Below are 112,874 nucleotides of genomic sequence, written 5' to 3'. Positions count from 1 at the left end.
GGACTCCCTGGAGCGGTTGACGCGGTCGAAGTCACCGAAGCCGGCGGGGACGCCGGCCCCCGCCGCCTCGGCCAGCTCACGTACGGCTGTGACGGCGGAACGCGGGAGCACCCCGCAGTTGGCGGTGTTGAGGTAGGCGGTGGAGTGGGCGAACTCGGCACGGGTCGCTTCCGCGAGCGAAAGATCCATGCCTCCAACTCTGCGCCAGGAACGACCCAAAGTCCATTGCCGAGATACCTGCGCCCACCCCAAGCCATCCTTATGCCTGCGGGACGGCGCAGGCCCCGTCGGGCTCGCACGCCTCGGCCCCGGCGGCCGGCTCCTCGATCTCCCGGCCGGCCCACGCCTGCTCCAGGGCCCGGGTGAACACCTCGGCCGGCTGGCCGCCGGAGATCCCGTAGCGGCGGTCGAGGACGAAGAACGGCACGGCGTTCGCGCCCAGCTCGGCGGCCTCGCGCTCGTCGGCCCGGACCTCGGCGGCGTAGGAGGAGTCGTCGGCGAGCACGGCGCGGGCCTCGGCCTCCTCCAGGCCGGCCTCGACGGCGAGCACGACCAGCGTCTCGGGGTCGAAGACGGAGCGCTCCTCGGCGAAGTTGGCCCGGTAGGCGAGGTCGAGCAGCTCTTCCTGCCGGCCCCGGGCGGCGGCCAGGTGCAGCAGGCGGTGCACGTCGAAGGTGTTGCCGTGGTCGCGGCCCTCGGTCCGGTAGTCGAGCCCCTCGGCGCGGGCGGCGGCGGCGACGTGCTCCTCCATGCCGCGCGCCTCGTCGAGGGTGCGGCCGTACTTCTTGGCGAGCATCTCCACGACGGGAGCGGTGACCCCCTTGGCGCCGCCCGGGTCGAGCTCGAAGGACCGGAACACGACCTCCACCTCGTCGCGGTGCGCGAACCCGGCCAGCCCCTTCGTGAAACGGGCCTTGCCGATGTAGCACCACGGGCAGGCGATGTCGCTCCAGATCTCGACGCGCATGATCCTTCTTCTCTCCGGGTTCGGGGGACAAAACGGTTTCCCCTTCAACCACCCCGGGCTCCGTCTCATTCCCCGGACAGGGCCGCGCGCGCGGGCAGCATGCGGGGACTGCACCGCCGGGTGGGCGGGCGCAGTCCCCGTGGGCATGCGGGTCCGTAGGCCGGTCGTCAGCGCTGGGGCGGCCGGGGGTCCCCGGGGGCAGGGGGTTCGTTGCCGCCGATCTGCTCGTTGAGCTTCTGCTGCGCCGTGTCAACCTGGCTCTGGTACTTCTTCCCGGTCCTCGCGTCGAAGGCGTCACCGGCCTTCTCGACGCCTTGGCGAGCCTGGTCAGGATGTCCCTTGATCAGGTCTTTGAGCTTGTCGAGCATGGACATGGAGCCGTCCTCTCTACGGAATGCCGGTCGCTTCAAGCTTCTCCGCGAAGGGCGCTGTCCGCACCCGGAGCGTCCGCGGACCCCCCGACGAGGTCCGCGGCGGCCGGGGGTCCTATCCGGAGCCAGAGGGTGCGGTGGGTGCCCGCGCGGGAGGTGGCGGGGTCCGGGCGCCAACCGTGGGTGGCGTAGAAGGCCTGGGCGCGGAGGTTGTGCGCGTACACCTCCAGGCGGACCTGGCTGACTCCCGCGCGGCGCCAGACGTCGAGGCAGGCGGCGTGCAGGGCGGCGCCGGTGCCGCGGCGCCAGTGCACCGGGTCGACGTGGAGCTGTGTGAGGGTGGTCTCGCCGTGCTCCGTGCGGAAGGCGGCGACCCCGGTGAGCTCGCCGTCCTGTTCGGCGCAGAGCACCGCGCCCTCGGCCGGGTCACGGGCGACGGCCCGGGACCAGCCCTCGCGCGTCCGGTGGAGCTCGACGTCACCCGCGTAGGCCTGCTCGGGGATGTGGCCCTGGTAGTACGTGGCCCGGGCCCGGGTGTGCAGGGCGGCGATGGCGTCGAGGTCTGCGGGCTCCGCGGCTCTGATCACGGGAAGGCAAACGCGCCGGAAACCCCTCGGGTTCCCGGCGCGTCGGCCGGCACCGCGGCGCGGCTACTTCTTCAGCCACGCCTCCATCATCTTCTGGGCGATGGGCGCGGCCAGCTTGCCGCCGCCGATCTCGGAGCGGTCGGTGTCCGAGTTCTCGATCACCACGGCGACCGCGATCTGCTTGCCGCCCAGCTTGCCGTACGAGGTGAACCAGGCCAGCGGGGCGAGGCTGTTGTTGACACCGCGCTGGGCGGTACCGGTCTTGCCGCCCACCTCGGCGCCCGTCACCTGGGCGGGCTTGCCGCCGCCCTCGGTGGCGACGGTGCGCATGGCGTCCCGGATCATCGAGGCGGTCTTCTCCTTCATCACCTGCTGGGACTTCGGGTCCTTGAAGCTCTCCAGCACGTCGCCGTTGCCGTCGGTGACCTCGGAGACCAGGTGCGGGGCGACGAGCTTGCCGCCGTTCTCGATCGCGGCCGTCACCATCGCCATCTGGAGCGGCGTGGCCTGTACGTCGAACTGGCCGATACCCGTCTGCGCGACCTGGTCGATCGACATCTTCTTCGACGGGTACTTGCTCGGCGGGTTGGTGCGGACCGGGGTGTCGATCTGCACGTTGAAACCGAGCTTCTCGGCCGTCGCGCGCATCTTGTCCTGGCCGAGCTTGGACGCGAGCTCGGCGAAGACGTTGTTGCAGGACAGGCGCAGCGCGGTGCGCACCGAAACGTTGTTGCAGGCCGCGGAGCCCGCCTCGCTCGGCAGCAGGGTGCGGGTGCCGGGGATCGTGTACGGGTCGGCGATGCCGGTCTGCTGGTCGAGGTCGGTGACGAGGCCGTTCTCGATGGCCGCCGCGAGGGTGACCAGCTTGAAGGTGGAGCCGGGCGCCTGCGGCTTGCGCAGCGCCACGTTCTCCAGGGCCTTGCCCTTGTCCGCGGAGAGCGCGGCCCAGGCCTCCTTGTCGGTGGCACCGGCGATGCTGCCCGGGTCGAAGGAGGGGTTGTTCACCACGGCGAGGATCTCGCCGGTCCCCGGGTCCATGGCGACGGCCGCGCCCTGCTTGCCCTGGAGCGCGTCGTAGGCGGCCTTCTGCACGTCCTTGTCGAGGGTGGTCAGGACGTTGCCGGGGGTGGCCCGCTTGTTGGTGAGCATGTCCATCACGGTCTTCAGCCGGTTGTCCGAACCGTTGAGGACGTTCTTGTAGATGCCCTCCAGCAGGGTCGTGCCGTAGGCCTGGGAGCTGTACCCGGTGACCGGCGCGTAGAGGGGGCCGTCGACGTACGTCCGCTTGTAGCCGAAGTCCTTGCCGCCCGTCTTCACCGAGCCGGTGATCGCCTCCCCGCCCACGATGATGTTCCCCAGCGGGTTCTCGTACTGCCCGATGAGGTTCCGGCGGTTGTGCTTGTCGTCTGCGAGGGCCTGGCCTTGGTATGCCTGCACCCAGGTGACGCGGACCAGCAGGGCCAGCACCAGAAGCAGACAGAAGACCGACGCACGCCTGATCGTCTTGTTCATCCCCCAGAAGGACGTCCCAGTGACCCCGGCCGTTCCGCTCTGCCCCGATTGTGGCGGGGTTCTCAGCTTTTCCTCATGATGAAGCCCCCCTCGTAGGCCGCGATCACCGCCTGGGTGCGGTCGCGGGAGCCGGTCTTGGTGAGGACCGACGCGACGTGCGTCTTGACCGTCTGCGGTCCGACACCGAGGCGCTCGCTCATCTCGTGGTTGGACAACCCGGTGGCCATCAGGCGCAGTACGTCGGCCTCGCGGTCGGTGAGCCGGGCCACCCAGGGCGCGGCCGCCGGCGGGGCGCCGCCGGCCGTGTGGGCGGCCGCGAGGGAGCGCACCGCGGCGGGGAAGAGCAGCGAGTCGCCGCGGGCGACGAGCCGGACCGCGCCGATCAGCTCGTCGGCGTCGGCCCGCTTCAGGAGGAAGCCCGCGGCTCCCGCGCGCAGCGCGTCGTAGACGTGGGCGTCGTTCTCGAAGGTGGTGACGACCACGATCCGGGGCGGCTCGGCCATGGTGGCGAGGATCTGCTCGGTGGCCCGGATCCCGTCTATCTCGGGCATCCGGACGTCCATCAGCACCACGTCCGGGGCCAGCGAGCGGACCAGCGGGACCGCTTCGGCGCCGGTGGCGGCCTCGCCGACGACCTCCAGGTCGGGCTCTGCCTCCAGGATGACCCGCAGCGCGGTGCGGACCATCCGCTCGTCGTCGCAGAGCACGACGCGCAGCCGCGGACGGCCCGCCGGCGCCGGCGCGGCCGCCTCGGCCCGCGGCGCCGGCCGGGTCGGCGGGGTCGGCGGGGGCGGCAGGGTCGGCGGGGGCGGCAGGGTCGGCGCGCTCATCGGCCGCCCCCGGCGAGCGGCAGGACGGCCCGCAGCCGCCACCGGTCCCCGTACGGTCCGGCCTCCACGCTGCCGCCGAGCAGCGCGGCCCGTTCCGCGGAGCCCCGCAGTCCCCGGCCGCCGGTGGTACGGGCTTCCCGTTCGCCGGGGGCGGCGGGCGCATTGGTCATGATGATCTCCAGTTCACGGTGTCCGTTCTCATGATCGGCCCGTACCCGGATCCGCAGGTCCACCGGGCCGGTGCCGTGGCGGAGGGCGTTGCTGAGGCCCTCCTGGACGATCCGGTACGCCTCGCGGGAGGCGATGGCCGGAAGCCCTGCCCAGTCCCCGCCGGGGCCGGGGTCCTGGTGTGCGGTGACGGTGGCGCCGGCCGCCCGGGTTCGGGCCAGGAGCCCGTCGAGGTCGACGGCGAGGGTCGGCGCGGGCGCGGCGTCCGGCCGGGCCGGGTCCCCGTCCCGCAGCAGGCCCAGTACGGCGTCCAGCTCGCCCACCGTCCGCCGGGTGGTGTCCTCGATCGCGGCCAGCGCCTCCCGTACGAAGCCGGGATCGCGCTCCAGCATCCGCCGGGCGGCGACCGCCTGGAGGGTGACGGCGCTCAACGCGTGCCCGACGGCGTCGTGCAGCTCCCGGGCCAGCCGGTTGCGCACCGCCAGGTCGGCGGCCCGCTCCTCGGCGGCGGCGAGCCGGTCCGCCGCCGTCGGCCCGAGCAGTACGGGCGCCATCCGGGCCACCAGCGCCCCGGCCCCCGCCGCGCACAGGGCGAGCCCGGCCAGCAGGCCGATCCCCAACAGGGGGGCCACGTACGGATCGGCCTCGGTGGCGAACCAGCCCAGTCCGAGCTCGGCCTTCCGCAGTCCGGTCACGAGCGGCAGCGTGATCAGCACCACCGCCATGGGCGGCACCGCGAGGGTCATCCCGCTGACCACCGCGCCGACCCCGAGGTGCAGGGTCCACCACGCCGAGGTCCGCCCCCGTGCGGCCCAGGACCGCGCCGGCCCTTCCGCCAGCCGCTCCCCCGGCACGCCGCACATGGCCCGCACGGCCGCCACGGACAGCGGCCGGACCAACCCGAAGACGGCGGTCACCGCGACCAGCGGCAGGGCCGCCGCGTAAGCGGCCAGGGTCAGGGGGAGGGAGCTGAGCGCGTTGACCCCGCCGGCCGCCATGCCCACCCCGACCTGGGCGAGCAGGAAGTACGGCATCAGCAGCGCCCCGCCGAGGATCTGGTGCACCCAGCGCAGCCGGGCCCGCGGCCCCAGCAGCCGGTTCAGGACGCCCCGCGTCATCCTTCGCTGCGGGATATGAGGAACCGGCTGAGGACGACGGCGGCGAGCGATCCGGTGATCATCTGGCCAGCGTAGGCCAACAGGCCTGCGGTGGACGGGCCTTCACCGCGGTCCAGCTGCGGTCCCAGCGAAGCGAGCAGGGTCCAGGCCCCCCAGGTGAGGGTCGCGCCCGCTCCGACCCAGGCGAGGGGGAGCGGCCACCGCGCCCGGGGCCCCCCGCCGCGGGCCAGCAGCAGCGCCCCCACCACGGCGGCGAGCGCGCACATCGCGTGGACCACCGCCACCACACCGGTCTCCGCGGAGTGGGCGGCCGCCCGCTCCGCACCCAGCCCCGCCGCGCCGCCGAAGGCCCAGTACGCGTACGCCGCGGCGACCGCCAGGCCGACCGGGGCCGAGGCTGCCGCCACCACCCCCGTGGACGACGGCAGCCTCCCCCGGACTCCGTCCGGGTGGACCCCCGCCCCCGCCACGCCCTGCCACAGCCGGCCCCAGCGCTCTCGCGCATAGGACACGAACAGTGCGGCCAGGGCGAGTCCTTGGACCACGAAGCCGCCGTACACCACGTTGAACACCCAGGGGTCCAGGAACGGCTCGCGCGCGGCCACCACGGCCGGGTCCGCCCCGAAGCCGAGCGCCCGTATGAGCAGTTGGCCGGGGAACGCGGTGATGATCGGGGTCAGCAGTCCCGTGGCCACGAAGGCCGGGACGGCCAGCAGCCAGGCGGGCACCCGTATGCCCCAGGGCCTGGTGAGCACCAGGACGAGCAGGAGGACGCTCGCGTCCATGGCCAGCGTGATGGTGTTGGCCGCGATCAGGAACGGCCCGGGCTCCAGCAGCACGCTGCCGTCCGGTATCCCGATCCGGCTCCCGGACAGCCAGGCGGTCTTCAGCGCCAGATACGGCACGGTGGCCGCGATGGCCACCGCCCCCAGGATGCGCCGCCCGGCCCCCGGGGTGGGGGCCGGCGGCCTCGTCGTGTACGCCGTCCGAACGGCTCGTGTGCTCATGCCCCAACGGTCCCGCGCCGACCGCCCCCTCCACCTCCCCCTCCATGGGGATCCGCCTCCCCCACCCGGGGGAGGAACCGCACCCTCCGCCGCCCCCCTCACGGCGCGGGCGGCGCCCCCAGAGCCCGCACAGCCCCCGCCACAGCCGCCACCGCCGCCCCAGGCACCGCGCCCCCGCGCCCCGCCTCACATCCGGCGCGTCACCACCGACAGCCGGTCCCGTGCCTCGAACAGCGCCGCCTTGATGACCTGTTCGTGCGCCGCCGTCAGCCGGGCCACGGGCACCGAGCAGCTCACCGCGTCACGCGCCGGCGTGCGGTACGGGACGGCCACCCCGAAGCAGCGCAGCCCCAGGGTGTTCTCCTCCCGGTCCAGCGCGTACCCCTGCTCCCGCACCAGCGCCAACTCCTCCACGAGCTGTTCGCGGTCGGTGATGGTGTGCTCGGTGACGGACTCCAGCCGCTTCGGCAGCAGGGCGCGCACCTCGTCGTCCGTGTGCGTGGCCAGCAGCGCCTTGCCGAGCGCCGTCGAGTGCACGGGCAGCCGCCGCCCGACCCGGGTGAAGGGCCTCAGGTAGTGCTGGGACTGTCGGGTGGCGAGGTACACCACGCTCGTCCCGTCCATCCGCGCGAGGTGGATGGTCTCCGTCGTGTCGTCGGAGAGCCGGTCCAGGGTGGGCCGGGCCGCCGCGACCACCTCGTCGCCGTCGATGTACGAACTGCCCACCAGCAGGGCCCGTACGCCGATGCCGTACCGCGTGCCCGTCGCGTCCGTCTCCACCCACCCCAGGTTCACGAGCGTGCGCAACAGCATGTACAGACTGGACTTCGGCAGGGAGAGGTCGTGCTGGATGTCGGCCAGGCTGTGCAGCCCGGGCCGGGCCGCGAAGTGCTCCAGCAACAGGACGGTCCGCACCGCCGATTTGACCGGCGCCGCCGCAACCGGGATCCCCGACTCGGTCGTCGTCATACGCCTGCTTCCCCTCTGGTCGCCTCTTGTCACGCGGAGGACGCGGAAATAGAGTCCGCAGCAGATGTGATCATTCATCCACCGGAACCGCGTTCAGAATACTGAACGATCCAGGAGGCAGTGGGCCATGACAACGACACCAGTCTGGAGTGTGGACCCCCGCACCGGGAAGCAGCGCGAGCAGGTTGCGGTGGAGGCCACGCCCCAAGAGGTGGACGAAGCCGTACGGGCGGCCCACGCGGCCCGTGGCCCGCTCGCCGACGCCACCGTCCGCGCCGCTTTCCTGCGCGCCGCCGCCACCCTCCTCGACGAGGCCGCCGCCCACGTCATCGAGGCCGCCGACGCCGAGACCGCGCTCGGCCCGGGCCGGCTCACCGGCGAACTGGCCCGCACCACCGGCCAGCTGCGCGCCTTCGCCGACGCCGTGGACGAGGGCGCCTACCTCGATGTCCGGATCGACCGCGCCGACCCCTCGCTCAGCCCGCCCCGCCCCGAACTGCGCCGCTACAAGGTGCCGCTCGGCGTGGTCGCGGTCTACGCCGCCTCCAACTTCCCGCTCGCCTTCTCCGTCCCCGGCGGGGACACCGCGAGCGCGCTGGCCGCCGGCTGTCCGGTGGTCGTCAAGGCGCACCCCGACCACCCGGCCACCTCCGAGCTGTGCGCCTCGCTGCTGCGCCGGGCCGCGGTCGCCACCGGGCTTCCGGCCGAAGTGGTGACCGTGGTGCACGGGTTCGACTCCGGCCTGGAGCTGATCCGCCATCCGCTGGTGACCGCCGCCGGATTCACCGGTTCCATCCGGGGCGGGCGGGCGCTGTTCGACGCGGCCGCCGCCCGGCCCGTGCCGATCCCCTTCCACGGCGAACTGGGCTCCCTGAACCCCGTCGTGGTCACCCCGGCCGCGGCCGTCGAGCGCGCCGAGGAAATCGGCACCGGGCTCGCCGGCTCGGTGACCCTCGGCCTCGGTCAGTTCTGCGTGAAGCCCGGGCTGGTGCTGGTCCCCGAGGGGACGGCGGGCGACCGCCTCGCGAACGCGCTCACCAAGGCGCTCGGCGAGACCGAACCGGGGGTGCTGCTCGACCACCGGATGCGCGAGAACTTCATCTCCGGGGTGCGCGAGCGGGCCGGACTGCTCGGCGTCGACGCGCCCGTCACCCCGGGCTCGGGCGGGGAGCACACCGTCGGCGCGGGCTACCTGACCGTGACCGCCGCGGACCTGCTCCGGGGCGGGGCGCACGACCTCCTCCTGGAGGAGTGCTTCGGCCCGGTCACCGTCGTCGTGCGGTACGCCGACCAGGACGAGGCGGGCGCGGTCCTCGGCCGGCTCCCGGGGAACCTGAGCGCCACGCTCCAGCTGTCGGCCGCCGAGACGGAGGGCGCGCCGGGGCCGGCCACCGAGCTGATCGGGCAGGTCACCGGGCTGGCGGGGCGGATCGTGGTCAACGGGTGGCCGACCGGGGTGGCGGTGGCCCCGGCCCAGCACCACGGCGGCCCCTACCCGGCGGCGACCTCGCACTCCACCTCGGTGGGCGGGACCGCGATCGAACGCTGGCTCCGGCCGGTGGCGTACCAGTCGGTGCCGGACGCGCTCCTTCCGCCGGAGCTGCGGGAGGCGAACCCGCTGGGGCTGCCGCGCCGGGTCACGGGCGGCTGAGCCGGGCCGGTCCCCCCGGCCGGGGGGACCGGCCCGTACGGGTCCGGCACCGAGCTCACGGCCCGGAACGACCCTGGGCACCCCGGGAACCGCCCTCGCGAACGGCGCCGAAATCTCGCGCGAGGGTAAGGGAACGGCAAAGGCCCTCCGGTCGTTCACCGGGCATGACCGCTATGACCCCTGGTTCCAATCTGCCGCTCAATGCCGTCCGTGTGACGGTGGACGTGGCCGCGCCGGTGCGGCTCGACGTATCGGCCCTGCTCCTGACGGCCGACGGCAAGGTGCGCTCCGACGCCGACTTCATCTTCTTCAACCAGCCCTCCGGGCCCGGTGTCGGCTACCGGTCCGGCGGGGGTGCGGCGCCGGACTCGATCACCGTGGACACCGGCGCGGTGCCGCCGGGCATCGAGCGGATCGTGGTCACGGCCAGCCCGGACGCCGCCGGGCAGACCTTCCAGGGCATCGAGCCCACGGCCACCGTGCGGAACGCCGACGGCGGCGCGGTGATCGCGTCCTTCACCCCGCCGCAGCTGGGTTCCGAGACCGCGCTCGTCGTCGTCGAGATCTACCGGCGCGGCGGCGTGTGGAAGGTGCGCGCGGTCGGCCAGGGGTACGCGAACGGCCTCGCCGGCATCGCCACCGACTTCGGCGTCTCCGTGGACGAGGAGCCGGCTCCCGCGGCCGCCGTCGCCCCGCCCGTCGCCCCCGCCCCCACACCCCCCGCCCCGCCCGCCCCGCCGGTCTCGTACCCGCCCTCCCCCTGGCTCGGCGGTGCCACGACCCCGACGGCGCCCACCCCGGCCGCCCCGGTCCCGGCGGCGGCCCCGGCCGCCCCGCCGGCCGCCGCGGCCGGCACGGGGAAGATCAACCTCGACAAGGGCCGGGTCAGCCTCCAGAAGAACCAGACCGTCTCCCTGGTCAAGGGCGGCCGCCCGCTGCTCTCCCAGGTCAAGATGGGTCTGGGCTGGGAGCCCGCCTTCGGCGGCCGGGACATCGACCTCGACGCCTCCGTCATCGCGTACGGCCCCCAGCGCAACCACATCGACAGCTGCTACTTCGGCAAGCTGTCCATCCTCGGCGGCTCCGTCAAGCACTCGGGTGACAACCTCACCGGTGAGGGCGCGGGCGACGACGAGGTGATCGTCGTGGACCTCGGCCGGCTCCCCGCCGAGGCCACGGGCCTGGTCTTCACGGTCAACTCCTTCTCCGGCCAGAAGTTCACCGAGGTGGCGAAGGCCTACTGCCGCCTGATCGACGCGGCGAGCGGCGAGGAGCTGGTGCGCTTCGACCTGACCTCCGCCGAGCCGCAGACCGGTGTGATGATGGCCAAGCTGATCAAGCAGTTCAGCGGCGAGTGGGAGATGACGGCCATGGGCGACTTTGTGAAGTCGCGCACAGTGCGCGGCATGGTCAAGCCCGCCGCACAGGCACTCTGAGCAGGTGGGCGGGCACCGGCAGCCACAGCGGCGCATCCCGGGTGATGGATGCCACGCGTAATCCGTAAGTGGCTGTCAGTGTCCGCCCGTAGCCTTGAAACCATGCACGAGACACTCACACCCGCGGGTCCCGCCCGCCCGTCCGCCGCCGAGGCGAACGAGGCGATACGGCACCTCGTCGAAACCCGGGTGGACGGCGAGTGGCCCTCGGAGGCGTATGCGTTCCTGCTCTCCGAGTGGGCCGAGGCCTCGCGTGCGGAGGTTCCCGCAGGCCCGTGAGCGCGGGCGGCCGTCCGCACGCACGGGCCCGTTCACACGCCCGCACGCGCGTGCCCGTCCGCACGGGCACGCCGCACGCCGTCCGCGTCAGTGGCCGCGCCGCCACGGCCCGGTGATGGCCAGCATGATGCCCGGGCTCTGGATGTTGGCGAACAGCGTGCGCCCGTCCGGGGAGAAGCAGACCCCGGTGAACTCGGAGTACTCCGGCTTCTCCGCCGACCCCTCGTTCAGCTCGTTGCGCGCCAGCGGGTAGGTGCGGCCCGACTCGGTCGCGCCGAAGAGATGCTGCAGCCCCGAGCCGTCCTCCGCGATGACCAGGCCGCCGTACGGGGACACGGTGATGTTGTCCGGTCCGTCGTAGCCGCCGTCCACCGCCGGATCCGCGTTCACGCCGATCAGGACGGTCAGGCGGACCGTGCGCCGCTTCGGGTCGTAGAACCACACCTGGCCGTCGTGCGCCGCGCCCGGGCTCTCCGCGCGGGCGTAGGACGACACGAAGTACGCGCCCCCGTCGGCCCACCACATGCCCTCCAGCTTGCGCCCGCGCGTCACCACCCCGTCCGCGAACTGCTTGCGCACCGGCACGGTGCGCGCGTCGCGGTCCGGGACGTCCACCCAGTCGACCCCGTAGACGGTGCCGATCCTCGTCGCGCGCGAGAAGTCGTCGACGAACCGGCCGGAGCTGTCGATGCACTTGGCGGCCTGGAGGACGCCGGCGTCGGCCGCGAGCGTACGGAGCCTGCCGCGCCCGTGGTGGAAGCCGCGGGGCGGGGTCCAGCGGTAGAGCAGCCCGTTGGGGCCGGAGGCGTCCTCGGTCAGGTAGGCGTGGCCCTGACGCGGATCGATGACCACGGCCTCGTGGTCGTACCGCCCGAACGCCTTGATCGGGCGGGGGTCGCGGTTGGCGCCGCGATCGTGCGGGTCGACCTCGAAGACGTAGCCGTGGTCCTTGGTCATGCCGTTCTTGCCGGCGAGGTCCGAGTTCTCCTCGCAGGTCAGCCAGGTGTTCCAGGGGGTGGAGCCGCCCGCGCAGTTGGTGGACGTACCGGCGATGCCCACCCATTCGGCGACCTCGCCGCCGCGCCGGACCTCGACGACCGTGCAGCCGCCGGCCGCGGCCGGGTCGTAGACCAGGCCCTCGGTGAGCGGGACGGGGTGGGTCCAGTTCGAACGGGGGCCCTTGAGCTCGTGGTTGTTGACGAGGAGGGTGACCCCCCGGTGGCCCTCGAAGGCGGCGGTCCCGTCGTGGTTGGAGGGGGTGCTCTCGCCCGACTCCAGCGTGGTGACCCCGCTGTGCGTGATCACGCGGTACGTGAACCCGGCGGGGAGGGCGAGGATGCCGGCGGGGTCGGGGACGAGCGGGCCGTAACCGGGCTCGCAGGGCCGCCCGTGGTCGTCGCGGTGGGTGCTGTCGTCGGCCGCCAGCGCTCCCGGGGCGGTGGCGAGTGCGCCGACGGTCCCGGTGAGGGCCACGCCCGCGCCGGCGATGACGGTACGGGCGGTGAAGTCTCTACGGCTGAGCGGCATCGGGTCTCCTGGGGTGGGGAGGTGGTGCGCCTGTCGTGCGGTCGTCGGCGCACACGCTCTCGCCCGCACGTGAACGGCGGCTGAACTACCCACGAAGAGGATCAGTCCCCTTGCCGGTGGACGGAATGGCCAACTCCGGCCCCAGGAACGGCGCGATGTCGCCACCCCACCAGCCGCACCACCGGCCACCCGACCAGCGTCCCACCGGCCGTCCCGACGGACCCCCACCGGCCGCCCCGCAGGCCGCCCGGTTCAGGGCCGGCGCGAGCGCGCCTTGAAGGCGGCCTTGCGGGCCTCCTTCGCCGCCCGCTTGTCCGGGTGCAGCCGGCCCATCGCCTCCAGGACGTACGCCGTCGCCGGGTGCTCCACCCGCCACACCTGCTCGAAGAAGCCCGCGTGATGAGCGGTCAGGGTCTGCATCAGGAGCGGCAGCTCCTCCGTCTCCCCGTCGGCGTCCAGCTGCGCCGCGATCGTGTCGACCGTCAGCCAGAACACCATCTCCGGGTCGGGCGCCGGTACGTCGACCACCCCGCGCTCCGCCAGCCAGACGCGGGCGAGCCCGCCCAGCTCCGCGTCGTCCAGCACCGCCCGGACCGCCGGCTCGGCCTCGAGCCCGGCCGGCGCCAGGGCCTGCTGGCACCGGAGCCGGCGCAGCGGGCCGCCCTCGTCGTCCCCGCGCGCGGCGGTCAGCAGTTCGGCGACCGCGGCGGGCAGTTCACGGCCGGCGAGCCACTGTTCGATCTCGGCCTGGGCGGCGTCCTCGGGGTAGCGGGCGACCGCGTCGAGCAGGGCGTCGGCGCCCTTGTCGGCCAGCTCGCCGACGGCGGGTGCCTCGACCCCGGCCTCCAGCATCCGGGCCCGGATCCCGTACAGGCCGAGCGGGGTGAGGCGGACCAGGCCGTAGCGGGAGACGTCCTCGTCGTCCGCGGCGCTCGCGGTCTCCGGCTCCAGCGGGCCGTCGGCCTCCGCCATCAGCTCCTCGTCCACGGGCCGGAACTCGACCAGTCCGATCGGCTCCAGCTGCCTGAACTGGTCGTCGAGGCGCATCATCGCGTCCGAGACCTGCTCCAGCACGGCCTTGGTGGGCTCGCCCATGCCGTCGGGCGCGACCATCGACGCGGCGAGCACGGGCAGCGGAACCGGCCGGTCCGCCGCCCCGCCCTCGGTGACGGTGAGCAGGTAGAGGTTGGCGAGGACCCCGTCGAGGAAGTCCGCCTCGCGGCCCGGGTTCCAGTCGAGCTGGTCGAAGTCGATCTCGCCGCCCGCGTCCAGCGCGTCGACGAGGCCGTCCAGGTCGGGCACCGCCGCGTCGGCGAGCACCGTGTCCAGGGCCGCCAGCCAGAGGTCGAGCACGTCGCCGGGGGCGCCGCTGGTCACCAGCGCCAGGTCCTCGCCGGGGGCGGCCGTGCCGAAGTGCTCCTCGCCGTCCTGGCCGGCTCCTTCCCGGTCGCCCTGTCCGGCGTCCTCCTCCGGCTCCGTCACGTCGACCAGGCCGGTGTCCACGGCCACCCGCCAGGCCTGCCCCGCGTGCCCGGTGGAGTCCTCGTCGGCGGGGTCGAGGCCGAGCACCGCGACGGCCTCGGGCAGCTGCTCCGCGACGAGTTCGCCGCCGACGTCGACGCGGGTTCCGGGCCCGGCCCAGCGGGCGAGGCGCACGGCGCGTGCGAACAGCGGGGCGACGAGGGCGTCGCGCGCCAGCTCCGCGTCGGAGTGCAGCCGTACCGGCGGCAGCGTGGGGTGCGACTCTGCGGACATGGTGCTGTTCTCCTCGCGGACGCCGTGGGGCCGGGCGCGCAGCCGGGCGGGCGGGTCGGAACGGCCGGTTGGTCCGTCATGTGCGCGCGGACATCGACGACATGGCCGACATGACAGGCAAGGCGGCGCGGGGCAGATGTGGCGCAGATGACAGCGGTGGCCGTCGTTCGGCGCCCCAGCGTAGACGCATTTCGGGACCATCCGGCGGGCCATCACCGTTGGTTCATCCCACAGTCAGCTGTCGTATTCCCTGGAGGGCTTGACAACTTTGCTGGCCACACAGGAAATTGACGCGCGTAGATGTATCAAGGGCGGTACGCCTCCCGCAGATCTCGCTGCGACCCGCTGCCGCGCCCCCCTTTCCCTCTCCCACACCGGAGTTCCTGCCCATGCGCTCCTCGCATCCCCGTTCCGCCGCCGTCGCGGCCCTCGTCGCCACCGCACTGGCCACCGGCCTGCTCGCGGGCTCCGCCGACGCGGCCGAAGGCGCCGTGTCCGCCGATCCGATACGCATCCACGACATTCAGGGCACCACCCGGATATCCCCGCTGAACGGCAAGCAGGTCACCGACGTCGAGGGCATCGTGACGGGCGTGCGGACGTACGGCTCGCGCGGCTTCTGGATCCAGGACCCGGACGCCGACGACAACGACGCCACCAGCGAGGGCGTGTTCGTCTTCACCAGCTCCGCCCCGACCGTCGCCGTGGGCGACGCGGTCAAGGTCTCCGGCACGGTCGGCGAGTACGTCCCCGGCGGCCTGAACTCCGGCAACCAGTCGGTCACCCAGATCTCCAAGCCGACGGTGACCGTCGTCTCCTCCGGCAACGCGCTGCCCGAGGCCACCGTCATCAACGAGTACTCGGTGCCCGCCGAGTACGCCCCGGCGGGCGACCCGGCCGCCGCCGGCAGCATCAACGGTCTGACCCTGGAGCCGGCGCGCTACGCCCTGGACCTCTACGAGTCCCTGGAGGGCATGAACGTCAGGATCGGCACCTCCCGCGTGGTCGGCGCCACCGACCCGTACGCGGAGCTGTGGGTCACGGTGAAGGGCTGGGAGAACACCGCCAAGCGCGGTGGCACGATCTACGGCTCCTACGAGTCCCAGAACACCGGCCGCCTCCAGATCCAGCAGCTCGCGCCCCTCGCGCAGCAGCCCTTCCCGGTGGCCAACGTCGGTGACAAGCTGACCGGCACCACCGAGGGCCCGCTGGACTTCAACCAGTTCGGCGGATACACGCTGGTGGCCCGCACCCTCGGCACGGTCACGGCGGGCACCCTCGCCCCCGAGAAGACCAAGCCGCAGGCCGAGCAGGAGCTCGCGGTGGCCACGTACAACGTGGAGAACCTCGACCCGACCGACCCGCAGGAGAAGTTCGACGCGCTGGCGAAGGCGGTCGTCGAGAACCTCGCCTCCCCCGACGTCCTCGCCCTGGAGGAGATCCAGGACGACAACGGCGCCAAGAACGACGGCACCGTCTCCGCCGAGCAGACGCTGACGAAGTTCACCGCGGCCATCGCGGCGGCGGGCGGCCCGGCCTACCAGTGGCGGTCCGTCAACCCGCAGGACAAGAAGGACGGCGGCGAGCCCGGCGGCAACATCCGCCAGGTCTTCCTCTTCAACCCGGCGCGGGTCTCCTTCACCGAGCGCGCCCCCGGCGACGCGGTGACGGCGACCGGCGTGGTCAAGGAGAACGGCAAGGCCGCCCTGACCCACTCCCCCGGCCGCGTCGACCCCGCGAACCCGGCGTGGGCGGACAGCCGCAAGCCCCTCGCGGGCGAGTTCGTCTTCCGCGGCAAGACCGTCTTCGTGATCGCCAACCACTTCGGCTCCAAGGGCGGCGACGAGGGCCTGACCTCGCACCACCAGCCGCCGGTCCGTTCCTCGGAGGCCAAGCGGCTGCTGCAGGCGCAGGCCGTGAACGGCTTCGTCAAGGAGATCCTGGCGGCGGACAAGAACGCGAACGTCCTGGCCCTCGGTGACATCAACGACTTCGAGTTCTCGGCGACGACGGACGCGCTCGCGGACGGCGGGGCGCTGTACCCGGCGATCAAGTCGCTGCCGAAGGCGGAGCGCTACTCGTACGTCTACCAGGGCAACGCGCAGGTGCTGGACCAGATCCTGACCAGCCCGGCGATCAAGAAGTTCACGTACGACAGCGTGCACATCAACGCGGAGTTCGCGGCGCAGAACAGCGACCACGACCCGCAGGTGCTGCGCTTCAAGCCGTAACCACGGGACCGCGGGGGGTCCGGCCGCCGTCCCGGCCGGGCCCCCTGCCACAATCCGGCCATGGACTTCCGCACTGCCGCGCGCCGGGACCTGCCCGCCGTACTCGCCCTGCTCGCCGACGAGGACCAGGTCCTCGATCCGGCCTCGGTCGTGGTCGGCGAGGCGCACGAGCGGGCCTTCGCCGCCATCGGGGCGGACCCCCGCAACGAGATGCTGGTCCTCACCGACGGCGCCGCCGGGGCGGAGGTCGTCCTCGGCTGCCTCCAGCTGACGTACATACCGGGCCTGGGCCAGAACGGGCGGGAGCGGGCCGTGGTGGAGGCCGTACGGGTCCGTGCGGACCGGCGGGGCGCGGGACTCGGCGCGGAGCTGATGCGGCTGGCCGTCGAGCGGGCCCGCGAGCGCGGCTGCGGCCTGGTCCAGCTGACGAGCAGCAAGCGGCGCACCGCGGCCCACCGCTTCTACGAGCGGCTGGGCTTCGCACGCAGCCACGAGGGCTTCAAGCTGCAGCTGGAACCGTAACGGGACTTTCCCGGGCAAGGTGGGGACTTCCGGCCCTGACGTGACGCTCGACACATCCCTACCGAATCCACCGGTTGTGGTGTTGAGTATCTCCACGCCCGATCTTGCCCCGGCTTGTACCGCCCCCTCCCTGGAGGATCCGCGTGTTCCCCTCCATCTCCCTCGCCCAGGAAATCGGCCTCGCCGTCCTGCTCGTGGCCGCGATCGTCTGGGTCGCCGGCCTCGGTCACATGCTGCGGGACAGCCGCTCCCACCGGCCGGAGCCGGCCGCCCCCGCGGGCCTGCCGATGATCCCGGCCCAGCGCGGCTCGGCCGGGCACCCGATGGAGTCGGTGGAACTGACCGAGGCGGAGCAGCAGGCCTTCGCCGGCCTGATCCGCACGATCCCCCTGCACTGACCCACCGGACTCGTCCGCACGTACGCCGAGCGCCCTCCCGGTCCACGGAAGGGCGCTCAGTCGCAGGTGGGTGCGGTGGTACGTCAGTTGTGGCTGTGCAGGACCTCGTTCAGGCCGCCCCAGGCCGCCTTGTACGGGCGGGCCTCGACGGCGCCGGTGACCGAGTTGCGGCGGAAGAGGATGTTGCTGGCGCCGGAGAGCTCCAGGGCCTTGACGATCTGGCCGTCCGGCAGGGTGACGCGGGTGCCCGCGGTCACGTACAGGCCGGCCTCGACGACGCACTCGTCGCCCAGGGCGATGCCGACGCCGGCCTCGGCGCCGATCAGGGTGCGCTCGCCGATCGAGATGATCTGCTTGCCGCCGCCCGAGAGGGTGCCCATGGTGGAGGCGCCGCCGCCGATGTCGGAGCCGTCGCCGACCACGACGCCCGCGGAGATGCGGCCCTCGACCATGGAGGTGCCGAGGGTGCCGGCGTTGAAGTTGACGAAGCCCTCGTGCATGACGGTGGTGCCCTCGGCGAGGTGCGCGCCGAGACGGACGCGGTCCGCGTCGGCGATGCGCACGCCCTTGGGGGCGACGTAGTCGGTCATGCGCGGGAACTTGTCGATCGAGGTGACCTGGAGGTGCAGTCCCTCGGCGCGCGCGTTGAGGCGGACGGTCTCGACCTGGTCGATCGCGACCGGGCCCAGCGAGGTCCAGGCGACGTTGGCCAGCAGGCCGAAGAGGCCGTCGAGGTTCTGGCCGTGCGGCTTGACCAGGCGGTGGCTGAGCAGGTGCAGGCGCAGGTACGCGTCGTGCGCGTCCAGCGGCTTGTCGTCCAGGGAGGCGATCACCGTGCGGACGGCTACGACCTCGACGCCGCGGACCGCGTCCGTGCGGATCGCCTTCGCCGCGGCGGCGCCGAGGAGCTCCACGGCCTGCTCGGCGGTGAGGCGCTCGGTGCCGGCCGGACCGGGCTCGGCGACCAGCTCGGGAGCGGGGAACCAGGTGTCGAGGACGGTGCCGTCGGCGGTGAGGGTGGCAAGTCCGGCGGCGACGGCGCCGGTGGTACGCGTAGCAGTCATATCCGAAACCTAACCGGCGACGGCCGTCGGTCGCGAACCGGTCTCATGTGCCGGGCGGGCGCGCCGCCGCACCCCCCGCACGGCCATGGCCAGCACCGTTGCCCCGGCGGCCGTGCCGAGGGCCGCGCACAGCGGCCACAGCAGGTCGGGCGCCACCTCGTACAGGGCCCCGCCGAGGGGGGCGGCGAGGACGACACCGCTGATGGAGACGCCCGCGTACAGGCTCTGGAACCGCCCGATGGCGTGCGCGGGCGCCTCGTCCGCGATGTAGGCGGTCGCGGTGGTCTTGTAGAGGAGTTCGCCGAGGGTGAGCAGCAGCATCATGGCAGCGGCGGTCGCGGCGCCCGCACCGAGCACGAGCACCGCGTAACCGCCGCCCACGAGCACCAGCCCGGTGCCGATGATGTGCAGCGGGGGGCGCCGGCGCAGGGCCAGGGTGGCGGGGATCTCCAGGAGCAGGATGACGCCGCAGTTGATCGCGATGAGCCAGCCGTACGCGCGGGTGTCCAGGCCGTGGTCGGCGAGGTAGACGGGGAAGGTCGTCAGGTGCTGCCGGTAGACGACGTCGATGGCGACGATCGCACCGAGCAGGACCGGTACGGCGGGGCGCGCACGCAGCTCCCGCCACAGCCCCCCGCGGCCCAGACCCCCGTCCGGGGCCGCGGAAGGGGCCGTGGACGGGGCCGTGGACGGGGCCGTGGGCGCCCTGGCCGGGACGACCCGGGCGGTCCAGAGGGCGAAGAAGAGGGTGCCGAGGCCGTCCAGGACGAAGAGCCAGTCGTACGAGAGTCCGGTCGCGATGAGGGCCCCGAGCGGTGCGCCCACCGCGAAGCCGCCGTTGGACAGGCAGCGGGTGACGGCGAAGGCCTGGCGCCGGGAGCCTTCCGGCACGGTGACGGCGACCAGCGCGGAATGGGCGGCGCGGACCACCCCCGAGGCGTAGTGCGCGACCGGCAGCACGAGGGCCAGCAGACCGGTGGGGACCGCCGGCAGCACGACGAGGGCGGCTCCGCCGAGCGCGGAGGCGGTGAGCAGCACCCGCCGGTGACCGAAGCGGTCGCCGTACCAGCCGCCGGTGAAGTTGCCCGCGACGAGGCCGATGCCGCCGATGCCGGAGAGCAGGCCGGCCTGGGCCGCGCCGAGGCCGCGCGGTCCCGTCAGGTAGAGGAAGACGAAGACGTAGCCGAAGCTGACGACGGTGTTGACGAAGATCCCCGCAGCCAGCAGCCACACGACCCGCGGTACGTCCTTGAACCCCTGCAGCACACCCGTGCCCCCCACATTCCCTAGTAAGTTCCCTTTGGGAACTGACTATGTCAGCATGACAACCTCGGGTCAACGGACAAAGGAGTTCCCATGGCCCAGCGCACACACCTCGGCGACGCGGACTGCGCCATCGCCCAGGCCCTCGACGTGGTGGGCGACTGGTGGACGCTGCTGATCGTGCGCGACACCGCGCGCGGCCTGCACCGCTTCGACGAGCTCCAGCGCGAACTGGGGATGTCCCGCAAGGTGCTGACGGAGCGGCTGAAGATGCTCGTCGAGGCCGGGGTGCTGACGCGCGAGCCGTACCAGGAGCGACCGGTGCGGTACGAGTACCGGCTGACCCCGCGCGGGCGGGGGCTGCTGCCGGTCCTGGTGGCCCTCCAGGACTGGGGAGACACCTGGGTCCTGGGAGAGGGAGAGATGACGGCCACGACCGACGAGGCCTCGCGGGAGGCGGAACGGGTGCACGCGCTGCGCGGCACGCGGGTGCCGAGGCTGCTGCTGCCGGACCGTTTCGGCGGGCTGAGCGACCCGGTGGCGGACACGCCGTTCACGGTCCTGTACTGCTTCCCGGGCGCGTACGCGCGCGCCGAGGCCTATCCGCCCGGCTGGGCGGGCATCCCCGGCGCCAAGGGCTGCACGTTCGAGTCGTGCACGTACCGCGACCAGCTCGCGGAGTTCACCGCGGCCGGCGCCACCGTGCACGGGGTCTCGTCCCAGCGCCCGGACGAGCAGCGGGAGTTCGCCGAGCACGAGCGGCTGCGGTTCCCGCTCCTCTCGGACGCGGACCTGGCGCTGACCGCGGCCCTGCGGCTGCCGACGTTCCGCGCGGCGGGCGTGACCCGGCTCAAGCGGCTCACCCTGGTCGTGGACCGCGACCGCACGGTCCGCGAGGTGATCTACCCGATCCGGGACATCGAGGCGAGCGTGGCCACGGCGCTGGCGACGGTCCGCTCCGCGGGTTAGCCGAGAAGGGGCCGGCCGAGGGCGTTCGAGGCGGCCTGGGCGCCGCGGAGCACCCGGCCCAGGACCTCGCGGGCGTACGGCTCGTCGTACGGGGCGTCCGTCAGCAGGACCTGGAGGCCGATGCCGTCCATGACGGCCACCAGGGCCCGCGCCGTCACCGGGTCCGTCCGCGCGGCGAGCGCCGCGGTCACGGACTCGCACCACTGCGATGCCACCGGCCGCAGCGCCGGGCGGCGCAGGGCCGCGAGGTAGAGCTCGTACTCCAGCTCGACCCGGCTCCGGTCCGCCGCGAGGAGCTCCCCCAGCAGGCGGGCCAGCGTCCGGGCGAGGTCCGCTTCCGGGTCGGCCAGCGCCGCCGAGTCCGCCACCGCCCGCGCGAAGCCCTCGTTGGACTGGCGCAGCGCCGCGACCAGCAGGTCGTCCAGGGTCTTGAAGTGGTACGTCGTCGATCCGAGCGGTACGTCGGCCTCCGCGGCGGCGCTGCGGTGGCTCAGGCCCGCGATGCCCTTGGCCCCCACCACCCGGATCGCCGCGTCGATGATCCGCTGCCGCCGGTCCGGGTCGTAGCGCCGCACGCCGGGGGACATCAGTGCGCCCCGCCGAGGTTCAGCAGGACCACCCCGCCGATCACCAGGACGATTCCGGCGATCTTCGCGGCGGTGGCCGCCTCCCCCAGGAACACCATGCCGATGGCGGCGATGGCGGCGGTGCCGACGCCCGCCCATATGGCGTAGGCCGTGCCGACCGACATGGACCTGAGCGTCTGCGCGAGCAGGGTGAAGGCGATGACGTACCCCAGCAGGGTGCCCAGCGAGGGCCACAGCCTGGTGAAACCGTCGCTGTACTTCATGGCGGTGGTTCCGGCGACCTCGGCGGCGATGGCCGCGGCAAGCAGTACGTAGGGCATGTGTACGAGGGTACACATCGATGCGTACGCCTGTACACACAAGCGACCCGCCGCACGACCCGGGACTCCTGCGGTCCGCGGCGCTACCCTGTCGCCCTCCTCGGGAGAAGGGGCGGCCCGCGCATGGCGCAGCATTGGACCCACCAGGGCGGCGGCTGGCTGCCCCCGCGCTCTCCCCGGGCGGGCGTGATACCGCTGCGCCCGCTGGCACCGGCGGAGATCCTCGGCGGCGCCCTCGCCACCCTGCGCCGGCACGGCGGCCGGCTGCTCGGCGCCCTGCTCCTGGGCCAGCTCGGCGGGCTGCTGCTGGTCGCCGTGGTCGCGGGGGCGGCCACCCTCGCCTCCCTGACCCGTACCGCCGGCAGCCGGGCGTTCGTCTACGCCCTCGTTCCGGCCTTCGCCCTGTTCCTGCTGTTCGGCTGGGCCCTGTCCGGCGCCCTGGCCGCGGCCCTGCTCCGGCCGGCCGTGCTCGGGCGCCGCGTCGCCGCGCGCGAGCTCCTGCGGGCCGCCCTGCCCCGGACGCCCGCGGTGCTCGGCGCCGGGCTGCTTGCCCTGCTCGCCGCGGCCGGGCCGGGGGCCGCCGCCTTCGCCGCCGGGCTGCCGGCGCTCGCGCTGCTCCCGCTGGCCCCGGTCGCCCTGTGGCTCGCCGTGCTCTTCGCCCTCGCGCCCACGGCCGCCGGGTACGAGGGGCTCGGCCCGGTGGCGGCCCTGCGCCGCTCGGCCCGCCTGGTGCGCGGCGCCTGGTGGCGGACCCTGTGCGTCACCGTCGTCGCGGCGGCGCCGGCGCTGGGTGCCGCGTACGCCCTCCAGTACGGGTTCGGCGCATTCGGCGTGCTGCTCGCGGCGGCCCTGCTGCCGGCCTTCCCCCAGCTGACCGCCGGCCTGCTCTACGCCGACCGGCGGCTCCGCCGTGAGCACCTGTCCGGCTCGTTCACGGCGGAGCCCCTGATCACGGGTTCAGCGTGAACCAGGCCGCCCGCGCCTTCTTCCACTCGGGGTGCGTCAGGTCCTTGGCCTCGATGCCGTCGCCGTAGAGGTCCGCGGACCCGCTGTCGGTGACCAGCTGCACCCGGGCGCCCGCGACCGTCAGGTCCGGGACGTCCACGATCGCCTCCCAGCCGCCGGGGTCGGTGGTCGGCAGGTCGGCCCGCTTGACCGGGGCGTGCCCGGGAACGCCGTCCCACTGGTAGAGCGCGTACGGGTCGGAGTTGTCGTCCGCGGCCCAGGAGCCGGCCAGGATCAGGTACTGCCCGGCCGCGTTCTTGCGGATGTCCCGGACCGCCAGCCCGCCGAGGTCCAGCTCGATGCCCGCCCCGAAGACGGCCTTGGCCCCGCTCGCCAGGACCTTGTCGAAGTTGGTGACGGGCACGATCAGCGCCTTGCCGCCCGGCACGGCCGGTGCCAGCGGGGCCCGGAAGCCCAGGTAGGCGGTGGTCGTGGAGCCGGGCGCGAACTCCAGCCCCTCCACGTTGAAGCCGTCGATCTGCTTGGGCGCCTCACCGGCCGCGGTGCCCGCCGCGAAACCGTAGCGGTCGCCGTTCGCCGTGTCCCAGGCGACCAGGTCCTCGCGGAGCTTCTTGTACGAGCGGCCGTACGCCAGCTCCGTGCCCGTGCCGGCGCCGCTCACCGTAGTGGTGAAGACCGTGTTCCGGGGCGCCTTGTACTCGCCGTCCTTGTTGTTGCCGAGCGAGCCCGTCCAGTAGACGGTGTCGCCGATCCGGGTCGCCCCCTCGATGTCCACCTCCTTGCTGACCCCGAGCTGGGAGCTGAAGTCCCAGGTCTTCACGGGCGCGCCCGAGCGGGAGCGGTCGTACAGGCGCAGCACGTTGGACTCGTCGTCCGCCACCACCGCGTACCCGCCGCCCACGTCCACGGCGGCGGAGGAGTCCGAGGCCCCGGCGAAGTAGCGCGCGTCGGCCGGGTTCTGCACGGCGGCCGAGGCGGCGTAGGAGAGGGTCTTGGTGGCGGTCTTGCCGCCCAGTCCGGTGACCTTGACGGTGAGGTTGGTGTAGCCGCGGCCGCGCGCGGCGACGGCCAGCTGCCGCACCGCCCCGGCGCCGGTCACGGTGACGTCGCCGGTCGCGGCCACCGAGGCCTTGCTCGACGCCGAGGCGCTGACCGTCAGGGCGGAGGCGTCGGCCCCGCTCTGGCCAACGGTGACGTACACGACCGGGTCCCCGACGGCCCCGACGGCCCCGGAGAGGTAGGACGCGGACAGGGCGATCGTCGGCGTCCCGTACGTCACGGCCTGTGCGGGCGCGGTCAGCCCGACGATCAGCAGGGCGGCGGCGCCGGCTGTCCCGGCGGCGAAACGAACGGTCACGGAGGGTCCTCTCGTATGCGGCGCCACGTCGTGACGGCCGTCGAGAAGGTTCGGCGACGGTGGACAACTGCGGGTGCACGCCATCCGTCCACCCGGAGAACAGCGTTCCGGATCAAGAAGACAACAGCGGAAAAGCAACGAGGGCCCCTGGCACGGGTGTGCCGGGGGCCCTCGCACGGGCAAGCCGTGGCTCAGACGTTGAAGCCGAGTGCGCGGAGCTGCTCGCGGCCGTCGTCCGTGATCTTGTCCGGGCCCCACGGCGGCATCCAGACCCAGTTGATCCGGAGTTCGCTCACGATGCCGTCCGTCGCGGACTTCGCCTGGTCCTCGATGACGTCCGTCAGCGGGCAGGCCGCCGAGGTCAGCGTCATGTCGAGGGTGGCGATGTTGGCGTCGTCGATGTGGATGCCGTAGATCAGGCCCAGATTGACGACGTCGATGCCCAGCTCGGGGTCGACCACGTCGTAGAGGGCCTCGCGGACCTCCTCCTCGGTGGCCGGCTTGATCGACGCCTCGGGCGTCGCGTTCTCGGTCATGCCGTCTTCCTCTCCGCGTCGCCCAGAGCCTGGGCGGTCGCGTCCTTCCACGCCATCCAACTCAGCAGAGCACACTTCACGCGCGCCGGGTACTTGGAGACCCCGACGAACGCGACCGCGTCCTCCAGCACGTCCTCCATGGCCTCGTCCGGCTCGATCTTGCCCTTGGACTGCATCATCTCCAGGAACACGGCCTGGATCTTCTGCGCCTCGGCCAGGTCCTTGCCGACCAGCAGCTCGTTGAGTACGGACGCGCTGGCCTGGCTGATGGAGCAGCCCTGACCCTCGTACGAGACGTCGGTGAGCGTCTCGCCGTCGTACTTCACGCGCAGCGTGATCTCGTCGCCGCACGTCGGGTTGACGTGGTGCACCTCGGCGTCGCCCTCGCGCAGGCCACGCCCGTGCGGGTGCTTGTAGTGGTCCAGGATCAGCTCCTGGTACATGGAATCCAGCTTCACAGCGTCCTCGTCAGCCTCATCGTCGTCGACTCGTCGTCACCCGAAGAAGTTCCGTACGTGCTCCAGCCCGTCGACCAGCGCGTCGACCTCGGCCGGAGAGGAGTACAGATAGAAAGACGCTCGCGTCGTCGCCGGAATTCCGTAGCGCAGGCAGACGGGGCGCGCGCAGTGGTGTCCCACGCGGACCGCGATGCCCTGCTCGTCCAGGACCTGGCCGACGTCGTGCGGGTGGATGTCGCCGAGCACGAAGGAGATCGCGGCGCCGCGGTCCTCGGCCGTGGTGGGGCCGATGATCCGCAGGTCCGGCACCTCGGCGAGGCGCTTGATCGCGTACTCGGTGATCGCGTGCTCGTGCGCGGCGATCTTGTCCATGCCGATCGCGGACAGGTAGTCCACGGCCGCACCGAGGCCGACGGCCTGGGCGATCGGGGGCGTACCGGCCTCGAACTTGTGGGGCGCCGGGGCGTAGGTCGAGGCGTGCATCGACACGGTCTCGATCATCTCGCCGCCACCGAGGAACGGGGGCAGGTCCTCCAGGAGCTCCTGGCGGCCCCAGAGGACGCCGATACCGGTCGGGCCGCACATCTTGTGGCCGGTGAAGGCCACGAAGTCGGCGCCGAGCGCCTGTACGTCCAGCGGCATGTGCGGGGCGGCCTGGGAGGCGTCGATCAGCACCAGGGCGCCGACGTCCTGGGCGCGCCGGACGATCGCCTCGACCGGGTTGACCGTGCCCATGATGTTGGAGACCAGCGTGAAGGAGACGATCTTCGTCTTCTCCGTGATGACCTCTTCGATGTTGGACAGGTCGAGCCGGCCGTCGTCGGTGAGGCCGAACCACTTCAGCTTCGCGCCGGTGCGCTGCGAGAGCAGCTGCCACGGGACGATGTTGGAGTGGTGCTCCATCTCCGTGATGGCGATCTCGGTCTCGCGGTCGACCCGGTAGGGCTCGTCCGCCCAGCCGAGCATGTTCGCGACCAGGTTGAGCGACTCCGAGGCGTTCTTGGTGAAGATCACCTCGTCGCGGCTCGGCGCGTTGATGAAGGCGGCGACCTTGTCGCGAGCGCCCTCGTACAGCGCCGTGGCCTCCTCGGCCAGCACGTGCACGCCACGGTGGACGTTGGCGTTGTGCTGCTCGTAGTACTCGCTCAGCGCGTCGAGCACCTGGCGCGGCTTCTGCGAAGTCGCCGCGTTGTCCAGGTAAACGATCTTCTTCCCGTCGTGGACCACACGATCCAGCAGGGGGAAGTCCTTGCGGATCGCCTCGGTGTCGAGGAGGCCAGGCAGCTGTGTCACGCGGTCGCGCCACCCTTCACGTACTTGTCGTAACCCTCGGCCTCCAGCTGGTCGGCGAGCTCGGCGCCACCGGACTCGGCGATGCGGCCGTTCGCGAACACGTGCACGAAGTCGGGCTTGATGTAGCGCAGGATGCGCGTGTAGTGGGTGATCAGCAGGGTGCCGACCTCACCGCTCTCGCGGACGCGGTTGACGCCCTCCGAGACGATGCGCAGGGCGTCGACGTCGAGGCCGGAGTCGGTCTCGTCGAGGATCGCGATCTTCGGCTTCAGGAGCTCCAGCTGCAGGATCTCGTGGCGCTTCTTCTCACCGCCGGAGAAGCCCTCGTTGACGTTGCGGTCGGCGAAGGCCGGGTCCATGTGGAGCTGCTCCATGGCGGCCTTGACCTCCTTCACCCAGGTGCGCAGCTTCGGCGCCTCGCCGCGGATGGCGGTGGCCGAGGTGCGGAGGAAGTTGGAGACCGAGACGCCGGGGACCTCGACCGGGTACTGCATGGCGAGGAAGACGCCGGCGCGGGCACGCTCGTCGACGGACATCTCCAGGACGTCCTCGCCGTCGAGGGTCACGGTGCCACCGGTGATGGTGTACTTCGGGTGACCGGCGAGGGAGTACGCCAGGGTGGACTTGCCGGAGCCGTTCGGACCCATGATGGCGTGCGTCTCACCCTGCTTGACGGTGAGGTCGACGCCCTTGAGGATCTCGCGGGCGCCGTTCTCGGCCTCGACGGAGACGTGCAGGTCGTGGATTTCAAGCGTTGCCATGGATACCTCAGGACTCCTGGGTGAGGGAGACGAGCACGTCGTCCCCTTCGATCTTTACGGGGTATACGGGTACGGGGCGCGTCGCGGGCAGACCGGAGGGCTTGCCGGTGCGCAGGTCGAAGGCCGACCCGTGCAGCCAGCACTCGATCATGCAGTCCTCGACCTCGCCCTCCGAGAGCGAGACGTTCGCGTGCGAGCAGATGTCGTTGATCGCGAACACCTCCCCCTCGGTGGAGACGATGGACACCGGCGTGCCGTCGAGTTCCACCCTCTTCGGGGTGTTCTCCTCCAGCTCGCTCAGCGCGCAGGCCTTGACGTAATTCATCAGACGGAACCCTGGAGCTCGGTCTCGATCTTGGCGAGCAGGCGCTCCTCGATGTCCGGGACACCGATCTGCTGGACGAGCTCGGCGAAGAAGCCGCGGACGACCAGGCGGCGGGCCTCGTCGGCCGGGATGCCGCGGGCCTGGAGGTAGAAGAGCTGCTCGTCGTCGAAGCGGCCGGTCGCCGAGGCGTGGCCGGCGCCGACGATCTCGCCGGTCTCGATCTCCAGGTTCGGCACCGAGTCGACGCGCGCGCCGTCCGTGAGGACGAGGTTGCGGTTCATCTCGTAGGTGTCGGTGCCCTCGGCGGACTTCTCGATGAGCACGTCACCGATCCACACCGCGTGGGCGTCCTGGCCCTGGAGCGCGCCCTTGTAGACCACGTTCGACTTGCAGTGCGGCGCGTCGTGGTTCACCAGGAGGCGGTGCTCCTGGTGCTGGCCGGCGTCCGTGAAGTACAGGCCGAAGAGCTCGGCCTCGCCGCCGGGGCCGGCGTAGCTGATGCGCGGGTGGATGCGGACGACGTCGCCGCCGAAGGTGACCACGACCGACTTGAAGGACGCGTCGCGGCCGACCAGCGTGTTGTGCTGCGAGCAGTGGACGGCGGTGTCGTCCCAGTCCTGCACGGAGACGACGGTGAGCTTGGCGCCGTCGCCGACCAGGAAGTCGACGTTGGCGGCGCGCACGGCGTCACCGGTGTGGTCGATGACGATGACGGCCTCGGCGAAGGCCTGCACGTCGAAGACGGTGTGTCCGAAGGTGGTGCCGCCCTCGCCGTGCAGCGAGAGGCGCACCGGCTCGGTCAGGACGGCCTCCTTGGGCACGGTGACGACCGTGGCCTTGGCGAAGGACGAGAACGCCTGGGCGGCGATCCGGTCCACCGGGGTGCCGGCCTTGCCGATGCGCGCGTCGTCGCGGTCCACCGACTCGATCGTGACGCCCTCGGGCGCGTCGATCTGGGCCTTGATGGCGCCGTCGGCGACCGCGGTGCCGTCGTGGAGACCACGCAGGCGGGCCAGCGGGGTGAAGCGCCACTCCTCCTCGCGGCCGTGCGGCACGGGGAAGTCCGCCACGTCGAAGGACGGGGGGGCACTCATCCGGGTGGCGACGGTGGACTCGGCGGCCACCGCGATCGCGCCGGCGGTGGTCGAACCCGCCGGAATGTTCTGAGCCTCAGCCATGGCTGTCTTCGTGCTCTCTTCCTACGTCAAAGAATGTCTGCGGGACTCGGGCGGGTCGGAACTACCCGACCGAACCCTCCATCTGCAGCTCGATCAGCCGGTTCAGCTCAAGGGCGTACTCCATGGGCAGCTCGCGCGCGATGGGCTCGACGAAGCCGCGCACGATCATGGCCATCGCCTCGAACTCCGTCATACCGCGGCTCATCAGGTAGAAGAGCTGGTCGTCGGAGACCTTGGAGACGGTGGCCTCGTGGCCCATGGAGACGTCGTCCTCACGGACGTCCACGTAGGGGTACGTGTCCGAGCGGGAGATGGTGTCGACGAGGAGCGCGTCGCACAGCACGTTGGACTTCGAGCCGTGGGCACCCTCGCCGATCTCGACCAGGCCGCGGTACGAGGTGCGGCCGCCGCCTCGCGCCACCGACTTGGAGACGATGTTCGAGGAGGTGTGCGGCGCCATGTGGACCATCTTGGAGCCGGCGTCCTGGTGCTGGCCCTCGCCCGCGAAGGCGATGGAGAGGGTCTCGCCCTTGGCGTGCTCGCCCATCAGGTAGACGGCCGGGTACTTCATGGTGACCTTGGAACCGATGTTGCCGTCGATCCACTCCATGGTCGCGCCCTCGTACGCCACGGCGCGCTTGGTGACCAGGTTGTAGACGTTGTTCGACCAGTTCTGGATCGTCGTGTAGCGGCAGCGGCCGCCCTTCTTCACGATGATCTCGACGACGGCGCTGTGCAGCGAGTCCGAGGAGTAGATCGGGGCGGTGCAGCCCTCGACGTAGTGGACGTAGGCGTCCTCGTCGACGATGATCAGCGTCCGCTCGAACTGGCCCATGTTCTCGGTGTTGATGCGGAAGTAGGCCTGGAGCGGGATGTCGACCTTGACGCCCTTGGGGACGTAGATGAACGAGCCGCCCGACCACACGGCGGTGTTCAGCGACGCGAACTTGTTGTCGCCGACCGGGATGACCGTGCCGAAGTACTCCTGGAAGAGCTCCGGGTGCTCCTTGAGCGCGGTGTCCGTGTCGAGGAAGATGACGCCCTGCTCCTCCAGGTCCTCGCGGATCTGGTGGTAGACGACCTCGGACTCGTACTGGGCGGCGACACCGGCGACGAGGCGCTGCTTCTCCGCCTCCGGGATGCCGAGCTTGTCGTACGTGTTCTTGATGTCCTCGGGCAGGTCCTCCCAGGAAGCGGCCTGCTTCTCGGTGGAGCGCACGAAGTACTTGATGTTGTCGAAGTCGATGCCCGAGAGGTCGGAGCCCCAGTTCGGCATGGGCTTCTTGTCGAACAGCTTCAGGCCCTTGAGGCGGAGCTTCAGCATCCACTCCGGCTCGGACTTCTTCGCCGAGATGTCGCGGACGACATCCTCGGAGAGACCCCGCTTGGCAGCGGCGCCGGCCGCGTCGGAGTCGGCCCAGCCGTATTCGTAGGTGCCCAGGCCATCGAGCTCAGGGTGAGCAGTCTCCGTGGTCATGCGGGGTTCCTCCCGGCCGTACTTGCAGATACTGATGTGTCGGTCTGTGTGGTGCCCGCGCTGCGCGGAATGAACGTCGTGCACACTCCGTCGCCATGGGCGATCGTGGCGAGGCGCTGCACGTGCGTTCCCAGCAGGCGTGAGAAGACCTCGGTCTCCGCCTCGCAGAGCTGTGGGAACTGCTCGGCCACGTGGGCGACCGGGCAGTGGTGCTGGCAGAGCTGTTCACCGCTGTGCGGACCGGGAGCGCTCTTCGCCGTAGCAGCGTACCCGTCCGCGGTCAACGCCTTGGCCAGGGCCTCCGCGCGGTCCTCGGGGGCGGCCGCGTCGACCGCTTCCCGGTAGCTCCGCGCCTGCGCCTCCATCCGCGCCCGGGCGAAGGCGGCGACGGCCGCCTCGCCCTGTTCGCCGCCGCCGACCGACTGCGCGATCCAGCGCAGGGCGTCGGCGGCGAGGGTGTCGTAGGACTGGTCGAAGGCGTCCCGGCCGCAGTCGGTGAGCGCGAAGACCTTGGCGGGCCGGCCCCGGGTGCGCGCGCCGTACACACGCTGCTCACGGGGTTCGACCACGTCGTCGGTGACGAGCGTGTCGAGGTGGCGGCGGACGGCGGCCTGGGTGAGGCCGAGGCGCTGGGCGAGGTCGGCGACGGTGGACGGACCGTGGTCCAGGATCGAGCGCGCCACTCGGTTGCGGGTTGACCGCTCCCCGGTGGCGAGCTCCCCCTGGGGGGTCTCGATCTGCCGTTCGCCGTATTTCACAACGCCATTGTTGCGTAATTAGTCGAGCCCCGACAAGCCGTGACGGAGGCCACTCCTGGTGGCCTCCATCACTAAGGGTTACCTAATCTATCGACGCAGAGTTATTCGGAGGTGAGTATTTCGAATTTCTCCCGGGCGGCTCCGGTGCCCTGGTACACGGCCCCCACCAGCGCACCTCCCTCAGGGACCGTCCCCGCCGCGGCGCGGACCGGGTGCCGGAAAAGATCACGGAAAGCGGCCGGGACATCCGGACGGACCGACGGAAAAGAACAGCATTTCGCTACGCCGAGTCGGGAACGAGTCGCCCTTCACCCCTCGCCCACCCCTCGACCCCGGGGCCCGTGCCCCATCCCGCGGCTCCGTAGACTCACCCCTCATGAGCAACGACCCCGCCGTGGAGATCCGCGGACTGGTGAAGCGGTTCGCCGCCAAGACAGCGGTGGACGGGCTGGACCTCACCGTCCGTACGGCCTCCGTCACCGCGGTCCTCGGTCCCAACGGCGCGGGCAAGACGACCACGGTGGAGACCTGCGAGGGCTACCACCGCCCCGACGCCGGAACCGTCCGCGTCCTCGGCCTCGACCCCGTCGCCCAGGCCGAGGCACTGCGCCCGCGGATCGGCGTGATGCTCCAGTCCGGGGGCGTCTACTCCGGCGCCCGCGCGGTCGAGATGCTGCGCCACATGGCCAAGCTGTACGCCGACCCGCTCGACGTCGACACCCTGGTGGAACGCCTCGGACTCGGCGGCTGCGGCCGCACCGCCTACCGCCGGCTCTCCGGCGGCCAGCAGCAGCGCCTGGCCCTGGCCATGGCCGTCGTGGGCCGCCCCGAGCTGGTCTTCCTGGACGAACCCACCGCCGGCCTGGACCCGCAGGCCCGCCGCGCGACCTGGGACCTCGTACGGGAGCTGCGCACCGACGGGGTCACCGTCGTCCTCACCACCCACCACATGGACGAGGCCGAGCAGCTCTCGGACGAGGTCGCCATCGTGGACGCCGGCCGGGTCATCGCGCACGGCAGCCCCGAGCAGCTCTGCCGGGGCGGCGCCGAGAACACCCTGCGCTTCACCGGCCGCCCCTCCCTCGACCTGGCCTCGCTGCTGAAGGCGCTGCCCGACGGCACCCAGGCCGCCGAGCTGCTCCCGGGCACCTACCGGGTCACCGGCGACGTCCACCCGCAGCTGCTGGCCACCGTCGCCTCCTGGTGCGCGCAGCACGGCGTGATGCCGGACAGCCTGACCGTGGAGCGGCACACCCTCGAAGACGTGTTCCTGGAGCTGACCGGTAAGGAGCTGCGCGCATGAGCGCCGGTACGTTCACCCCCAACCCGGGGGCCGCGCCCGTGTCCCGCATGATCCTCGCGCAGACGGCCCTGGAGACCCGGATGCTGCTGCGCAACGGCGAGCAGCTGCTGCTGACCGTGATCATTCCCGCCCTGCTGCTGACCCTCTTCTCCGCCGTCGACATCGTCGACACGGGCAGCGAGAGGTCCGTGGACTTCCTCGCTCCCGGCGTCCTGGCGCTCGCCGTGATGTCCACCGCCTTCACCGGCCAGGCCATCGCCACCGGCTTCGACCGCCGCTACGGGGTCCTCAAGCGGCTCGGGGCCTCCCCGCTGCCGCGCTGGGCCCTGATGGCCGCCAAGACCCTGTCGGTGCTGGTCACCGAGGTGCTCCAGATCGCCCTGCTGACGGTGATCGCCTTCGCCCTGGGCTGGTCCCCGCACGGCAACCCGCTGGCGGTGGCCGCGCTGATCCTGCTGGGCACCGCCGCCTTCTCCGGGCTGGGGCTGCTGATGGCGGGCACCCTCAAGGCCGAGATGACCCTGGCCGCCGCCAACCTGGTCTTCCTGCTGCTGCTGGTCGGCGGCGGGGTGATCGTGCCCCTGGAGAAGTTCCCGGAGGCCGCGCGGTCCGTCCTCGGGCTGCTGCCCATCGCCGCCCTGTCCGACGGCCTGCGCGAGGTGCTCCAGCACGGGGCCGCGCTGCCGTGGGGCGACGCGGCCGTGCTCGCAGGCTGGGCCGTACTCGGTCTGGGCGCCGCCGCGCGCCTCTTCCGCTGGGAATGAAACCCTTCCCCTCGCGCCGAGAATGCCGCGAGGATGGGCGCCTCCACACATGAAGCCGGGGGGCGGACATGGTGCAGCGGGAGGCCGTACTTCGGCTGGACGAGCGGTGGGCACAGGTGCGGGCGGGGGCGGCGCACGCGGAACCGGAGGAGCGCGAACGGCTCCTCGACGAGCTGATCGGCGCCCTGCGCCCCCTCGCGGACGACCCGCAGTGCAGTGCGCTGCTCGGGCTGCGCCTCGCCGACCGGGCCGCCGTGCGGTTCGCCGCGGGCGACCGCGCGGGAGCGCTGGCCACGATCGAGGAGGGGCTGCGCAGCTCCGAGCGCGCGGCCCGGTACTCCCCCGAGTTCGCCCGCTGGTACGCCCGCGGGCTGATCAACCACGGGGTGTGGCTGGCCTGGCCGCTGAGCGACGTGGCCCGGCTGCCGAAGCACCCGCTGGGACCGGCCGGCGGAGGGGGGCCCAGCGCCATGGAGCGGGCGGCCGGTGAGCGCGCCCGCGATCTGACCCGGAGCGCGGTCGAGGTGTGGGCCGGACTGGACCAGCACGATCCGGTCAACCGGCGGGGCCTCGCCCAGGCCAAGGTGTTCCTCGGGGACCGCCTCGCCGAGCTGGGCCTCGCCGAGGACGCGGTGGCCTGGGCGGTGGACGCGGAGTCCGACTTCCGACAGCTGCTGCTCGCGGATCCCGCCGCGGAGGCGTCGCAGGAGGCCGAGGAGGCCCTGGACCACATCGGCCGCCAGCTGGAACTGCGGCTGCGCTTCCTGTCCTTCGAGTCCCTGGTCGGGCTGCGCGCGCGGGGGCTGATGCCCGAACGGCTGCTGCCGCAGGCCGTGGTGGCCGCCCGCATCCAGGGGGTGGAGGAGTCCGAGGTCGCGGCCCGGCTGCGCCTCGACCCCGACCAGGTGCGGACGATGCTGGAGGTCACGCCCTGGCTCGCGGTGTGGCGCGTCGAGGTGCGCGGTCCTGACGGCCTGTGGAACGTGTTGCCGCATCCCTGGCACAGCGCCACAGAAGTAAGGAACCGGACGGCACAGGACGTAGCGGGCGAACTGCAGCGCGGGTTCGTCGGCTCGGCGGACTACCCGGGCGACGGCGTCCCGTGGCGCCTCCTGCTGTGGTGGCACGAGGAGGGCGAGCCCGCGGGAGCGAAGTACCGCCTGGTCGTCGGCCCCGACGCCGCCCTCGGCACCCCCTCGTGAAACTTTGCACAAGGGGTCGCCTACGATATGGGGCGTGTTGAACCCCCTCGCCCACATCGCCAGCCGCTGGACCCCGTCACCCCGGACCGTCCAGCGGGCCGCACTCGCCGCGCTCGTCATGAGCGTGGTCATCGTCGTCACCGGCGGCGCGGTACGGCTGACCGGGTCCGGCCTCGGCTGCGACACCTGGCCCAAGTGCACCGACGACAGCCTGATCGTGACGCAGGAGCAGGGCTTCCACGGCGCCATCGAGTTCGGCAACCGCATGCTGACCTACGTGCTGAGCGCGGCCGTCGGCTGGGCGATCATCGCCGCCCGTTCGGCCAAGCCCTGGCGGCGCTCCCTCACGAAGCTCGGCTGGGTGCAGTTCTTCACCGTGATGGGCAACGCCGTACTGGGCGGCATCACCGTCCTGACCGGGCTCAACCCCTACAGCGTGGCCGGGCACTTCCTGCTCGCCACCGCGCTGATCACCGTGACCACGGTCACCTGGCAGCGCACCCGCGAGGGGGACGGCTCCCCCAGGCCGCGCGTGCCCGGACCGGTGCGCAAGCTGGCGTGGGCACTGCTCGCGACCACCCTCGTCCTGATCGCGGCGGGCACCGTCGTGACCGGCTCCGGCCCGCACGCCGGTGACAGCAGCGAGATCCGGCGGATGCCCTTCGACTGGGACGCCACCGCCCATGTGCACGCCGTCGCCGCCTGGCTGGTGTGCGCGCTCGGCGTCGCGATGTGGCTGGTCCTGCGTGTCGTCGACGCGCCGACCGACACCCGGGCGCGCGCCCGCGACCTGCTGGTCGTGCTGCTCGCCCAGGGCGCCATCGGCTACGTGCAGTACGCCACCCAGGTCCCCGAGGCCCTGGTCGCCGCCCACATGCTGGGCTCCTGCCTGGTGTGGATCGCCGTGCTCCGGGTCGCGCTGAGCCTGCGCGAGCGGCCGGCCGAGCAGGCGGAGATCCCCTCCCAGGGCGACCCGCAGCTCTCCGCCGTCTGACCCTCGGGCGCGTCAGGCCCCCTCGGGGCCGTCCAGCCGGTAGACGCGGCGGGCGTTGCCCGCCGCGACCAGGCCGGCCACCCGTTCCGCGTCCCGCCAGGACCAGGACCCCTCGGCGACCCAGCCGCCCAGCACCCGGCCCAGCGCCTCCCGGAACACCAGGGCGCCCACCGCGTGCAGTTCGGGCAGCTGCCGGCCGCCGCTGGAGAACAGCACCTTCCCGAACGGCGCCAGCTCCAGCAGTTCGGCCAGGACCGCCGCCGCCCGCGCCCCGGTCTGCCCGAGGGCCGCGCCGGCGTCGGCGTAGACGTGCGGGAAGGCCGCGGCGAGCTGCGCCGTGTGCCGGTGGTGGGGGTATCCGCCGATCAGCACCAGCCGCGCGCCCAGGCCCGCGGTGGCCCGTACGAACTCCGTCAGCGGGGCGGGATCGGCCGCGCCCGCGTGGAGCTGGAGCGGCAGCCCGGACGACACCGCGCTCCACAGCAGGTGCCGCAGGAGTACGGGGTCCCGTACGGCTCCGCCCCGGGGGCGCCCGGCCAGCCACCGTCCGGCCGCCCCGCGCACCTCGCCGGGACCGGGCGGATCGGGTACGCCGGCCGGGGCGCCGGCGCCGTCGAAGGCGGCCGCGCAGGAGAAGGCCGTGGCCCCGGCGGCGGCGTGGTGGACGGCCTCGGCGAGATTGGCGAGGAACGCGGCCACGGTCCCGGAGGTGTCGGCGACCTGCTCGGCCAGCAACTCCAGCCGGACCGACTCGAAGGCCTCCGCGTCCCCGGCGAGCGCCAGCTCCTTGGGCCCGGTGAGGTCCCCGGTCGCCCCGGTGTCGACCAGGTACGCGGCCACCCCGGACCCCCTGAGCAGCCGCCGGGCCGACTCGGCCGCGCCCAGCTCGCGCCGCCGCGCCAGATAGCGGGCGGGGGCGGCGTGCGGCTCCAGCCCCAGCAGCGGCGGGCACCAGCGGCGCACGGCGAAACCGGTCTGGGTGTCGAAGAAGGTGGTGCCCGCGGCGGGCGGGCCGGCCGAGCGGATCAGCTGGGCCTCGAAGGTGCCCAGGCCCAGCTCCGTACGGAGTACTCCGTGGCAGTACTGGTCCACCAGGGGCGGCGTTTCGATCATCCGGGCATCCCGTTGCGGACGTGAGGAAGGGGCTTCCACACGTCCTAACGGGTGAGCGGGGTGTGAGGTGTTGCTCGCGCTGTTGACCGAGGACCTAGTCCTCGTGTCCGCCGAGCTGGATGCCGGCCATCCGCGTCCACTCGTACGGGCCGGTGCGCACGCGCGCGGCGAACTCCCCGTCGAACTCGTCGTGGAGGGTCAGCCCGGCCTTCTCGGCGGCCAGCTGCGCCGTCGCGAAGGTAGGGGCCACCAGGTCGCCCCAGCCGCCGTCCGTTCCCACGAGCACGATGCGGGTGCCGGCCTGCCCGATGTGGGCGAGCTGGCCCTCGGCGCCTCCGTGCTTCTTGGCGAAGGCGCCGATCTGCCTGGCGAGCTTCGCCGCCGTACGGTCCTGCTTCTTGTCCGCGGCGGCTGCGGCGGCTGCGGTCTCTGCGGTGTCTCCCATGGAGGGCATGCTACCGGCGAGTAATCAACGGAGGAAGGGATCCACGGCCACCGCCACGAACAGCAGCGACACGTAGGTGATCGACCAGTGGAACAGGCGCATCTCCTTGAGCTTCGCGCCCGTCACGCCCGCCTTGGCCCGCGCGTGCAGCGCGTGCGCCTCCCACAGCCACCAGCCGCCGGAGACCAGCGCGACCGAGGTGTAGAACCAGCCGGTGTACCCCATCGGGGTCAGCAGCAGCGAGACCGCCACCATCACCCAGCTGTAGAGGACGATCTGGGTCGCCACGGCCTTGTTGCCCGCCACGACGGGGAGCATCGGCACACCGGCGCGCGCGTAGTCGTCCTTCACCTTCATCGACAGCGGCCAGTAGTGCGGCGGCGTCCAGAAGAAGATGACCAGGAAGAGGACGACCGCGGCCCAGGAGACCTCGTTCGTGACCGAGGACCAGCCGATGAGCACCGGCATGCAGCCCGCGATGCCGCCCCAGACGATGTTCTGCGCGGTGCGCCGCTTCAGCAGCATCGTGTAGACGACGACGTAGAAAAGGAGCGCGCCGAGCGACAGCGCCGCCGACAGCCAGTTGACGAGCAGACCGAAGAACAGGGTGGAGACCACCGCGAGGGTGAGGCCGAAGGCCAGGCACTCGCGCGGGCTGACCATGCCGGTCACCAGCGGGCGCTGCGAGGTCCGGTCCATCAGCGCGTCGATGTCGCGGTCGATGTACATGTTCAGCGCGTTGGCGCCGCCCGCGGACAAGTAGCCGCCGAAGCAGGTCACGAGGACCAGCCACAGGGACGGCACGCCCTGCTCGGCCAGGAACATCACCGGCACTGTGGTGATCAGCAGAAGTTCGATGATCCGCGGCTTGGTCAATGCCACGAAAGCCATGACGCGGGCCCCGAACGGCCGGTGACCGGGGCTCGTCCCGAGCACCGCCGCTGGACGGGATTCGACGGCCGTCACGCACACCCCTGAGAGAGAATCCAGCAAGCCGCGACTCGGGCCGCCATCGGTATGAAGGCCCGGTTGAGGCTTGCGCGTACCACGCCACTGTAGACGTTGCACTTACGTCGCCCCGCGCGGGGGTCGCCTCGTGTTGGGCCGATCGGACCGTGCATACCTACGGGGGACGACGCGGTCGGGGCCCCCGCGGGCGGGTGAACACCGGTCGGCGGCGCGGTGACGGACTGCGTGCACTCGAATAGCTGCACGCCGTTGCGGGGGTAGGCTCGGAATCGCGCCGGTGCACCGTTCGTCACCGGGATTCATACATGTGGAGAGGAGCCCTGACCCACGGTGAGCACCAAGCCGACCACCACAGAGCTCGAGTGGACCGAACTGGACCAGCGGGCCGTCGACACCGCCCGCATCCTGGCCGCTGACGCGGTCCAGAAGGTCGGAAACGGCCACCCCGGTACGGCGATGAGCCTGGCCCCCGCCGCGTACACCCTCTTCCAGAAGGTGATGCGGCACGACCCGGCGGACCCCGAGTGGGTGGGCCGCGACCGTTTCGTGCTCTCCGCGGGGCACTCGTCCCTGACGCTCTACACCCAGCTGTACCTCGGCGGGTTCGGGCTCGAACTGGACGACCTCAAGGCGTTCCGCACCTGGGGCTCCAAGACCCCCGGCCACCCGGAGTACGGCCACACCAAGGGCGTCGAGACCACCACCGGCCCCCTCGGCCAGGGTGTGGCCAACGCGGTGGGCATGGCCATGGCCGCCCGCTACGAGCGCGGCCTGTTCGACCCGGACGCCGCCCCGGGCACCTCCCCGTTCGACCACATGATCTACGCGATCGCGGGCGACGGCTGCCTCCAGGAGGGCATCTCCCACGAGGCGTCCGCGCTGGCCGGCCACCAGAAGCTCGGCAACCTCGTCCTGCTGTGGGACGACAACCACATCTCCATCGAGGGCGACACGGAGACGGCCGTCTCCGAGGACACCCTCAAGCGCTACGAGGCCTACGGCTGGCACGTCCAGCGCGTCGCGCAGCAGCCGAACGGCGACCTCGACCCGAAGGCGCTGTTCGCCGCCCTCCAGGCCGCCAAGGCCGAGACGGGGCGCCCGTCCTTCATCGCGATGCGCTCGATCATCGCCTGGCCCGCCCCGCACGCCCAGAACACCGAGGCCGCGCACGGCTCGGCGCTCGGCGAGGACGAGGTCGCGGCCACCAAGCGCATCCTCGGCTTCGACCCGGAGAAGAGCTTCGAGGTCGCCGACGAGGTCCTCGCGCACACCCGCGCCCTCGGCGACCGCGGCCGCGAGGCCAAGGCCGCCTGGGAGAAGGACTTCTCCGCCTGGCGCACGGCCAACCCGGAGCACGCCGCCTCGTTCGACCGCATCAACGCCAACGAGCTGCCCGCGGGCTGGGAGGACGAGCTCCCCGTCTTCGAGGCCGGCAAGGACGTCGCCACCCGCGCCGCCTCCGGCAAGGTGCTCCAGGCCGTCGGCGCGGTCATCCCGGAGCTGTGGGGCGGCTCGGCCGACCTCGCCGGCTCCAACAACACCACCATCGACAAGAACTCCTCGTTCCTGCCGAAGGACAACCCGCTGCCGGAGGCCGACCCGTACGGCCGAACCATCCACTTCGGCATCCGCGAGCACGCCATGGCCGCGACCATGAACGGCATCGCCCTGCACGGCCACACCCGTATCTACGGCGGCACCTTCCTGGTGTTCTCCGACTACATGCGCAACGCCGTGCGCCTGTCGTCCCTGATGCACCTGCCGGTGACCTACGTGTGGACGCACGACTCCATCGGTCTCGGCGAGGACGGCCCGACCCACCAGCCGGTCGAGCACCTCGCCTCGCTGCGCGCCATCCCGGGCCTGAACGTCGTACGCCCGGCCGACGCCAACGAGACCGCGATCGCCTGGCGCGAGGTCCTCAAGCGCCACACCAAGGTCTTCGGCAAGGGCGCCCCGCACGGTCTGGCGCTCACCCGCCAGGGCGTGCCGACCTACGAGCGCAACGAGGACGCCGCCAAGGGCGGGTACGTCATGTTCGAGGCCGAGGGCGGCCCCGCGCAGGTCGTCCTCATCGGTACCGGCTCCGAGGTCCACCTCGCCGTCGAGGCCCGCGAGCAGCTCCAGGCCGAGGGCATCCCGGCCCGGGTCGTCTCGATGCCGTGCGTCGAGTGGTTCGAGGAGCAGTCGCGGGAGTACAAGGACAGCGTCCTGCCCCCCTCGGTGAAGGCCCGCGTCGCGGTCGAGGCCGGCATCGGCCTGACCTGGCACCGGTACGTCGGCGACGCCGGCCGCATCGTGTCGCTGGAGCACTTCGGCGCCTCCGCCGACGCGAAGGTGCTGTTCCGCGAGTTCGGCTTCACGCCCGAGGCCGTGACCGCCGCCGCCAAGGCTTCTCTCGATGAAACCGGTGGCCTCGCCGCCGCCGCGCGCTGACGCCGGTCCAGAACCCAGTAGGAGATGTAATCCCATGACAGACGCACTCAAGCGCCTCTCCGACGAAGGCGTGGCGATCTGGCTGGACGACCTGTCCCGCAAGCGCATCACGTCCGGCAACCTGGCCGAGCTCATCGACCAGTCGCACGTGGTCGGTGTCACCACCAACCCGGCGATCTTCCAGAAGGCGATCAGCAGCGGCGAGGGCTACGAGCAGCAGCTCACCGACCTCGCCACCCGCAAGGTCACCGTGGAGGAGGCCCTGCGGATGATCACCACGGCGGACGTCCGCGACGCGGCCGACATCCTGCGCCCGGTCTACGACCGCACCGACGGCCAGGACGGCCGCGTGTCGATCGAGGTCGACCCGCGCCTGGCGCACAACACGCCGGCGACCATCGCCGAGGCCAAGCAGCTGGCCTGGCTGGTGGACCGCCCGAACACGCTCATCAAGATCCCGGCGACCAAGGCCGGCCTGCCGGCGATCACCGAGGTCATCGGCAAGGGCATCAGCGTCAACGTCACGCTGATCTTCTCGCTGGCGCGCTACCGCGAGGTCATGGACGCGTACCTGGCGGGCCTGGAGAAGGCCAAGGCCGCCGGCCTGGACCTGTCCCTGATCCACTCGGTCGCCTCCTTCTTCGTGTCCCGCGTGGACAGCGAGATCGACAAGCGCCTCGACGCGATCGGCACCGACGAGGCCAAGGCCCTCAAGGGCAAGGCGGCGCTCGCCAACGCCCGTCTGGCCTACGAGGCCTACGAGGAGGTCTTCTCCTCGGACCGCTGGGCCGCCCTGGAGCGCGTCGGAGCCAACAAGCAGCGTCCGCTGTGGGCCTCGACCGGCGTCAAGGACCCGGCGTACAAGGACACCCTGTACGTGGAGGACCTGGTCGCCCCGAACACGGTGAACACCATGCCGGAGGCCACCCTGGAGGCCACCGCCGACCACGGCCGGATCACGGGTGACACCGTGCGCGGCAGCTACGAGCAGGCGCGCGCCGAGCTCGACGCGGTCGCGAAGCTGGGTATTTCGTACGACGATGTGGTGCAGCTGCTCGAGGACGAGGGCGTCGAGAAGTTCGAGGCGTCCTGGAACGACCTGCTGAAGTCGACCGAGGCGGAGCTTGAGCGCCTTGCCCCCACGGAGGCCTGAACACCTTGTCTGTGAACGGAGCGAACCCGCTTCGTGACGCACAGGACCGGCGGCTCCCGCGCATCGCGGGGCCGTCCGGCCTGGTCATTTTCGGCGTTACGGGTGACCTGTCGCGCAAGAAGCTGATGCCAGCCATCTACGACCTGGCCAATCGCGGCCTGCTCCCGCCGGGCTTCTCGCTGATCGGGTTCGCCCGCCGCGAGTGGGAGCACGAGGACTTCGCCAAGGAGGTGTACGAGGCCGTCAAGCAGCACTCGCGCACCCCCTTCCGGGAGGAGGTCTGGCAGCAGCTGGTGCAGGGCTGCCGGTTCGTGCAGGGCGATTTCGACGACGACGCGGCCTTCGAGACCCTGAAGGCGACGATCGACGACCTGGACAAGGCGCAGGGCACGGGCGGCAACTTCGCCTTCTACCTGTCGGTCCCGCCGAAGTTCTTCCCCAAGGTGGTCCAGCAGCTCAAGAACCACGGGCTGGCGCAGAAGGAGGGCTCCTGGCGGCGTGCCGTCATCGAGAAGCCCTTCGGCCACGACCTGAAGAGCGCCGAGGAGCTCAACAAGGTCGTCCACGAGGTCTTCCCCCGGGACGAGGTCTTCCGGATCGACCACTACCTCGGCAAGGAGACCGTCCAGAACATCCTGGCGCTCCGCTTCGCCAACACCATGTTCGAGCCGATCTGGAACCGGTCGTACGTCGACCACGTGCAGATCACCATGGCCGAGGACATCGGCATCGGCGGCCGGGCCGGGTACTACGACGGCATCGGCGCGGCCCGGGACGTCATCCAGAACCACCTGCTGCAGCTGCTCGCGCTCACCGCGATGGAGGAGCCCGGCTCCTTCCACCCCAAGGCGCTGGTGGCGGAGAAGCTCAAGGTCCTCACGGCCGTCGAGCTCCCCGAGGACCTGGGCAAGCACACCGTGCGCGGCCAGTACTCGGCCGCGTGGCAGGGCGGCGAGAAGGTCGTCGGGTACCTCGAAGAGGACGGCATCGACCCCAAGTCGAAGACCGACACCTACGCGGCCGTCCGGCTGGAGATCAACAACCGCCGCTGGGCGGGCGTCCCGTTCTACCTGCGGACGGGCAAGCGCCTGGGCCGCCGGGTGACCGAGATCGCCGTGGTCTTCAAGCGTGCCCCGTACCTGCCGTTCGAGTCGGGTGCGACCGAGGAGCTGGGGCAGAACGCCCTGGTCATCCGGGTCCAGCCGGACGAGGGCGTGACGGTCCGCTTCGGTTCCAAGGTTCCGGGCACCTCCATGGAGGTCCGGGACGTCACGATGGACTTCGCCTACGGCGAGTCCTTCACGGAGTCGAGCCCCGAGGCGTACGAGCGGCTCATCCTCGACGTGCTCCTCGGCGACGCGAACCTCTTCCCGCGTCACCAGGAGGTCGAGCTGTCCTGGAACATCCTCGACCCGATCGAGGAGTACTGGGACAAGCACGGCAAGCCCGCGCAGTACCCGGCGGGCACCTGGGGTCCGGTCGAGGCGGACGAGATGCTCGCACGAGACGGACGGAGCTGGCGCCGGCCATGAAGATCGACCTCACGGAGACCAACTCCAGCAAGATCAATGCCGCGATGGTGCAGGCACGTCGGGACATCGGCACGCCGGCCATCGGCATGGTCCTCACGCTGGTGATCGTGACCGACGAGGAGAACGCGTACGACGCGCTCAAGTCGGCGAACGACGCGTCCCACGAACACCCCTCGCGGATCGTCGTCGTCATCAAGCGGGCCAGCCGCTCGCCGCGCAGTCGCCGCGACGCCCGGCTCGACGCGGAGATCCGCGTCGGGGCGGACTCCGGCAGCGGTGAGACGGTCGTGCTCCGCCTTCACGGCGAACTGGTCGACCACGCCCAGTCGGTGGTTCTCCCGCTGCTCCTGCCGGACGCCCCGGTGGTCGTCTGGTGGCCGGACGGTGCCCCCCAGGACCTGGCGGGCGACCCGCTGGGGACGCTGGGCCAGCGCCGGATCTCGGACACGTACTCCTGCGAGGACCCGATCCGGGAGCTCAGCGCCCGGGCGGCGTCGTACGCGCCGGGGGACACGGACCTGTCGTGGACCCGCATCACCCCGTGGCGCTCCATGCTGGCCGCCGCACTGGACCAGCAGAACCTCGCGGTCGCCTCGGCGACCGTCGAGGGCGAGGACGAGAACCCGAGCTGCGAGCTGCTGGCCATGTGGCTGGCGGACCGGCTCGCCGTCCCGGTGACGCGCACGCTGTCCTCGGGCCCCGGCCTGACGGCGGTACGCCTGTCCACCAAGGACGGCGACATCGTCCTGGACCGGGCCGACGGGGCCCTGGCCACGCTGTGCATGCCGGGGCAGCCCGACCGTGCGGTGGCGCTCAAGCGCCGCGACACGGCCGAGCTGCTGGCGGAGGAGCTGCGCCGACTGGACCCGGACAACACGTACGAGTCCGCGCTGAAGTTCGGCGTGGCGAAGCTGCAGCCGTCGGCTCCGGCCGAGGCGGCGGCCGAGGCTCCGGCGAAGCCCGAGGCCCCGGCGAAGGCCGACGCCCCGGCGACGGCCGCGGCCGAGGCGCAGCCGAAGCCGGCCGCGAAGCCGTCGAAGAAGGCCGCGAACAAGTAGCGGGGCTTGCGGGGCTCTCCCCCGCCCCCGCCCTTCCTCCGCTCCCCGGGGCTCCGTGCCCCGGGGCGGAGCCCGGTTTCGGGAAGGGGCGGGGGTGGGGGCGGGGCTCCGCGCAGCGGCACCCGCACCCCCGCACCCCGGACCTACACAGAAGGCGGCAACACCATGGGTATGACGACTCCCCAGGTCGTCGTCCACCGGGACAAGGAACTGATGGCCCAGGCCACCGCGGCCCGGCTCATCACGAAGATCGTGGACGCGCAGGCGGCCCGGGGCACGGCCTCCGTGGTCCTCACCGGCGGACGCAACGGCAACGGCCTCCTCGCCGCGCTCGCCGCCGCCCCCGCCCGCGACGCCGTCGACTGGGCGCGCCTGGACCTCTGGTGGGGCGACGAGCGGTACGTCCCCGCCGACGACCCCGAGCGCAATCACACGCAGGCCCGCGAGGCCCTCCTGGACTCGGTCCCGGTGGATCCCGCCCGCGTGCACGTGATGCCGGCCTCGGACGGACCGTACGGGGCCGACGTCGACGCGGCCGCGGCCGCCTACGCGGCCGAGCTGGCGAAGGCGGCCGGCCCCGAGGACCACGGCCCGGTCCCCCGCTTCGACGTGCTGATGCTGGGCGTGGGCCCGGACACGCACGTGGCCTCGCTCTTCCCGGAGCACCCGGCGGCCCGCGAGAGCGAGCGGACGGTGGTGGGCGTCCACGGCGCCCCGAAGCCCCCGCCCACCCGCATCTCGCTGACGCTCCCGGCGATCCGGGCGGCCCGCGAGGTCTGGCTGCTGGCGGCCGGCGAGGACAAGGCCGGAGCGGTCTCCATCGCCCTCGGCGGGGCCGGCGGGGTGCAGGCCCCGGCCGCGGAGGCGTACGGCCGCTCCCGCACCCTGTGGCTCCTGGACCGCGCGGCGGCGGCGAAGCTCCCGACCGGGATGTACCCGCCGGCCTCCTCCTGACCCGTACGGCGCGAAGGGCCCGCTCTCCCGAGGAGAGCGGGCCCTTCGGCCGTCCTGCCGTCAGCTCCGGCCGCGCAGCTTCCGGTAGGTGGCCACCAGGGCCTTCGTCGAGGCGTCGAGACCCTCGACGTCCACACCCTCGGTCAGGGCGGGCTCGACGCGCTTGGCGAGGACCTTGCCGAGCTCGACGCCCCACTGGTCGAAGGAGTCGATGTTCCACACCGCGCCCTGGACGAACACCTTGTGCTCGTACAGCGCGATCAGCTGGCCCAGCACCCCCGGGGTGAGCTCGGTGGCCAGGATGGTGGTCGTCGGGTGGTTCCCGTGGAAGGTCTTGTGCGGGACCAGCGGCTCCGGGGTCCCTTCGGCGCGCACCTCGTCCGCCGACTTGCCGAAGGCCAGCGCCTGGGTCTGCGCGAAGAAGTTGGCCATGAGCAGGTCGTGCTGGGCCGCGGGGGCCGCCTCCAGCTCGGCCACCGGCTTCGCGAAGCCGATGAAGTCCGCGGGGATCATCTTCGTCCCCTGGTGGATCAGCTGGTAGTAGGCGTGCTGCCCGTTGGTGCCGGGCGTGCCCCAGACCACCGGGCCCGTCTGCCACTCCACCGGATTGCCGTCGCGGTCCACGGACTTGCCGTTGGACTCCATGTCCAGCTGCTGCAAGTACGCGGTGAAGCGCGAGAGGTAGTGGCTGTACGGGAGCACGGCGTGCGACTGCGCGTCGAAGAAGTCGCCGTACCAGATCCCCAACAGGCCGATCAGCAGCGGGGCGTTCTCCTCCGGCGGCGCCGTGCGGAAGTGCTGGTCCATCAGGCGGAAGCCGGCCAGCATGTCGCGGAAGGCCGCCGGCCCGATCGCGATCATCAGGGAGAGGCCGATGGCCGAGTCGAAGGAGTAGCGGCCGCCGACCCAGTCCCAGAACTCGAACATGTTGGCCGGGTCGATGCCGAAGTCGGTGACCTTCTCGGCGTTGGTCGACAGCGCCACGAAGTGCCGTGCCACGGCCGCCTGATCACCGCCGAGGCCGGCGAGCAGCCAGCCGCGCGCCGACGTGGCGTTGGTGATCGTCTCGATGGTGGTGAAGGTCTTGGAGGCGATGATGAACAGCGTCTCGGCCGGGTCCAGGTCCCGCAGGGCCTCGTGCAGGTCGGCGCCGTCGACGTTGGACACGAAGCGCACCGTCAGGGCGCGGTCGGCGAAGGCGCGCAGGGCGTCGTAGGCCATGGCCGGACCGAGGTCGGAGCCGCCGATGCCGATGTTGACGACGTTCCTGATGCGCTTGCCGGTGAAGCCGGTCCACTCCCCCGACCTGACCTGGTCGGCGAAGGCCGCCATCTTGTCGAGGACCGCGTGCACGGCCGGGACGACGTTCTCGCCGTCCACCTCGATGACGGCGTCCCTGGGCGCGCGCAGGGCGGTGTGCAGCACCGCCCGGTCCTCGGTCGTGTTGATCTTCTCGCCGCGGAACATCGCCTCGCGCAGCTCGGCCACGCCGGTGGCCGCGGCCAGTTCGCGCAGGAGCGCGAGCGTCTCGTCGGTCACGAGGTGCTTCGAGTAGTCGATGTGCAGGTCGCCGACCTGCAGGGTGTAGTCGGCGCCGCGGCCGGGATTCTTCTCGAACAGCTCCCGCAGATGCGTCTGCCCGAATTCCTCCCGGTGCTTGCCGAGTGCCAGCCACTCCGGCGTCCGGTTGAGCTTCGTCCTGCTGTCTGCGTTCATCTCGGACATCAACCCGTTTCTTCCGTCCTGTCGTGCCCCGCCGTTCTCCAACTTAAGGGATCAGAAGCGGCGCAACGCACACAAAGAGGCCCGGCCCCGCAGGAGATGATTCCTGCGGGGCCGGGCCTCACGTCACACATATGGGGCGGTGTCAGATCTCGCCGCGGAGTTTGGCGAGCGCCTCGGCGAGGATCGCCTCGCCGTCGGCGTCGGAGCGCCGTTCCCGTACGTACGCCAGGTGCGTCTTGTACGGTTCGGTGCGCGGCGGCGCGGGCGGGTTGTCCCGGTCCTGGCCGGCCGGGAACCCGCAGCGCGGGCAGTCCCAGGTGTCCGGCACCTGCGCGTCGCTGGCGAAGCTCGGCTGCGTCTCGTGCCCGTTCGAGCACCAGAAGGAGATGCGCAGGCGGGGTGCGGACTCGCCGCGCTCTGCCTCACCCATCGGCCCCGCTCCGACCCGGCTACCACGGATCGCGTTGCCACTTGCCACGGTCGTAACTCCCTGCGTGATGGTGCCGCGGAGTGTGAGTGGAATTTCCGCCGCGGAGCGCCCAAGTCTACGTAAGGCCCAACGCACGTCCAGTGAGCGGAGTTACTGATTCCGCGCTGTGGACGCCGGACCTCATGATAGGCCGGGCACCACCGACAGGACTGCCGGAATGGCCGGAACGGTCAGCTGCTCGACTTCATCAGCAGGCCGAGCGCGACGATGCACGCGAACCACAGCAGACCCACGACGACGGTGATGCGGTCCAGGTTGCGCTCCGCGACGGAGGAACCGCCGACCGACGACTGCATTCCGCCGCCGAACATGTCGGAGAGGCCGCCGCCCTTGCCCTTGTGCATCAGCACGAGCAGCATCAGCAGGGCGCTGAAGACGATCAGGGCGATCGAGAACCCCATAATCACGGCTGATTCCTACTTTCTGGCTTTTTTCAGGCTTTCCGGCTTTGCGGGATGTGCGCGGGGGCCAGTGGCTGGTGGTTCAGCCTCTGGCCCCCGCAAGGGTACGACGGATCCGCCCTACCGCATACTCACTGGTCGCGGAAGCGGACGATCTTGACGAACTCCTCCGCGTCCAGCGCGGCGCCGCCGATCAGGGCGCCGTCGACGTCGGGCTGCGCCATGATCGCCGCGATGTTCCCGGCCTTCACCGAGCCGCCGTACTGGATGCGGACCTTGTCGGCCAGCTCCTGCGAGTACAGCTCCGCGAGGCGGGTGCGGATCGCCCCGCAGACCTCCTGCGCGTCGTCGGGGGTGGCGACCTCGCCGGTGCCGATGGCCCAGACGGGCTCGTAGGCGATCACGATGGACTCGACCTGCTCGGCCGGGACGTCCTTGAGGCCGCCGTCGACCTGGGCCAGCGTGTGCGGGACCTGCTGTCCGGCCTTGCGGACCTCCAGGCCCTCGCCGACGCACAGGATCGGGGTGAGCCCGTGCCGGTAGGCGGCCTTGACCTTGGCGTTGCAGAGCTCGTCGGACTCGCCGTGGTACTGACGGCGCTCGCTGTGGCCGACGGCCACGTACGTGCACTTCAGCTTCGCCAGCATGGAGCCGGAGATCTCGCCGGTGTAGGCGCCGGCGTCGTGCGCGGACAGGTCCTGGGCGCCGTACTTGATCTTCAGCTTGTCGCCGTCGACCAGGGTCTGGACCGAACGCAGGTCGGTGAAGGGCGGCAGGACCGCGACCTCGACGGCGTCGTAGTCCTTGTCGGCGAGCGCGAAGGCGAGCTTCTGGACGTGGGCGATGGCCTCGAGGTGGTTGAGGTTCATCTTCCAGTTGCCCGCCATCAGCGGGGTACGGCCGTTTACAGCGTCAGACATAAGGGGTCAGCCCTCCAGGGCGGCGAGGCCGGGGAGCGTCTTGCCCTCGAGGTATTCGAGGGAGGCGCCGCCACCGGTCGAGATGTGGCCGAATGCATTCTCGTCGAAGCCGAGGATGCGGACGGCGGCGGCGCTGTCTCCGCCGCCGACGACGGTGAAGGCGCTGCTGTCGAGCAGGGCCTGGGCGATGGCCCTGGTACCGCCGGCGTAGTCGGGGTGCTCGAACACGCCGACCGGACCGTTCCAGAAGACGGTCTTGGCATCGGCGATCTTCGACGCGTACAGCTCGCGCGTCCGGGGACCGATGTCCAGGCCTTCCTTGTCCTTCGGGATCGCGTCGGCGTCCACGGTCTCGAAGACAGCCGGGGTCTTGCCCTTCAGGTCCGGGAAGTCCGAGGAGACCAGCACGTCGACCGGGAGCACCAGCTCGACGCCGGTGTCCTCGGCGCGCTGCATGTACTCCTTGACGACGTCCACCTGGTCCTTCTGGAGCAGGGAGATGCCGACCTCGTAGCCCTTGGCGTAGAGGAAGGTGTAGGCCATGCCGCCGCCGATGAGGATGCGGTCGGCCTTGCCGAGCAGCTCGTCGATGACGGCCAGCTTGTCGGAGACCTTGGCGCCGCCGAGGACCACGACGTAGGGGCGCTCGACCTCGGCGGTGAGCTTCTTCAGGACGCCGACCTCGGTGGCGATGAGGTAGCCGGCCGCATGCGGGAGGCGCGCGGGCAGGTCGAAGACCGAGGCGTGCTTGCGGTGGACGGCGCCGAAGCCGTCGCCGACGTAGAGGTCGGCGAGCTCGGCGAGCTGGTCCGCGAAGGCGCCGCGCTCGGCGTCGTCCTTCGAGGTCTCACCGGCGTTGAAGCGCAGGTTCTCGAGGACGGCCACCCGGCCGTCGGTGAGGGCCGCGACGGTCTCCTTGGCGGAGGCGCCGACCGTGTCGGCGGCGAAGGCGACCTCCGCGCCGAGCAGTTCGCCGAGACGGGTCGCGGCGGGGGCGAGCGAGAAGGCCGGCTCCACGCCGGTGCCCTTCGGGCGGCCCAGGTGCGAGGCCACGATGACGCGGGCGCCGGCGCCGGCGAGCTTCGCGATCGTGGGCTGGACGGCGCGGATGCGGCCGTCGTCGGTGATGGTGCCTTCGGCCAGCGGGACGTTCAGGTCCGCGCGGACGAAGACCCGCTTGCCCTTGACGCCCTCGGCGAGGAGTTCATCGATCGTCTTCATGTGTACCTACTCCTTTGTGCCCTTCGCTCGAAGGGCGAGGAAGGGAGAACGAGGCAAACAACAGGGCCCGTGCGGCGCTTCGTCGCGCTGCTCGGACCCTGTGCTCACATCGTGGTGCCTTGCCTATGTGCTTAGAGCTGACCGCCGACGAAGACGGTGAGGTCGACGAGACGGTTGGAGTAGCCCCACTCGTTGTCGTACCAGCCGACGACCTTAACCTGCGTGCCTTCCTGGACCATGGTCAGGGAGGAGTCGAAGGTGCAGGACGCGGGCCAGTTCACGATGTCGGAGGAGACGATCGCGTCCTCGGTGTAGTCGAGGATGCCCTTCAGCTGCCCCTCGGAGGCCTTCTGGAAGGCCGCGTTGATCTCTTCCACCGTGGTCTCGCGGGAGAGCTCCAGGACCAGGTCGGTGACCGAGCCGGTCGGGACCGGGACGCGCATGGCGATGCCGTCCAGCTTGCCCTTGAGCTGCGGGAGGACCAGCGCGGTGGCCTTGGCGGCACCGGTGGAGGTCGGGATGATGTTCTCGGCGGCGGCGCGGGCGCGACGCAGGTCCGAGTGCGGGAAGTCCAGGATGCGCTGGTCGTTCGTGTACGCGTGGACCGTCGTCATCATGCCCTTGACGATGCCGAAGTTCTCGTCGAGGACCTTGGCCATCGGCGCCACGCAGTTGGTGGTGCAGGAGGCGTTGGAGATGACGTGGTGGTTGGCCGCGTCGTACTTGTCCTGGTTGACGCCCATGACGATGGTGATGTCCTCGTCCTTGGCCGGAGCCGAGATGAGGACCTTCTTGGCGCCGGCCGCGATGTGCTTGGCGGCGTCGGCCTTCTTGGTGAAGATGCCGGTCGACTCGATGACGATGTCGGCGCCCAGTTCACCCCAGGGGAGGTTCGCGGGGTCGCGCTCGGCGAAGGTCTTGAAGGTCTGGCCACCGACGGTGATGCTGTTGTCGGTGTGGCTGACCTCGTGCTTCAGCCGGCCCAGGATGGTGTCGTACTTGAGAAGGTGCACCAGGGTGGCGTTGTCAGTCAGGTCGTTGACACCGACGATCTCGATGTCCGCTCCCTGCTCCAGGAGCGCCCGGAAATAGTTGCGGCCAATGCGGCCAAAACCGTTGATGCCTACGCGGATCGTCACGAACCGATCTCCTCGTTGGTGCGCCGGTTAGTGCGCCGGCGAGCTGAAATGGGATGTCCCCGACCGCTTACGACCCTACCTCTCCGTGAGCTTCTGGGTGACATCGGTCGGAGCCTGACACTCCCCCCACTTCGTGGGGGACACGCGCCCCGGTCCCGTTCCTGACGCTCCGGAACGGGACCGGGGACTTCGGTCCCGGTCACTCAGGGTGAGTGACGAAGGGGCCGGCGATCAGCGGTTCAGTGCGCGCAACGCCTTACCGACGAGTAGGGCGCGATCCGCCGCGGCGGGCAGGTGCTCCAGTCCGAAGCCCAGCAGGACGGTGTCACGGGTAGTGACCGCCGCATAGGACTTGAACAACTCGCCGGAGCGGGCCCAGTCGCCGGGGACGTCGGGGCTGCCGGCGGGTGCGCCCTGGGCCGTCCACCCACCGAGGGAGGACTCGAAGCCCTCGACGGCCTGTTCCGCGCCGCCGACGGACAGGCGCGCCTCGTCCGCGAAGACGCCGCGGCCGCCCGAGCCCGGGTCGGTGATGTAGGAGAGCGAGACCTCGACGGTCTTGCCCGCGTACGCGCTCAGGTCGAAGGAGACCTGCTTCCAGCCGCCGGAGGAACCGGTGAAGCTGTTCCACTGGCCGCTGGTGCCGTGCGCGGTGCAGCCGCCGGAGTCCAGGGTGAGGTAGTGCCGCAGGAAGGGGTGGTCGTTCACGAAGAACCCGGCCGCGCACTCCTCCGGCACGGTGGCGCTGCTCAGGCCGTCCCGGTCCGGCAGCGTGGTCCAGTCGTCGCCGCCGGCCGTACGGGCCTCCAGCGCGGCGTGGTCGTAGCCCTCCTCGGTGTTCCAGTTGAGGGCGAGCTTCAGCTGCGGCTGGTCGGCCGCGGTGACGCCGGTGAGGTCGATCGTGCGGACGAGGCGCTTCCAGTCGTCGTCCGCGTGCAGGGCCGCGGCCATCCCGGCGCCCGCGTAGGGGGCGTACGGGTTCGCGACCCCGGTGAACTGGCCCGCCTGGGCGCTCTTGAACTGCGGGAACTGGGCGGGGGCCAGGCTGTCGGAGGTGACGGTGTAGGCGCCGGGGGCGTTCAGCGGGTTGCCCGCGGCGTCGCCGAGGCCGCCCTTCGCCCCGGCCAGGGAGCCGGCGCCGGCGAAGCCCTTCGCGCCGGGGGTGCTCGTCCGGCTGTACGCGCCGAGCCAGTACTGGCTGAAGTCGTTGGTCACGGCGCGGCCGACCTGGGCGTTGCCGCCCGCCAGCTCACCGGCCTCGATCAGCTTGCCGCCCTCGTTCAGGAAGTCGCGCACCGCGAGCTGGGTGTCACCGCCGGGGGTCTTGGCCCCGGTGTAGTGAACGGCCGTACGGAAGTGCGAGAGCACGCCGAGGTGGTGCGGGGCACCCTGCGTCGCCACGTCCCACACGGCGGCGGACTTCCCGTTGGCGCGCAGGGCGTCGACGTAGGTCTGGGCGTGCTGGGCCTTGGCCCCCTCCTCGGCGATCACCAGGACGTCCGCGCGCGGCCGTTCGGCCACCGTGTACGTGAAGTGCTCGCTGGAGACCTGCTTGCCGGCGCGGTCGCGGCCGGTGAACCAGACCTCCACCGTGTCGCCGGGCTTCGCGCCGTCCACCTTGGCGCGGTACTCGTCGAACCAGTTGTTGTCGTCGCCGCCGTAGACCTCGCCGCCCTTCCAGGCCTTGAGCTCCTCGTCGTGCGCGCGGCCGCCGTTGATCCGGAAGTTGAGCTCCTTGTCCTTGAGCGCCTTGCGGGCCGTGACGGAGACCGTCTGGTCCTCGCCGCGGGCGACGTAGGAGGTGGTGAAGGGGTCGACGGTGAAGTCGGCGGCCTTCAGGCCCAGGGAGGACTTCGGCTGGTCCGGGTGTTCGGCGCTCTCGGCCACGGACAGCGCGAAGGGGACGTTCTTGGCGAACTCCGCCTGGATGAGCTTCTCGTCGTCCGGGAAGTTGAAGCCGGAGGCGCAGTCCTCGGGCTTCCACTGGTCGTTCGGGTCGGCCGCCGAGGCGGTCTGGCAGGTGGTCATCTCCGGGGTGAACATCATGATGCCGTTGACGTTGGAGGCGTGGCCGTCGGCCTCGCCGTTCGTCGTGTAGAGCTCGGAGGAGACCTGCGGGTAGTAGCCGGGGACCGCCGGGTTCTCCGGGGTGCCGGCGAGCGCCTTGTAGGCGACGTCGTCGGGGGTGGGGGTGGCGACCTGCCAGCCCACGCCGTAGAGCAGCAGCTCGGCGGCCGAGTGGTAGTTGATGGCGTAGTCGAAGCCGATGCGCTTCTCGAAGGCGTCGAGGGCGGCGGTCTCGGGCTCGGAGGAGGCCTTCGGGCCGCGGTAGGTCTCGCTCGCCTGGTTCGGCGAGGACCCCTCGTTGTCGTAGCCCCACTTGTAGGCGAAGTTGCGGTTGAGGTCGATCCCGTCGCCGGCGGTGATCTTGCCGTCGCCGTTGTTGTCGCGCAGGTTCTTGCGCCACAGCCGCTCGCCGTCCGGGGCGTGCGTGAAGTCGTACCCGTCCGGGTTGGCGGAGAGCAGGAACCACAGCTCGGTGGAGTCCACCAGCTTGGTGATCCGCTGGTCCTTGCCGTAGTTGTCGATCGTGTGGTGCATCAGCCGCCGGGTCATCTCGGGGGTGATCCACTCACGGGCGTGCTGGTTGGACATGTAGAGCACGGAGGGCTTGTCGCCGTCCTTGGTCTTCCTGGCGTTCTTGCTGACCTTGAGGGCGAGGATGTCCTTGCCCTGGACGGTCTTGCCGATGGAGACGACCTTGGTGAGCGCCGGGTTCTCCTGCGCCGTGCGCAGGATCTCCTCCTGGAGGCCGCCCTTGCCGCTGTACGGGCGGAACACGCCGTCGCCGGCGGCCTTGGCCCGGGCCAGCCCCTGGGCCCCGATCCTCCGCTCGGCGAGCTTGACGCCCTGGGCGGCCAGCTCCTTGGCCTGGCCGCCGGTGAGGAAGAGCTCGACGCGGGCGGTCCCGCTCTCCGGGGCGCGTTCGGCGAGCTCGTGGGCGTCCTGGCCGGCGGCGAGGACGAGCGGGACCTGTTCCCGGGTGATGTCGGCGTCGTAGACCCGCACCTCGTCGGCACCGGGTGCGGTGCCGGAACCGGGCTGGGCCTGGGCCGCCGCGGGTAGCGCGGCGAGTGTGGTTGCGAAGACGAGTGCGCTTGCGGCGAGGATCGATCTCGCGCGGTGCCTCATGTGCCCCCCTGGGCGTCGTCTGCCACGAAAGCGTTCGGACGCCAGACTCAAGACCGGCCCATGCTCATGTCAATGGGGCCTACGGCAAAGGGGCCCGCACGAGTGATCGCGCGAGCCCCTTTGCCGTACGGAACCGTCGGCTAACCGGCCATGTTGTCGGCCATCTCCTCGCTGAGGTCGAGGTTCGACTCGGTGCCCGGGATGCCGAGGTCCTGGGCGCGCTTGTCGGCCATCGCCAGCAGGCGGCGGATCCGGCCCGCGACGGCGTCCTTGGTCAGCGGCGGGTCGGCGAGCGCGCCCAGCTCCTCCAGGGAGGCCTGCTTGTGCTCCATGCGCAGCCGGCCGGCCGCGGCGAGGTGCTCGGGCACCTCCTCGCCGAGGATCTCCAGCGCGCGCTGCACACGGGCTCCGGCGGCCACCGCGGCCCGCGCCGAGCGGCGCAGGTTGGCGTCGTCGAAGTTGGCGAGGCGGTTGGCGGTGGCGCGCACCTCGCGCCGCATCCGCCGCTCCTCCCACGCGAGCACGGACTCGTGGGCGCCGAGGCGGGTCAGCAGGGCGCCGATGGCGTCGCCGTCGCGGACGACGACCCGGTCGACGCCGCGCACCTCGCGCGCCTTGGCGGCGATGGAGAGCCTGCGAGCGGCGCCCACCAGGGCCAGGGCGGCCTCCGGGCCGGGGCAGGTGACCTCCAGGGAGGAGGACCGGCCCGGCTCGGTGAGCGAGCCGTGGGCCAGGAAGGCGCCGCGCCAGGCCGCCTCGGCGTCACAGGTGGCCCCGGAGACCACCTGCGGGGGAAGACCGCGGATGGGGCGCCCGCGGCCGTCCACGAGGCCCGTCTGGCGCGCCAGCTGGTCGCCGCCGGCCACGACGCGGACCACGTAGCGGCTGCCGCGGCGCAGTCCGCCGGGGGCCATCACCACGAGGTCCGAGGAATGGCCGAAGATCTCCAGGATGTCCTTGCGCAGGCGTCTGGCCGCGATCCCGGTGTCGAGCTCCGCCTCGATGACGATGCGGCCGCTCACCAGGTGCAGGCCGCCCGCGAACCGAAGGATCGCCGAGACCTCCGCCTTCCTGCAGCAGGTCCGGGTGACGGGAAGACGGGAGATCTCATCCTTCACCGCGGGCGTCATCGCCATGGGCCGATCCTTCCATGCATCCGAAAAATACGGTCGTACGCGGCGGCCAGCAGCTCCGGATCGTGCTTCGGAGAACCGTCCTGCCTGGCCACGGGGGCCAGCTCGACCGCGGCACCGAACCGTTTCGCGGCATCGGCGAGGGACTCGCGGTCGGGCACGGCGGCCTCGTCGGCCAGCACCACGTCCAGGGCGAGTTTAGGGGCGTGTCGGGCCAAAACCTCCAAATGACGCTGCGGAGAGAAGCCCTCTGTTTCGCCGGGCTGCGGCGCGAGGTTCAGCGAGAGGACCCGCCGGGCCTTCGTCTCGACCAGTGCGTCGAGCAGTTCCGGCACCAGCAGGTGCGGAATGACGGAGGAGAACCAGGACCCCGGGCCGAGCACGACCCAGTCGGCGTCCAGGACGGCCGCGACGGCCTCCGGCACGGCCGGCGGGTCGCTCGGTACCACCTGTACGGAGAGCACCTCGCCCGGGGTCAGCGCCACGGTGGCCTGCCCGCGGACGGTGTCCACGTCCTCGGGTCTGGCCGGGTCGTGGCCCCTGACCAGGGCCTGGAGCTCCAGCGGCACCGCGGACATCGGCAGCACCCGGCCGTGGGCGCCGAGCAGCCTGCCCACCAGGTCGAGGGCCTGGACGGGGTCGCCGAGCTGTTCCCACAGGGCGACGATCAGCAGGTTGCCGACGGCGTGCCCGTGCAGGTCGCCCTCGGACTGGAAGCGGTGCTGGATGACCCGGGCCCAGGTCTGGCCCCAGTCGTCGTCCCCGCACAGCGCGGCCAGCGCCTTGCGCAGGTCGCCGGGCGGCAGCACGCCGAGCTCCTCCCGGAGCCGGCCGCTGGAGCCGCCGTCGTCGGCGACGGTGACCACGGCGGTGAGGTCACCGGTGATCCGGCGCAGGGCGGCGAGGGAGGCCGAGAGGCCCTGGCCGCCGCCGAGCGCCACCACCTTGGGGGTGGCGCCGCGCCGGCGGCCGGAGCGGCCGGAGCGGCCCGCGCCGTCCTCGCCCCGTCCCGGGGTGAGGCGGCGCAGACGGCTCAGCCGCGGGGTGCGTGCGGTCACTCGCGCCCCATGTCCCGGTGGACGACGACGGTCTCGACTCCCTCGGAGGCGAGGCGGGCGGCGAGCTTCTCGGACATGGCCACGCTGCGGTGCTTGCCGCCCGTGCAGCCGACCGCGATGGTCACGTACCGCTTGCCCTCGCGGCGGTAGCCGGTGGCGATGAGCTGGAGCAGCTCGGTGTAGCGGTCGAGGAACTCCTTGGCGCCGGGCTGGCTGAAGACGTACCCCGACACCTCCTCGTTGAGCCCGGTGAAGGGGCGCAGCTCCGGGACCCAGTGCGGGTTCGGGATGAAGCGGCAGTCGACGACGAGGTCGGCGTCGACGGGGAGGCCGTACTTGTAGCCGAAGGACATGACGGTGGCCCGCAGCTCGGGCTCCTCGTCGCCGGCGAACTGGGCGTCCATCTTGGCGCGCAGCTCGTGCACGTTCAGGCTGGAGGTGTCGATCACCAGGTCGGCGTCTCCGCGCAGCTCGCGCAGCAGGTCGCGCTCGGCGGCGATGCCGTCGGTGATGCGCCCGTCGCCCTGGAGCGGGTGCGGACGGCGGACCGACTCGAAGCGGCGGACCAGGGCGTCGTCGGAGGACTCCAGGAAAACGATCCGGCGGGTGACGCCGCGGCTGTCGAGGTCGGCGAGGGACTCGCGCAGGGCGTCGAAGAACTGGCGGCCGCGGACGTCGACGACGACGGCGATGCGTGCCACGTTGCCCTGGGAGCGGGCGCCGAGCTCCACCATGGTGGGGATCAGCGCCGGCGGGAGGTTGTCGACGACGAACCAGCCGAGGTCCTCCAGACACTTGGCCGCCGTACTGCGGCCGGCCCCGGACATGCCGGAGATGATCACCAGCTCGGGGATGGCCGCCTCGGCGGTCTCGCCGGGCTCCGCTGTCGTGCCCGTACTCACCTGTGCTCCGTCTCGGTCGTGCGTGGTCTCGTGCTCGGTCATTGCTCGGTCCCCCGTTCGGACGATGGCTCCCGGCTACCGCTGGGAGGTGCCCCCACCCGCGGGGGCGGGGTTCTCATCCTCAATGATCTCTCCTGTCGCCGTGTTGACGGCAGGGCCGGCGGGGACCGCCCCGGCGAGGGCCGCGGCCACGGTCTCGGCCGTCTTGCGGCCTATGCCCGGGACCTCGCAGATCTGGTCGATTGTCGCCTGCCTCAGCTTCTTCACCGAACCGAAGTGCTTGATCAGGGCGTGTTTGCGGCTTTCGCCGAGGCCGGGCACCTCGTCCAGGGGGCCGGACTTCAGGCGCTTGCCGCGCTTGTTGCGCTGGTACTGGATGGCGAAACGGTGGGCTTCGTCACGCACCCGCTGGAGCAGGTAGAGGCCCTCGCTGGCGCGGGGCAGCACGACGGGGTCCTCCTCGCCGGGCAGCCAGACCTCCTCCAGCCGCTTGGCCAGGCCGCACACGGCGACGTCGTCCACCCCGAGCTCCTCCAGGGCCCGCTTGGCGGCGGCGACCTGCGGCTGCCCGCCGTCGACGACGACGAGCTGCGGCGGGTACGCGAAGCGCTTGGGCCGCCCGTCGTCCTCGGGTACCGCGCCCTCGCCCTCCTCGGCCTCCCATTCGCCGGTCTTCAGCTTCTCCTGGAGGTAGCGGCGGAAGCGCCGCGAGACCACCTCGTGCATGGAGCGGACGTCGTCCTGCCCCTCGAACGACTTGATCTGGAAGCGCCGGTACTCGCTCTTGCGGGCCAGCCCGTCCTCGAACACGACCATCGACGCGACGACGTCGTCCCCCTGCAGGTGGGAGATGTCGAAGCACTCGATGCGCAGCGGGGCGCTGTCGAGCTCCAGGGCCTCGGCGATCTCCTCCAGGGCCCGGGAGCGGGTGGTGAGGTCGCTGGCGCGCTTGGTCTTGTGCAGGGCGAGGGACTGCAGCGCGTTGCGGTGGACGGTCTCCATGAGGGCCTTCTTGTCGCCGCGCTGCGGTATCCGCAGGCTGACCTGGGACCCCCGGCGGTCGGCGAGCCACTGGCTCAGTGCGGCCGTGTCCTCGGGCAGCGCCGGGACCAGCACCTCCTTGGGGACGGCCTCGCCCTTCTCCTCGCCGTACAGCTGCTGGAGGGCGTGCTCGACGAGCCCGGCGGTGTCGACGGCCTCCACCTTGTCGGTGACCCAGCCGCGCTGGCCGCGGACCCGGCCGCCGCGCACGTGGAAGATCTGCACGGCCGCTTCGAGCTCGTCCTCCGCGACCGCGATCAGGTCGGCGTCGGTGGCGTCGGCCAGCACGACGGCGTTCTTCTCCATGGCCCGGCGCAGCGCCCCGATGTCGTCGCGCAGCCGGGCGGCCTTCTCGTACTCCATCTCCTCGGCGGCCTCGTGCATCTCCTTCTCCAGGCGGGAGAGGTAGGTCCCCGTCCGCCCGGCCATGAAGTCGCAGAAGTCCTCGGCCAGTTCGCGGTGCTCCTCGGGGGTGACGCGGCCGACGCAGGGCGCGGAGCACTTCCCGATGTAGCCGAGCAGGCAGGGGCGGCCGATCTGGGCGGAGCGCTTGAACACTCCGGCGGAGCAGGTCCGGACCGGGAACACCCGGAGCATGAGGTCGACGGTCTCGCGGATGGCCCAGGCGTGGCCGTACGGACCGAAGTAGCGCACGCCCTTCTTCTTGGGCCCGCGCATGACCTGGACCCGGGGGTACTCCTCGTTCAAGGTCACGGCGAGGGAGGGGTAGCTCTTGTCGTCCCGGTACTTGACGTTGAACCGGGGGTCGTACTCCTTGATCCACGAGTACTCCAGCTGGAGCGCCTCGACCTCGGTGGACACCACGGTCCACTCGACGGAGGCGGCCGTGGTCACCATGGTGGCGGTACGGGGGTGCAGGCCGGCGACGTCCTGGAAGTAGCTGGCCAGGCGCTGGCGCAGGCTCTTGGCCTTCCCGACGTAGATCACCCGGCGGTGCTCGTCGCGGAACTTGTAGACCCCCGGGGAGTCGGGGATCTGTCCCGGCTGGGGGCGATAGCTGGAAGGGTCGGCCATGCCGACCACCCTACTGGCGCGGTCCGACAACGTGCCGTACCCCTCCGGGCCGGTGCGCGGACCCGAAAGATCGGGGCTCCGCCCCGGACCCCGGTCCTCAAACGCCGGACGGGCTGCATACAGCCTCGCCGGCGTTTGAGGCGCGGGTCCGGGCGGAGCCCGGTTTCGGGAAGGGGCGGGGTGGGGGGAAAGCCCCGCAGGTCGGCTAGGCCACGGCGGTCCGGCGGCGGCGCAGGGCCAGCAGCCCGGCTCCGCCGAGCGCGAGCGCACCGGCGGCCACCACCCCGACGGGAGTCCCGGCGGCGTCGGCCACGGCCGGCTCGGCGTAGCCGCCCGCCAGGCCCCGCGAGGCATAGGCGGAGCCCGGCAGCTTGTCCCCGTAGGCGGCGGCCACCCGGGCCCGGTACCCGTCCAGGTCGGCGCCCACGGCGCCCACGGCCCGCACGGCGTCCTCGTCCAGCGGCAGCACCCGCCCGCCCCCGGCCACGTACCACGCGTCGATCTGCGGCTCCCGGAACACCGTCCCGCCGGGCAGTTTCTCCGCGCCCAGCCGCGCGTAGCGGAATTCGTCGTCGCCGGTGGCGATGTTCACCACCTGCCAGCCCGCCTCCGTCCGCGCCGTCCACAGCGCGGCCTGCTGCCCGTCGGAGGAGACCGCCTTGCCGGCGAGGAACTCCAGGCGGGCGACGGGCGCCCCCGCCCGGCCCGCGACGAAGTCCGGGGAGAGGTGGTTGACGGGGACCACCTCGCCGTCGATCCGGGGCCGCGCGGCCGTGGGCGAGACCTTGCCCTCCCGGGCGAAGAAGCGGGAGAGCGTGGCGAGGGTGTCGGGTGCGGTGGCCGCCCGCGTGGCGGCGGCCCGGTCCTCGGCGGTGGCGGCCCCGGGCGGCGGCACGGGAGCCCCGGGAGCCGCGGCGGCGAGCGGGGCGAGCCCGAGGAGGGCGGTGGCGGCGAGGACCGCGGCGGCGGTGGTGGCGCGCAGGGTCATGGCGCTCACGCCCCGATCCGGTAGAGGGAGTGGGTCCAGGAGAAGGTGCTGTTGTTCACGTACCAGGCGTGCGAGGCCCAGTTGTAGCGGTCGCTGGAGGGCCAGGGGTCGCCCCAGTAGACCCACTGGTTCGCGGTGTCGTAGCCGTAGAGGACGTGCATGTGGCCGCCGCCGTTCGACCACTGGATCCGGGTCTCGATCGGCCGGTCGGCGTTGATCTCCGTCTGGACGGTGGAGTACTGGAGCCAGCCGGTGACGTACGAGCCGGGGGTGATGCCGGCCCAGCGCAGTCCGGTCTGAACGTTGCCGAGGGTGGCCTGGTTGTTGGGGCACTCGGAGCCCTGCTGGCGGTTGAAGGCGGCGTTGCAGAACTGGTTCTGGGTGTGGTTCCGGCCGAACCAGGTGGCGATGGTGTTGCCGCCCGCGGCCCAGCACCAGTTGGTCTTCTGCTGCGCCTGCATGGTGATGTTCAGGCGCTTGTAGGCGAGGGCGGAGTCGGTGCCGGTCTGGGCCGCCGTGGCGGTGGCGGTGCCGACGGGCAGGGTGAACAGCACGGCGGTGAGGAGGGCGGCCAGGGAAAGCCGCCGGTTTCGGGTGCGCATCGCGTTCCTCCCAGTGGGGGGAGTGGGGGGTGGAGGAGCGCGTCCGGACGCTGGGGAGGAGCATCGAACGGTTGTCGCGATCAGGTCAACACGCTTCAATACGCGGTGACGTTGCAGTGTGAACGGTGGGGCTGCGGTGTGAACGGTTGCTGTCGTTCCACCTGGTCCCCCGGAGCCTCCGGCGCGATCCTCCGCGCCGACGCGTGTGAACGTTCACAGAGGAGTCGTGATGGCGCCGACGGGGGACACGGCCGAACTCGGCCGGTTGCTGCGCGGCGGCCCCTTCCACCTCGCCCTGCGCGCCGCCCTCGCCGCGCGCGGGCTGCCCCTGCACCGGGTCCAGCACCGGCTGGCGGCACGGGGCATCAAGGTCGGTGTCACCAGCCTCAGTTACTGGCAGCAAGGTGCCCGCCGGCCGCGCCACGCGGAGTCGCTACGGGCCGTCACCGCGCTGGAGCAGATCCTGGAACTGCCCGACGGCGCCCTCCTGCGCCTGCTCGCCGCGCCGGAGCCCGGCCCGGGGCCGGCCCGTCCGGCCACCCGCTCCTACCGGGCCCTGTTCACCATGGGCGGCACGGTGGAGCGGCTGCTGGACGCGATGGACCTGCCGCCGGACGGCGGACTGCACTCGCTCGGCCACCACGAGCGGGTCCGCATCGGCCCGGCGGGCGAGCTGCGCGTCCGCGAGTCGCAACAGATCGTCCGCGCGCACCGCGACGGGGTCGACCGCTACCTCGCCGTCCACCACGGCGACCCGGGCTGCGACGTGTCCCGGATCCGCGTGGCGGCGTACGAGAACTGCCGTACGGGCCGGGTGCGCTGCCATCCGGAGGCCGGGGTGGTGGTCGCGGAGCTGCTCTTCGACGCGCGGCTGCGCTGCGGGGACACCTACGTCTTCGGTTACGGCATCGAGGACGGCACGGGCTCCCGCAGCGGCGAGTACGTGCGCGGCTTCAGCTACGCGGGCGGCCAGTACATGCTCCAGGTCCGTTTCGACGAGGCGGCCCTGCCGGTGCGCTGCCGGCGCTTCGCCCGTACCGGGCCGAAGGCCCCGCGCACGGGCCTCGCGGACCTGACGCCCAGTGGCCGGCACCGGGCGGTGCACCTGGTGGAACAGACGGTGCGGCGCGGGATCCTCGGGATCAGCTGGGACTGGGAGTGACCTGCGCGGGGTCAGCCCGCGATGAGCTTGCCGTTCTCGGCCCGGACGGGGACGGCGGGCAGCGGGGCGGACGCCGGGCCGCGCAGGACCTTGCCGGTGGCCACGTCGAAGCGGCTGCCGTGGCAGGGGCAGTTGCCCTCCCCCTCGACGATCTTGTCGAGGACGCAGCCGGCGTGCGTGCACTGGGCGCTGAACGCCGTGTACCGGCCCTCCGCCGGGCAGCTGACGATCAGCTTCCGCTCCCGGTACAGCTTGGCGCCGCCCACCGGGACGTCGGCCGCCGCGCCGAGCTCCACCGGCGCGGTGGGCGTGGCGGGGGTGCCGCTCCCGCCGGCGGTCTCGGTGGAGCAGGCCGCGAGGGTCACTCCGGCGCCGGCGGCCCCGGCGAGCGCGGCGGCGCCCTTGAGGACGGTACGGCGGGCGGCTGACTGCGGCGCGGACATGCGGTTCTCCTGAGGTGCGGGCACGGTGGGGCGGGGTACGGGTACGGGCGGAGGCAGGGGCCGTGGCACGCGCCCGTGGTGCGGGCCCGTGGTGCGGGCCCGTGGTGCGGGCCCGGTGCGGGCGGGGGCCCGGCCGGGACCCCGGCCCACCCGACGATACCGCCGCCGCATGGGGTACCTTCCCCCGCGTGATCGTCGTCGGCGGAGAAGCCCTCATCGACCTGGTGCCCGCGGCGCGGCCGCCGGGCGCGCTGCTGCCCCGGCCGGGCGGCGGACCGTACAACACCGCCCTCGCCCTCGGCCGGCTCGGCGCCGAGGCGGCCTTCTGCTCGCGGGTCTCGGCGGACGGCTTCGGCGAGAGCCTGCTGGCCGGGCTGCGCGCGGCCGGGGTGGACGTCTCGCTGGTCCAGCGCGGACCGGAGCCGACCACGCTCGCCGTGCCCTCGCTGGCCCCGGACGGCTCCGCCTCGTACGGCTTCTACGTCGAGGGCACGGCGGACCGGCTGTTCACCCTGCCGCCCGCCCTCCCCGACGGGGTACGGGCCCTCGCGCTCGGCACCTGCTCGCTGGTCCTGGAACCGGGCGCGAGCGCGTACGAGGCCCTGCTGCGCCGGGAGTCGCGGCGCGGCCTGCTGACCCTGCTGGACCCCAACATCCGGCCGGCGCTGATCGCGGACCCGGCGGCGTACCGCGCGCGCCTCCTGGACCGGCTGCTGCCGAGCACCACCGTCCTCAAGCTGTCCGAGGAGGACGCGGCCTGGCTGGGCGGCGGGGTCCGCGACTGGCTGGCGGCGGGGCCCTCGGCGGTGGTGCTGACCCGGGGCGCGGCGGGCCTGACCGTCTGGACGCGGGAGGGCGCGGAGCACTCGGTGGCGGCCCGCCGGGTCGCGGTGGCCGACACGATCGGGGCGGGCGACACCGTCAACGCCGCCCTGCTGCACCGGCTGGCCGGGGCGCCGGGGCAGCCGGTGGACTGGCCGGACGTCCTGGCCTACGCCGCCCACGCGGCGGCCCTGACCTGCACGCGGGCGGGCGCGGAGCCCCCTTACGCGGCGGAGCTCAGCGGATAGCGGCCCACACGGTCCCGGCCACGGCCGGGGCGAACTCCGCCACCGGCTGGACCACCTGGGCGCCGGAGAAGTGCAGGAAGAAGGCCCGCTGGAAGCAGGCGCCGAGCAGCAGGGCGGCGGCCGCCGCCGGATCGGCGTCGGCCCGCAGCCGGCCGGCGTCGAGTTCCCGCCGCAGCCGGCCGGCGAGCGCGTCGAGGACCACGTGGGGCCCGGAGCCGATCTTCTGCACGCCCTCGCGGTGCCGGATGAGCAGGGCGGGCTCGGCGAAGAGCGAGGCGGCCATGGGCATGGCGTCGGCGTAGAAGAGCGAGGCGTGCCGGGCGATGTCGGTGAGCGCCTCCTCGACCCCTTGCTCCGCCGGATCGGGATCGGCGTCCAGGGCGGCCATGAGCGGGCCCGCGTTGGGGGTGCGCTCCATCAGCACGCGGACGAACAGCTCCTCCTTGTTCGCGAAGTACTTGTAGAGCGCGGCCTCGGAGCAGCCGGCCTCGCGGGCGATGGCCTTGGTGGTGGCGTTGGCCAGGCCGCTGGTGCGCATCAGCTTCTCGGCGGCGTCGAGCAGCCGCTCGGGGGTGGGACGGCTCGACTTCGGGGTGAGCATTCACTCACTCTAAGGGCATGCAGAGGTGAGTAAACGCTCACCCACCCCCTTCCCCATGTCCGGGAGCCAGGATGAAACTCACGGTGTTCGGATCCACGGGTGGCGTCGGCCACGAGGTCGTCAGGCCGGCCCTGGCCGCGGGACACGAGGTCACGGCGGTCGTCCGCGACCCGGCCCGGCTTTCGGTGCCGGCCCACGACCGCCTCCGGGTGGCCGTCGTCGCCGATCTGACGGACGAGGACGCGCTGGTGCCCGTACTGGCCGGCCGGTCCGCGGTGATCTCGGCGCTGGGCGCGGCGAGCAACAAGCAGGCCAAGGCGGCCCCGGTGACGGGGCCGGCGGTACGGGCCATCCTCGCGGCGATGGAGCGGGCGGGCGTGACCCGTCTCTCGGTCGTCAGCGCGGCCCCGGTCGGGCCGCCGGCGCAGGGCGAGAGCCTGCTCACCCGGGCGGTGGTCTACCCGCTGCTGCGCCGGCTGCTGCGCGACCTCTACGCGGACCTCGCGGTCATGGAGGCGGAGCTGAGCGCGAGCGGAGCCGAGTGGACGGTCATCCGCCCGCCGATGCTCCGCGACAAGCCGCACACGGGCACGTACCGACGCGCGCTCGACGCCAACGTCCGCGGCGGCCGCGCCATCCCCCGAGCGGACGTCGCCGACGCCCTCCTCGCCACCCTCACCGACCCGGCCTACACGGCCCGCACGGTGGGCGTCGCCTCCTAGCGGGGCCGGAGAAGCCGGCCCCGCGGGCGTGCGAGGCGCCGGGGGTCCGGGGGCTCTGGGCCCCCGGCGGCGGCGCCGCGGACGAACACGGCGCGGCCCTTCCCCGGCGGCTACGCCTTGCGTGCCGCCCGCGACGCGCTCTTCTTGGCCGGGGCGGCCTTCTTCGCGGTGGCGGCGGTCTTCTTGGCCGGGGCCGCCTTCTTCGCGGCGGCCGCGGTCTTCTTGGCCGGCGCCTTCTTCACCGCGGCCCGCGCCGTGGGCGTCCCGTCGGAGACCCGGTCCGCCCCCAGGATGTCCCGCAGGAACTTGCCCGTGTGGCTGGCCCCGACCGACGCCACCTGCTCCGGCGTACCCTCCGCCACCACGAGACCGCCGCCGTAGCCACCTTCCGGGCCCATGTCGATGACCCAGTCCGCGGTCTTGATGACGTCCAGGTTGTGCTCGATGACGATCACCGAGTTCCCCTTGTCGACGAGCCCCGAGAGCACCTTGATCAGCTTCGAGATGTCCTCGAAGTGCAGACCTGTCGTCGGCTCGTCCAGGACGTACACCGTCCGGCCCGTCGACCGCTTCTGCAGCTCGGAGGCCAGCTTCACGCGCTGCGCCTCACCGCCCGAGAGCGTCGGCGCCGACTGGCCGAGGCGGACGTAGCCCAGCCCGACCTCGTTCAGCGTCTTCAGGTGGCGCGCGATCGTCGGCACCGCCTCGAAGAAGCCCAGCGCCTCCTCGATCGGCATGTTCAGGACTTCGGCGATGGACTTGCCCTTGTAGTGGACCTCCAGCGTCTCCCGGTTGTACCGGGCACCGTGGCATACCTCGCACGGGACGTAGACGTCCGGCAGGAAGTTCATCTCGATCTTGATCGTGCCGTCGCCGGAGCAGTTCTCGCAGCGGCCGCCCTTCACGTTGAAGGAGAAGCGACCCGGCAGGTAGCCGCGGACCTTCGCCTCCATCGTCTCCGCGAAGAGCTTGCGCACGTGGTCGAAGACACCGGTGTACGTCGCCGGGTTGGACCGCGGGGTGCGGCCGATGGGCGACTGGTCGACGTGCACGACCTTGTCGACGAGGTCGTCCCCGTCCACCCGGGTGTGCCGGCCCGGCACCGAGCGGGCGCCGTTCAGCTCGCGCGCCAGGTGCGTGTAGAGGATGTCGTTGACCAGCGTCGACTTGCCCGAGCCGGACACGCCGGTCACGGCCGTGAGGACGCCCAGCGGGAAGGACACGTCGATGTCCCGCAGGTTGTTCTCCTTGGCGCCGTGGACGGTGAGCCTGCGCTCGCCGTTCACGGGCCGGCGCACGTCCGGGATCGCGATGGAGCGCTTGCCCGACAGGTACTGCCCGGTCATCGACTCGGTGTTCTTCAGCAGGTCCTTCAGCGAACCGCTGTGCACCACCTTTCCGCCGTGCTCACCCGCGCCCGGACCGATGTCCACGACCCAGTCGGCCACCTTGATGGTGTCCTCGTCGTGCTCGACCACGATGAGCGTGTTGCCCATGTCCCGCAGCCGGACCAGCGTCTCGATCAGCCGGTGGTTGTCCCGCTGGTGCAGGCCGATGGAGGGCTCGTCCAGCACGTACAGCACGCCGACCAGGCCGGAGCCGATCTGTGTGGCGAGCCGGATGCGCTGGGCCTCGCCGCCCGACAGGGTGCCGGCGGCCCGGTTGAGCGAGAGGTAGTCGAGACCGACGTCGACGAGGAAGCGGAGCCGCTCGTTGACCTCCTTCAGGACCCTCTCGGCGATCTTCTTGTCGCGGGCGTCGAGCCGCAGCCGTCCCAGGAAGTCCGCGCACTCGCTGATCGACATGGCGGCGACCTCGGCGATGGACTTCTCCATCACCGTCACGGCGAGCACGATCGGCTTGAGGCGGGTGCCCTGACAGGTCGGGCAGGGCACCTCGCGCATGTAGCCCTCGAAGCGTTCGCGGCTGGCGTCGCTCTCCGATTCCGCGTGCCGCCGCTTGACGAACGGCACGGCGCCCTCGAAGGCCGTCGTGTACGCCCGCTCGCGCCCGTACCGGTTGCGGTAGCGGACCTCGATCTGCGTCTTGTGCCCGTAGAGCAGGGCCTTCTTCGCGCGCGCCGGCAGCCCGGCCCACGGGATGTCGGTCCGGAAGCCGAGCTCCCCGGCGAGCGCCCCGATCAGCCGCTGGAAGTAGGCCTTGGTGTGGCCGAGCGACCACGGCGAGATCGCGCCCTCGTCGAGGGACTTGTCCTCGTCCGGAATGATCAGCTCGGGGTCGACCTCCATGCGCGTGCCGATGCCGGTGCACTCGGGGCAGGCGCCGAAGGGGGAGTTGAAGGAGAAGGAGCGCGGCTCCAGCTCCTCGAAGGAGAGGTCGTCGTACGGGCAGTAGAGGTGCTCGGAGTACATCCGCTCACGCTCGGGGTCGTCCTCCGCGAGGTCGACGAAGTCCAGGATCACCATGCCGCCGGAGAGGCCGAGGGCCGTCTCCACGGAGTCGGTGAGCCGGCGCTTGGCGCTGTCCTTGACGGTGAGGCGGTCGATGACCACCTCGATCGTGTGCTTCTCCTGCTTCTTCAGGATGGGCGGCTCGGAGAGCTGGATGGTCTCCCCGTCCACCCGGGCCCGGCTGTAGCCCTTGGTCTGCAGGTCGGCGAAGAGGTCGACGAACTCGCCCTTGCGCTCGCGCACCAGCGGCGAGAGCACCTGGAAGCGGCTGCCCTCGGGGAGCGCGAGCACCTTGTCGACGATCGCCTGCGGCGACTGCCGCGAGATGGGCCGGCGGCACTCGGGACAGTGCGGCTTGCCGATGCGGGCGAAGAGGAGGCGGAGGTAGTCGTAGACCTCGGTGATGGTGCCCACGGTCGAGCGCGGGTTGCGCGAGGTCGACTTCTGGTCGATCGAGACGGCCGGGGAGAGGCCCTCGATGAAGTCGACGTCGGGCTTGTCCATCTGCCCGAGGAACTGGCGTGCGTACGACGAGAGCGACTCGACGTAGCGGCGCTGCCCCTCGGCGAAGATCGTGTCGAAGGCCAGGGAGGACTTGCCCGAGCCGGAGAGTCCGGTGAAGACGATGAGTGAATCGCGGGGCAGGTCGAGCGAGACGTTCTTGAGGTTGTGCTCGCGAGCGCCACGAACGATGAGACGGTCGGTCACGCCGGTCCGCACCTTTCTTGAGAGAGCGGGGGGCACGGGCCCCCGTCCCAGGGTATGGGGGGCGCCTCTGCGGTGGAGATGGAGTCTGGACTTCGAGCGTATAGCACGCACATTCGATTTACGGCACTGCGAGCATCCCTTCACCCGATCGTGTGGCCGAGGCCCCGGGACCACTAGGCTCGACTCATGACTGATCATGTGCACGACCTGCGATCTGTACGTGAAGCCACGGACCGGCTGCTGACCGCAGTCGCGAAAATGGACAACGCCGCCCTCACCGAGGAGTCACATCTCCCCGGCTGGACGCGCGGCCACGTGCTGGCCCACCTCGCGCGCAACGCGGACGCCCTCGTGAACGTCTTCGAGGGGCGCCCGATGTACGAGAGCGCCGCCTCGCGCGACGCGGACATCGCACGCGACGCCGGCCGGTCCCTGGAAGAACACCTCGCGGACCTCCGTGATTCCGCGGCCCGCTTCCTCGCCACCACGGAGCCCGACCAGGACTGGTCCCGCACCGTCGAACTGCGCAACGGCATCACCGACCTCGCCGCCAACGTGCCGTTCCGCCGCTGGGTCGAGGTCGACCTGCACCACGTCGACCTGAACATCGGCTACGAGCTCGACGACCTGCCGGCGGAGTTCACCGACCGCGAGATCACCTTCCTCGCCGACCGCTGGTCCGCGCGCCCGGACGTGCCGCCGACGGCCCTGGTCACCGCCGACGGGCGGACCTGGCACACCGGCTCCGCCGGGGAGCCCGACGTGACCGTGTCCGGCACCGCCGCCGGGCTGCTGGCCTGGCTGGCCGGCCGCGGCGACAAGGGCGCCTCCCTGACCACCACGGGCGGCCCCCTGCCCGAGCTCCCGCCGCTCTAGGATCAGGACATGACGTACACCGGAGAGGTCAAGGTCGGCGGTCCGGCCGACGTGCACGAGCTCGCGGACCTGATGATTTCCAAGGTCGCGGTGGGCCCCATGAACAACAACGCGTACCTGCTGCGCTGCCGGGCCACCGACGAGCAGCTGCTCATCGACGCGGCCGCCGAGGCGGACACGCTGCTGAGCCTGATCGGCGACGACGGCATCGCGTCCGTCGTCACCACCCACCGGCACGGCGACCACTGGGGCGCGCTCGCCGAGGTCGTCGAGGCGACCGGCGCGCGGACCTACGCGGGTGCCCAGGACGTCGAGGGCATCCCGGTGGCGACCGACGTGCCCGTGGCCGACGGGGACACCGTGCAGGTCGGGCGGGTCAAGCTGACCGCCCGCCACCTGGTCGGACACACCCCCGGCTCGATCGCCCTGATCTACGACGACCCGCACGGCCACGCGCACGTGTTCACCGGCGACTGCCTCTTCCCGGGCGGCGTCGGCAACACCCAGGGCGACCCGAAGGCCTTCGCGAGCCTGATCGACGACGTGCAGCACAAGCTCTTCGAGCAGCTGTCGGACGAGACCTGGGTCTACCCGGGCCACGGCAACGACACCACGCTCGGCGCGGAGCGTCCGCACCTGGCCGAATGGCGCGAGCGCGGCTGGTAGCCGGGGCGCCGCGTCAACTTCGGTACGCGACGCACTCCTTCCGGTCCTTGACGGCCGAACGCACGTCCCGAGGGGCGGGAAACGGGGTAATTGGTGCACCATGCACCAGGACCCCTCCCCGCCCCTCGCGTCCTCCCCCGTACCCTCCCCCGCATCCCCCGCCTCCCGCATCCCCTCCGCCTCCCCCGTCACCGCCGCGTCCGCGGACGCCCGGCCCGCCGGGGCGGTCACCGGAGCCGATACCGAGGCCGATATCGAGGCCGACGACGACGCGCACCGCCCCGGCATGCTGCGGCTCGCCACGGCCTCGCTCGCCGGTACCGCGATCGAGTTCTACGACTTCTTCGTGTACGGCACGGCCGCCGCCCTCGTGCTCGGCCCGCTCTTCTTCCCGTCCTTCTCCCCGCTCGCCGGGACCCTCGCCGCCTTCGGCACCTTCGCCGTCGGCTTCCTCGCCCGCCCGCTCGGCTCGGCCGTCTTCGGCCACATCGGCGACCGCCATGGCCGGCGTCCGGTGCTCCTCGCCTCCCTGCTCCTCACGGGCCTCGCGACGGTCGCCGTCGGCTGCGTGCCCTCGTACGGCTCGATCGGCGTGGCCGCGCCCGTGCTGCTGCTCCTGCTGCGCTTCCTGCAGGGCCTCGGGCTCGGCGGCGAGTGGGGCGGCGCGGTGCTGCTGACCGCCGAGCACGCGCCCGAACAGCGGCGCGGGCTGTGGTCGAGCTTCCCGCAGATGGGCCCGCCGGTGGGCTTCCTGCTGGCCAACGGCCTGATGCTGGGGCTGTCCGCGTCGCTGAGCGACGCGCAGTTCACCTCGTGGGGGTGGCGGGTGCCGTTCTGGGCCGCCGGGCTGCTGGCCCTGGCCGGTCTGTGGCTGCGCCGCTCGGTGCAGGAGACCCCACAGTTCAAGGCGCTGACCGAGACCGGGCGGCGGGCGGATGCGCCGCTGACCGAGGTGGTCCGCGGCCACTGGCGGCTGCTCCTGCTGACCGGTGGGGCGCTCGCCGTGGCCTACGCCGTCTTCTACACGGTCACCACCTGGGCCCTCGCGTACGCCACCGAGCGCCTCGGCCTGCCCCGGACGGTGGTCCTGGCCTGCATCATGGGCGCCGTGGCGCTGATGGGCGCGGTGACCCCGCTGGTGGCGGTGCTGGGCGACCGGTACGGCCGCCGGCCGCTGTGCCTGGCCGGGTGCACGGCCTGCGTCGTGTCGATGTTCCCGCTGGTGGCGCTGCTCGGTACGGCCGACCCACTGCTGATGACGATGGGCTTCGCGGTGGCGCTGCTGGCCATGGTGACGATGTTCGCGGTGGTGGGCGCGTACCTGCCGGAGCTGTACGCCCCGCGGATCCGCTGCACCGGCGCGGCCGTCGGCTACAACCTGGGCGGGGTGCTGGGCGGGGCGCTCACCCCGGTCGTGGCGACGGCGCTGGCGGACGGCCCGGGACCGCCGTGGGGCGTCGCGGTGTACCTGACCGGGATCGCCCTGCTGAGCCTGGGCTGCTTCGCGCTGCTGCCGGAGACCGGTCCGCTGGTCGTACGGGCGGGATCGGGAGCCGGCGGGGAAACGGGAGCGGGGGCGGCCGAAGCGGCCGCCCCCGCACGGCTCCGTGGCCGCGGTTAGGCGTCGACGCTCTCCTCGCGGGTGGCGGCCTCGGCCGCCGCCTGCTTCTTCGAGGCCATCAGGCTGGTGATCGTGGTGATGACCAGGACACCGCAGATGACACCGAGGGAGACCGGGATCGAGATCACCGGGACGTGCACCCCGCTCTCGTGCAGGGCGTGCAGCACCAGCTTGACGCCGATGAAGCCCAGGATGATCGACAGGCCGTAGCTGAGGTGGACCAGCTTCTTCAGCAGGCCGCCGATGAGGAAGTACAGCTGGCGCAGGCCCATCAGGGCGAAGGCGTTGGCGGTGAAGACGATGTACGGGTCCTGGGTGAGGCCGAAGATCGCGGGGATCGAGTCCAGGGCGAACAGCACGTCGGTGGTGCCGATGGCGAGCATGACGACCATCAGCGGGGTCAGCACGCGCTTGCCGTTGGTGACGATGAAGAGCTTGGTGCCGTGGTACCGGTCGGCGACGCCGAACTTCTTCTCGACGGACTTGAGGAGACGGTTCTCCTCGAACTCCTCGTCGTCCTCGTCCTTGCGGGCCTCCTGGATCAGCTTCCACGCGGTGTAGATCAGGAACGCGCCGAAGATGTAGAAGACCCAGGAGAAGCTGGCGATGATCGCGGCGCCGGCGGCGATGAAGACCGCGCGCAGGACCAGGGCGATCAGGACGCCGATGAGCAGGACGCGCTGCTGGAGGTGGGACGGCACCGCGAACTTCGCCATGATCAGGACGAAGACGAAGAGGTTGTCGACGCTCAGCGACTTCTCGGTGATGAAGCCCGCGAAGAACTCCTGGGACGCCTGGGGGTTGCCGAAGAACCAGAGGCCGAGGCCGAAGAGGGCTGCGAGGACGATCCAGACGACCGTCCAGGTACCGGCTTCCTTGATCGATACGTCGTGCGGCTTGCGGCCGATGAAGAAATCGGCGCCGATGAGGAGGGACAGACCGAGAATGGTCGCGGCCCACAGGGCCCAGGAAACTTCCATGGTGAACACGCCTCCGGCGGATGGCTCAGGACTACGTCAGCGTCATCGCTGCCGGAGGTCTCTTCCACCCGGGCGGCCTGGAGGCCGTGGGCCGACGCCCCGGGACCGGCCGCGCTCACATCGCCGCAGTGGTCCGTATTGACGGGTACGCCGTAGCAGGAAAGCAGGAATACTCCCCTCCGCACACACGAGCATACCCATCAAGGGCCGAAAAGGTAAAGGGAATGCCAAGCGTTGGTCACGGGCGGGTAGTGCGACGCGCCTGCGCCACGCGGTCCAGTGCCTGTTCGAGGACCCGGCTGCCCTGCGGCGGCAGGTCCGGTTCGAAGGTCCAGGCGTGGTGGACCCAGGGATCGGCGAGGTGACTGTCCGGAACCGGCGACAGCCGCATGAGGGAGCGCCACAGCGGGTCGAGCAGCGGCCCGTAGGCCGAGGCCTCGTCGCGGTCGGCGACCATCAGCAGGTGCACACCGACCGCCGGGCCCTCGTCGGCGAGGTAGCGCAGCTGGGTGACGGCGCGGTCGTCGAAACCGTGCGGGAAGTCGTGCACGATCAGCAGCTGCTCGGCCGTGTCGACGTCGGGCGGCAGGTCCTCGGGCGCGCCGGCCCGCAGCGCCATCTGTACGAGGTCCACGCGCCGGGTGAGGGCCGCCAGCGTCCGGGTGACCCCGTGGGCCCCCGCGGCGGGCGGCGCGGCCAGCACCCCGGCGCGGACGAGGGGCGCCAGGGAGGCGGTGCCGGCCCCGGCCGCGTCGATGACGTGGACGGAGAACTGGTCCGCCGGGTGGACCGCGAGCAGCCGCACCGCGTGCGCGACGGCCATGTCCATGGCAGCCCGGCGCAGGCGGTCGGTGTCCATGGCCATCGCGGCCTCGGAGCCGGTACGGCCGTTGTCGATCCAGATCCCGCGCTCCAGCGGGACCCGCATCAGCATGGGGATCCGCAGGTCGGGGCGCTCGGGCAGGGAGAGGTCGCCCAGGCGCAGGGCCAGCGGGTTCTCCTCGGGCGGCGCGGTCGCCCGGCTGTCGTGCCAGACCGGGTTGCCCCAGCGGGCGTACGCGGCCGGCAGCGCGGGCTCGACCACCTCCGACTCGGCGATCAGCTGGGCGAGGTCGCGGTCGAGGACGGCCTGGGCCTGGGCGACGAGCTCCTCGCGGCGGGCCCGGGCGGTGTCGCGGGCGGCGTTGCCGGAGCCGCCGAGGCGGTGGCGCGGGTCGGAGAGGGCCTCGTCGAGCTCGCGGTCCATGCGGGAGTCGGCGAACTCCACGGCGCTGCGGTAGGCGGCCACCGTGCGGGCCAGGTCCTCGAACATGCCCCAGACCTGGTTGTAGAGCCGCTCCTCCATGGACCAGCCGCTGGCGTCACCGGCGACGGGCCGCGGGGGCTGTCCGGGCTCCTGCGGCGTGGCGGCCCGCGGCGCCGGCTCGGGCGGCTCGGTGCTGGTGCGGCGGCGCCGCGGGTGCGCGTAGTCGATGGTGGGCGGCGAGCCCCCGGTGTCGCCGCCGGGCGCGGGCCCGGGCGTGCCGGCGTACGGGACGCCGGAGAGGGGGACCGGGTCGGGCGGCTCGGGAGCGGCCGCGGGGGCCTGGGCCGGGTCCTGGACCGACGCCTGCGGGGCGCGCAGGCCACCGGCCGGGGTCCGCAGGGCCGCGAGCGTGGCATCGCCCTGGGCGGCCGGGGCGGCCGTCCGCAGCGCGGCGGCGGCCAGGGCCTCGGCGTCCGCCGCGGGCAGTCCGCCGTCGGTCAGCAGGGCGCCGAGGCCGTCGGCGTAGCCCTGGCCGACGGCGCGGACCTTCCACGCGCCCTGGCGCCGGTACAGCTCCAGGGCGACCACGGCGGTCTCGGCGTCCAGCCCGGTCAGGGTGTAGCAGGCCAGCTCGCCGCCCGCCGGGTCGGCCACGGCCACGTAGGAGGCCGGGACCGAGCCGAAGCGCACGGGGCCGCCGGGCGGCAGGACGAGCAGCACGCCGACCCGGTGGACGTCCGCCGCGACCGCGTCGAGGTCGACGGCGAAGGTGTGCCGGTCGGCGAGCTCCCCGGGCGCCTGCACGCCGGGGAGGGACCGGGCCCCCGGGTGGGCCAGTACCGCGTCGCCGGCGAACCGGCCCTGTTCGTCGGCGAGCGAGGCCAGGGCGAGCACGGCCGTGCCCGCCGAGACCCTGATCTCCACCCGGCTGTGGGACACGGGGTGGTTCTGCCCCCGGACCAGTTCGGCCGTCATCGTGCAGCCCCTCCCCCGTGCCTTGTTCTCTCGTGCCTTCGTCTCGTCCGGTACTGCTACAGGTGCGGCAGGATCGCCGGCATGAGGTCCTGGAAGGTGCGGCCGTTGGCCGGGGTCCCGAGGGCCGTCATCTGCCAGCCGCCGCCCACGCGCGACACCTTCGCCATGATCTGCGCGGTGTACTGGCCGCCGCCGTCGAGGGTGTAGCGGGCCAGCTCCTGGCCGTTGGTCTCGTCGACGATGCGGCAGAACGCGTTCTGCACCTCCTGGAACGTCTGGCCGGTGAAGGAGTTCACCGTGAAGACGATCTGGTCGATGTGGACCGGCACGCGCTGGAGGTCGACGAGGATGGCCTCGTCGTCCCCGCCCTGGCCGACGCCGCCGACGAGGTTGTCACCGGTGTGCCGGACGGAGCCGTCGTCGCTCTGCAGGTGACGGAAGAACACGACGTCCACCGGCTGCTTGTCGGCGAAGAGCACGGCCGAGGCGTCGAGGTCGATCTCCCGCGTCCGCGAGCCGAACAGTCCGCGGCGCTTCGCCGCCTGCCAGCCGAGGCCCATCCGGACCGCGGTCAGCGTTCCCCCGTCCGCCTTCTGCAGACTGATGGCCTGACCCTTGGTCATATTGACCGTCACGTGCTGTCCCCTCTCCATGGCCCGCCCCATTAACGGGCGCGCAGGGTGTACCTGCGGCTGTGATTCAACCCTACTGACCCGCTCCGGGTCAGGCGAGGCCCGCTTCCTTCATCTGACGCAACTCCTTCTTCAGCTCGCCCACCTCGTCCCGGATCCGGGCCGCGACCTCGAACTGCAGCTCCGCGGCCGCCCCGCGCATGCGCTCGGTCATCTGCTCGATGAGCGCGGCCAGCTCCTCGGCGGGCCGGTCGGTGAGCACCTCGGCGCCCTTGGCGGCCTTGGCCCCCTTCGCGCCCTTGCCGGCCGCCTTGGCCTGCGCCGATCGGCCGCCGAGCGCCGGCACCGGCGCCTTGGCCCCCTTGCCGTCCTTCGCCTGCCGGTACCCGGTGCCGAGGAGCTCCTCGGTGTCGAGCTCCTCGCGGGCGATCGTGGCGACGATGTCGTTGATCTTCTTGCGCAGGGGCTGCGGGTCGATGCCGTTCGCCGTGTTGTAGGCGATCTGCTTCTCCCGGCGCCGGTTGGTCTCGTCGATGGCCTTCTCCATCGCCGGGGTCATCTTGTCCGCGTACATGTGGACCTGGCCCGAGACGTTGCGCGCCGCGCGGCCGATCGTCTGGATCAGGGAGGTCCCGGAGCGCAGGAAGCCCTCCTTGTCGGCGTCGAGGATCGCCACCAGGGACACCTCGGGCAGGTCGAGGCCCTCGCGGAGCAGGTTGATGCCGACCAGGACGTCGTACTCGCCGGCCCGCAGCTCGCGCAGCAGCTCGATGCGGCGCAGGGTGTCCACGTCGCTGTGCAGGTAGCGGACCTGGATGCCGAGCTCCAGGAAGTAGTCGGTGAGGTCCTCGGCCATCTTCTTGGTGAGGGTGGTGACGAGGATCCGCTCGTCCTTCTCCACCCGCTGCCGGATCTCGTGGACCAGGTCGTCGATCTGCCCTTCGGTGGGCTTGACCACGACTTCGGGGTCGATGAGGCCGGTGGGGCGGATGATCTGCTCGACGAAGCCGTCGCCGCGCGAGAGCTCGTACTTCCCGGGGGTCGCGGAGAGGTAGACGGTCTGGCCGATGCGCTCCTGGAACTCCTCCCACTTCAGCGGACGGTTGTCGAGGGCGGACGGCAGCCGGAAGCCGTGGTCGACGAGGGTCCGCTTGCGGGAGGCGTCGCCCTCGTACATGGCGCCGATCTGCGGCACGGTCACGTGCGACTCGTCGATGACCAGGAGGAAGTCCTCCGGGAAGTAGTCGATGAGGGTGTTCGGCGCGGAGCCGCGCTCGCGGTCGTCCATGTGCAGCGAGTAGTTCTCGATGCCGGAGCAGGACCCGATCTGCCGCATCATCTCCAGGTCGTACGTGGTGCGCATGCGCAGCCGCTGCGCCTCCAGCATCTTGCCCTGCTTCTCCAGCTCGGCGAGGCGCTCGGCCAGCTCGGCCTCGATGCCGTTGATCGCCTTCTCCATGCGCTCGGGGCCGGCGACGTAGTGGCTGGCGGGGAAGACGTACAGCTCGCGGTCCTCGCTGATGACCTCGCCGGTCAGCGGGTGGAGGGTGGAGAGGGCCTCGATCTCGTCACCGAACATCTCGATGCGGACGGCCAGTTCCTCGTAGACCGGGAAGATCTCGATGGTGTCGCCGCGCACCCGGAACGTGCCGCGGGTGAAGGCCACGTCGTTGCGCGTGTACTGGATGTCGACGAAGCGGCGCAGCAGCTGGTCCCGGTCGATCTCCTCGCCGACCTTGAGGGAGACCATCCGGTCGACGTACTCCTGCGGGGTGCCGAGGCCGTAGATGCAGGAGACGGAGGCGACGACGATCACGTCGCGCCGGGTGAGCAGCGAATTGGTCGCGGAGTGGCGCAGCCGCTCCACCTCCTCGTTGATCGAGGAGTCCTTCTCGATGTACGTGTCCGACTGCGGTACGTACGCCTCGGGCTGGTAGTAGTCGTAGTACGAGACGAAGTACTCGACGGCGTTGTTCGGCAGGAGCTCGCGGAACTCGTTCGCCAGCTGGGCGGCGAGCGTCTTGTTCGGCGCCATGACCAGGGTGGGGCGCTGAAGCTTCTCGATCATCCAGGCGGTGGTCGCCGACTTGCCGGTGCCTGTCGCACCCAGCAGGACGACATCCTTCTCACCTGCGCGGATGCGCTTCTCCAGGTCGGCGATGGCCGCCGGCTGGTCGCCGCTGGGCTGGTAGGGGCTGACGACCTCGAAAGGCGCCACCGTGCGTTCGATCTTCGATACGGGCCGCATGGGTCAACCGTACGACCCCCCACTGACACTCACGCGTCCCAGCCCGGCCGCGGCGCGCTCCGGCGGCTCCGGACGCCCTGGAGCCCCGTCATTCGTTCTGGTCCGTTTGTCGTAGTTCGGTGGCGGCTCGGTGATCTTCAACCCCATGATCGCCGTGAAGTGCATCGCCACAACGTCTGCCGCTCCGCACCCGTCTGACGCAGGAACAGGGCTCACGACCCGAGGAGAACGCACATGTACGTCCGACCCGCCGCCGCGGCCGCCGCCGCATTCCTGGGCTTCACCCTCACCCTGCTGGGCGGGACGGCCTCGTACGCCGCCAGCGGCCCCGGATCCGCCGCCGACCGGGCGGCGCTGGGGGAACCTGTCGTGTACGCCCACCGGGGGGCCTCGGCGTACGCCCCGGAGAACACCCTGGCCGCGATCGACCTGGCCATGCGGCTGGGCATCGACTGGGTCGAGAACGACGTGCAGCGCACCAGTGACGGCGTGCTGGTGGTGATCCACGACGACACCCTGGCCCGGACCACGAACGTCGAACAGGTGTTCCCCGACCGCTCCCCCTGGAAGATCAAGGACTTCACGGCGGCCGAGATCGCCCGGCTGGACGCGGGCAGCTGGTTCGGCGAGGAGTACGCGGGCGCCCGCGTGCCGACCCTGCGCCAGTACCTCAACCGGGTAAGGCGCAACCAGCAGAAACTGCTGCTGGAGATCAAGAAGCCGGAGCTCTACCCGGGGATCGAGGAGCAGACCCTGAAGGTGCTGGGCGACGCCGGCTGGCTCGACGAGCGGCACGTGACGCAGCGCCTGGTGGTGCAGAGCTTCAGCGCCGACAGCGTGCGCGTCGTGCACCGGCTGCGCCCGGACCTGCTGACGGCCTTCCTCGGCACCCCCACCGTGGCTGACCTGCCGCTGTACGCGGAGTTCACCGACCGGATCAACCCCTGGCACACCACGATCTCGGCCGACTGGGTCGCGGCCGTGCACGGCCTGCTGGGCGCCCACGGCAAGGCCATGGAGGTGGACACCTGGATCGTGGACGACGCGGCGACCGCCCGGAAGGTCCAGGACATGGGCGTGGACGGGATCATCACCAACGCCCCGGACGTGGTGCAGGAGGCGGTCGGCGGGTTCTGAGCCCGCCGACGTGCCGCCACGGGCGTGGGCGGTGCGGGTGAGGGGGGCGTCGTGGCCGAAGCGGCCGGCGTTGTCAGGGGGGAGCCGTACGGTGGACGGGTGGACACCACCGAGCGGCCCCGCGGGCCGCACCTCGAATGGACCGTCGTCGCCAGCGACATCGGTCCCCTGCTCCTGGCCGCGACACCGGAGGGTCTGGTCCGGGTCGAGTTCCACGCCACCCCGGACCGGGTCGAGAAGATGATCGGCCCGCTCGTCTCCCGGCTGGGCGCCGACGCGCGCCGTCCCGCGCCGGGCGAGGAGGTCCTGCTGGCCGAGCCCATACGCCAGCTCAAGGCGTACTTCGCCGGTACGCTGCGGCGCTTCGAGCTGCCGCTGGACTGGCGGCTCAGCTCCGGGTTCAACCGGCAGGTGCTCCGGGAGCTGGACCGCACCGTGCCGTACGGATCGGTCGTCGGCTACGGGGAACTGGCCGCCCGCGCCGGACAGCCCGGCGCCGCCCAGGCCGTGGGCCACGCCATGGGCTCGAATCCGCTGCCGCTGGTGGTGGCCTGCCACCGGGTCGTGGAGAACGACGGGGGCATCGGGGGATTCGGCGGCGGGGTGGAGACCAAGCGGCAGCTGCTCGCGCTGGAGGGCGTGCTTCCGCAACCGCTGTTCTGATCGGCGCCCTGACCTGCGGGCCGACCGGCACGCAGGGACGGTTCCGCCGGACGGTAAGGGGTGGCACACTGCGGCGGTGACTACTGCTGCCGCCGCACCCGGCTCCCCCGCGCCCTCCGGGCCCCGCGTCACGCACCCGCCGAAGCGGGGTGCGGCATGACGGCCTCCCCCGGCACGGACCGGCCGGCTCCCCCGCTCGACCTCCCGGACGTGGTCCGGCTGCAGCGGCGCACCTCCTGGGTCCTCATCGCCGGCCAGATCCTCGGCGGGCTCGGCGTGCCCATCAGCATCGCCCTGGCCCCCGTGCTCGCCACCGAGATCAGCGGCACCGAGGCCCTGTCCGGCCTCGCCTCCACCGCCGCGGTGATCGGCACCGCCCTGGTCTCGCTGCCGCTCGCCGCCCTGATGACCGCGCGCGGCCGGCGGCCCGGCCTGGTCCTCGCCTACGCGATCGGCGCCGTCGGGGCGGGACTCGTCGTCCTCGCCGCGACGATCCGGAACTTCCCGCTGCTGCTGCTCGGCATGGCCGCCTTCGGCGCCGCCTCCTCCGCCAACCTGCAGGCCCGGTTCGCCGCCGCGGACCTCGCCGCCCCGGACCGCCGGGCCCGGGCGATCTCCGTCGTCGTGTGGGCGTCCACCCTCGGCGCGGTCCTCGGTCCCAACCTCTCCGCGCCGGCCAGCCGCAGCTTCGCCGGGACCGCGATACCCGAGACGGCGGGCCCCTTCGTGTGGGCCGCCGCCGTCTTCCTGCTCACCGGCACGCTGATCGGCGCACTCCTGCGCCCCGACCCGCTGCTGACGGCCCGGGCGCTCGCCGCTCCGGCGGAGCAGACCCGCGAGGGCCGCTCGCTGCGGGCCGGGTTCGCCGCCGTGAAGGCCTCCCCGCGGGCCCGGCTCGCGCTCGTCACCGTCGCCGTGTCGCACACCGTCATGGTCTCGATCATGGTGATGACCCCGATGGACCTGGGCCATCACGGAGCCGGCCTGGAGCTCATCGGGCTGGTCATCAGCATCCACATCGCGGGCATGTTCGCCTTCTCCCCGCTGATGGGGTGGCTCGCGGACCGGCTCGGACGGCTGTCCGTGATCGGTCTGGCCGCCGGGCTCCTGTCGGTCGCCGCGCTGCTCGCGGGGACGGCCGGGCCCAGCCACGGCCGGAGCATGGTCGGGCTGTTCCTGCTCGGGCTCGGCTGGTCCGCCGGGATGGTGTCCGGCTCGGCGCTGCTGACCGACTCGGTGCCGCAGCCCGCGCGGGCCGCCGTCCAGGGTCTGAGCGACCTCACGATGAACGCGTCCGCCGGGGTGGGCGGCGCGGCCGCGGGCCTGGTCATGGCCCAGGCGGGCTACGGCTGGCTGAACGTCGTCGGTGCCGCGCTGCTGCTGCCGATGGCGACGCTCGCGCTGTTCACGGCGCGCCGCCACCCCGTCGTCGCGAAGGCGGCCGGCGGCTGACGGGGCCGCCGCGGCCGGAGCGTCAGCCTCAGTAGCTGATGTGGTAGGCCTTGCGGAGCGTCTCGTGCACGGTCCAGGTGGTCTTGTCGCCCTCCCGCAGGACGCAGGCGGAGCCCGGACCCACCTCCAGGGTCTCGCCGCCCTCGACCTCGACGGTGGCGCGGCCGCTGACGACCACGAACAGCTCGTCGGCCTCGGTGTCGGTGACCACGCCCGGGGTGATCTGCCAGATCCCGCGCACCTGGCTGCCGTCCGGCGACTCCCAGAGCACCTTGCCCGTCACGACGGGCTCCCCCGAGACGATCTGGTCGGGGTCGAGGTCCTCGGGCTCCAGCTCCACGTCGGCGACGGAGACGGAGAAGGAGGCGGGGCCGGGGGCGGAGCCGGGGGCGGAGCCGGGGGCGGCGGAGTGATCACTGGTGCTCATGGCGCGCCAGCCTAGACCGGCCCGCCCCCGCGGCGCGGTGATCACAGCGTCCAGGAACGGCCCGGCCCACGAGTCACCCTGTCCAGTCGGGCCGGCCCGCGTGGGTCGATGGGGGACGCTACTCGGACAGGTTGGGACGGGTGTGGCGGGAGTGCGTTTGGGGGCGTCAATCCCGTGCCATGGATGGGGACATGTCACAGCACACAGCAACCGCACCCCAGTCGGGCGTACCGGTCCTGTCGGAAGAGGTACGCGACGCACTCGCCCGGGGCAGGCCCGTGGTGGCCCTGGAGTCGACGATCCTCGCCCACGGCCTGCCGCGCCCCCGCAACCTGGCCGTGGGCCTCGAACTGGAGGCACTGGTCCGCGCGGAGGGCGCCGTTCCGGCGACGGTGGCGGTCGTGGACGGGGTGGCGTACGCGGGCCTGGACAAGGCGCAGCTGGAACGGATCGCGGGCGGCGACGGCGTGCGCAAGCTGGGCCACCGGGACCTGGCCCCCGCGCTGGCGACACGGGCCACCGGCGCGACGACGGTGTCCGCGACGGCCTTCCTGGCCGCGCGGGCGGGCCTGCGGGTCTTCGCCACGGGCGGCCTGGGCGGCGTACACCGGGAGTGGGCGCAGACGCACGACGAGTCGGCGGACCTCGCGCTGCTGGCGCGGACGCGGATCACGGTGGTGTGCGCGGGGGTGAAGTCGATCCTGGACGTGCCGGCCACGCTGCAGCGGCTGGAGACGCTGGGGGTAGGGGTGCTCGGGTACGGCACCGACCGCTTCCCGGGGTTCTACCTGGCCGATTCCGGCGAACCGGTGGACTGGACGGTGCACCGGCCCGAGGAGGTCGCGGCGGTGATGGCCGCCCAGGACGCGCTGGGCGGAGCGGAGTCGGCGCTGCTGGTGGCCAATCCCGTGGCCGAGGCCGATCAGCTGGACCCGGAGCTGCACGACCGGGTGCTGGCGGAGGCGCTCGCGGAATGCCGCGAGCGGGGGATCACGGGGCAGGCGGTGACCCCGTTCCTGTTGGGGTTCCTGGTGCGGGCCACCGACGGCGCATCCCTGGAGGCCAACCTGGCGGCGGTGCGCGGCAACGTGCGGCTCGGGGCCCGGATCGCGGGAGCCTGGGCGGCGCGGGGATGACCGTGCCGGGAGCGCTGGTCGTCGTCGGGGACGTGGTGACGGACGTCGTGGCGATACATCCGGAGCCGCTCGCCCCGGCCACGGACACGGCCGCCCGCGTCCGCACCCTCCCGGGCGGCGCCGGAGCCAACGCCGCCTGCTGGGCGGCCCGTACGGGGACCGCGGAGGTACGCCTCCTGGCGCGGGTGGGCAGCGAGTCGGCGCGGTGGCACGAACGCGCGCTGGTGGACGCGGGGGTGCGGCCGCGGCTGGTGATCGACCCGGAGGAGCCGACCGGGACGGTGGTCGCGCTGGTCGGCAAGGACGCGGAGCGCACGTTCCTGACCGACAGCGGGGCCTCGCTGCGGCTGTGCCCCGCCGACTGGGCCCCGTCGCTGCTGGACGGGGCGGCCCACCTCCACCTGTCCGGCTACCTGTTCTTCGCCGACAGCAGCCGGGAGCTCGCCCTGGTCGCCCTGCGGGCGGCCCGGACCCGGGGGGTGCCGGTGAGCGTGGACCCCGCCTCGGCCGGATTCCTGGCCGCCCTGGGCCCGCGTCGCTTCCTGGACGCGGTGGCGGGGGCGGAGGTCCTGCTGCCCAACGAGGACGAGGCCCGGCTGCTGGCGGGGTTGCCGGAGCCGGCCGGGGTGGCCCGCGTGGCGGCGGAGCTCAGCCGGCGGACACCGCTGGTGGTGGTGACGTTGGGCTCGGCCGGGGCCCTGGTCGCCGAGGGCGGCCGGATCACCGCCGAGGTCGCCGCCGAGCCGGCCGAAGCGGTGGACTCCACGGGCGCCGGGGACGCCTTCACCGGCGGCTTCCTCGCAGCACGGCTGCAGGGCGCGACCCCCGCGGAAGCCGCCCGGGCGGGCTGCCGCACCGCCGCGCTCTCGGTCGCCCGGGTGGGCGGCCGCCCGTAGCGGCCCCACTCCCGCCCCGCCGGGGTCGGCGCCCCCGGACCGGGACCCGGGTCCGGACCCCGCGTCACCGCCCCGGAACCCGTACCCCGGTCCACGCGGGATGCCTGGAGTCATCGGCCCGCACCACCACGTCCGCGCCGGCCCCCGGATCCACCTCCGCCTCGTACCGCGCGAACGCCGCCACCGTCCACCGCTGCGACTCCTCCGTCCGACGGCCGAGCGCCCCGGGCGACAGCCGGATGTGGACGCTCAGGTCGAAGGGGAACCACTGCCCGAGCAGCAGCGGACCGTGCACCAGCAGCACCCCGCCGGCCGGGAGTTCGGTGTACGGGCTGCGCGTCGCCCGGTCGGTCACCGGGTCCCACAGGTCCGGCAGCACCCGCCCGGTCCCGCCGGGATCGGTCGGGCCGAACACCTCCCGCCACAGCGCGGCCGTGTCGTACCAGCCGTCGAGGTACGAGTCCACGTCCTGCCGCCCGAACTCGAAGCGGAGGGAGGCGGGCCGCAGGAACCCCTCCGTCGCCACCACCAGCGCCGGCCGTCCTCGCCTCCGCAACGCCTCCGCGAGCTCCTCCGCGAGCACGCCGGTCCCGGCGGCCGGCGCTCCGTCGATGCCCACCCGCTGCCAACTGCCCTGCTCGGGCCGGTTCTCGGGGTCGTCGAGATGACCGGCGAGCCGCTCGGCCATCCGCTGCCATGTGATCGCTTCCCACTTCACCGGCCCATTGTCAGTGGTGGGACTTAGCGTTTTTCACGAGGGATCACCGGCAAAAACGGAGCCGGCGGCCCGGCCTTCGGGGAGGGGTTTGTCATGGCTCGGGAGACGACGTATCTGGAGCTGTCACAGGACGACGGCGGTGCGCACAAGTTCTACGAGGTGACCGTGGACGGCACGGCGGTCTCCGTGCGGTACGGACGCATCGGCGCGGACGGCCAGGTGCAGAGCTCCTCGTTCCCGACCGCCGACAAGGCTCGGGCGGCCGCCGCGAAGAAGATCGGCGAGAAGGTCCGCAAGGGGTACGCCCCGGCGGTGCGGGGGCAGCGCGCGGCCCGCTCGGTGACCCGCCGTCAGGTGACGTCGGCGCCGTCGACGGCGCGGGCGGTGGCGCCGGTGCTGTGGCGTTTCCGCACCGGCTCCGCCGCTTTCGGGATCCACGTGGACGAGGACCGCTGCTGGGTCGGCAACCAGGCCGGCGACGTGTACACGCTGAGCCACGGCGGCGAGGTGCTGGCCCGGTATTCGCTTCCGGACGGGGTGAAGTGCCTGGTGGCGGACGAGTTCTGGATATACGCGGGCTGTGACGACGGCACGGTGTACGACCTGTCGTCGAAGGTTCCCTTCGGTGCGTACGACATCGCGGAGGACGTGGACATCTTCTGGCTCGACATCCGCGAGGGCGTCCTGAACGTCTCGGACCGCAACGGCGGGCTGACGGTCATCGACCACGAGGACGAGTTCCAGTGGTCGAGGCGCTCGGCCGGCTCGAACGCGTGGATGGTCCGGGCGGACGCGGACGCCGTCTACCACGGGCACAGCAAGGGGGTGACGGCGTACGCGCCGGACGGCGGCCGGGAGCTGTGGCACACCGCGACCCAGGGCTCGGTGCTGTTCGGCTGGCAGGAGGACCGCGCGGTGTACGCGGGCACCGGGCGGAACACCGTGCAGCGGCTGTCGAAGGCGACGGGCGCGGTGGAGGCCACCTACCGGTGCGACGCGGCGGTGTACTCGTGCGCGACCTCGCCGGACGGGCGGCACGTCTTCGCGGGTGACCTCTCCTCCTCGGTGTACTGCTTCGACGCCGACGGGCAGCGGCTGTGGAAGCTGGGCACGGGCAGCGGGTCCGCGCTGTCGATGCAGTATCTGGACGAGCGGCTGTACCTGGTCACCACGGACGGTTCGCTGGTCTGTGTGGACGCGAGCGGGCAGGCGATCGCGGCGGCCCAGCAGGGCTCGGTGCCGGCTCCCGTCGACGTGAAGTCGGCGGCGGCGCTGCCGGTGTTCACCCCGGCCGCGTCGGCCTCGGCCGTGGCGACGGTTTCGCTGGCCGTGGTGGCCGCGGAGCCGGCCGGTGGTGTGGTGGTGGAGTGCGTCCGGCAGGGCGGCCGGACGCGGGTGCAGGTGGTGTCGGACGGCTTCGAGCCCTCGTGGAACGTGCAGTTCCCCCGCGGGATACGGGAGCCGGGCGCCCGGTACGTGGTCGAGGGGCTGCACGCCGCCTCAGGTGGCTTCTACCGGGTCCGCGGAGAGATACGACGGCTGGTGTGACCGGCAGGCCGCCGGGGTGGCGCCGGTGGGGGCCGGCGTGGGTATCGCGAAGGGCGTTCCTTCGGGGAGCGCGGGGGTCACGTAGAGCACGACCGGTTCGGTGCCGAGGTTGTGGCCCAGGTGGACGTGCCCGATGCCCGCGGGTTCCACGAAGGTGGTCCCCGCCCGATGCACCTCGACGGTGCGGTCGTGGAGGACGCGGGTCAGGGTCCCCGCCAGCACCACGGCGTCCAGCCGGACCCGGTGGAAGTGCCAGCCGGTGCACCCGCCGGGCGGGATGACGATCTTCCGACCCGACGGGGCCGCGGCACCACGTGCCCTGCCCGGCCGCGCCGTCGTCGCCTGCCGTCCACCCATGAGTCCTCCTCCGTGGACCGGCCTCCGGCCCACGGCCCCACGGTAGAAGGCGTCCCGGCATCCAGGAAGAGTTGGTGAAACATCAACCGCCCTGCCCCACCAGGTGATATGAGGCCCATGCGGCGGTATCACACCTGCATGAGCCTGGTGGTTTTCGAGTCTCTGAAGCAGATCCACTGCGCCGAGTGCCGGCAGGGCCCGCTCCGGCACCTCGTGCGTGAGGCGGGCGTGCCGCGCTGTCTGGACTGCGCGGATCTGGGGCATCTGGTCTACCTGCCGCGCGGGGACGCCGCGCTGACCCGCCGGTCACGTGAGGCCAGTTCGCTCTCGGCCGTCGTCGTCCGCTTCCACAAGCGTCGCCGTCGGTACGAGCGCCTGGGGCTCCTCGTCGAGGAGGCCGCCCTGGCCCGGGCGGAGCGCGACTGTCTCGCGGACTCCGAGGCACGGGCGCGCCGGCGGGAGCGGGACCGGCTGCGCCGCGCGGCCGAGGACACCCGGTTCACGGCGGCCTTCGCCGCCGAGATAGTGCGGCTGTTCCCCGGGTGTCCGGCCGATCGGGCGGTGGCGATCGCCCTGCACGCCTCGCTGCGCGGCAGCGGCCGGGTGGGCCGCACCGCGGCCGGCCGGGCCCTCGACGCGTCGGCGGTCTCGGTCGCGGTGCGGGCGGCGGTGCGGCACACCGACACCGAGTACGACGCGCTGCTGATGGCGGGCGTCCCCCGGTTCGCGGCCCGCGCCCGGCTGGCCCCACGGATCGACGCCATCCTCGACGGGTGGCGTACAGCGACTAGTTGACGCGGAAGCGACGGTAGAGGAGGACGCCGCCGAGCAGGAGCGCTCCGCTGCCGGGCAGCAGGTATCCGAGGCCGTCGGCCCCGGTGTGGGCGAGGGCCTCGGTGTGCCGCGGCGGTGCGGGCGGGGTGACCGGCCGTTCGGTGACGGGCGGTACGGTGACGGGCGGCTGGCTGACGGGCGGCTGGGCGGGCTTGCCACCGGTGGGTTCCTCGCCGTTGACGGAGGTGTTGCCGTGCGAGGAGTTGCCGACGCCGACGACGCTCACGGAATTGCCGCTGAGATTCAGCGGGAGGTCGACGGGAAGCTGCAGGCCGTTGCCGGACAGCACTCCGGGCGAATCCTTTCCGCGCCCCTCCGCCACGGCACCTCCCCCGTTTCCCGCTCCCGGTTTCGACGTCGGCGCCGAGGTCCCCTGCCCGGAATGCCCGCCACCGCCTCCCGGTGTCTCGTTGGTACAGCGGTTCCCGGCGGCCGAGTTGAGCACGCCGACCACGCTCACGGTGTTCCCGCACACGTTCACCGGGACGTGCACGGGCAGTTGCACCAGGTTCCCGGACAGCAGTCCGGGCGAGCCTTCGGCCCGGCCGGCCGCGTCCGCATCGGCGTGGGCGAAGCCGCCCACGCCCGCGACCGCCAGTCCACCTCCCGCAACCACCGCCGCGATCAAGCCATTCCGACGACTGTGACGCATGAGTTTCCCTGCCTTCCGGAGGATTCAGCGGGTGCTGCACCCGCACCGGAGATAACGCGGTAAACCCATTCGGGTTATAGAGCCGGTAGGCATTTCACTCCATCGTGTACTGGGTATTGCCTACTGCATGACTGATCGCCCGCTGCTCCTCCTCGACGTGGACGGCCCGCTCAATCCCTTCCGTTCGCCCCTGGCCGGCCTGCGCGGCTACCGCAGCCACCGGATGCGGCCGGACGTCTGGCTGTCCTACCGCGACCCTGATTCGCGCAGCGCCCGGCGCGGTGCGCGGGTCCGCCTCCACCCGTCCCACGGGGCCCGCCTGTCGGCGCTGCCCTTCGAACTCGCCTGGGCCACCGCCTGGACGCATCAGGCCAACACACTGATCGCCCCGCACATCGGACTCCCCGGCGACCTGTCCGTCATCGACTGGCCGGAACTCTTCGTCGAGGACCCCGAGGGCCTCTCCTGGAAGACCCGGCACCTCGTCGACTGGGCGGCGGGGCGCCCCTTCGCGTGGGTCGACGACATGATCAACTCCCGTGACCGGGCCTGGGTCGCCGCCCACTCCCCGGCCCCCGCCCTCCTCCTGCGCATCCATCCCCGGCACGGTCTGCGAGACCGCGACTTCACCACATTGACGCGCTGGGCGGCCGGGCTCAGCCCAGCAGAGCGGTGACCGGGTCCGCGGAGGGACGGCCCCTGGGCCACCAGTCGTTGTCGCCCAGGCGGTCCTCGTAGCAGTACCAGAGGCCGTCGCGGCCGAGGCGCAGCTGGCGGGTGTGGGTGGTCAGGCGGTTGCGGTCCGGGCGGAAGGAACCCTGCCCCGCGGCGAGCAGGGCCGGCCGGGCCCGGTCGAAGGGGCCCGCCGGCGGGTCCCAGGGCTCCTCCAGGGCGGCCAGTGCCGGCCGGCCGCCCTGGCGCCACGCGGTGGCGGCCCTGGCGAGGTCGGTGGGGGTACGGCCGGTGGCGCGGGCCAGGTCCCGGTAGAGGGTGCGGGCCGTGCCGGTCAAGCCCGCCGTGGGGTGCGCGGAGGCGAGCCGGACGGCGTCCTGCCAGAGGTCGAGCCCCGCGATCGGGTCCTCGCCGGTGGTGAGGAGGGCCAGGGCGCGGGCCGCCGCGTCGCAGGCGAGCTGGTCGAGGGCCAGCGGGTCCGGGGCGGCCGGATCGGCCGGGTACGCGGGCGGGAGGCCTGCGGCTGCGGGCGCCGGGAGCGGCGCGGGCAGCGGCGGCAGGCCGGTGCGGGCGAGCGCCGCCCGGGCCGGCACACCCGGGAAGCCGGGCGTCGCGTCGGGCTGTTCACGCGCGGCGTGGGCGGCGTTGCGGCGGGTGAGCTCGTCGAGCAGCTCCCGCTCGCCCCGGCCGCGCAGGAGCAGCAGGACGAAGGGGTCCTCGTCGAGGAGGCGGGCCGCCCGGTAGCAGAGGGCCGCCGCGTGCTTGCACGGCGGACGCCCGAAGTCCGGACAGGAGCAGTGCGGGACGAGCTCGCCCGCGCCGGGCAGGACGCTCTGCGCGAGCGACTGCGGAACCTCCCGCTCCAGCAGGGCGGCGAGCGCGCCGGGGTCGGCCGCGACCGCCTCCAGGAGCTCGTCCCACTCCGCCTCCGCGAAGGCGGGCAGGGTCAGTTCCGTGCGGTACGGGCGGGCCCGGCTGCCCCTGACGTACGCCACGATCCGGCCGGGCGTGACGGTCACCGCGTCGACGTGTCCCTCCTCGGCGTACGCACGGCCCCGGGCCAGCCGCGCCGCGTCATGGGAGACCTCCTCCAGCGCCGTCACCCAGGCCCGGCCCCACCAGCTCACGGCCGCCGCCCCGGCGGGCACGGTCTCGAAGGTGCGGCGGCGGTCGTCCCGCGCGGTGATCATGCGGGCCTCCGAAGGGAGACGAGGTCGGCCAGCTCACGGTCGGTCAGCTCGGTCAGGGCCGACTCGCCCGAGCCGAGGACGGCGTCGGCTAAGGCGCGCTTCGCCTCCAGCATCTCGGCGATGCGGTCCTCGACGGTGCCTTCGGCGATGATCCGGTGGACCTGGACGGGCTGGGTCTGGCCGATGCGGTAGGCGCGGTCGGTGGCCTGTTCCTCCACCGCCGGATTCCACCAGCGGTCGAAGTGGATGACGTGCCCGGCCCGGGTGAGGTTCAGGCCCGTGCCCGCCGCCTTCAACGACAGCAGGAACACGGGGACCTCGCCCGCCTGGAAGCGGTCGACGAGCTCCTCCCGGCGCGGCACCGGCGTCCCGCCGTGCAGCAGCTGCGAGGCGATCCCGCGGGCCGACAGGTGCCGCTCGATCAGGCGGGCCATCGTCACGTACTGGGTGAAGACGAGGACCGAGCCGCCCTCCGCCAGGATCGTGTCCAGCAGCTCGTCCAGCAGGGCGAGCTTCCCCGAGCGGTGCCCGATCCTGGGCTGCTCCTCCTTGAGGTACTGCGCCGGGTGGTTGCAGATCTGCTTCAGCGAGGCCAGCAGCTTCATGATCATGCCGCGTCGTTCCATGCCCTCGCTCGACTCGATCACGGCCATCGCCTCGTCCACCGCGGCCTGGTAGAGCGAGGCCTGCTCCCGGGTGAGCGAGACGGGGTGGTCGGTCTCCGTCTTCGGCGGCAGCTCGGGGGCGATGCCGGGGTCGGACTTCTTGCGCCGCAGCAGGAAGGGCCGTACGAGCGCGGCCAGCCGGGCGACGGCCGCCTCGTTGCCGCCGTCCTCCTCCGTCTGGTGCTCCACCGGGCGGGCGTGGCGGGCCCGGAAGGCGGTGAGCGGCCCCAGCAGACCCGGCGTGGTCCAGTCGAGCAGCGCCCACAGCTCGGAGAGGTTGTTCTCCACCGGGGTGCCGGTCAGCGCCACCCGGGCCGGCGCCGGCACCGTGCGCAGCGCCTTCGCGGTCGCCGAACGAGGGTTCTTGACGTGCTGGGCCTCGTCGGCGACGACCATGCCCCAGCTCTGTGCGGCCAGCAGGGCGGCGCTGGCCCGCATGGTGCCGTACGTGGTGAGCACGAACCCGCCCTCACAGGACGTCAGGTCCTCGATGCTGCGGCCGCCGCCGTGGAAGCGGCGCACGGGCGTGCCGGGGGCGAACTTCTCGATCTCCCGCTGCCAGTTGCCGAGGAGGGACGCGGGACACACCACGAGCGTCGGCTCGGGCCGGTCCCGGTGCAGGTGCAGCGCGATCAGGGTGACGGTCTTGCCCAGGCCCATGTCGTCGGCGAGGCAGCCGCCGAGACCGAGGGAGGTCATCAGGTCCAGCCAGGCCAGGCCGCGGGCTTGGTAGTCGCGCAGGGTGGCCTTCAGGGCGGCGGGCTGCGGGAGCGGGGCCGGCTCCCCCGTCAGCCGCTCCCGCAGGGCGGCCAGGGCTCCCACCGGCACCGCCTCGACCGGCTCGCCTTCGACCTCGGCCGTCCCCGACAGGGCGACGGCCAGCGCGTCCACCGGGTCCAGCACGCCCAGCTCCCGCTTGCGCGCCTTGCGCACCAGCTCCGGATCGACCCGCACCCACTGGTCCCGCAGCCGCACGACGGGCCGGTGGGCCTGTGCCAGCGCGTCCATCTCGCCCGGGGTGAGCCGGTCCCCGCCCAGGGCCAGCTCCCAGGAGAAGGCGAAGAGGTGTTCGGCGTCGAAGAAGGCGGTGCCGTCGGTCGCGGAACCGGGCGCGGTGGACCGTACGACGGCGGTCGCGGACAGCGTACGGGCCAGCTCGCGCGGCCAGTGGACCAGGACCCCGGCGGCCGCCAGCCGGCTCGCGGCCACCCCCAGCAGGTCCTCCAGCTCCGGGTCCGACAGGGCGAGGGCATCGGGCACGGGCTGGTCCAGCAGCCGCAGCAGGGGCGGCCAGATCCGAGCGGCCCGGCGCAGCGCGAGCACGGCGTCGATCCGGGCGCGGGGTCCGAAGCCGGCGGCCGCCGTGCCCGCCCACAACTGCGCGGCGTCGGTGACCAGGGTGGGGTCGGCGAGGCTGTGCACCTGGACGACGGCGGCCCCGGCGCGCCGGACGTCCTCGCCCTCGGCTTCGTCGAAGAGGCGGAAGGACGACAGGTCGAGCCGCAGCGAGATCCCGACGCCCGCGTCGGCACCGGCCGCGACCTGCGCGGCCCAGTCCTGTATGCCGGGCACCCGCTGCGCCTCCCGCGCGGCGAACGGCCGCCCGGCGGCCACGGCCGCGGCCGGGGTACGGGGCAGGCTGTCGGCGACGGCGTCGAGGAACGCGCGGACCAGCGCCTCCGGTTCGGGCAGCTGGAGCGGACGGCGGCCGGCGAGGGGTGTGGCGTACCCCTCGTGCGGCAGGGCCGCGGCGATCGCGCGCAGGTGGTCGATGTCGGCGGCGTCGAGCGGCCCGGCGCGCCAGGCGTCCATGCCCTCGGGGGTGAGCCCGGGGAGCAGCCGGCCGCGGGCGGCCAGGGTGAGCGCCTGCGTGGCGGCGGTCCCCCAGGCACGGGTGGCGGGGTGCGCGGCGGGGCTGCGGGGCGCCCGTGCGAGCAGGGGCAGGGCGGAGGCGACGGTGAAGGTCACGGCGGGCACGGTCCGGCTGCGGACCCCGTCGCCGTGCGGGCGGACGACGGTGAGCGGCGTCGGTGTACCCGCCTCGGGCAGGGCGTCCCCGTCGGGCGCCCAGAAGGCGACGCGCCCCTCGCGGGGGACGGCGGCGGGCAGGAAGACGGCGGCGTGGCGCAGCAGCGCGGCTGCCCGCGGCTGCGGCCCCGACAGCGACCCCGGCCCCGACTGTGGCTGCGATTCCCACTGCGGTGTCACGTGTTCCCCCTCCCCCGGCTTTCCCGTCGATCTGCTCGCGGATCTGCTGACATCCCCTGCCGACGAGTTTAGGCGCGGCCACTGACAACGCCTCTGAGCTGCGGATCAGCGCGCCCAGCGGCCCTGCTCCGTCGCGTACCCGTACACCGGCCGGCCGGGCGCGGCGCTCGTGCGCAGCGGCCGCCCGCCGTCGTCGATGCGCAGGGTGCCCGAGCCGGACGGCCCGGACCACCGGAGGTCGAGGTACCAGTCACAGTCGCAGCCGGTGGTGACGGCCTCCACCCGCAGGACGACCGGGTCGGCCGCCGAGACGCGCATCGGGAAGGCGGGGGCGGGCAGCGTGCTCCCGGCGTCGTTCCCGGCGAGCGGGCGGGCCAGCGGGCGCGGCGCGTCGAGGTTGACGGCGAAGACGGCCGGGGTGAGCGCCCCGCCGCAGCCCTGCGACATCTGGTAGACGTTCCAGGCCGGCGGGGTGCGGCGGCCTGCCACGCGGACCTCCAGGTCCTCCAGGACCACCGCTCCCGGGCCCGTCCCGTGCAGGGTGACCTCCACGATCTGCGTCCCGGCGTGCACGGCGCGCAGTTGCGACGCCCAGGCGGGCGCGTCCGCCTCCACGGGCGGCGGGGGCACCGACCCGGGACCCCGCTCGGACAGGTAGGCGTGGTCGCAGCCCGCGGTCCAGACGTGCGACCGCACCGAGGCCCTCAAGGGGGCCGCCGGAGGCGGCGACGGGGCCGGGGCCGCCCGTGGCGGGGTGGAGGAAGTGGCGGTCGCCGTCCCCGGGCCCCCGGCCGGCGGCGGTGGTTCCGGTGCGGTCGCGGTCTCGGATGCCGTGGCCGCGGCGGACGCCGTTCCGGAGGCACCGGCGGACGCCGAGGGCGCCGTCGCGCCCGGCCCGGACCCCGTCGCCCCGCCCGTCCACGCCCCGGAGCGCGGCGCACGGGGCTCAGGACCGGCCGCCGCCAGCAGAGCCACGGCCACCGCGCCCGCCGCCACCCCCGCGGCGGCGACCACGGCGGCCCGCCGCCGGTACCAGGGCCCGCCGCCCGCCGGCTGCGCGACGACGGCCGGCTCCCCCAGAACGACGGCGGGCTCCGGCTGCGGTGGCGGCACCGGCTCCGACTCCGGCTCCGGTGGCGCCCCCGCGCGCCGCCGCGCATCGGCCAGCAGCCACGCCCGGTGCAGGTCCACCGCCTCCCCCGGCGACGCCCTGCAGGCCCGTGCGAAGCGGTCCACCACCGCGAACTCCGCGGGCAGCGCATCCCCCTTGCAGTAGCGGTGCAAGGTCGACGTGCTCGTGTGCAGGCGGCGCGCCAGGGCGCCGTAGCTCAGCCCGCCGCGCTCCTTCAGCTCCCGCATCAGCCGTGCGAAATCCTCGGCCTCGCTCACCGTGTTCCCCCGTCCGACGTCCCGTCACCGTGTTCCATGCCCGGGGTGTTCCCCCAGGTGACAGCCCGTACGACCGTTCCAGCGTCCCGACTTCGCCCCAAAGCGTGGCCGGCGGGGCGGCCCGGGGAACAGGCTCGTCAGGCACACCGAACCACTCACGGGGAGACCGTTCATGTTCCGACGCACCGACACCGTCGCCACGCTCGCCGCCGCGCTCGTCGCGGCGGCCGCCGCACTCGTCCTGACCGCCTCGACCTCCGCGACGGCCGCCACCGCGACGCCCGTCCCGCCCGGCTTCCTGGCCGGCACCGACCTGCCGCCGCACCCCGGCTCGGCGTGGTACCCGGGCAAGATCACCAAGGGGCTGCCCGAGTCCGCGCCGTTCTGCCTGGATGGCGTCCTTCCGGCGGCGGGGAGCTGGCACCGCGCCTTCGGCACAGAGTTCGACACCGGAGCCGTGCAGGTCTCGGTACGGTCCGCCTCGCCCTCCGCGGCGGCCGAGCTCGTCGGCAGGCTGGAGCGCGAGGTCGCGGCCTGCGCCGCCGACTGGCTGCGGACGACCCCGGGCGGCACCGCCTCCTGGGACGACTACGGGAAGATCGCCGTCGAGGAGGGCGCGCACGTCTACGGGGTCCACGCCTCGATCCCCGACTCCGAGCCCGGCGTGCACCTCTTCGGGATCGGGCGCGACGGCTCCACCGTGACCGTCGTGAAGTGGAGCGAGATGGGCGACCTGTCCCACGCCCCGGTCGCCGCGTTCAAGAAGACGACCACGACGGCCGTGAACAAGCTCAACCCCTAGGTCGTCTCTTTCGGATCTTGCCGGCGAGGCAAGATCCGGAAGAGACGGCCCAGCCGGGCACCGGGCCGCCCCCGGCGGTCGGAGCCCCGGAGTGGGACCATGGACGGGAGAGGCGATGCTCCATGCGTTCCGGGAATGAGCCGGTGACCGCGCGCAGTCCGCTGCGGCTGCGGTTCTGGCTGGGTGTCTGGGGGCTGATCTGGGCCGCCGCCGGGACGGTCGCCTTCTCGCTGGCGGGCCGTCCCGGATGGGCGGCCGCCTGCGGTGTCCTGGCGGTCGTCGTGACCGTGGACCTGGTCATGATCGTGCGCCACATCCGGCAGGGGCCGCACTACCAGCCCGGCCGCGACGTCCCTCCGTACGAACCGCCCCGCGACCGCTGAAGCGGCGGCCGGCGGGCGCCCGTGGGCGGCCGGATCAGGCCTGGTCGTCGAAACGGGCCGCCGCCAGGTACTCCGGCTGCGGGTCGAGGGCCGCGGCCAGGCGGAAGTGCTTGCGCGCCTGCTCCGGGCGGCCCGCGCGCTGATGGGTACGGGCCAGCGCGAAGTGGGCGAAGGCGTTGTCCGGCTCGCGTTCCAGCACCAGCTCGAACTCCAGCTCCGCCGGGCGCAGTTGGGCGGCCGCGAAGAAGGCCCGGGCCCGCAGCAGGCGGGCCGCCGTGTTCTCCGGGTGGGCGGCTATGACCGAGTCGAGCAGCTTGACCGCGCCACGCGGGTCGCGCGCGGCCAGCAGCTGCTCCGCGGCCCGGAAGTCGATGACGTGGGTTTCCGGGCTGGACGGCGTGGGGCGCGTGGTTTCGGACACGGTCTGGATCCTTCCCTCTACGGCCGCGTTCAACGCCCCCACCACGGCCGGTATTCCATGCACACGTCAGGGCACACGTCCGCGCGGCACACGTCTGGGCACACGTCCGCGCAGCACACGTCAGGGGACGTGTCAGGGCGCCCGGCCGGTCACCCGGTGCACGTCAGGAGGTCCCGGCGGCGGCCCGCGCCGTGAGCTCCTCCCACACCGTGCGCACCTGCGGCTCCAGCGCCGCCAGCGGCCCGTCGTTGTCGATCACGAGGGTCGCCACCGCGAGCCGCTGCTCCCGCGTGGCCTGCGCGGCCATCCGGGCCCGCGCCTCCTCCTCGGCCATCCCGCGCAGGGCGGTCAGCCGCGCCAGCTGCGTCTGCGGCGCGGCGTCCACCACGACCACCAGGTCGTAGAGCGGTGCCAGGCCGTTCTCCGCGAGCAGCGGTACGTCGTGCACCACGATCGCGTCCGCCCCCGCGGCGGCTTCCAGCTCGGCCGACCGGGCCCCGACCAGCGGGTGCACGATCGCGTTGAGCGTCCGGAGCTTCGCCGGGTCCGCGAACACGATGGATCCGAGCTTCGGCCGGTCCAGCGCCCCCTCGGCGGTCAGCACCGACTCGCCGAAGGCCGCCACGACGGCGGCGAGCCCCGGCGTACCGGGCTCCACCACCTCGCGCGCGATCCGGTCGGCGTCGACCACGACCGCCCCGTACCCCGCCAGCAGCCGCGAGACCTCGCTCTTGCCGGCGCCGATTCCGCCCGTCAGTCCTACTTTCAGCATGCCCGCAGCCTAAGGGCTGTGCCCCGGTCCCCGGCGGGCGGTCCGGTAGGCGCCCACGGCGTCAGTTCTCGCCCTCGCGTTCCGCCAGGAAGCGCTCGAACTCGCGCCCGATCTCGTCCGCCGACGGAATCTCCGCGGGCTCGGCGATCATGTTGCCGCGGGTCTCGGCTCCGGCAGCCGCGTCGAACTGGTGCTCCAGCCCCTGCACCAGGCTGACGAGTTCCTCGTCGCCCTCCCGGATCTGCCGGTCGATCTCCGTCTGCGTGCGGTGCGCCTCGGTCCGCAGCGCGTGCGCCACGGCCGGCAGGACCAGCCCGGTCGCCGCCGTGATCGCCTCCAGCACCGTCAGTGCGGCGTCCGGGTACGGGGAGCGGGCGACGTAGTGCGGTACGTGCGCGGCGACCCCCAGCACGTCGTGCCCGGCCTGGGCCAGGCGGAATTCCACCAGGGACTCCGCGCTGCCCGGCACCTGGGCCTCGTCGAAGGGGCTGCGGTGCCCCGGCATGAGGTCGGTCCGGTTGCCGTGCGGGGTGATGCCCACGGGGCGGGTGTGCGGCACGCCCATCGGAATGCCGTGGAAGTTGACCGAGAGCCGGACCCCGAGGCGCTCGACGATCTGCCGGACGGCGACGGCGAAGCGCTCCCACTCCACGTCCGGCTCCGGGCCGGACAGCAGCAGGAAGGGCGCACCCGTGGCGTCCTGGACCAGCCGGACCTCCAGCCGGGGCTCCTCGAACTCCGTCCAGTGGTCGCGCTGGAACGTCAGCAGTGGGCGGCGCGCCCGGTAGTCCACCAGCCGGTCCGCGTCGAAGCGGGCGACCACCTGGTGGGGGAGCGTGTCCAGCAGCCGCTCGACGATCTGCTCGCCGGCCTCACCGGCGTCGATGTACCCCTCGAAGTGGTACAGCATGACCAGCCCGGCCGAGTCCTGGGCGACCGCCAGGTCGGCCACCGCCAGGCCCTTGGCATCCCATTCGTACAAACCCTGTGGATCAAGCACCGTCACCACTCCTCCTCGCCGCGTTCCCTGCCAAGAACGTCCAAGGCGGCGTCACCATTCCCCAGTTGGCCGTATTCACAGGAACGCAACGGGCCGACGAACGGTTCAGCGCCGAATCGACGGCGGATCCACGACGGGTCGGGGCGGATCGAGGCGGGCGGAGGCGAGTCGAGGCGGCCCGACGGGTGAACGCGGTGAGGCCCGCCCCCCGAAGGGGACGGGCCTCACCGTTCAACTCAACTCAGCTCTGCTCACACCGGAGTGTGATGCGCGCTGCGATCAGCTCTGGCCGCCGGCCAGCTTCTCGCGGAGCGCGGCCAGGGCCTCGTCCGACGCCAGGGCGCCGGAGGTCTCGTCCGACTCCGAGGAGTACGAACCACCCGAGATGCCCGCACCGGCGTTGCCACCGGCGGCCGGGGCGGCAGCGCCCTCGGCGGCAGCGGCCTCGTCGGCCTCGCGGCTCTTGATGACCTGGGCCTGGTGCTGCTCGAAGCGCTGCTGCGCCTCGGCGTACTGGGTCTCCCAGGCCTCGCGCTGCTTCTCGTAGCCCTCGAGCCAGTCGTTGGTCTCGGGGTCGAAGCCCTCGGGGTAGATGTAGTTGCCCTGGTCGTCGTAAGACGCGGCCATGCCGTACAGGGTCGGGTCGAACTCGACCGACGCCGGGTCGGCACCGAAGGACTCGTTGGCCTGCTTCAGCGACAGCGAGATCCGGCGACGCTCAAGGTCGATGTCGATGACCTTGACGAAGATCTCGTCGTTGACCTGGACGACCTGCTCCGGGATCTCCACGTGGCGCTCGGCCAGCTCGGAGATGTGGACCAGACCCTCGATGCCCTCGTCCACGCGGACGAACGCACCGAACGGAACCAGCTTGGTGACCTTACCCGGGACGACCTGGCCGATCTGGTGGGTCCGGGCGAACTGCTGCCACGGGTCCTCCTGCGTCGCCTTCAGCGACAGGGAGACACGCTCGCGGTCCATGTCCACGTCGAGGACCTCGACGGTGACTTCCTGGCCGACCTCGACAACCTCGGACGGGTGGTCGATGTGCTTCCAGGACAGCTCGGAGACGTGGACGAGACCGTCGACGCCACCCAGGTCCACGAAGGCACCGAAGTTGACGATCGAGGAAACGACGCCGGAGCGGACCTGACCCTTCTGCAGGGTGGTGAGGAACGTCTGGCGGACCTCGGACTGGGTCTGCTCCAGCCAGGCACGGCGGGACAGGACCACGTTGTTGCGGTTCTTGTCCAGCTCGATGATCTTCGCCTCGAGCTCCTTGCCCACGTAGGGCTGGAGGTCGCGGACGCGGCGCATCTCGACGAGGGAGGCCGGCAGGAAGCCGCGGAGGCCGATGTCGAGGATGAGACCACCCTTGACGACCTCGATGACGGTACCGGTGACGATGCCGTCTTCTTCCTTGATCTTCTCGATCGTGCCCCAGGCGCGCTCGTACTGGGCGCGCTTCTTGGACAGGATCAGACGGCCTTCCTTGTCCTCCTTCTGGAGAACCAGGGCCTCGATCTCGTCGCCGACCTTGACGACCTCGTTCGGGTCGACGTCGTGCTTGATCGAGAGCTCACGGCTCGGGATCACGCCTTCGGTCTTGTAACCGATGTCGAGCAGGACCTCGTCCCGGTCGACCTTCACGATGACGCCGTCGACGATGTCGCCGTCGTTGAAGTACTTGATCGTCTCGTCGATCGCGGCGAGGAAGGCTTCCTCGTTACCGATGTCGTTGACCGCTACCTGCGGGGTGGTAGAGGTGGTCTCGGTGCTGCTCGTCATGTGGGAAAGGGCTCCGGTTACGGACAGAAAGTCGTAGGTACTGCTACGCCGGGAGCCCTTATCGGCATCTGCCGAAGCCGGACAGCCAAGGAGACCCCCGTTCCGCGAGTGCGGCGGGGCCTCGAAAACCGAGGGGACATCAACAGATACAAGCGCAGCCTGCTAGGTCTGAGGAGCACAGGCTCGCAGCGCAACTTGTAGCATACGGGGGCGGCCGGACAGGGTCAATGCGCGAAGGCGCACACCCCGGGCGGATCACCGCATAACCGGCACAATTCGTGGGCGGAAGCGCGTTCCTGACGCTTCCTGCCACTTTCCGAAGACATTCGCAGACTACGACGACGGGCCCCATGAACCAAGAGGACTACGCCTCCGAAGACGCGTACGAGGCCGATCCCGGCTCCGTGGAAGACGCCGAGGCCACACGGCGTGACGCGGGGGAAGCGGAGAGCAGCCGGGCGAGCCGGAGCTGGTGGGACCGCAACGCCGACGACTACCAGAGCGAGCACGGCGCCTTCCTCGGGGACGACCGCTTCGTATGGGGACCCGAGGGGCTGGACGAGGCGGATGCGGCCCTCCTCGGCCCCGCCGCCTCCCTGAAGGACAAGGACGTCCTGGAGATCGGCGCCGGCGCCGCCCAGTGCTCGCGCTGGCTCGCCGCGCAGGGCGCCCGCCCGGTGGCCCTCGACCTCTCCCACCGCCAGCTCCAGCACGCCCTGCGCATCGGTGATGACGTCCCCCTGGTCGAGGCCGACGCCGGGCGGCTGCCCTTCCGCGACGGCTCCTTCGACCTGGCCTGTTCCGCTTACGGGGCCGTCCCCTTCGTCGCCGACCCCGTCAACGTCATGCGCGAGGTGCGCCGCGTCCTGCGCCCAGGGGGCCGCTGGGTCTTCTCCGTCACCCATCCCATCCGCTGGGCCTTCCCCGACGAGCCGGGGCCCGAGGGGTTGTCCGTCGCCGCCTCCTACTTCGACCGGACCCCGTACGTGGAGCAGGACGAGCAGGGGCGCGCGGTGTACGTCGAGCACCACCGCACCCTCGGCGACCGGGTGCGCGACGTGGTGGCGGGCGGCTTCCGCCTGGTCGACCTGGTCGAGCCGGAGTGGCCCGAGTGGAACGGCCAGGAGTGGGGCGGCTGGTCCCCGCTGCGCGGCAACCTGATCCCCGGCACCGCGATCTTCGTGTGCGAGAGGGACTGATCCCTTGATCCGGCAGGCCGCCCTCGACGCGCTTCCCGTCCGGGAGGCCGTGCCCGCGCTCGTCTCCGCGCTGGACGGCCACGGCGCCGCGGTGCTCTGCGCCCCGCCCGGCACCGGCAAGACCACGCTGGTGCCGCTGGTGCTGGCGGGGCTGGTGGGCGGCGGGCCGCGGCGCCGGGTCGTGGTCGCCGAGCCGCGCCGGATCGCCGCCCGTGCGGCGGCGCGGCGGATGGCCTGGCTGCTGGGCGGGGCCGTCGGCGGTCCGGTCGGCTTCACGGTGCGCGGGGAGCGGGTGGCCGGCCCGGACACCGTGGTGGAGGTGGTGACCACCGGCGTCCTGCTCCAGCGGCTCCAGCGCGACCAGGAGCTGACCGGGGTCGACGTGGTGGTCCTGGACGAGTGCCACGAGCGGCACCTCGACGCCGACACGGTCGCCGCGTTCCTCGTGGACGTACGGGCGACCCTGCGCCCGGAGCTGCGGCTCGTGGCGGCCTCGGCGACCACGGACTCCGCCGGCTGGGCGCGGGTGCTGGGCGGCGCGGCGGTGGTGGAGGCCGCGGGCATCTCGTACCCGGTGGAGACGGTCTGGGCGCCGCCGGCCCGGCCGGTGCGGCCGCCGCACGGGATGCGGGTGGATCCGGCGCAGCTGACGCACGTGGCCTCGGTGGTGCGGCGGGCGCTGGCGGAGCGCGACGGTGACGTCCTGTGCTTCCTGCCGGGCGTGGGGGAGATCGCCCGGGTCGCCGGGCAGCTGGGCGGGGTGGACGCGCAGGTGCTCCAGGTCCACGGCCGGGCCCCGGCGGCCGTGCAGGACGCGGCGCTGACCGCCTCGGACCACCGCCGGGTGATCCTTTCCACCGCGGTGGCGGAGTCGAGCCTGACCGTTCCCGGGGTCCGGGTGGTGGTGGATTCGGGGCTGGCCCGCGAGCCGCGCGTGGATCATGCCCGGGGGCTGGGCGCGCTGGCGACCGTACGGGCGTCCCGCGCGGCCGGGCGCCAGCGGGCGGGCCGGGCCGGACGTGAGGCGCCGGGCGCGGTGTACCGCTGCTGGGCCGAGGCGGAGGACGGCCGGCTGCCCGCGTTCCCGTCACCGGAGATACGCGTCGCCGACCTGGCGCAGTTCGCCCTGCAGGCGGCCTGCTGGGGCGATCCGGACGCGGCCGGGCTGGCGCTGCCGGACCCGCCGCCGGCCGGCGCGATGGCCGCGGCGCGGGAGGTGCTGCTCGCGGTGGGCGCGGTGTCCCCGACGGGGCGGCCGACCGCGCGGGGGCTGCGGATGGCCCGGCTGGGGCTGCACCCGCGGCTGGCCCGCGCCCTGCTGGACGGCTCGGCCGCGGTCGGTGCCCGTCGGGCGGCGGAGCTGGTGGCGCTGCTGAGCGAGGAGCCGCCGCGCGAGTACGGGGACGACCTGGCCGCGGCCTGGCGGCAGGCCCGGCGGGGCGCCGACGCCTACGCGGCGCGCTGGCGCACGGAGGTCACCCGCCTGGAGCGCGCCGCCGCGGAACGCAGCCCTGCAGGGCCCTCCCCCACCCCGCCGGACGACGGCGCCGCCGGGCTCGTCGCCGCGCTGGCGTTCCCCGAGCGGGTCGCCCGGGCCAAGGGGCAGGGGGCCTTCCTCATGGCCTCCGGGACCGGGGCCGAGCTCGGTGACGGCTCGGGGCTGCGCAGCGCGCCCTGGTTGGCCGTCGCCGTCGCCGACCGGCCCCCGCACTCCGCTTCCGCCCGGATCCGGCTGGCCGCCGTCATCGACGAGGACACCGCCCGGGCCGCCGCCGCCCATCTGTGGACCGAGGGCGAGGAGGTGCGCTGGGAGGACGGGGACCTGATCGCCCGCGCCGCGGAACGGCTCGGGGCGATCGAGCTCGCCGTACGCCCCCTGCGCACCCCGGACCCGGCACTCGTACGGGCCGCCCTCCTCGACGGGCTCCGCACCGAGGGCCTCGGCCTGCTGCGCTGGTCCCCGGACGCGCAGGCGCTCCGGGCCCGGCTGGGCTTCCTGCACCGCACGCTCGGCGCACCCTGGCCCGACGTGGCCGACGACCAGGAGCTCCTGGCCCGCGCCGACGACTGGCTGGAGCCCGAGCTGTCGCGGGCCCGGCGCCGCTCGGACCTGGGGCGGATCGACGCCGGGCAGGCCCTGAACCGGCTGCTGCCGTGGGCCACCGGCGAGGCCGCCCGGCTGGACGAGCTGGCTCCGGAGCGCCTGGAGGTGCCCAGCGGATCCCGGATCCGGCTGGACTACTCCGCCGAGCACGGACAGCCGGTGCTCGCGGTGAAGCTCCAGGAGCTGTTCGGACTGGCCGAGACCCCGAAGGTGGCCGGTGTGCCGGTCCTGGTGCACCTGCTGTCGCCCGCGGGGCGGCCCGCGGCCGTCACGGCCGACCTCGCCTCCTTCTGGCAGGGCGGTTACCGCGCCGTCCGCGCCGAGCTGCGCGGCCGCTACCCCAAGCACCCCTGGCCGGAGGACCCGGCCACCGCCGAGCCCACCCGCCACACCAACGCCCGCCTCAGGCGCTGACCCCTTCTCCCACTCGTTCCTCTTGCTCTTCCTCTTCCTCCCGCACCCGGCGGCCGCGGGCCTCCAGCCACAGCGCCAGCCCGAGGAGCGCGAGCCCGCCGGCCGTCAGGCCGATCGGCGCGTAGGTGTGCAGCGCGAGGATCTTCGTACGGTTGGACTTGACGAGGTCGACCGTGTGGTCGGAGTAGTCCTCGCGCATCGTCACGTGCCCGGCGAAGGCGGTGAGCTTGCCGTCGGGGCCGCCCGCCGCGATGCCGCCGCGCATCTCCTGCTGGATGTCCTGCTCGGCGTTGACCGGGGCTCCGGTCACCGGGTCGACCCAGAACCTCACCTTGGCGGTGTACCAGAGGGTGGTTCCGGTGGCCGCCTCGATCGTCGTGGGGTCGATGCCCTCGATCGGCATCTTCTTCGGCATGGGGACCTTGGTCCAGGGGATCGTCTGCTCGAAGTAGTAGACGTCCATGCCCTTGAACGTGCGCGGTCCGACGTAGTGGATCGGCGAGGAGCTGCGGGTCTGGGCGTCGAAGTACAGGTAGTCGCGCGGCTCGGTGAAGAAGGGCCACTTGAACTCGATGCCCTCGCGCTTGACGGCGTCCCCGTCGACCATCTCCCCGGTGGCGTGCACCGGATCCTGGGTGTGGGCGTCGAAGATGTAGCGCTCGGGGATCTGGGAGACCATCTTGCCGTCGGGCCCGATGATGTAGGACAGCGTGTCCCAGACGACGACGTCCTTGCCGGCGCTCGACTCGATCTCCCGCGACGCCTCCACGTTGCCCTTGAGGGTCTGGACGATCGTGACCTTGTCGACCTTCTTGGGCTGCATGCCGCCGGCGTAGTCGAGGAGGGTCGCGTCCTTCGCCTCCAGGACCATCTCCTGGTACTGGCTCGGCGGGATCTTGGCGAGGCGGGGGTACGCGTACCAGCGCAGCAGCGGCGCGAAGGCTGCGCAGAACACGGCTAGGGCCAGCAGGACGAGGCTCGCTCTGCGTCGCAAGGCCGGGCCCTCCTCTACTTTCCGGGCGCGGGGGGCGCGGTGGTGAGCAGGGGCCTGGGTGAGGTCTTGCCCTCGGGCGCCCCGAACGCCGTGACGGCGAGGACGAGGAGCACCGCGAGGACGAGCCCGCTGGCGGCGGCGACGAATGCGCGCATGCCGGGCCTCCGGAATCTGATAGGGCGTCAGGGCGGGGGCACCGTAGCAACGTGGAGGCGAGATGAGAACCGTCTGCGCGGCCGATCACGCGAAGCGCCCCCTGACCTGCGAGCGAGCCGCATGCCGGAGGGCGTTTCCCCATGCTTGGTCCGGTTCGTCCCGGACCGGCTCACGGCCCGGCGGGGTCCGGGTCCCTGTGCTGCCCGGCGGCGGCCAGCTTGTCCCGTCGATCGCGGTCGCCGTCGCCCTTGGTGCTGAGGATCGTGTCGCAGATCTCGCGCAGCTTGTCCGTCGCCTGCTTCGAGAACAGGCCGCAGAGTCCGGCGATGCCGGAGAAGCCGTACGGGTTCGTCGCCCCAGCGCCGGAGCTCCCCGCGAACAGGCCTCCTCGCAGGAGCAGGTACACGAGCAACGCCAGCGCGACGCCGATGCCCGCCCTCAGCAGGTACCACCACAGCCAGCTCGCGTACAGCCGCCGGTTGCCCACGTACGTCGCGAAGGAGGTGGCCGCGTGGACGAAGCTGCCGAGGGCGCTGCAGACGATCACCGCGAGGAGCATGGCGACATCGGCGGTGAGGGCCCATTCCCCCAGGCCCAGGGGCGACCAGCGCGCCGTGGCCGTCGCGTCCGTCCCGGGCGCGACCAGGGCGAGGAGGATCGGCCACAGGCTCAGCAACCCGGCGCACAGCAGGACCACTTCCGCCAGCAGCAGGACGCCGAGGGCCGCGGTGGCCGCCGCCGGCAGGGCGCGCGGTCGAGCGGCGGCGGCGCCGTCCCCGCCCGTCTGCTCAGCCGCCTCGTCGGCCTGCCGAGGTACTGTCCCGCTCAACCGTCCGCCCCCGTCGATCGCCTGCCCGGGCGCCACCGGCCACCACCCGTCCGATCCCTCACTATGTCGCTCAAGTACTCGGCGTCACAACTCCGTTGGGAACAGTGGGACCGCGTGGAGGGAGGACGGCGACGCGGACGCGGAGGCTGAGGCTGAGGCTGAGGCGGACGGTGTGGGCTTCGGCGTCGGGGTGGCCTTCGGGGGCGTGGTGGCCGTGGACGAGGGCGACGGGGTCGGTATGGGCGACGGGGTCGGCGTCGGCGTGGGGCTGGGGGTCGGAGTCGGCGTCGGAGTCGGGGTGGGAGTCGGCGTCGGCGTGGGCGTGGGCGTGGGCGTGGGGGTCGGCGTGGGGGTGGGCTTGGGGTCCGGAGACGGCGTCGGGGTGGGGGTCGGCTTCGGCGTGGGCGTCGGGCTGGGCTTCGGTGCCGGTGCCGTGGGGGTGCCCGCCGCCGTGCCGGGGCGGTCCGGGACCTCGTACGTGCCCTTGAGGTAGTACGTGAACCAGGACCGGACCGTCCGCAGGTACTCCGTGGAGTGGTTGTAGGAGAGCACCGCCCGGTCCAGGTCCGCGTCCGTCCGCAGGTCCCGGGTGCCCGCGCACAGGTACCGCCCCGCCGCGAGGGCCGCGTCGTGCACGTTGTTCGGGTTGCGGCGCCCGTCGCCGTCCGCGTCCTGGCCCCACGCCGCCCACGTGGAGGGGATGAACTGCATCGGCCCGACCGCCCGGTCGTACCGTGCGTCCCCGTCATAGGCCCCGCCGTCCGTGTCGGAGATGTTCGCGAAGCCGTTGCCGTCGAGCACGGGCCCCAGGATCGGCCGCAGGGTGGTCCCGGCCGCGTCCACCTGACCGCCGCGCGCCTGACCGGACTCCACCTTGCCGATCGCCGCGAGGAGTTGCCAGCGCAGTCCGCATCCGGGGTCGCTCTGCCCCACGGCCTTCTCCGCGCGCAGGTAGGCCGCCAGTACGCTCGCCGGTATCCCCTGCGCCCCCTCGGCCGGTCCGGTCCCGGCGAGCACCGGCGCCATCGCCGTCTCCGGGGTCTGCGGCCGCGACGGCTGCGCGTCGTCGGCCGGCGCCACGGCCGGCGGCTCCGGGCCCACCAGGGGCGGGAGTTCGGTGATGTAGTCGGAGTCGCCGCCGCTCGCGTCCGCCGGGGGGACCGGTTCGTCCTCACCGACGGCGACCGTGTGGTCCTCGCCCGCGCCCGCCGGCCCCTGCGAGGCGGTGAGCGCGGCGGCCACCAGCGCGGAGACCAGGGCGGCTGCCGCCCCCTTGCGCAGCCTGCGTCCGATTATTCGAGCCGACATGATCCGGACCCCTCCCCCTCGACGTCCGCGTGACCATACGTCAACTCCCTGTAAAGGGCACGGAAAGGGGGCCGGAATTCACCACATCACCACGTCCGTGCGCAGGTCACGCATACGGCCGGGCCCCGTCGGAGGCATTGGCCCGAAGTAGGTCGCTTTGTCCACGGGAGTCAGGAGAGTGGACAGCGACGGCCTTTGACCCCTGGGTCGCCGGGGTTCGACTGCCGGTAGCGTCACCGGGACACCCGAGTCGAAGGAGAGCGGCCACACGTGGAGCTGGGCATCATCGGGCAGGCGGCCGGGCTGTTCGCCGTGACCAACATCGACGACGTCCTGATCCTGGCGCTGTTCTTCGCCCAGGGCGCCGGGCACCCCGGAGCCACCCGCCGGATCGTGCTGGGCCAGTACCTGGGCTTCGCCGCGATCCTCGTCGTGGCGGTGGCCGCCGCGTTCGGCGCCACCTTCCTGCCCGAGTCCGCCCTCCCCTACCTCGGTCTGCTGCCGCTGGCCTTGGGCCTCAAGGCCGCCTGGCAGGCCTGGCAGGACCACCGGGACGGCGGCGAGGACGAGGAGGAAGGGGCGGAGGAGACCGGGCGGGGCGGGCCGGGCCCGCTGGAGGTCGCGGCCGTCACCTTCGCCAACGGCGGCGACAACATCGGTGTCTACGTGCCCGTGTTCGCGACCGCCGGCGCCGGCGGGATGACCGTGTACGCCGCGGTGTTCCTCGTACTGGTGGCCGTGTGGTGCTCTGCGGGCAGGTTCTTCGCGACCCGGCCCGTCATCGCCGAGGGCCTCGCACGCTGGGGTCACATCCTGCTGCCGCTGGTCCTGGTCGGCATCGGCCTGCTTATCCTCGTCGAGGGCGGCGCCTTCGGCTGGTGACCCCGGCGGCCTGCACCGGACCGGTTCGCATCCTCCGCGCCGCTCGGCGCCGAGGGGGGCCCGTCCACGAGAACATCCATGAGAACGTCCAGAAGAGGTGCCATGCCGTTCACTCTCAGCCACGCGGCCGCCGTCCTTCCGGCCGTCCGCCGGACAGGGCGTGCGCGGGGCCCCCTCGTCGCCTCGGCCTTGGTCCTCGGGTCGTTCGCACCGGACACCTTCTACTTCACGGACGCGGTCGTCGAGGGCGTCATGGCCTACGGGGCCTTCACGCACTCGCTTGCCGGGGTGTTCACCCTGGACGCCGTGCTCACCGCGGCCCTGGTGGGGTGCTGGCTGCTGCTGCGCGAGCCGCTGATCGCCCTCCTGCCGCGCGGCTGGCGGGGCAGGGTGCACGCCTTCGTGCGCGGCGAGGAGTGGCGTGCCCGCCGCCGACTGCCCGCGCTCGCCGCGTGGTTCTACGTGTCGGCCGTCGTCGGCTCCCTCACCCACGTGGTGTGGGACAGCTTCACGCACGGCGACCGCTGGGGGACGAACGCCCTGCCGGAGCTGGAGGAGCCGTTCGCCTTCGGCCTGCCCCTCTACTCGTACCTGCAGTACGGCACTTCGGCGGTCGCGGCCTGCGCGCTGCTCTGGTTCACCGTGACGGCCCTGCGGCGGCTGCCCGCCTCCCCCGCCCCCGCGTCGGTGCCGGTGCTCGGCCGGGCGGAGGTCTGGGGCGCGCTCGCCCTGGTGGTGGGGTGCGTGGCGGCCGGGGTCACGCTGCGCGTGATCCGCTTCTTCACCTTCTTCGACCGGATCCGTACGCCGCTCGACATCATTCCGACCGTCTGCTTCGGCGCGGGCGGCGGCCTCGCCGTGGCCCTGCTCCTGTACGGGGTGCTCGTACGGCTGCGGCACCGCGACGACCGCGGCGCCCGCACGGACGAGGAAACGCGGACGCCCGTCCCCACCGGCTGAGCGGGGACGGGCGCTGCCCTGGCCGTACGGGCCTCAGTGCGCGGCGGACTCCCAGTCCGCGCCGACGCCGACGGACACGTCCAGTGCGGCCCGGAGCTCGACGGCGGCGCCCATCTCGCGCCGCACCAGCTCCTCGACCTGCTCGCGCTCGCCCGGGGCGATCTCCAGGACGATTTCGTCGTGGACCTGGAGCAGCATCCGCGAGCGCAGCCCGGCCCCGGTGATCGCCTTGTCCACGCGCAGCATCGCGACCTTGACGATGTCGGCGGCCGTGCCCTGGATGGGGGCGTTGAGCGCCATCCGCTCGGCGGCCTCGCGGCGCTGGCGGTTGTCGCTGTTGAGGTCGGGCAGGTACCGGCGGCGGCCGAAGACGGTCGCCGTGTAGCCCGTGGCCCGGGCCTCGTCGACGACGCGCCGCAGGTAGTCCCGCACGCCGCCGAACCGCTCGAAGTACGTCTCCATCAGGCCGCGCGCCTCGGCGGGCTCGATGTTCAGCTGCTGGGCGAGACCGAACGCGGAGAGCCCGTACGCCAGGCCGTACGACATGGCCTTGATCTTGCGGCGCATCTCGGCGTCGACCTGGGACCGCTCCACGGCGAAGACCTGGGAGGCGACCGTGGTGTGCAGGTCCTCGCCGGTCGCGAAGGCCTCGATCAGGCCCTCGTCCTCGGAGAGGTGGGCCATCACGCGCAGCTCGATCTGGCTGTAGTCGGCCGTCATGAGGGACTCGAAGCCCTCGCCGACGACGAAGCCGCGGCGGATGGCCCGGCCCTCGTCGGTGCGCACCGGCACGTTCTGCAGGTTGGGGTCGGTGGAGGACAGCCGGCCTGTCGCGGCGACGGTCTGGCTGAAGCTGGTGTGCACCCGGCCGTCGGCGGCGATGGTCTTGACCAGGCCCTCGACGGTGACGCGCAGCTTGGCCTGCTCCCGGTGGCGGAGCATGATCACGGGCAGGTCGTGGTCGGTCTGCGTGGCCAGCCAGGCCAGCGCGTCCGCGTCCGTGGTGTACCCGGTCTTGGTCTTCTTGGTCTTGGGCAGGTCCAGCTCCCCGAAGAAGACCTCCTGGAGCTGCTTGGGCGAGCCGAGGTTGAACTCGTGGCCGACGGCCGCGTGCGCCTCCTTCACCGCCTGCTGCACGGCTCCGGCGAACTGCTGCTCCATGGCCTCCAGGTGGTCGCGGTCGGCGGCGATGCCGTACCGCTCCATACGGGCGAGGAGCTCGGAGGTCGGCAGCTCCATGTCGTGCAGCAGCTCGACGGCGCCCACCTCGGCGAGCTTGTCGGTGAAGGCTTCGCCCAGGTCGAGGACCGCGCGGGCCTGCGCCATCAGCGCCTCGGCCTCGGCCGTGTCGTCGGCGCCGAAGGCCAGCTGGCCGTCGGCGGCGGCGGGCTGGAGCTCCCGGTGCAGGTACTCGTTGGACAGCGCGTCGAGCGCGAACGAGCGGCGGCCCGGCTTCACCAGGTAGGCGGCGAGCGCGGTGTCCATGGTGACGCCCGCGAGGCTCCAGCCGTGCTCGGGGAAGACCCGCATCAGGCCCTTGGCGTTGTGCACGATCTTCGGCTTCGTCGCATCGGCCGCCCAGGCCGCGAAGGCCCGCTCGTCGGCCTCGTCCAGCTCGGACGGCTCGAACCAGGCGGCCGCGCCCGTGGCCGAGGCCAGCGCGATCTCGCTGACGTTGCCCTGTCCCAGCGCCCAGCTGTCGACGGTGGACACGCCCAGCGGTGCGCCCGCGTGCGCTTCGAGCCACGGCGCGAGCTCGCCCGAGCCCAGCACGGAGCCGTCCAGCTCCACACCCCCCGCGACCGGAGCCGGGGGCTCCTCCTCGGCCGTGCCGGGGTCCACGGCGAGCAGCCGCTCGCGCAGCGAGGCGTTGCGGATCTCCAGGACGTCCAGCACGCCGAGCACGGCGGTGCGGTCGTACGGCAGGCGGACCAGGTCGGCGGGGGCCTTGGGCAGCTCCACGTCCTTGACCATCTCGGTCAGGACCCGGTTGAGCTTGACGGCCTCCAGGTGGTCCCGGAAGTTCTGCCCGGCCTTGCCCTTGACCTCCTCGGCGCGCTCCACGAGCTCCGCGAACGACCCGAACTGGGTGATCCACTTGGCGGCGGTCTTCTCGCCGACGCCGGGGATGCCCGGCAGGTTGTCGGACGGGTCGCCGCGCAGCGCCGCGAAGTCCGGGTACTGCTGCGGGGTGAGCCCGTACTTCTCCTCGACCTTCTCGGGCGTGAACCGGGTGAGCTCGGAGACGCCCTTGGTGGGGTAGAGCACGGTGGTGTGCTCGGACACCAGCTGGAAGGAGTCCCGGTCGCCGGTGACGATCAGCACGTCGAAGCCGAGGGCCTCCGCCTGCGTCGCCAGCGTCGCGATCACGTCGTCGGCCTCGAAGCCGTCGATCGCGAACCGCGGCACGTGCATCGCGTCGAGCAGCTCGCCGATCAGCTCGACCTGCCCCTTGAACTCGTCGGGGGTCTTGGAGCGGTTCGCCTTGTACTCGGGGAACTCCGTCGAGCGCCACGTCTTGCGCGAGACGTCGAACGCCACCGCGAAGTGCGTGGGCGCCTCGTCGCGCAGCGTGTTCGCCAGCATCGACGCGAAGCCGTAGATGGCGTTGGTCGGCTGGCCGGTCGCGGTCGTGAAGTTCTCCGCGGGCAGCGCGAAGAACGCCCGGTACGCCAGGGAGTGCCCGTCCATGAGCATCAGGCGGGGGCGGTCCGCTGCGGTCGTCTGGTCCGTCTTCTTCGATGCTGTCTCTGCCACGCCCCCGATCCTAGGCGCCCCCACCGACAAATCCGGACGGCCTGTGCGGAGGGGCAAATCCGCCGTCGGCGATGTCGGCGGGGCGTGACAGGATCGGTGTATACGACAGGACTGTTCAAAGGGGAGCGTCATGGCCACCAAGCCGCCCGCAGGTGATCCGGTACAGGATGCTCCGCAGGTCGCGCCCCCGAAACACGCGGCCGCGGGGCTGCCCGCGATCGGGCACACCCTGCGGATCGCCCAGCAGCAGATGGGCGTGGCCCGCACCGCCCGCACCCTGCTCAAGGTCAACCAGAAGGACGGCTTCGACTGCCCGGGCTGCGCCTGGCCCGAGGGCGACAAGCGGCACACCGCCGAGTTCTGCGAGAACGGCGCCAAGGCCGTCGCGGAGGAGGCCACCCTGCGCCGGGTCACCCCGGACTTCTTCGCCGAGCACTCCCTGGCCGACCTCGCCCGCCGCACCGGGTACTGGCTGGGCCAGCAGGGCCGGATCACCGAGCCCATGTACCTCCCCGAAGGCGCCGACCACTACGAGGCGGTCCCCTGGGAGCGGGCCTTCGAGATCATCGCCGAGGAGCTGACCGCCCTCGCCTCCCCCGACGAGGCCCTCTTCTACACCTCGGGCCGCACCAGCAACGAGGCCGCGTTCCTCTTCCAGCTCTTCGCCCGCGAGTTCGGCACGAACAACCTGCCCGACTGCTCCAACATGTGCCACGAGTCCTCGGGCTCCGCGCTGAACGAGACCATCGGCATCGGCAAGGGCAGCGTCTCCCTGGAGGACCTCCACCGGGCCGACCTGATCATCGTCGCCGGACAGAACCCCGGTACGAACCACCCGCGCATGCTCTCCGCCCTCGAACAGGCCAAGTCCGCCGGCGCGAAGATCATCTCGGTGAATCCGCTGCCCGAGGCCGGCATGGAGCGGTTCAAGAACCCGCAGACCCCCCTCGGCATGCTCAAGGGCACCGCCCTCAACGACCTCTTCCTGCAGATCCGCATCGGCGGCGACCAGGCCCTCTTCCGCCTCCTCAACAAGCTCGTCATCGAGACGGAAGGCGCCACCGACGAGGCCTTCATCCGCGAGCACACCCACGGCTACGAGGAGTTCGCGGCCACCGCCAAGGAGGCCGACTGGGCGCAGACCCTCACCGCCACCGGCCTGACCCGGCCGGAGATCGAGCAGGCGCTCGCCATGGTCCTGGCCTCGGAGCGCACCATCGTCTGCTGGGCCATGGGCCTCACCCAGCACAAGCACGCCGTCGCCACCATCCGCGAGGTCGTCAACCTCCTCCTGCTGCGCGGCAACATCGGGCGGCCCGGCGCCGGCGTCTGCCCGGTCCGCGGCCACTCCAACGTGCAGGGCGACCGCACCATGGGGATCTTCGAGCGGCCCGCGCCCGCCTTCCTCGACGCCCTCGACAAGGAATTCGGCATCACCTCGCCGCGCGGGCACGGCTTCGACGTGGTCCGCTCCATCGAGGCCCTGCGCGACGGCAAGGCCAAGGTCCTCTTCGCCATGGGCGGCAACTTCGTCGGGGCCACCCCCGACACCGACGTCACCGAGGCCGCGATCCGCCGCGCCTCCCTGACCGTGCACGTCTCCACCAAGCTGAACCGCTCCCACGCGGTCACGGGCCGGCGCGCCCTGATCCTGCCCACCCTCGGCCGCACCGACAAGGACGTCCAGGCCTCCGGCAAGCAGTTCGTCACGGTCGAGGACTCCATGGGCATGGTCCACTCCTCCCGCGGCAACCTCGCCCCCGCGAGCCCGCACCTGCTCTCCGAACCCGCGATCGTGGCCCGGATGGCCCGCGCCGTCCTCGGCGCCGCCTCCGCCACCCCGTGGGAGGAGTTCGAGCGGGACTACGCCTCGATCCGCGACCGGATCGCCCGCGTGATCCCCGGCTTCGAGGACTTCAACGCCAAGGTGGCCCGCCCCGGCGGCTTCCGGCTGCCGCACGCCCCGCGCGACGAGCGCCGCTTCCCCACCGCCACCGGCAAGGCGAACTTCACCGCCGCGCCCGTCGAGTTCCCGAAGGTCCCCGAGGGCCGGCTGCTCCTGCAGACCCTGCGCAGCCACGACCAGTACAACACCACGATCTACGGCCTCGACGACCGCTACCGCGGCATCACCGGCGGTCGCCGGGTCGTGATGGTCAACCCGCAGGACGCGGCCGAGCTGGGCCTGGTCGACGGCTCGTACACCGACCTGGTGAGCGAGTGGAAGGACGGCGTGGAGCGGCGCGCGCCCGGCTTCCGCGTCGTGCACTACCCGACGGCCCGCGGCTGCGCCGCCGCGTACTACCCCGAGACGAACGTGCTGGTCCCGCTGGACTCCACCGCGGACACCAGCAATACCCCGGCGAGCAAGTCCGTCGTCGTGCGTTTCGAACCGGCCTGATAGAACGACCTCAGGACAAGAAGGTTAACGAGCGTTGACGAACGGAGCCTGAGCATGGGCGAGCAGCACGCAGTGAAGTTCCCGCAGGAGGTCCTCGACGAGTACGCGGCCCTGGGGATCGACCTCCCCGCGCTGTTCTCGGCGGGAGACCTCGGCGAGCGGATGGACATCCGCATCCTGGAGGCCTCGGCCGACCGCGTCGTCGGCACGATGCCCGTCAAGGGCAACACCCAGCCGTACGGGCTGCTGCACGGCGGGGCCTCCGCCGTCCTGGCCGAAACCCTCGGCTCGATCGGCGCGATGATGCACGGCGGCATCACCAAGATCGCCGTCGGCGTGGACCTGAACTGCACGCACCACCGGGGCGCCCGCAGCGGCGTCGTCACCGGCGTCGCCACCCCCGTGCACCGCGGCCGCTCGACGACCACCTTCGAGATCGTCATCACCGACGAGCAGGACAAGCGGATCTGCACCGCCCGGCTGACCTGCCTGCTGCGCGAGGTCGACCAGTCCGCCGGCGCCGCCGCCGAGGCCCCCGCGGGCGCCTGAACCGACTGCACGGCCCCGACTGCACAGGCCCGGTTCCACCGCCCCGGAGGCGGGGGAACCGGGCCTGCGCACGTTCCCGGACCGGGCCCCACCCGCAACCGCCCGGAATCCGCCAGTCCGCACGCTTCGCGGTGACATCTGTTGTGTCACCGATGGTGACCGCCTACCTTCCCCTCATGGGGACCACGCCACGTTCGGCCCGGTACGCCGCCCACACCCTCCTCGCGGCGCTCGCCCTGACCGGATGCTCTTCCTCCGCACCACCCCCCGCGGCGGCCTCGCAGAGCCCTTCCGCCAGCCCTTCCTCCCCCGCCCAGGTCTGCACGAGCCTGGTCTCGTACTGGGCGAAGGAGATTCCCAATGATGCTGTCAAGCCGCAGTGACGGGCTCTTGAGAGCCGTCTCATGCCGCTGTGGCGGCGGGGATCGGAGCGGTCGCTT

Annotated in this window: 103 protein-coding genes (1 of these 103 running past the window's edge); 40 read left to right on the top strand and 63 right to left on the bottom strand. The window is 72.4% G+C overall.

The window, feature by feature from the left end; translation table 11 throughout:
* From ACFYP3_RS24515 to ACFYP3_RS24475, 9 genes are all read right to left on the bottom strand, one after another.
* Positions 1–189, bottom strand: the beginning of a protein-coding gene (locus ACFYP3_RS24515; protein ID WP_388836270.1) for an aminotransferase class V-fold PLP-dependent enzyme. It extends 873 nt beyond the left edge of the window; only the first 189 of its 1,062 coding nucleotides appear in the window; it begins with the start codon at positions 187–189; its stop codon lies beyond the left edge, outside the window.
* A gap of 70 nt (positions 190–259) precedes the next feature.
* Positions 260–967 (bottom strand): DsbA family oxidoreductase, encoded by a 708-nt coding sequence (locus ACFYP3_RS24510; protein WP_388836267.1) that lies wholly within the window; start codon positions 965–967, stop codon positions 260–262.
* 167 nt (positions 968–1,134) lie between these two features.
* Positions 1,135–1,341 carry an antitoxin gene (locus ACFYP3_RS24505; protein WP_388836264.1) on the bottom strand — a complete coding sequence of 69 codons (207 nt, stop codon included), beginning with the start codon at positions 1,339–1,341 and terminating at the stop codon, positions 1,135–1,137.
* 32 nt (positions 1,342–1,373) lie between these two features.
* A complete protein-coding gene (locus tag ACFYP3_RS24500; RefSeq protein WP_388836262.1) occupies positions 1,374–1,925 on the bottom strand; it encodes a GNAT family N-acetyltransferase in 552 nt (183 codons plus the stop codon).
* 63 nt (positions 1,926–1,988) lie between these two features.
* Complete coding sequence (locus ACFYP3_RS24495) at positions 1,989–3,437, bottom strand: peptidoglycan D,D-transpeptidase FtsI family protein (protein WP_388836260.1); 1,449 nt, start codon at positions 3,435–3,437, stop codon at positions 1,989–1,991.
* A gap of 62 nt (positions 3,438–3,499) precedes the next feature.
* Positions 3,500–4,123: a response regulator gene (locus tag ACFYP3_RS24490; protein WP_388836321.1), complete on the bottom strand. Its 624-nt coding sequence runs from the start codon at positions 4,121–4,123 to the stop codon at positions 3,500–3,502.
* Positions 4,124–4,263: 140 nt separating this feature from the next.
* On the bottom strand, positions 4,264–5,553 hold the full coding sequence (locus tag ACFYP3_RS24485) for a sensor histidine kinase (protein ID WP_388836257.1): 1,290 nt from the start codon (positions 5,551–5,553) through the stop codon (positions 4,264–4,266).
* Positions 5,550–6,560, bottom strand: coding sequence for a hypothetical protein (locus tag ACFYP3_RS24480; protein ID WP_388836254.1), 1,011 nt, complete (start codon positions 6,558–6,560; stop codon positions 5,550–5,552). The genes ACFYP3_RS24485 and ACFYP3_RS24480 overlap by 4 nt, the downstream gene beginning before the upstream one ends.
* A gap of 186 nt (positions 6,561–6,746) precedes the next feature.
* The gene (locus tag ACFYP3_RS24475; protein WP_388836251.1) at positions 6,747–7,529 is read right to left on the bottom strand and encodes an IclR family transcriptional regulator; all 783 of its coding nucleotides are present in this window, start codon (positions 7,527–7,529) and stop codon (positions 6,747–6,749) included.
* Between the two features lie 127 nt (positions 7,530–7,656).
* On the opposite strand from ACFYP3_RS24475, the gene ACFYP3_RS24470 reads away from it, so the two are divergent.
* The 3 genes from ACFYP3_RS24470 (at position 7,657) to ACFYP3_RS24460 (ending at position 10,895) form a co-directional block, all read left to right on the top strand.
* Positions 7,657–9,180: an aldehyde dehydrogenase (NADP(+)) gene (locus tag ACFYP3_RS24470; RefSeq protein WP_388836248.1), complete on the top strand. Its 1,524-nt coding sequence runs from the start codon at positions 7,657–7,659 to the stop codon at positions 9,178–9,180.
* Positions 9,181–9,353: 173 nt separating this feature from the next.
* Positions 9,354–10,616, top strand: a complete 1,263-nt coding sequence (locus ACFYP3_RS24465) for a TerD family protein (RefSeq protein ID WP_388836245.1) — start codon at positions 9,354–9,356, stop codon at positions 10,614–10,616.
* A 102-nt stretch (positions 10,617–10,718) separates the two neighbouring features.
* The gene (locus ACFYP3_RS24460; protein WP_388836242.1) at positions 10,719–10,895 is read left to right on the top strand and encodes a hypothetical protein; all 177 of its coding nucleotides are present in this window, start codon (positions 10,719–10,721) and stop codon (positions 10,893–10,895) included.
* Between the two features lie 87 nt (positions 10,896–10,982).
* Here the strand turns inward: ACFYP3_RS24460 and ACFYP3_RS24455 are convergent, their stop codons facing one another.
* Together ACFYP3_RS24455 and ACFYP3_RS24450 are read right to left on the bottom strand one after the other, a co-directional pair.
* Complete coding sequence (locus tag ACFYP3_RS24455; protein WP_388836239.1) at positions 10,983–12,422, bottom strand: alkaline phosphatase PhoX; 1,440 nt, start codon at positions 12,420–12,422, stop codon at positions 10,983–10,985.
* Positions 12,423–12,674: 252 nt separating this feature from the next.
* Positions 12,675–14,177, bottom strand: a complete 1,503-nt coding sequence (locus ACFYP3_RS24450) for a hypothetical protein (RefSeq protein WP_388836236.1) — start codon at positions 14,175–14,177, stop codon at positions 12,675–12,677.
* Between the two features lie 389 nt (positions 14,178–14,566).
* Here ACFYP3_RS24450 and ACFYP3_RS24445 point away from each other — a divergent pair, with 389 nt between their 5' ends.
* The 3 genes from ACFYP3_RS24445 to ACFYP3_RS24435 all read left to right on the top strand — a co-directional run bounded on the left by ACFYP3_RS24445 (position 14,567) and on the right by ACFYP3_RS24435 (position 17,328).
* Positions 14,567–16,408 carry an endonuclease/exonuclease/phosphatase family protein gene (locus ACFYP3_RS24445; RefSeq protein WP_388836233.1) on the top strand — a complete coding sequence of 614 codons (1,842 nt, stop codon included), beginning with the start codon at positions 14,567–14,569 and terminating at the stop codon, positions 16,406–16,408.
* Between the two features lie 60 nt (positions 16,409–16,468).
* A complete protein-coding gene (locus tag ACFYP3_RS24440) occupies positions 16,469–16,930 on the top strand; it encodes a GNAT family N-acetyltransferase (protein WP_388836230.1) in 462 nt (153 codons plus the stop codon).
* Positions 16,931–17,073: 143 nt separating this feature from the next.
* On the top strand, positions 17,074–17,328 hold the full coding sequence (locus ACFYP3_RS24435) for a hypothetical protein (protein WP_388836227.1): 255 nt from the start codon (positions 17,074–17,076) through the stop codon (positions 17,326–17,328).
* Positions 17,329–17,411: 83 nt separating this feature from the next.
* On the opposite strand, the gene dapD is transcribed toward ACFYP3_RS24435, so the two are convergent.
* Together dapD and ACFYP3_RS24425 are read right to left on the bottom strand one after the other, a co-directional pair.
* On the bottom strand, positions 17,412–18,392 hold the full coding sequence (dapD, locus tag ACFYP3_RS24430) for a 2,3,4,5-tetrahydropyridine-2,6-dicarboxylate N-succinyltransferase (RefSeq protein WP_388836224.1): 981 nt from the start codon (positions 18,390–18,392) through the stop codon (positions 17,412–17,414).
* 9 nt (positions 18,393–18,401) lie between these two features.
* The gene (locus tag ACFYP3_RS24425) at positions 18,402–19,673 is read right to left on the bottom strand and encodes an MFS transporter (RefSeq protein WP_388836221.1); all 1,272 of its coding nucleotides are present in this window, start codon (positions 19,671–19,673) and stop codon (positions 18,402–18,404) included.
* A gap of 75 nt (positions 19,674–19,748) precedes the next feature.
* Between ACFYP3_RS24425 and ACFYP3_RS24420 the strand changes: the two genes are divergently transcribed.
* Positions 19,749–20,624: a winged helix-turn-helix transcriptional regulator gene (locus tag ACFYP3_RS24420; protein ID WP_388836218.1), complete on the top strand. Its 876-nt coding sequence runs from the start codon at positions 19,749–19,751 to the stop codon at positions 20,622–20,624.
* Here ACFYP3_RS24420 and ACFYP3_RS24415 read toward each other — a convergent pair.
* Positions 20,621–21,211 carry a TetR/AcrR family transcriptional regulator gene (locus ACFYP3_RS24415; RefSeq protein ID WP_388836216.1) on the bottom strand — a complete coding sequence of 197 codons (591 nt, stop codon included), beginning with the start codon at positions 21,209–21,211 and terminating at the stop codon, positions 20,621–20,623. The genes ACFYP3_RS24420 and ACFYP3_RS24415 overlap by 4 nt on opposite strands.
* Positions 21,211–21,531, bottom strand: a complete 321-nt coding sequence (locus ACFYP3_RS24410) for a DMT family transporter (protein WP_388836214.1) — start codon at positions 21,529–21,531, stop codon at positions 21,211–21,213. The genes ACFYP3_RS24415 and ACFYP3_RS24410 overlap by 1 nt, the downstream gene beginning before the upstream one ends.
* A 123-nt stretch (positions 21,532–21,654) precedes the next feature.
* On the opposite strand from ACFYP3_RS24410, the gene ACFYP3_RS24405 reads away from it, so the two are divergent.
* Positions 21,655–22,497 carry a hypothetical protein gene (locus ACFYP3_RS24405; protein WP_388836211.1) on the top strand — a complete coding sequence of 281 codons (843 nt, stop codon included), beginning with the start codon at positions 21,655–21,657 and terminating at the stop codon, positions 22,495–22,497.
* On the opposite strand, the gene ACFYP3_RS24400 is transcribed toward ACFYP3_RS24405, so the two are convergent.
* From ACFYP3_RS24400 to ACFYP3_RS24360, 9 genes are all read right to left on the bottom strand, one after another.
* Positions 22,481–23,812 carry a hypothetical protein gene (locus ACFYP3_RS24400; RefSeq protein ID WP_388836318.1) on the bottom strand — a complete coding sequence of 444 codons (1,332 nt, stop codon included), beginning with the start codon at positions 23,810–23,812 and terminating at the stop codon, positions 22,481–22,483. The genes ACFYP3_RS24405 and ACFYP3_RS24400 overlap by 17 nt on opposite strands.
* Before the next feature lie 233 nt (positions 23,813–24,045).
* On the bottom strand, positions 24,046–24,390 hold the full coding sequence (locus ACFYP3_RS24395) for a metal-sulfur cluster assembly factor (protein ID WP_030009139.1): 345 nt from the start codon (positions 24,388–24,390) through the stop codon (positions 24,046–24,048).
* The gene (gene sufU / locus ACFYP3_RS24390) at positions 24,387–24,848 is read right to left on the bottom strand and encodes a Fe-S cluster assembly sulfur transfer protein SufU (protein ID WP_388836208.1); all 462 of its coding nucleotides are present in this window, start codon (positions 24,846–24,848) and stop codon (positions 24,387–24,389) included. The genes ACFYP3_RS24395 and sufU overlap by 4 nt, the downstream gene beginning before the upstream one ends.
* 36 nt (positions 24,849–24,884) lie before the next feature.
* On the bottom strand, positions 24,885–26,141 hold the full coding sequence (locus ACFYP3_RS24385) for a cysteine desulfurase (RefSeq protein ID WP_388836205.1): 1,257 nt from the start codon (positions 26,139–26,141) through the stop codon (positions 24,885–24,887).
* Complete coding sequence (sufC, locus tag ACFYP3_RS24380; RefSeq protein ID WP_030707000.1) at positions 26,138–26,902, bottom strand: Fe-S cluster assembly ATPase SufC; 765 nt, start codon at positions 26,900–26,902, stop codon at positions 26,138–26,140. Before sufC ends, ACFYP3_RS24385 begins: the two co-directional genes overlap by 4 nt.
* Positions 26,903–26,909: 7 nt before the next feature.
* Positions 26,910–27,227 (bottom strand): bifunctional 3-phenylpropionate/cinnamic acid dioxygenase ferredoxin subunit, encoded by a 318-nt coding sequence (locus tag ACFYP3_RS24375; RefSeq protein WP_030009135.1) that lies wholly within the window; start codon positions 27,225–27,227, stop codon positions 26,910–26,912.
* Positions 27,227–28,405, bottom strand: a complete 1,179-nt coding sequence (gene sufD, locus ACFYP3_RS24370; RefSeq protein ID WP_388836201.1) for a Fe-S cluster assembly protein SufD — start codon at positions 28,403–28,405, stop codon at positions 27,227–27,229. Before sufD ends, ACFYP3_RS24375 begins: the two co-directional genes overlap by 1 nt.
* A gap of 61 nt (positions 28,406–28,466) precedes the next feature.
* Positions 28,467–29,882, bottom strand: coding sequence for a Fe-S cluster assembly protein SufB (gene sufB / locus ACFYP3_RS24365; RefSeq protein WP_388836199.1), 1,416 nt, complete (start codon positions 29,880–29,882; stop codon positions 28,467–28,469).
* A complete protein-coding gene (locus tag ACFYP3_RS24360; RefSeq protein ID WP_388836196.1) occupies positions 29,879–30,640 on the bottom strand; it encodes a helix-turn-helix transcriptional regulator in 762 nt (253 codons plus the stop codon). Before ACFYP3_RS24360 ends, sufB begins: the two co-directional genes overlap by 4 nt.
* 376 nt (positions 30,641–31,016) lie before the next feature.
* Here ACFYP3_RS24360 and ACFYP3_RS24355 point away from each other — a divergent pair, with 376 nt between their 5' ends.
* The 4 genes from ACFYP3_RS24355 to ACFYP3_RS24340 all read left to right on the top strand — a co-directional run bounded on the left by ACFYP3_RS24355 (position 31,017) and on the right by ACFYP3_RS24340 (position 34,903).
* Positions 31,017–31,943 (top strand): ABC transporter ATP-binding protein, encoded by a 927-nt coding sequence (locus ACFYP3_RS24355; protein WP_388836193.1) that lies wholly within the window; start codon positions 31,017–31,019, stop codon positions 31,941–31,943.
* Positions 31,940–32,707: an ABC transporter permease gene (locus ACFYP3_RS24350; protein WP_388836190.1), complete on the top strand. Its 768-nt coding sequence runs from the start codon at positions 31,940–31,942 to the stop codon at positions 32,705–32,707. The genes ACFYP3_RS24355 and ACFYP3_RS24350 overlap by 4 nt, the downstream gene beginning before the upstream one ends.
* A gap of 68 nt (positions 32,708–32,775) precedes the next feature.
* Entirely contained in the window at positions 32,776–33,909 is a 1,134-nt protein-coding gene (locus ACFYP3_RS24345) for a hypothetical protein (protein WP_388836187.1), read from the top strand.
* A 4-nt stretch (positions 33,910–33,913) separates the two neighbouring features.
* Entirely contained in the window at positions 33,914–34,903 is a 990-nt protein-coding gene (locus tag ACFYP3_RS24340) for a heme A synthase (RefSeq protein WP_388836185.1), read from the top strand.
* 12 nt (positions 34,904–34,915) lie between these two features.
* On the opposite strand, the gene ACFYP3_RS24335 is transcribed toward ACFYP3_RS24340, so the two are convergent.
* The 3 genes from ACFYP3_RS24335 to ACFYP3_RS24325 form a co-directional block, all read right to left on the bottom strand.
* Positions 34,916–36,016, bottom strand: a complete 1,101-nt coding sequence (locus ACFYP3_RS24335; protein ID WP_388836182.1) for an amidohydrolase — start codon at positions 36,014–36,016, stop codon at positions 34,916–34,918.
* Positions 36,017–36,110: 94 nt separating this feature from the next.
* Entirely contained in the window at positions 36,111–36,461 is a 351-nt protein-coding gene (locus ACFYP3_RS24330) for a hypothetical protein (RefSeq protein ID WP_388836179.1), read from the bottom strand.
* 24 nt (positions 36,462–36,485) lie between these two features.
* Complete coding sequence (locus ACFYP3_RS24325; RefSeq protein ID WP_388836176.1) at positions 36,486–37,433, bottom strand: heme o synthase; 948 nt, start codon at positions 37,431–37,433, stop codon at positions 36,486–36,488.
* A gap of 327 nt (positions 37,434–37,760) precedes the next feature.
* Between ACFYP3_RS24325 and tkt the strand changes: the two genes are divergently transcribed.
* From tkt to pgl, 5 genes are all read left to right on the top strand, one after another.
* Complete coding sequence (gene tkt / locus ACFYP3_RS24320; RefSeq protein ID WP_388836172.1) at positions 37,761–39,866, top strand: transketolase; 2,106 nt, start codon at positions 37,761–37,763, stop codon at positions 39,864–39,866.
* A 34-nt stretch (positions 39,867–39,900) separates the two neighbouring features.
* On the top strand, positions 39,901–41,019 hold the full coding sequence (gene tal, locus ACFYP3_RS24315) for a transaldolase (RefSeq protein ID WP_388836171.1): 1,119 nt from the start codon (positions 39,901–39,903) through the stop codon (positions 41,017–41,019).
* Positions 41,020–41,024: 5 nt separating this feature from the next.
* Positions 41,025–42,551, top strand: coding sequence for a glucose-6-phosphate dehydrogenase (gene zwf / locus ACFYP3_RS24310; RefSeq protein WP_388836168.1), 1,527 nt, complete (start codon positions 41,025–41,027; stop codon positions 42,549–42,551).
* Positions 42,548–43,609 (top strand): glucose-6-phosphate dehydrogenase assembly protein OpcA, encoded by a 1,062-nt coding sequence (opcA, locus tag ACFYP3_RS24305; protein WP_388836166.1) that lies wholly within the window; start codon positions 42,548–42,550, stop codon positions 43,607–43,609. The genes zwf and opcA overlap by 4 nt, the downstream gene beginning before the upstream one ends.
* A gap of 171 nt (positions 43,610–43,780) precedes the next feature.
* On the top strand, positions 43,781–44,563 hold the full coding sequence (gene pgl / locus ACFYP3_RS24300) for a 6-phosphogluconolactonase (protein ID WP_388836163.1): 783 nt from the start codon (positions 43,781–43,783) through the stop codon (positions 44,561–44,563).
* A gap of 60 nt (positions 44,564–44,623) precedes the next feature.
* Here the strand turns inward: pgl and pgi are convergent, their stop codons facing one another.
* From pgi to ACFYP3_RS24235, 13 genes are all read right to left on the bottom strand, one after another.
* Positions 44,624–46,279: a glucose-6-phosphate isomerase gene (pgi, locus tag ACFYP3_RS24295; RefSeq protein WP_388836316.1), complete on the bottom strand. Its 1,656-nt coding sequence runs from the start codon at positions 46,277–46,279 to the stop codon at positions 44,624–44,626.
* Between the two features lie 151 nt (positions 46,280–46,430).
* Positions 46,431–46,766 carry an RNA polymerase-binding protein RbpA gene (locus tag ACFYP3_RS24290; protein ID WP_010352468.1) on the bottom strand — a complete coding sequence of 112 codons (336 nt, stop codon included), beginning with the start codon at positions 46,764–46,766 and terminating at the stop codon, positions 46,431–46,433.
* Between the two features lie 182 nt (positions 46,767–46,948).
* Positions 46,949–47,179, bottom strand: coding sequence for a preprotein translocase subunit SecG (gene secG / locus ACFYP3_RS24285; RefSeq protein ID WP_030388924.1), 231 nt, complete (start codon positions 47,177–47,179; stop codon positions 46,949–46,951).
* 131 nt (positions 47,180–47,310) lie between these two features.
* Positions 47,311–48,099, bottom strand: a complete 789-nt coding sequence (tpiA, locus tag ACFYP3_RS24280; protein ID WP_388836160.1) for a triose-phosphate isomerase — start codon at positions 48,097–48,099, stop codon at positions 47,311–47,313.
* A gap of 6 nt (positions 48,100–48,105) precedes the next feature.
* The gene (locus ACFYP3_RS24275) at positions 48,106–49,320 is read right to left on the bottom strand and encodes a phosphoglycerate kinase (RefSeq protein ID WP_388836157.1); all 1,215 of its coding nucleotides are present in this window, start codon (positions 49,318–49,320) and stop codon (positions 48,106–48,108) included.
* A gap of 131 nt (positions 49,321–49,451) precedes the next feature.
* A complete protein-coding gene (gene gap / locus ACFYP3_RS24270) occupies positions 49,452–50,459 on the bottom strand; it encodes a type I glyceraldehyde-3-phosphate dehydrogenase (RefSeq protein WP_030707022.1) in 1,008 nt (335 codons plus the stop codon).
* A gap of 231 nt (positions 50,460–50,690) precedes the next feature.
* The gene (locus ACFYP3_RS24265; protein WP_388836154.1) at positions 50,691–53,651 is read right to left on the bottom strand and encodes a M14 family zinc carboxypeptidase; all 2,961 of its coding nucleotides are present in this window, start codon (positions 53,649–53,651) and stop codon (positions 50,691–50,693) included.
* Positions 53,652–53,791: 140 nt separating this feature from the next.
* A complete protein-coding gene (whiA, locus tag ACFYP3_RS24260) occupies positions 53,792–54,787 on the bottom strand; it encodes a DNA-binding protein WhiA (protein WP_030009075.1) in 996 nt (331 codons plus the stop codon).
* A complete protein-coding gene (gene yvcK, locus ACFYP3_RS24255; RefSeq protein WP_388836151.1) occupies positions 54,778–55,842 on the bottom strand; it encodes a uridine diphosphate-N-acetylglucosamine-binding protein YvcK in 1,065 nt (354 codons plus the stop codon). The genes whiA and yvcK overlap by 10 nt, the downstream gene beginning before the upstream one ends.
* A complete protein-coding gene (gene rapZ / locus ACFYP3_RS24250) occupies positions 55,839–56,786 on the bottom strand; it encodes an RNase adapter RapZ (RefSeq protein ID WP_388836148.1) in 948 nt (315 codons plus the stop codon). The genes yvcK and rapZ overlap by 4 nt, the downstream gene beginning before the upstream one ends.
* A gap of 33 nt (positions 56,787–56,819) precedes the next feature.
* Entirely contained in the window at positions 56,820–58,820 is a 2,001-nt protein-coding gene (gene uvrC, locus ACFYP3_RS24245) for an excinuclease ABC subunit UvrC (RefSeq protein WP_388836145.1), read from the bottom strand.
* Between the two features lie 205 nt (positions 58,821–59,025).
* Entirely contained in the window at positions 59,026–59,808 is a 783-nt protein-coding gene (locus ACFYP3_RS24240) for a hypothetical protein (RefSeq protein ID WP_388836313.1), read from the bottom strand.
* 5 nt (positions 59,809–59,813) lie between these two features.
* Positions 59,814–60,410 (bottom strand): papain-like cysteine protease family protein, encoded by a 597-nt coding sequence (locus tag ACFYP3_RS24235; protein ID WP_388836142.1) that lies wholly within the window; start codon positions 60,408–60,410, stop codon positions 59,814–59,816.
* Positions 60,411–60,639: 229 nt separating this feature from the next.
* Between ACFYP3_RS24235 and ACFYP3_RS24230 the strand changes: the two genes are divergently transcribed.
* Complete coding sequence (locus ACFYP3_RS24230) at positions 60,640–61,572, top strand: hypothetical protein (protein WP_388836139.1); 933 nt, start codon at positions 60,640–60,642, stop codon at positions 61,570–61,572.
* Between the two features lie 11 nt (positions 61,573–61,583).
* Here ACFYP3_RS24230 and ACFYP3_RS24225 read toward each other — a convergent pair whose 3' ends face one another.
* Positions 61,584–62,015: a Rieske (2Fe-2S) protein gene (locus ACFYP3_RS24225; protein ID WP_388836137.1), complete on the bottom strand. Its 432-nt coding sequence runs from the start codon at positions 62,013–62,015 to the stop codon at positions 61,584–61,586.
* Between the two features lie 188 nt (positions 62,016–62,203).
* Here ACFYP3_RS24225 and ACFYP3_RS24220 point away from each other — a divergent pair, with 188 nt between their 5' ends.
* Positions 62,204–63,085 carry a carbohydrate kinase gene (locus ACFYP3_RS24220; protein WP_388836134.1) on the top strand — a complete coding sequence of 294 codons (882 nt, stop codon included), beginning with the start codon at positions 62,204–62,206 and terminating at the stop codon, positions 63,083–63,085.
* Here the strand turns inward: ACFYP3_RS24220 and ACFYP3_RS24215 are convergent.
* Entirely contained in the window at positions 63,075–63,686 is a 612-nt protein-coding gene (locus ACFYP3_RS24215) for a TetR/AcrR family transcriptional regulator (protein WP_388836132.1), read from the bottom strand. The two genes, ACFYP3_RS24220 and ACFYP3_RS24215, sit on opposite strands and share 11 nt — an antisense overlap.
* Positions 63,687–63,757: 71 nt before the next feature.
* Here ACFYP3_RS24215 and ACFYP3_RS24210 point away from each other — a divergent pair, with 71 nt between their 5' ends.
* Positions 63,758–64,408, top strand: a complete 651-nt coding sequence (locus ACFYP3_RS24210) for an NAD(P)-dependent oxidoreductase (RefSeq protein WP_388836129.1) — start codon at positions 63,758–63,760, stop codon at positions 64,406–64,408.
* Between the two features lie 110 nt (positions 64,409–64,518).
* Here the strand turns inward: ACFYP3_RS24210 and uvrA are convergent, their stop codons facing one another.
* Positions 64,519–67,527, bottom strand: a complete 3,009-nt coding sequence (uvrA, locus tag ACFYP3_RS24205) for an excinuclease ABC subunit UvrA (RefSeq protein ID WP_388836126.1) — start codon at positions 67,525–67,527, stop codon at positions 64,519–64,521.
* 186 nt (positions 67,528–67,713) lie between these two features.
* Between uvrA and ACFYP3_RS24200 the strand changes: the two genes are divergently transcribed.
* From ACFYP3_RS24200 to ACFYP3_RS24190, 3 genes are all read left to right on the top strand, one after another.
* Complete coding sequence (locus ACFYP3_RS24200) at positions 67,714–68,403, top strand: maleylpyruvate isomerase family mycothiol-dependent enzyme (protein WP_388836123.1); 690 nt, start codon at positions 67,714–67,716, stop codon at positions 68,401–68,403.
* Positions 68,404–68,412: 9 nt separating this feature from the next.
* Positions 68,413–69,069 carry an MBL fold metallo-hydrolase gene (locus tag ACFYP3_RS24195; RefSeq protein WP_388836120.1) on the top strand — a complete coding sequence of 219 codons (657 nt, stop codon included), beginning with the start codon at positions 68,413–68,415 and terminating at the stop codon, positions 69,067–69,069.
* A gap of 286 nt (positions 69,070–69,355) precedes the next feature.
* On the top strand, positions 69,356–70,690 hold the full coding sequence (locus tag ACFYP3_RS24190) for an MFS transporter (RefSeq protein ID WP_388836310.1): 1,335 nt from the start codon (positions 69,356–69,358) through the stop codon (positions 70,688–70,690).
* On the opposite strand, the gene ACFYP3_RS24185 is transcribed toward ACFYP3_RS24190, so the two are convergent.
* From ACFYP3_RS24185 to uvrB, 4 genes are all read right to left on the bottom strand, one after another.
* Positions 70,687–71,670, bottom strand: a complete 984-nt coding sequence (locus tag ACFYP3_RS24185; protein ID WP_388836117.1) for a TerC family protein — start codon at positions 71,668–71,670, stop codon at positions 70,687–70,689. The genes ACFYP3_RS24190 and ACFYP3_RS24185 overlap by 4 nt on opposite strands.
* Before the next feature lie 238 nt (positions 71,671–71,908).
* Positions 71,909–73,891, bottom strand: coding sequence for a TerD family protein (locus tag ACFYP3_RS24180; protein WP_388836115.1), 1,983 nt, complete (start codon positions 73,889–73,891; stop codon positions 71,909–71,911).
* 56 nt (positions 73,892–73,947) lie between these two features.
* Positions 73,948–74,526 carry a TerD family protein gene (locus ACFYP3_RS24175; RefSeq protein ID WP_388836112.1) on the bottom strand — a complete coding sequence of 193 codons (579 nt, stop codon included), beginning with the start codon at positions 74,524–74,526 and terminating at the stop codon, positions 73,948–73,950.
* 88 nt (positions 74,527–74,614) lie between these two features.
* Entirely contained in the window at positions 74,615–76,771 is a 2,157-nt protein-coding gene (uvrB, locus tag ACFYP3_RS24170) for an excinuclease ABC subunit UvrB (protein WP_388836109.1), read from the bottom strand.
* A gap of 234 nt (positions 76,772–77,005) precedes the next feature.
* Between uvrB and ACFYP3_RS24165 the strand changes: the two genes are divergently transcribed.
* The 3 genes from ACFYP3_RS24165 to ACFYP3_RS24155 all read left to right on the top strand — a co-directional run bounded on the left by ACFYP3_RS24165 (position 77,006) and on the right by ACFYP3_RS24155 (position 80,023).
* Complete coding sequence (locus ACFYP3_RS24165) at positions 77,006–77,908, top strand: glycerophosphodiester phosphodiesterase (RefSeq protein ID WP_388836106.1); 903 nt, start codon at positions 77,006–77,008, stop codon at positions 77,906–77,908.
* Between the two features lie 99 nt (positions 77,909–78,007).
* The gene (locus ACFYP3_RS24160) at positions 78,008–78,571 is read left to right on the top strand and encodes a methylated-DNA--[protein]-cysteine S-methyltransferase (protein WP_388836103.1); all 564 of its coding nucleotides are present in this window, start codon (positions 78,008–78,010) and stop codon (positions 78,569–78,571) included.
* Positions 78,572–78,727: 156 nt separating this feature from the next.
* Entirely contained in the window at positions 78,728–80,023 is a 1,296-nt protein-coding gene (locus ACFYP3_RS24155; protein ID WP_388836100.1) for an MFS transporter, read from the top strand.
* Between the two features lie 28 nt (positions 80,024–80,051).
* Here the strand turns inward: ACFYP3_RS24155 and ACFYP3_RS24150 are convergent, their stop codons facing one another.
* The gene (locus tag ACFYP3_RS24150) at positions 80,052–80,450 is read right to left on the bottom strand and encodes a cupin domain-containing protein (protein ID WP_388836098.1); all 399 of its coding nucleotides are present in this window, start codon (positions 80,448–80,450) and stop codon (positions 80,052–80,054) included.
* 191 nt (positions 80,451–80,641) lie between these two features.
* Here ACFYP3_RS24150 and ACFYP3_RS24145 point away from each other — a divergent pair, with 191 nt between their 5' ends.
* Both ACFYP3_RS24145 and ACFYP3_RS24140 read left to right on the top strand, forming a co-directional pair.
* Positions 80,642–81,586 (top strand): pseudouridine-5'-phosphate glycosidase, encoded by a 945-nt coding sequence (locus ACFYP3_RS24145; protein ID WP_388836095.1) that lies wholly within the window; start codon positions 80,642–80,644, stop codon positions 81,584–81,586.
* Complete coding sequence (locus ACFYP3_RS24140) at positions 81,583–82,482, top strand: carbohydrate kinase family protein (protein WP_388836092.1); 900 nt, start codon at positions 81,583–81,585, stop codon at positions 82,480–82,482. The genes ACFYP3_RS24145 and ACFYP3_RS24140 overlap by 4 nt, the downstream gene beginning before the upstream one ends.
* Positions 82,483–82,546: 64 nt before the next feature.
* Here the strand turns inward: ACFYP3_RS24140 and ACFYP3_RS24135 are convergent, their stop codons facing one another.
* A complete protein-coding gene (locus tag ACFYP3_RS24135; protein ID WP_388836090.1) occupies positions 82,547–83,200 on the bottom strand; it encodes a uridine kinase in 654 nt (217 codons plus the stop codon).
* A 93-nt stretch (positions 83,201–83,293) separates the two neighbouring features.
* On the opposite strand from ACFYP3_RS24135, the gene ACFYP3_RS24130 reads away from it, so the two are divergent.
* On the top strand, positions 83,294–84,748 hold the full coding sequence (locus tag ACFYP3_RS24130) for a WGR domain-containing protein (protein WP_388836087.1): 1,455 nt from the start codon (positions 83,294–83,296) through the stop codon (positions 84,746–84,748).
* Here the strand turns inward: ACFYP3_RS24130 and ACFYP3_RS24125 are convergent.
* Entirely contained in the window at positions 84,701–85,105 is a 405-nt protein-coding gene (locus ACFYP3_RS24125; protein WP_388836084.1) for a cupin domain-containing protein, read from the bottom strand. The two genes, ACFYP3_RS24130 and ACFYP3_RS24125, sit on opposite strands and share 48 nt — an antisense overlap.
* Before the next feature lie 138 nt (positions 85,106–85,243).
* On the opposite strand from ACFYP3_RS24125, the gene ACFYP3_RS24120 reads away from it, so the two are divergent.
* A complete protein-coding gene (locus ACFYP3_RS24120; RefSeq protein WP_388836082.1) occupies positions 85,244–85,900 on the top strand; it encodes a DUF2293 domain-containing protein in 657 nt (218 codons plus the stop codon).
* On the opposite strand, the gene ACFYP3_RS24115 is transcribed toward ACFYP3_RS24120, so the two are convergent.
* Positions 85,893–86,555, bottom strand: a complete 663-nt coding sequence (locus ACFYP3_RS24115; protein WP_388836079.1) for a chaplin — start codon at positions 86,553–86,555, stop codon at positions 85,893–85,895. The two genes, ACFYP3_RS24120 and ACFYP3_RS24115, sit on opposite strands and share 8 nt — an antisense overlap.
* A gap of 163 nt (positions 86,556–86,718) precedes the next feature.
* Between ACFYP3_RS24115 and ACFYP3_RS24110 the strand changes: the two genes are divergently transcribed.
* Positions 86,719–87,267: a hypothetical protein gene (locus tag ACFYP3_RS24110; RefSeq protein WP_388836076.1), complete on the top strand. Its 549-nt coding sequence runs from the start codon at positions 86,719–86,721 to the stop codon at positions 87,265–87,267.
* Here ACFYP3_RS24110 and ACFYP3_RS24105 read toward each other — a convergent pair.
* The 3 genes from ACFYP3_RS24105 to ACFYP3_RS24095 all read right to left on the bottom strand — a co-directional run bounded on the left by ACFYP3_RS24105 (position 87,248) and on the right by ACFYP3_RS24095 (position 92,715).
* Positions 87,248–88,453, bottom strand: a complete 1,206-nt coding sequence (locus ACFYP3_RS24105) for an SWIM zinc finger family protein (RefSeq protein WP_388836073.1) — start codon at positions 88,451–88,453, stop codon at positions 87,248–87,250. The genes ACFYP3_RS24110 and ACFYP3_RS24105 overlap by 20 nt on opposite strands.
* Positions 88,450–91,281 carry a DEAD/DEAH box helicase gene (locus ACFYP3_RS24100; RefSeq protein WP_388836308.1) on the bottom strand — a complete coding sequence of 944 codons (2,832 nt, stop codon included), beginning with the start codon at positions 91,279–91,281 and terminating at the stop codon, positions 88,450–88,452. The genes ACFYP3_RS24105 and ACFYP3_RS24100 overlap by 4 nt, the downstream gene beginning before the upstream one ends.
* Positions 91,282–91,431: 150 nt before the next feature.
* Positions 91,432–92,715 carry a helix-turn-helix domain-containing protein gene (locus ACFYP3_RS24095; RefSeq protein ID WP_388836071.1) on the bottom strand — a complete coding sequence of 428 codons (1,284 nt, stop codon included), beginning with the start codon at positions 92,713–92,715 and terminating at the stop codon, positions 91,432–91,434.
* 172 nt (positions 92,716–92,887) lie between these two features.
* Here ACFYP3_RS24095 and ACFYP3_RS24090 point away from each other — a divergent pair, with 172 nt between their 5' ends.
* Together ACFYP3_RS24090 and ACFYP3_RS24085 are read left to right on the top strand one after the other, a co-directional pair.
* Positions 92,888–93,517 (top strand): hypothetical protein, encoded by a 630-nt coding sequence (locus ACFYP3_RS24090; protein ID WP_388836068.1) that lies wholly within the window; start codon positions 92,888–92,890, stop codon positions 93,515–93,517.
* Positions 93,518–93,639: 122 nt separating this feature from the next.
* Complete coding sequence (locus ACFYP3_RS24085; protein ID WP_388836065.1) at positions 93,640–93,900, top strand: DUF6343 family protein; 261 nt, start codon at positions 93,640–93,642, stop codon at positions 93,898–93,900.
* Positions 93,901–93,934: 34 nt separating this feature from the next.
* Here the strand turns inward: ACFYP3_RS24085 and ACFYP3_RS24080 are convergent, their stop codons facing one another.
* The 4 genes from ACFYP3_RS24080 to rpsA form a co-directional block, all read right to left on the bottom strand.
* Positions 93,935–94,321 carry a tetratricopeptide repeat protein gene (locus ACFYP3_RS24080; protein WP_388836062.1) on the bottom strand — a complete coding sequence of 129 codons (387 nt, stop codon included), beginning with the start codon at positions 94,319–94,321 and terminating at the stop codon, positions 93,935–93,937.
* A 163-nt stretch (positions 94,322–94,484) separates the two neighbouring features.
* On the bottom strand, positions 94,485–95,093 hold the full coding sequence (gene coaE, locus ACFYP3_RS24075; protein ID WP_388836059.1) for a dephospho-CoA kinase: 609 nt from the start codon (positions 95,091–95,093) through the stop codon (positions 94,485–94,487).
* 61 nt (positions 95,094–95,154) lie between these two features.
* The gene (locus ACFYP3_RS24070; RefSeq protein WP_388836056.1) at positions 95,155–96,093 is read right to left on the bottom strand and encodes a PAC2 family protein; all 939 of its coding nucleotides are present in this window, start codon (positions 96,091–96,093) and stop codon (positions 95,155–95,157) included.
* A gap of 279 nt (positions 96,094–96,372) precedes the next feature.
* Positions 96,373–97,881, bottom strand: coding sequence for a 30S ribosomal protein S1 (rpsA, locus tag ACFYP3_RS24065; RefSeq protein ID WP_327413389.1), 1,509 nt, complete (start codon positions 97,879–97,881; stop codon positions 96,373–96,375).
* A gap of 350 nt (positions 97,882–98,231) precedes the next feature.
* Between rpsA and ACFYP3_RS24060 the strand changes: the two genes are divergently transcribed.
* Positions 98,232–99,080, top strand: coding sequence for a class I SAM-dependent methyltransferase (locus ACFYP3_RS24060; protein WP_388836053.1), 849 nt, complete (start codon positions 98,232–98,234; stop codon positions 99,078–99,080).
* 4 nt (positions 99,081–99,084) lie between these two features.
* The gene (hrpB, locus tag ACFYP3_RS24055; protein WP_388836051.1) at positions 99,085–101,598 is read left to right on the top strand and encodes an ATP-dependent helicase HrpB; all 2,514 of its coding nucleotides are present in this window, start codon (positions 99,085–99,087) and stop codon (positions 101,596–101,598) included.
* Here the strand turns inward: hrpB and ACFYP3_RS24050 are convergent.
* The 4 genes from ACFYP3_RS24050 to ACFYP3_RS24035 form a co-directional block, all read right to left on the bottom strand.
* Positions 101,588–102,592, bottom strand: coding sequence for a DUF3068 domain-containing protein (locus ACFYP3_RS24050; protein WP_388836048.1), 1,005 nt, complete (start codon positions 102,590–102,592; stop codon positions 101,588–101,590). The two genes, hrpB and ACFYP3_RS24050, sit on opposite strands and share 11 nt — an antisense overlap.
* 14 nt (positions 102,593–102,606) lie before the next feature.
* Positions 102,607–102,747, bottom strand: coding sequence for an SPW_0924 family protein (locus ACFYP3_RS24045; RefSeq protein ID WP_388836045.1), 141 nt, complete (start codon positions 102,745–102,747; stop codon positions 102,607–102,609).
* Positions 102,748–102,917: 170 nt separating this feature from the next.
* Positions 102,918–103,577, bottom strand: a complete 660-nt coding sequence (locus ACFYP3_RS24040; RefSeq protein ID WP_388836042.1) for a hypothetical protein — start codon at positions 103,575–103,577, stop codon at positions 102,918–102,920.
* An 84-nt stretch (positions 103,578–103,661) separates the two neighbouring features.
* Positions 103,662–104,885: a lytic murein transglycosylase gene (locus ACFYP3_RS24035; RefSeq protein WP_388836039.1), complete on the bottom strand. Its 1,224-nt coding sequence runs from the start codon at positions 104,883–104,885 to the stop codon at positions 103,662–103,664.
* Positions 104,886–105,155: 270 nt separating this feature from the next.
* On the opposite strand from ACFYP3_RS24035, the gene ACFYP3_RS24030 reads away from it, so the two are divergent.
* Both ACFYP3_RS24030 and ACFYP3_RS24025 read left to right on the top strand, forming a co-directional pair.
* Entirely contained in the window at positions 105,156–105,767 is a 612-nt protein-coding gene (locus ACFYP3_RS24030; RefSeq protein WP_388836036.1) for a cadmium resistance transporter, read from the top strand.
* A 102-nt stretch (positions 105,768–105,869) separates the two neighbouring features.
* Positions 105,870–106,727: a DUF4184 family protein gene (locus ACFYP3_RS24025; RefSeq protein WP_388836033.1), complete on the top strand. Its 858-nt coding sequence runs from the start codon at positions 105,870–105,872 to the stop codon at positions 106,725–106,727.
* 33 nt (positions 106,728–106,760) lie between these two features.
* Here the strand turns inward: ACFYP3_RS24025 and polA are convergent, their stop codons facing one another.
* Positions 106,761–109,484, bottom strand: coding sequence for a DNA polymerase I (gene polA / locus ACFYP3_RS24020; protein ID WP_388836030.1), 2,724 nt, complete (start codon positions 109,482–109,484; stop codon positions 106,761–106,763).
* A gap of 130 nt (positions 109,485–109,614) precedes the next feature.
* On the opposite strand from polA, the gene ACFYP3_RS24015 reads away from it, so the two are divergent.
* The 3 genes from ACFYP3_RS24015 (at position 109,615) to ACFYP3_RS24005 (ending at position 112,817) form a co-directional block, all read left to right on the top strand.
* Positions 109,615–111,885: an FdhF/YdeP family oxidoreductase gene (locus ACFYP3_RS24015; RefSeq protein WP_388836027.1), complete on the top strand. Its 2,271-nt coding sequence runs from the start codon at positions 109,615–109,617 to the stop codon at positions 111,883–111,885.
* 54 nt (positions 111,886–111,939) lie between these two features.
* A complete protein-coding gene (locus ACFYP3_RS24010; RefSeq protein WP_388836025.1) occupies positions 111,940–112,434 on the top strand; it encodes a PaaI family thioesterase in 495 nt (164 codons plus the stop codon).
* A gap of 176 nt (positions 112,435–112,610) precedes the next feature.
* On the top strand, positions 112,611–112,817 hold the full coding sequence (locus tag ACFYP3_RS24005; protein ID WP_388836022.1) for a hypothetical protein: 207 nt from the start codon (positions 112,611–112,613) through the stop codon (positions 112,815–112,817).
* Positions 112,818–112,874 lie beyond the last annotated feature (57 nt).

Origin of the sequence: Streptomyces sp. NPDC005533, from assembly GCF_042871845.1 — a bacterium.
Classification (GTDB): domain Bacteria; phylum Actinomycetota; class Actinomycetes; order Streptomycetales; family Streptomycetaceae; genus Streptomyces.
This window is presented reverse-complemented; position numbering and strand designations above follow the sequence as displayed.

Coding starts and splice junctions, on each gene's coding strand:
- secG (WP_030388924.1), bottom strand. CDS start 47,179: ATGGGGTTCTCGATCGCCCTGATCGTCTTCAGCGCCCTGCTGATGCTG.
- ACFYP3_RS24005 (WP_388836022.1), top strand. CDS start 112,611: ATGGGGACCACGCCACGTTCGGCCCGGTACGCCGCCCACACCCTCCTC.
- ACFYP3_RS24465 (WP_388836245.1), top strand. CDS start 9,354: ATGACCCCTGGTTCCAATCTGCCGCTCAATGCCGTCCGTGTGACGGTG.
- ACFYP3_RS24415 (WP_388836216.1), bottom strand. CDS start 21,211: ATGTCCCCCGGCGTGCGGCGCTACGACCCGGACCGGCGGCAGCGGATC.
- ACFYP3_RS24395 (WP_030009139.1), bottom strand. CDS start 24,390: ATGACCGAGAACGCGACGCCCGAGGCGTCGATCAAGCCGGCCACCGAG.
- ACFYP3_RS24010 (WP_388836025.1), top strand. CDS start 111,940: ATGGGCGAGCAGCACGCAGTGAAGTTCCCGCAGGAGGTCCTCGACGAG.
- ACFYP3_RS24025 (WP_388836033.1), top strand. CDS start 105,870: ATGCCGTTCACTCTCAGCCACGCGGCCGCCGTCCTTCCGGCCGTCCGC.
- opcA (WP_388836166.1), top strand. CDS start 42,548: ATGAAGATCGACCTCACGGAGACCAACTCCAGCAAGATCAATGCCGCG.
- ACFYP3_RS24490 (WP_388836321.1), bottom strand. CDS start 4,123: ATGGTCCGCACCGCGCTGCGGGTCATCCTGGAGGCAGAGCCCGACCTG.
- ACFYP3_RS24225 (WP_388836137.1), bottom strand. CDS start 62,015: ATGTCCGCGCCGCAGTCAGCCGCCCGCCGTACCGTCCTCAAGGGCGCC.
- ACFYP3_RS24190 (WP_388836310.1), top strand. CDS start 69,356: ATGCTGCGGCTCGCCACGGCCTCGCTCGCCGGTACCGCGATCGAGTTC.
- ACFYP3_RS24165 (WP_388836106.1), top strand. CDS start 77,006: ATGTACGTCCGACCCGCCGCCGCGGCCGCCGCCGCATTCCTGGGCTTC.
- ACFYP3_RS24085 (WP_388836065.1), top strand. CDS start 93,640: ATGCGTTCCGGGAATGAGCCGGTGACCGCGCGCAGTCCGCTGCGGCTG.
- uvrB (WP_388836109.1), bottom strand. CDS start 76,771: ATGCGGCCCGTATCGAAGATCGAACGCACGGTGGCGCCTTTCGAGGTC.
- pgl (WP_388836163.1), top strand. CDS start 43,781: ATGACGACTCCCCAGGTCGTCGTCCACCGGGACAAGGAACTGATGGCC.
- ACFYP3_RS24485 (WP_388836257.1), bottom strand. CDS start 5,553: ATGACGCGGGGCGTCCTGAACCGGCTGCTGGGGCCGCGGGCCCGGCTG.
- ACFYP3_RS24455 (WP_388836239.1), bottom strand. CDS start 12,422: ATGCCGCTCAGCCGTAGAGACTTCACCGCCCGTACCGTCATCGCCGGC.
- ACFYP3_RS24150 (WP_388836098.1), bottom strand. CDS start 80,450: ATGAGCACCAGTGATCACTCCGCCGCCCCCGGCTCCGCCCCCGGCTCC.
- ACFYP3_RS24450 (WP_388836236.1), bottom strand. CDS start 14,177: ATGTCCGCAGAGTCGCACCCCACGCTGCCGCCGGTACGGCTGCACTCC.
- rpsA (WP_327413389.1), bottom strand. CDS start 97,881: ATGACGAGCAGCACCGAGACCACCTCTACCACCCCGCAGGTAGCGGTC.
- rapZ (WP_388836148.1), bottom strand. CDS start 56,786: ATGACCGAGCACGAGACCACGCACGACCGAGACGGAGCACAGGTGAGT.
- ACFYP3_RS24210 (WP_388836129.1), top strand. CDS start 63,758: ATGAAACTCACGGTGTTCGGATCCACGGGTGGCGTCGGCCACGAGGTC.
- ACFYP3_RS24200 (WP_388836123.1), top strand. CDS start 67,714: ATGACTGATCATGTGCACGACCTGCGATCTGTACGTGAAGCCACGGAC.
- ACFYP3_RS24195 (WP_388836120.1), top strand. CDS start 68,413: ATGACGTACACCGGAGAGGTCAAGGTCGGCGGTCCGGCCGACGTGCAC.
- ACFYP3_RS24125 (WP_388836084.1), bottom strand. CDS start 85,105: ATGGGTGGACGGCAGGCGACGACGGCGCGGCCGGGCAGGGCACGTGGT.
- ACFYP3_RS24350 (WP_388836190.1), top strand. CDS start 31,940: ATGAGCGCCGGTACGTTCACCCCCAACCCGGGGGCCGCGCCCGTGTCC.
- sufD (WP_388836201.1), bottom strand. CDS start 28,405: ATGGCTGAGGCTCAGAACATTCCGGCGGGTTCGACCACCGCCGGCGCG.
- ACFYP3_RS24440 (WP_388836230.1), top strand. CDS start 16,469: ATGGACTTCCGCACTGCCGCGCGCCGGGACCTGCCCGCCGTACTCGCC.
- ACFYP3_RS24105 (WP_388836073.1), bottom strand. CDS start 88,453: ATGATCACCGCGCGGGACGACCGCCGCCGCACCTTCGAGACCGTGCCC.
- ACFYP3_RS24230 (WP_388836139.1), top strand. CDS start 60,640: ATGGCGCCGACGGGGGACACGGCCGAACTCGGCCGGTTGCTGCGCGGC.
- ACFYP3_RS24335 (WP_388836182.1), bottom strand. CDS start 36,016: ATGATCGAAACGCCGCCCCTGGTGGACCAGTACTGCCACGGAGTACTC.
- ACFYP3_RS24240 (WP_388836313.1), bottom strand. CDS start 59,808: ATGACCCTGCGCGCCACCACCGCCGCCGCGGTCCTCGCCGCCACCGCC.
- uvrC (WP_388836145.1), bottom strand. CDS start 58,820: ATGGCCGACCCTTCCAGCTATCGCCCCCAGCCGGGACAGATCCCCGAC.
- ACFYP3_RS24130 (WP_388836087.1), top strand. CDS start 83,294: ATGGCTCGGGAGACGACGTATCTGGAGCTGTCACAGGACGACGGCGGT.
- pgi (WP_388836316.1), bottom strand. CDS start 46,279: ATGAACGCAGACAGCAGGACGAAGCTCAACCGGACGCCGGAGTGGCTG.
- sufB (WP_388836199.1), bottom strand. CDS start 29,882: ATGACCACGGAGACTGCTCACCCTGAGCTCGATGGCCTGGGCACCTAC.
- ACFYP3_RS24045 (WP_388836045.1), bottom strand. CDS start 102,747: ATGCGCGCATTCGTCGCCGCCGCCAGCGGGCTCGTCCTCGCGGTGCTC.
- ACFYP3_RS24330 (WP_388836179.1), bottom strand. CDS start 36,461: ATGGGAGACACCGCAGAGACCGCAGCCGCCGCAGCCGCCGCGGACAAG.
- ACFYP3_RS24015 (WP_388836027.1), top strand. CDS start 109,615: ATGGCCACCAAGCCGCCCGCAGGTGATCCGGTACAGGATGCTCCGCAG.
- ACFYP3_RS24215 (WP_388836132.1), bottom strand. CDS start 63,686: ATGCTCACCCCGAAGTCGAGCCGTCCCACCCCCGAGCGGCTGCTCGAC.
- ACFYP3_RS24375 (WP_030009135.1), bottom strand. CDS start 27,227: ATGAATTACGTCAAGGCCTGCGCGCTGAGCGAGCTGGAGGAGAACACC.
- ACFYP3_RS24410 (WP_388836214.1), bottom strand. CDS start 21,531: ATGCCCTACGTACTGCTTGCCGCGGCCATCGCCGCCGAGGTCGCCGGA.
- dapD (WP_388836224.1), bottom strand. CDS start 18,392: ATGACTGCTACGCGTACCACCGGCGCCGTCGCCGCCGGACTTGCCACC.
- ACFYP3_RS24355 (WP_388836193.1), top strand. CDS start 31,017: ATGAGCAACGACCCCGCCGTGGAGATCCGCGGACTGGTGAAGCGGTTC.
- ACFYP3_RS24090 (WP_388836068.1), top strand. CDS start 92,888: ATGTTCCGACGCACCGACACCGTCGCCACGCTCGCCGCCGCGCTCGTC.
- sufC (WP_030707000.1), bottom strand. CDS start 26,902: ATGGCAACGCTTGAAATCCACGACCTGCACGTCTCCGTCGAGGCCGAG.
- ACFYP3_RS24470 (WP_388836248.1), top strand. CDS start 7,657: ATGACAACGACACCAGTCTGGAGTGTGGACCCCCGCACCGGGAAGCAG.
- tal (WP_388836171.1), top strand. CDS start 39,901: ATGACAGACGCACTCAAGCGCCTCTCCGACGAAGGCGTGGCGATCTGG.
- ACFYP3_RS24145 (WP_388836095.1), top strand. CDS start 80,642: ATGTCACAGCACACAGCAACCGCACCCCAGTCGGGCGTACCGGTCCTG.
- ACFYP3_RS24035 (WP_388836039.1), bottom strand. CDS start 104,885: ATGTCGGCTCGAATAATCGGACGCAGGCTGCGCAAGGGGGCGGCAGCC.
- ACFYP3_RS24110 (WP_388836076.1), top strand. CDS start 86,719: ATGACTGATCGCCCGCTGCTCCTCCTCGACGTGGACGGCCCGCTCAAT.
- ACFYP3_RS24505 (WP_388836264.1), bottom strand. CDS start 1,341: ATGTCCATGCTCGACAAGCTCAAAGACCTGATCAAGGGACATCCTGAC.
- ACFYP3_RS24140 (WP_388836092.1), top strand. CDS start 81,583: ATGACCGTGCCGGGAGCGCTGGTCGTCGTCGGGGACGTGGTGACGGAC.
- tpiA (WP_388836160.1), bottom strand. CDS start 48,099: ATGTCTGACGCTGTAAACGGCCGTACCCCGCTGATGGCGGGCAACTGG.
- ACFYP3_RS24235 (WP_388836142.1), bottom strand. CDS start 60,410: ATGCGCACCCGAAACCGGCGGCTTTCCCTGGCCGCCCTCCTCACCGCC.
- ACFYP3_RS24185 (WP_388836117.1), bottom strand. CDS start 71,670: ATGGAAGTTTCCTGGGCCCTGTGGGCCGCGACCATTCTCGGTCTGTCC.
- ACFYP3_RS24265 (WP_388836154.1), bottom strand. CDS start 53,651: ATGAGGCACCGCGCGAGATCGATCCTCGCCGCAAGCGCACTCGTCTTC.
- ACFYP3_RS24180 (WP_388836115.1), bottom strand. CDS start 73,891: ATGACGGCCGAACTGGTCCGGGGGCAGAACCACCCCGTGTCCCACAGC.
- ACFYP3_RS24510 (WP_388836267.1), bottom strand. CDS start 967: ATGCGCGTCGAGATCTGGAGCGACATCGCCTGCCCGTGGTGCTACATC.
- ACFYP3_RS24420 (WP_388836218.1), top strand. CDS start 19,749: ATGGCCCAGCGCACACACCTCGGCGACGCGGACTGCGCCATCGCCCAG.
- coaE (WP_388836059.1), bottom strand. CDS start 95,093: ATGCTGAAAGTAGGACTGACGGGCGGAATCGGCGCCGGCAAGAGCGAG.
- ACFYP3_RS24405 (WP_388836211.1), top strand. CDS start 21,655: ATGGCGCAGCATTGGACCCACCAGGGCGGCGGCTGGCTGCCCCCGCGC.
- ACFYP3_RS24120 (WP_388836082.1), top strand. CDS start 85,244: ATGAGCCTGGTGGTTTTCGAGTCTCTGAAGCAGATCCACTGCGCCGAG.
- ACFYP3_RS24480 (WP_388836254.1), bottom strand. CDS start 6,560: ATGAGCACACGAGCCGTTCGGACGGCGTACACGACGAGGCCGCCGGCC.
- whiA (WP_030009075.1), bottom strand. CDS start 54,787: ATGGCGATGACGCCCGCGGTGAAGGATGAGATCTCCCGTCTTCCCGTC.
- ACFYP3_RS24345 (WP_388836187.1), top strand. CDS start 32,776: ATGGTGCAGCGGGAGGCCGTACTTCGGCTGGACGAGCGGTGGGCACAG.
- ACFYP3_RS24060 (WP_388836053.1), top strand. CDS start 98,232: ATGAACCAAGAGGACTACGCCTCCGAAGACGCGTACGAGGCCGATCCC.
- ACFYP3_RS24460 (WP_388836242.1), top strand. CDS start 10,719: ATGCACGAGACACTCACACCCGCGGGTCCCGCCCGCCCGTCCGCCGCC.
- ACFYP3_RS24155 (WP_388836100.1), top strand. CDS start 78,728: ATGACGGCCTCCCCCGGCACGGACCGGCCGGCTCCCCCGCTCGACCTC.
- ACFYP3_RS24445 (WP_388836233.1), top strand. CDS start 14,567: ATGCGCTCCTCGCATCCCCGTTCCGCCGCCGTCGCGGCCCTCGTCGCC.
- ACFYP3_RS24275 (WP_388836157.1), bottom strand. CDS start 49,320: ATGAAGACGATCGATGAACTCCTCGCCGAGGGCGTCAAGGGCAAGCGG.
- ACFYP3_RS24475 (WP_388836251.1), bottom strand. CDS start 7,529: ATGACGACGACCGAGTCGGGGATCCCGGTTGCGGCGGCGCCGGTCAAA.
- ACFYP3_RS24495 (WP_388836260.1), bottom strand. CDS start 3,437: ATGAACAAGACGATCAGGCGTGCGTCGGTCTTCTGTCTGCTTCTGGTG.